This window comes from Salmonella enterica subsp. diarizonae (genome assembly GCF_008692785.1).
Classification (GTDB): domain Bacteria; phylum Pseudomonadota; class Gammaproteobacteria; order Enterobacterales; family Enterobacteriaceae; genus Salmonella; species Salmonella diarizonae.
Genome location: NZ_VXJV01000009.1, coordinates 1 through 115,343 on the forward strand (window position 1 = coordinate 1; position 115,343 = coordinate 115,343).

Annotated in this window: 110 protein-coding genes, 1 tRNA gene, 7 pseudogenes, 1 riboswitch and 1 other annotated feature (1 of these 120 running past the window's edge); of the genes and pseudogenes, 41 read left to right on the forward strand and 77 right to left on the reverse strand. The window is 50.7% G+C overall.

Going from position 1 to position 115,343, the window contains the following annotated elements; all coding sequences use genetic code 11:
* Window positions 1–108: 108 nt before the first annotated feature.
* Window positions 109–723 (forward strand): annotated as a pseudogene (locus F4V72_RS18315) (phage integrase N-terminal domain-containing protein); the annotation flags it as partial.
* Here F4V72_RS18315 and F4V72_RS24865 read toward each other — a convergent pair.
* The gene (locus F4V72_RS24865) at window positions 607–1,056 is read right to left on the reverse strand and encodes a fimbrial protein (protein WP_071790756.1); all 450 of its coding nucleotides are present in this window, start codon (window positions 1,054–1,056) and stop codon (window positions 607–609) included. The pseudogene F4V72_RS18315 and the gene F4V72_RS24865 sit on opposite strands and share 117 nt — an antisense overlap.
* On the reverse strand, window positions 992–1,381 hold the full coding sequence (locus F4V72_RS18325; RefSeq protein WP_070803260.1) for a hypothetical protein: 390 nt from the start codon (window positions 1,379–1,381) through the stop codon (window positions 992–994). The genes F4V72_RS24865 and F4V72_RS18325 overlap by 65 nt, the downstream gene beginning before the upstream one ends.
* 324 nt (window positions 1,382–1,705) lie before the next feature.
* Here F4V72_RS18325 and F4V72_RS18330 point away from each other — a divergent pair, with 324 nt between their 5' ends.
* The 3 genes from F4V72_RS18330 (at window position 1,706) to F4V72_RS18340 (ending at window position 2,835) form a co-directional block, all read left to right on the forward strand.
* Window positions 1,706–1,951 (forward strand): hypothetical protein, encoded by a 246-nt coding sequence (locus F4V72_RS18330; RefSeq protein ID WP_070803258.1) that lies wholly within the window; start codon window positions 1,706–1,708, stop codon window positions 1,949–1,951.
* A gap of 301 nt (window positions 1,952–2,252) precedes the next feature.
* Entirely contained in the window at window positions 2,253–2,573 is a 321-nt protein-coding gene (locus tag F4V72_RS18335) for a hypothetical protein (RefSeq protein ID WP_024149594.1), read from the forward strand.
* A 188-nt stretch (window positions 2,574–2,761) separates the two neighbouring features.
* A tRNA-OTHER gene (locus F4V72_RS18340) sits at window positions 2,762–2,835 on the forward strand.
* A gap of 546 nt (window positions 2,836–3,381) precedes the next feature.
* Here the strand turns inward: F4V72_RS18340 and F4V72_RS18345 are convergent.
* Window positions 3,382–4,248 carry a hypothetical protein gene (locus F4V72_RS18345; RefSeq protein ID WP_053528915.1) on the reverse strand — a complete coding sequence of 289 codons (867 nt, stop codon included), beginning with the start codon at window positions 4,246–4,248 and terminating at the stop codon, window positions 3,382–3,384.
* 469 nt (window positions 4,249–4,717) lie between these two features.
* Here F4V72_RS18345 and F4V72_RS18350 point away from each other — a divergent pair, with 469 nt between their 5' ends.
* The 4 genes and pseudogenes from F4V72_RS18350 (at window position 4,718) to F4V72_RS18365 (ending at window position 7,764) form a co-directional block, all read left to right on the forward strand.
* Complete coding sequence (locus F4V72_RS18350; RefSeq protein ID WP_136058219.1) at window positions 4,718–5,515, forward strand: hypothetical protein; 798 nt, start codon at window positions 4,718–4,720, stop codon at window positions 5,513–5,515.
* A gap of 237 nt (window positions 5,516–5,752) precedes the next feature.
* A pseudogene (locus tag F4V72_RS18355) lies at window positions 5,753–5,854 on the forward strand (IS630 family transposase); the annotation flags it as partial.
* A 69-nt stretch (window positions 5,855–5,923) separates the two neighbouring features.
* A pseudogene (locus tag F4V72_RS18360) lies at window positions 5,924–6,810 on the forward strand (IS3 family transposase); the annotation flags it as partial.
* A 9-nt stretch (window positions 6,811–6,819) separates the two neighbouring features.
* On the forward strand, window positions 6,820–7,764 hold the full coding sequence (locus tag F4V72_RS18365; protein WP_079796694.1) for an IS5 family transposase: 945 nt from the start codon (window positions 6,820–6,822) through the stop codon (window positions 7,762–7,764).
* Between the two features lie 69 nt (window positions 7,765–7,833).
* Here F4V72_RS18365 and F4V72_RS18370 read toward each other — a convergent pair.
* The 3 genes and pseudogenes from F4V72_RS18370 to F4V72_RS18380 all read right to left on the reverse strand — a co-directional run.
* Window positions 7,834–7,973 (reverse strand): annotated as a pseudogene (locus tag F4V72_RS18370) (IS630 family transposase); the annotation flags it as partial.
* Between the two features lie 83 nt (window positions 7,974–8,056).
* Complete coding sequence (locus F4V72_RS18375; RefSeq protein ID WP_063390567.1) at window positions 8,057–9,286, reverse strand: hypothetical protein; 1,230 nt, start codon at window positions 9,284–9,286, stop codon at window positions 8,057–8,059.
* A gap of 57 nt (window positions 9,287–9,343) precedes the next feature.
* Window positions 9,344–11,341 (reverse strand): hypothetical protein, encoded by a 1,998-nt coding sequence (locus F4V72_RS18380; RefSeq protein ID WP_079836989.1) that lies wholly within the window; start codon window positions 11,339–11,341, stop codon window positions 9,344–9,346.
* An 846-nt stretch (window positions 11,342–12,187) separates the two neighbouring features.
* Here F4V72_RS18380 and F4V72_RS18385 point away from each other — a divergent pair.
* Window positions 12,188–12,599: pseudogene (locus tag F4V72_RS18385) on the forward strand (transposase); the annotation flags it as partial.
* Here the strand turns inward: F4V72_RS18385 and F4V72_RS18390 are convergent.
* The 25 genes and pseudogenes from F4V72_RS18390 to pduF all read right to left on the reverse strand — a co-directional run.
* Window positions 12,598–13,509: pseudogene (locus F4V72_RS18390) on the reverse strand (IS630 family transposase); the annotation flags it as partial. The pseudogenes F4V72_RS18385 and F4V72_RS18390 sit on opposite strands and share 2 nt — an antisense overlap.
* 1,222 nt (window positions 13,510–14,731) lie before the next feature.
* A pseudogene (locus F4V72_RS18395) lies at window positions 14,732–15,730 on the reverse strand (RHS repeat domain-containing protein); the annotation flags it as partial.
* 628 nt (window positions 15,731–16,358) lie between these two features.
* Entirely contained in the window at window positions 16,359–17,288 is a 930-nt protein-coding gene (ldtA, locus tag F4V72_RS18400) for a L,D-transpeptidase (RefSeq protein WP_114048904.1), read from the reverse strand.
* Between the two features lie 77 nt (window positions 17,289–17,365).
* The gene (cobT, locus tag F4V72_RS18405) at window positions 17,366–18,436 is read right to left on the reverse strand and encodes a nicotinate-nucleotide--dimethylbenzimidazole phosphoribosyltransferase (protein WP_114048905.1); all 1,071 of its coding nucleotides are present in this window, start codon (window positions 18,434–18,436) and stop codon (window positions 17,366–17,368) included.
* Between the two features lie 26 nt (window positions 18,437–18,462).
* Entirely contained in the window at window positions 18,463–19,206 is a 744-nt protein-coding gene (gene cobS / locus F4V72_RS18410) for an adenosylcobinamide-GDP ribazoletransferase (RefSeq protein ID WP_053510273.1), read from the reverse strand.
* Complete coding sequence (gene cobU, locus F4V72_RS18415) at window positions 19,203–19,748, reverse strand: bifunctional adenosylcobinamide kinase/adenosylcobinamide-phosphate guanylyltransferase (protein WP_136058218.1); 546 nt, start codon at window positions 19,746–19,748, stop codon at window positions 19,203–19,205. The genes cobS and cobU overlap by 4 nt, the downstream gene beginning before the upstream one ends.
* The gene (locus F4V72_RS18420; RefSeq protein ID WP_136058217.1) at window positions 19,745–21,265 is read right to left on the reverse strand and encodes a cobyric acid synthase; all 1,521 of its coding nucleotides are present in this window, start codon (window positions 21,263–21,265) and stop codon (window positions 19,745–19,747) included. The genes cobU and F4V72_RS18420 overlap by 4 nt, the downstream gene beginning before the upstream one ends.
* Complete coding sequence (locus F4V72_RS18425) at window positions 21,262–22,077, reverse strand: energy-coupling factor ABC transporter ATP-binding protein (RefSeq protein WP_023249076.1); 816 nt, start codon at window positions 22,075–22,077, stop codon at window positions 21,262–21,264. The genes F4V72_RS18420 and F4V72_RS18425 overlap by 4 nt, the downstream gene beginning before the upstream one ends.
* An 8-nt stretch (window positions 22,078–22,085) precedes the next feature.
* The gene (locus F4V72_RS18430; protein ID WP_023249077.1) at window positions 22,086–22,763 is read right to left on the reverse strand and encodes an energy-coupling factor ABC transporter transmembrane protein; all 678 of its coding nucleotides are present in this window, start codon (window positions 22,761–22,763) and stop codon (window positions 22,086–22,088) included.
* Window positions 22,750–23,031, reverse strand: coding sequence for an energy-coupling factor ABC transporter substrate-binding protein (locus F4V72_RS18435; protein WP_023249078.1), 282 nt, complete (start codon window positions 23,029–23,031; stop codon window positions 22,750–22,752). Before F4V72_RS18435 ends, F4V72_RS18430 begins: the two co-directional genes overlap by 14 nt.
* Window position 23,032: 1 nt before the next feature.
* Entirely contained in the window at window positions 23,033–23,770 is a 738-nt protein-coding gene (gene cbiM, locus F4V72_RS18440) for a cobalt ECF transporter S component CbiM (RefSeq protein WP_053510279.1), read from the reverse strand.
* Window positions 23,767–24,480 (reverse strand): cobalt-factor II C(20)-methyltransferase, encoded by a 714-nt coding sequence (locus tag F4V72_RS18445; protein ID WP_070801780.1) that lies wholly within the window; start codon window positions 24,478–24,480, stop codon window positions 23,767–23,769. Before F4V72_RS18445 ends, cbiM begins: the two co-directional genes overlap by 4 nt.
* Window positions 24,477–25,271, reverse strand: a complete 795-nt coding sequence (gene cbiK / locus F4V72_RS18450) for a sirohydrochlorin cobaltochelatase (RefSeq protein ID WP_136058216.1) — start codon at window positions 25,269–25,271, stop codon at window positions 24,477–24,479. Before cbiK ends, F4V72_RS18445 begins: the two co-directional genes overlap by 4 nt.
* 2 nt (window positions 25,272–25,273) lie before the next feature.
* Window positions 25,274–26,065: a cobalt-precorrin-6A reductase gene (locus F4V72_RS18455; RefSeq protein WP_023249082.1), complete on the reverse strand. Its 792-nt coding sequence runs from the start codon at window positions 26,063–26,065 to the stop codon at window positions 25,274–25,276.
* Window positions 26,062–26,787, reverse strand: a complete 726-nt coding sequence (locus F4V72_RS18460; protein WP_023249083.1) for a precorrin-3B C(17)-methyltransferase — start codon at window positions 26,785–26,787, stop codon at window positions 26,062–26,064. The genes F4V72_RS18455 and F4V72_RS18460 overlap by 4 nt, the downstream gene beginning before the upstream one ends.
* Window positions 26,787–27,842, reverse strand: coding sequence for a cobalt-precorrin 5A hydrolase (gene cbiG / locus F4V72_RS18465; protein WP_080070532.1), 1,056 nt, complete (start codon window positions 27,840–27,842; stop codon window positions 26,787–26,789). The genes F4V72_RS18460 and cbiG overlap by 1 nt, the downstream gene beginning before the upstream one ends.
* Window positions 27,823–28,596 (reverse strand): cobalt-precorrin-4 methyltransferase, encoded by a 774-nt coding sequence (locus tag F4V72_RS18470; RefSeq protein ID WP_070803866.1) that lies wholly within the window; start codon window positions 28,594–28,596, stop codon window positions 27,823–27,825. The genes cbiG and F4V72_RS18470 overlap by 20 nt, the downstream gene beginning before the upstream one ends.
* Window positions 28,589–29,158, reverse strand: coding sequence for a decarboxylating cobalt-precorrin-6B (C(15))-methyltransferase (locus F4V72_RS18475; RefSeq protein WP_080070533.1), 570 nt, complete (start codon window positions 29,156–29,158; stop codon window positions 28,589–28,591). Before F4V72_RS18475 ends, F4V72_RS18470 begins: the two co-directional genes overlap by 8 nt.
* Window positions 29,148–29,753, reverse strand: coding sequence for a cobalt-precorrin-7 (C(5))-methyltransferase (locus F4V72_RS18480; RefSeq protein ID WP_136058215.1), 606 nt, complete (start codon window positions 29,751–29,753; stop codon window positions 29,148–29,150). The genes F4V72_RS18475 and F4V72_RS18480 overlap by 11 nt, the downstream gene beginning before the upstream one ends.
* On the reverse strand, window positions 29,747–30,886 hold the full coding sequence (cbiD, locus tag F4V72_RS18485; RefSeq protein ID WP_070801783.1) for a cobalt-precorrin-5B (C(1))-methyltransferase CbiD: 1,140 nt from the start codon (window positions 30,884–30,886) through the stop codon (window positions 29,747–29,749). Before cbiD ends, F4V72_RS18480 begins: the two co-directional genes overlap by 7 nt.
* A complete protein-coding gene (locus F4V72_RS18490; RefSeq protein ID WP_053510292.1) occupies window positions 30,886–31,518 on the reverse strand; it encodes a cobalt-precorrin-8 methylmutase in 633 nt (210 codons plus the stop codon). Before F4V72_RS18490 ends, cbiD begins: the two co-directional genes overlap by 1 nt.
* Before the next feature lie 10 nt (window positions 31,519–31,528).
* Window positions 31,529–32,488, reverse strand: a complete 960-nt coding sequence (gene cbiB, locus F4V72_RS18495; RefSeq protein WP_136058214.1) for an adenosylcobinamide-phosphate synthase CbiB — start codon at window positions 32,486–32,488, stop codon at window positions 31,529–31,531.
* Complete coding sequence (locus F4V72_RS18500) at window positions 32,485–33,864, reverse strand: cobyrinate a,c-diamide synthase (RefSeq protein WP_053528899.1); 1,380 nt, start codon at window positions 33,862–33,864, stop codon at window positions 32,485–32,487. Before F4V72_RS18500 ends, cbiB begins: the two co-directional genes overlap by 4 nt.
* Before the next feature lie 97 nt (window positions 33,865–33,961).
* Window positions 33,962–34,136, reverse strand: a riboswitch (cobalamin riboswitch).
* 325 nt (window positions 34,137–34,461) lie between these two features.
* Entirely contained in the window at window positions 34,462–35,373 is a 912-nt protein-coding gene (pocR, locus tag F4V72_RS18505; RefSeq protein WP_023245831.1) for a transcriptional regulator PocR, read from the reverse strand.
* Window positions 35,374–35,550: 177 nt separating this feature from the next.
* Window positions 35,551–36,384 (reverse strand): propanediol diffusion facilitator PduF, encoded by an 834-nt coding sequence (gene pduF / locus F4V72_RS18510; RefSeq protein ID WP_023245832.1) that lies wholly within the window; start codon window positions 36,382–36,384, stop codon window positions 35,551–35,553.
* 524 nt (window positions 36,385–36,908) lie between these two features.
* Here pduF and pduA point away from each other — a divergent pair.
* The 21 genes from pduA (at window position 36,909) to pduX (ending at window position 53,648) form a co-directional block, all read left to right on the forward strand.
* Window positions 36,909–37,193: a propanediol utilization microcompartment protein PduA gene (gene pduA / locus F4V72_RS18515; protein ID WP_001183617.1), complete on the forward strand. Its 285-nt coding sequence runs from the start codon at window positions 36,909–36,911 to the stop codon at window positions 37,191–37,193.
* Window positions 37,190–38,002, forward strand: coding sequence for a propanediol utilization microcompartment protein PduB (gene pduB / locus F4V72_RS18520; protein WP_023245833.1), 813 nt, complete (start codon window positions 37,190–37,192; stop codon window positions 38,000–38,002). Before pduA ends, pduB begins: the two co-directional genes overlap by 4 nt.
* 18 nt (window positions 38,003–38,020) lie before the next feature.
* A complete protein-coding gene (pduC, locus tag F4V72_RS18525; RefSeq protein WP_001256883.1) occupies window positions 38,021–39,685 on the forward strand; it encodes a propanediol dehydratase large subunit PduC in 1,665 nt (554 codons plus the stop codon).
* A 10-nt stretch (window positions 39,686–39,695) separates the two neighbouring features.
* On the forward strand, window positions 39,696–40,370 hold the full coding sequence (pduD, locus tag F4V72_RS18530; protein WP_000405056.1) for a propanediol dehydratase medium subunit PduD: 675 nt from the start codon (window positions 39,696–39,698) through the stop codon (window positions 40,368–40,370).
* A gap of 14 nt (window positions 40,371–40,384) precedes the next feature.
* Entirely contained in the window at window positions 40,385–40,903 is a 519-nt protein-coding gene (gene pduE / locus F4V72_RS18535) for a propanediol dehydratase small subunit PduE (RefSeq protein WP_053510294.1), read from the forward strand.
* 14 nt (window positions 40,904–40,917) lie between these two features.
* A complete protein-coding gene (locus F4V72_RS18540) occupies window positions 40,918–42,750 on the forward strand; it encodes a diol dehydratase reactivase subunit alpha (RefSeq protein WP_053510295.1) in 1,833 nt (610 codons plus the stop codon).
* Entirely contained in the window at window positions 42,740–43,117 is a 378-nt protein-coding gene (locus F4V72_RS18545; RefSeq protein WP_023179472.1) for a glycerol dehydratase reactivase beta/small subunit family protein, read from the forward strand. Before F4V72_RS18540 ends, F4V72_RS18545 begins: the two co-directional genes overlap by 11 nt.
* Complete coding sequence (gene pduJ / locus F4V72_RS18550; protein WP_001057756.1) at window positions 43,110–43,385, forward strand: propanediol utilization microcompartment protein PduJ; 276 nt, start codon at window positions 43,110–43,112, stop codon at window positions 43,383–43,385. Before F4V72_RS18545 ends, pduJ begins: the two co-directional genes overlap by 8 nt.
* Window positions 43,386–43,853, forward strand: coding sequence for a BMC domain-containing protein (locus F4V72_RS18555; protein WP_264165436.1), 468 nt, complete (start codon window positions 43,386–43,388; stop codon window positions 43,851–43,853). It begins immediately after the preceding gene.
* Window positions 43,853–44,485, forward strand: a complete 633-nt coding sequence (locus tag F4V72_RS18560; RefSeq protein ID WP_136058213.1) for a phosphate propanoyltransferase — start codon at window positions 43,853–43,855, stop codon at window positions 44,483–44,485. The genes F4V72_RS18555 and F4V72_RS18560 overlap by 1 nt, the downstream gene beginning before the upstream one ends.
* Entirely contained in the window at window positions 44,482–44,973 is a 492-nt protein-coding gene (gene pduM / locus F4V72_RS18565) for a microcompartment protein PduM (RefSeq protein ID WP_023245839.1), read from the forward strand. Before F4V72_RS18560 ends, pduM begins: the two co-directional genes overlap by 4 nt.
* A gap of 3 nt (window positions 44,974–44,976) precedes the next feature.
* Entirely contained in the window at window positions 44,977–45,252 is a 276-nt protein-coding gene (locus F4V72_RS18570) for a EutN/CcmL family microcompartment protein (protein WP_023179480.1), read from the forward strand.
* Window positions 45,253–45,260: 8 nt separating this feature from the next.
* The gene (gene pduO / locus F4V72_RS18575; protein ID WP_136058212.1) at window positions 45,261–46,268 is read left to right on the forward strand and encodes a two-domain cob(I)yrinic acid a,c-diamide adenosyltransferase PduO; all 1,008 of its coding nucleotides are present in this window, start codon (window positions 45,261–45,263) and stop codon (window positions 46,266–46,268) included.
* A complete protein-coding gene (gene pduP / locus F4V72_RS18580; RefSeq protein WP_023245841.1) occupies window positions 46,265–47,650 on the forward strand; it encodes a CoA-acylating propionaldehyde dehydrogenase PduP in 1,386 nt (461 codons plus the stop codon). Before pduO ends, pduP begins: the two co-directional genes overlap by 4 nt.
* A gap of 10 nt (window positions 47,651–47,660) precedes the next feature.
* Window positions 47,661–48,773: a 1-propanol dehydrogenase PduQ gene (locus tag F4V72_RS18585; RefSeq protein ID WP_023245842.1), complete on the forward strand. Its 1,113-nt coding sequence runs from the start codon at window positions 47,661–47,663 to the stop codon at window positions 48,771–48,773.
* On the forward strand, window positions 48,770–50,125 hold the full coding sequence (locus F4V72_RS18590) for a 4Fe-4S dicluster domain-containing protein (RefSeq protein WP_063390583.1): 1,356 nt from the start codon (window positions 48,770–48,772) through the stop codon (window positions 50,123–50,125). Before F4V72_RS18585 ends, F4V72_RS18590 begins: the two co-directional genes overlap by 4 nt.
* 2 nt (window positions 50,126–50,127) lie before the next feature.
* Window positions 50,128–50,682: a propanediol utilization microcompartment protein PduT gene (gene pduT / locus F4V72_RS18595; protein WP_046094620.1), complete on the forward strand. Its 555-nt coding sequence runs from the start codon at window positions 50,128–50,130 to the stop codon at window positions 50,680–50,682.
* Window positions 50,682–51,032 (forward strand): propanediol utilization microcompartment protein PduU, encoded by a 351-nt coding sequence (gene pduU / locus F4V72_RS18600; protein ID WP_000402456.1) that lies wholly within the window; start codon window positions 50,682–50,684, stop codon window positions 51,030–51,032. The genes pduT and pduU overlap by 1 nt, the downstream gene beginning before the upstream one ends.
* A 4-nt stretch (window positions 51,033–51,036) precedes the next feature.
* Window positions 51,037–51,477, forward strand: coding sequence for a EutP/PduV family microcompartment system protein (gene pduV / locus F4V72_RS18605; RefSeq protein ID WP_023245846.1), 441 nt, complete (start codon window positions 51,037–51,039; stop codon window positions 51,475–51,477).
* A complete protein-coding gene (pduW, locus tag F4V72_RS18610; protein WP_136058211.1) occupies window positions 51,474–52,688 on the forward strand; it encodes a propanediol utilization propionate kinase PduW in 1,215 nt (404 codons plus the stop codon). Before pduV ends, pduW begins: the two co-directional genes overlap by 4 nt.
* Before the next feature lie 93 nt (window positions 52,689–52,781).
* Window positions 52,782–53,648: an L-threonine kinase PduX gene (gene pduX / locus F4V72_RS18615; protein WP_136058210.1), complete on the forward strand. Its 867-nt coding sequence runs from the start codon at window positions 52,782–52,784 to the stop codon at window positions 53,646–53,648.
* 33 nt (window positions 53,649–53,681) lie between these two features.
* Here pduX and F4V72_RS18620 read toward each other — a convergent pair whose 3' ends face one another.
* The 7 genes from F4V72_RS18620 to phsA form a co-directional block, all read right to left on the reverse strand.
* A complete protein-coding gene (locus tag F4V72_RS18620; protein ID WP_000450405.1) occupies window positions 53,682–54,017 on the reverse strand; it encodes a DUF496 family protein in 336 nt (111 codons plus the stop codon).
* A 244-nt stretch (window positions 54,018–54,261) separates the two neighbouring features.
* Window positions 54,262–55,320, reverse strand: coding sequence for an FUSC family protein (locus F4V72_RS18625; RefSeq protein WP_023245849.1), 1,059 nt, complete (start codon window positions 55,318–55,320; stop codon window positions 54,262–54,264).
* A 118-nt stretch (window positions 55,321–55,438) separates the two neighbouring features.
* Window positions 55,439–55,906, reverse strand: a complete 468-nt coding sequence (sbmC, locus tag F4V72_RS18630) for a DNA gyrase inhibitor SbmC (RefSeq protein ID WP_136058209.1) — start codon at window positions 55,904–55,906, stop codon at window positions 55,439–55,441.
* 144 nt (window positions 55,907–56,050) lie between these two features.
* Entirely contained in the window at window positions 56,051–57,223 is a 1,173-nt protein-coding gene (dacD, locus tag F4V72_RS18635) for a serine-type D-Ala-D-Ala carboxypeptidase DacD (RefSeq protein ID WP_063390584.1), read from the reverse strand.
* 123 nt (window positions 57,224–57,346) lie between these two features.
* The gene (phsC, locus tag F4V72_RS18640) at window positions 57,347–58,111 is read right to left on the reverse strand and encodes a thiosulfate reductase cytochrome B subunit (RefSeq protein WP_023245852.1); all 765 of its coding nucleotides are present in this window, start codon (window positions 58,109–58,111) and stop codon (window positions 57,347–57,349) included.
* Window positions 58,108–58,686, reverse strand: a complete 579-nt coding sequence (gene phsB, locus F4V72_RS18645; protein ID WP_053528888.1) for a thiosulfate reductase electron transport protein PhsB — start codon at window positions 58,684–58,686, stop codon at window positions 58,108–58,110. Before phsB ends, phsC begins: the two co-directional genes overlap by 4 nt.
* Before the next feature lie 14 nt (window positions 58,687–58,700).
* Window positions 58,701–60,977 (reverse strand): thiosulfate reductase PhsA, encoded by a 2,277-nt coding sequence (phsA, locus tag F4V72_RS18650; protein WP_150342490.1) that lies wholly within the window; start codon window positions 60,975–60,977, stop codon window positions 58,701–58,703.
* A gap of 401 nt (window positions 60,978–61,378) precedes the next feature.
* On the opposite strand from phsA, the gene sbcB reads away from it, so the two are divergent.
* Complete coding sequence (gene sbcB / locus F4V72_RS18655; RefSeq protein ID WP_023245855.1) at window positions 61,379–62,803, forward strand: exodeoxyribonuclease I; 1,425 nt, start codon at window positions 61,379–61,381, stop codon at window positions 62,801–62,803.
* A gap of 139 nt (window positions 62,804–62,942) precedes the next feature.
* Here sbcB and plaP read toward each other — a convergent pair whose 3' ends face one another.
* The 4 genes from plaP to F4V72_RS18675 all read right to left on the reverse strand — a co-directional run bounded on the left by plaP (window position 62,943) and on the right by F4V72_RS18675 (window position 66,371).
* Entirely contained in the window at window positions 62,943–64,301 is a 1,359-nt protein-coding gene (gene plaP, locus F4V72_RS18660) for a putrescine/proton symporter PlaP (RefSeq protein WP_136058208.1), read from the reverse strand.
* The gene (gene yoeI, locus F4V72_RS18665; RefSeq protein ID WP_096335044.1) at window positions 64,291–64,353 is read right to left on the reverse strand and encodes a membrane protein YoeI; all 63 of its coding nucleotides are present in this window, start codon (window positions 64,351–64,353) and stop codon (window positions 64,291–64,293) included. The genes plaP and yoeI overlap by 11 nt, the downstream gene beginning before the upstream one ends.
* A 233-nt stretch (window positions 64,354–64,586) precedes the next feature.
* Window positions 64,587–65,501, reverse strand: coding sequence for a LysR family transcriptional regulator (locus F4V72_RS18670; protein WP_023245857.1), 915 nt, complete (start codon window positions 65,499–65,501; stop codon window positions 64,587–64,589).
* Window positions 65,502–65,546: 45 nt separating this feature from the next.
* On the reverse strand, window positions 65,547–66,371 hold the full coding sequence (locus tag F4V72_RS18675) for an SDR family oxidoreductase (protein ID WP_053510325.1): 825 nt from the start codon (window positions 66,369–66,371) through the stop codon (window positions 65,547–65,549).
* A 162-nt stretch (window positions 66,372–66,533) separates the two neighbouring features.
* Here F4V72_RS18675 and hisL point away from each other — a divergent pair, with 162 nt between their 5' ends.
* The 9 genes from hisL to hisIE all read left to right on the forward strand — a co-directional run bounded on the left by hisL (window position 66,534) and on the right by hisIE (window position 73,866).
* Complete coding sequence (gene hisL / locus F4V72_RS18680; protein WP_001364200.1) at window positions 66,534–66,584, forward strand: his operon leader peptide; 51 nt, start codon at window positions 66,534–66,536, stop codon at window positions 66,582–66,584.
* Window positions 66,560–66,683, forward strand: a sequence feature (His leader region). Its footprint overlaps the gene before it by 25 nt.
* A 46-nt stretch (window positions 66,684–66,729) precedes the next feature.
* The gene (gene hisG / locus F4V72_RS18685) at window positions 66,730–67,629 is read left to right on the forward strand and encodes an ATP phosphoribosyltransferase (protein ID WP_000886600.1); all 900 of its coding nucleotides are present in this window, start codon (window positions 66,730–66,732) and stop codon (window positions 67,627–67,629) included.
* 102 nt (window positions 67,630–67,731) lie between these two features.
* A complete protein-coding gene (gene hisD, locus F4V72_RS18690) occupies window positions 67,732–69,036 on the forward strand; it encodes a histidinol dehydrogenase (RefSeq protein WP_053510327.1) in 1,305 nt (434 codons plus the stop codon).
* Window positions 69,033–70,112 carry a histidinol-phosphate transaminase gene (hisC, locus tag F4V72_RS18695; protein ID WP_085347976.1) on the forward strand — a complete coding sequence of 360 codons (1,080 nt, stop codon included), beginning with the start codon at window positions 69,033–69,035 and terminating at the stop codon, window positions 70,110–70,112. Before hisD ends, hisC begins: the two co-directional genes overlap by 4 nt.
* Window positions 70,109–71,176 carry a bifunctional histidinol-phosphatase/imidazoleglycerol-phosphate dehydratase HisB gene (gene hisB / locus F4V72_RS18700; protein WP_023245861.1) on the forward strand — a complete coding sequence of 356 codons (1,068 nt, stop codon included), beginning with the start codon at window positions 70,109–70,111 and terminating at the stop codon, window positions 71,174–71,176. The genes hisC and hisB overlap by 4 nt, the downstream gene beginning before the upstream one ends.
* Window positions 71,176–71,766, forward strand: a complete 591-nt coding sequence (gene hisH / locus F4V72_RS18705; protein ID WP_136058207.1) for an imidazole glycerol phosphate synthase subunit HisH — start codon at window positions 71,176–71,178, stop codon at window positions 71,764–71,766. The genes hisB and hisH overlap by 1 nt, the downstream gene beginning before the upstream one ends.
* The gene (gene hisA, locus F4V72_RS18710; protein ID WP_136058206.1) at window positions 71,766–72,503 is read left to right on the forward strand and encodes a 1-(5-phosphoribosyl)-5-[(5-phosphoribosylamino)methylideneamino]imidazole-4-carboxamide isomerase; all 738 of its coding nucleotides are present in this window, start codon (window positions 71,766–71,768) and stop codon (window positions 72,501–72,503) included. The genes hisH and hisA overlap by 1 nt, the downstream gene beginning before the upstream one ends.
* Entirely contained in the window at window positions 72,485–73,261 is a 777-nt protein-coding gene (gene hisF / locus F4V72_RS18715) for an imidazole glycerol phosphate synthase subunit HisF (RefSeq protein WP_023245864.1), read from the forward strand. The genes hisA and hisF overlap by 19 nt, the downstream gene beginning before the upstream one ends.
* Complete coding sequence (hisIE, locus tag F4V72_RS18720; protein ID WP_063390588.1) at window positions 73,255–73,866, forward strand: bifunctional phosphoribosyl-AMP cyclohydrolase/phosphoribosyl-ATP diphosphatase HisIE; 612 nt, start codon at window positions 73,255–73,257, stop codon at window positions 73,864–73,866. Before hisF ends, hisIE begins: the two co-directional genes overlap by 7 nt.
* 95 nt (window positions 73,867–73,961) lie before the next feature.
* Here hisIE and wzzB read toward each other — a convergent pair whose 3' ends face one another.
* The 34 genes from wzzB to F4V72_RS18895 form a co-directional block, all read right to left on the reverse strand.
* Window positions 73,962–74,945 (reverse strand): LPS O-antigen chain length determinant protein WzzB, encoded by a 984-nt coding sequence (wzzB, locus tag F4V72_RS18725; RefSeq protein ID WP_023245866.1) that lies wholly within the window; start codon window positions 74,943–74,945, stop codon window positions 73,962–73,964.
* A 145-nt stretch (window positions 74,946–75,090) separates the two neighbouring features.
* Window positions 75,091–76,257 (reverse strand): UDP-glucose 6-dehydrogenase, encoded by a 1,167-nt coding sequence (ugd, locus tag F4V72_RS18730; RefSeq protein WP_136058205.1) that lies wholly within the window; start codon window positions 76,255–76,257, stop codon window positions 75,091–75,093.
* A gap of 284 nt (window positions 76,258–76,541) precedes the next feature.
* Window positions 76,542–77,000 carry an IS200/IS605-like element IS200F family transposase gene (gene tnpA / locus F4V72_RS18740; protein ID WP_000502119.1) on the reverse strand — a complete coding sequence of 153 codons (459 nt, stop codon included), beginning with the start codon at window positions 76,998–77,000 and terminating at the stop codon, window positions 76,542–76,544.
* Window positions 77,001–77,252: 252 nt separating this feature from the next.
* Entirely contained in the window at window positions 77,253–77,711 is a 459-nt protein-coding gene (gene tnpA, locus F4V72_RS18750) for an IS200/IS605-like element IS200F family transposase (RefSeq protein ID WP_000502119.1), read from the reverse strand.
* A 187-nt stretch (window positions 77,712–77,898) separates the two neighbouring features.
* Window positions 77,899–79,305, reverse strand: a complete 1,407-nt coding sequence (gene gndA / locus F4V72_RS18755; RefSeq protein ID WP_136058204.1) for an NADP-dependent phosphogluconate dehydrogenase — start codon at window positions 79,303–79,305, stop codon at window positions 77,899–77,901.
* A 136-nt stretch (window positions 79,306–79,441) separates the two neighbouring features.
* Window positions 79,442–80,968 (reverse strand): hypothetical protein, encoded by a 1,527-nt coding sequence (locus tag F4V72_RS18760; RefSeq protein ID WP_136058203.1) that lies wholly within the window; start codon window positions 80,966–80,968, stop codon window positions 79,442–79,444.
* A gap of 285 nt (window positions 80,969–81,253) precedes the next feature.
* The gene (gene cpsG, locus F4V72_RS18765) at window positions 81,254–82,624 is read right to left on the reverse strand and encodes a colanic acid biosynthesis phosphomannomutase CpsG (protein ID WP_086812786.1); all 1,371 of its coding nucleotides are present in this window, start codon (window positions 82,622–82,624) and stop codon (window positions 81,254–81,256) included.
* A 14-nt stretch (window positions 82,625–82,638) separates the two neighbouring features.
* Window positions 82,639–84,057: a mannose-1-phosphate guanylyltransferase/mannose-6-phosphate isomerase gene (locus F4V72_RS18770; RefSeq protein WP_000632420.1), complete on the reverse strand. Its 1,419-nt coding sequence runs from the start codon at window positions 84,055–84,057 to the stop codon at window positions 82,639–82,641.
* Window positions 84,054–85,253, reverse strand: a complete 1,200-nt coding sequence (locus F4V72_RS18775; RefSeq protein ID WP_000415709.1) for a glycosyltransferase — start codon at window positions 85,251–85,253, stop codon at window positions 84,054–84,056. The genes F4V72_RS18770 and F4V72_RS18775 overlap by 4 nt, the downstream gene beginning before the upstream one ends.
* Window positions 85,240–86,247, reverse strand: coding sequence for a glycosyltransferase (locus F4V72_RS18780; protein ID WP_001536394.1), 1,008 nt, complete (start codon window positions 86,245–86,247; stop codon window positions 85,240–85,242). The genes F4V72_RS18775 and F4V72_RS18780 overlap by 14 nt, the downstream gene beginning before the upstream one ends.
* Complete coding sequence (locus F4V72_RS24495; protein ID WP_024150789.1) at window positions 86,231–86,527, reverse strand: hypothetical protein; 297 nt, start codon at window positions 86,525–86,527, stop codon at window positions 86,231–86,233. The genes F4V72_RS18780 and F4V72_RS24495 overlap by 17 nt, the downstream gene beginning before the upstream one ends.
* A gap of 157 nt (window positions 86,528–86,684) precedes the next feature.
* Window positions 86,685–87,233 (reverse strand): hypothetical protein, encoded by a 549-nt coding sequence (locus tag F4V72_RS24500; protein WP_249042127.1) that lies wholly within the window; start codon window positions 87,231–87,233, stop codon window positions 86,685–86,687.
* A complete protein-coding gene (locus tag F4V72_RS18790; RefSeq protein ID WP_000642134.1) occupies window positions 87,233–88,312 on the reverse strand; it encodes an EpsG family protein in 1,080 nt (359 codons plus the stop codon). The genes F4V72_RS24500 and F4V72_RS18790 overlap by 1 nt, the downstream gene beginning before the upstream one ends.
* Before the next feature lie 384 nt (window positions 88,313–88,696).
* Window positions 88,697–89,590 (reverse strand): GalU regulator GalF, encoded by an 894-nt coding sequence (galF, locus tag F4V72_RS18795; protein ID WP_000981469.1) that lies wholly within the window; start codon window positions 89,588–89,590, stop codon window positions 88,697–88,699.
* A gap of 177 nt (window positions 89,591–89,767) precedes the next feature.
* Complete coding sequence (wcaM, locus tag F4V72_RS18800; RefSeq protein ID WP_080214598.1) at window positions 89,768–91,171, reverse strand: colanic acid biosynthesis protein WcaM; 1,404 nt, start codon at window positions 91,169–91,171, stop codon at window positions 89,768–89,770.
* Between the two features lie 10 nt (window positions 91,172–91,181).
* The gene (wcaL, locus tag F4V72_RS18805) at window positions 91,182–92,402 is read right to left on the reverse strand and encodes a colanic acid biosynthesis glycosyltransferase WcaL (RefSeq protein WP_079787955.1); all 1,221 of its coding nucleotides are present in this window, start codon (window positions 92,400–92,402) and stop codon (window positions 91,182–91,184) included.
* Window positions 92,399–93,679 carry a colanic acid biosynthesis pyruvyl transferase WcaK gene (gene wcaK / locus F4V72_RS18810; RefSeq protein ID WP_045717386.1) on the reverse strand — a complete coding sequence of 427 codons (1,281 nt, stop codon included), beginning with the start codon at window positions 93,677–93,679 and terminating at the stop codon, window positions 92,399–92,401. The genes wcaL and wcaK overlap by 4 nt, the downstream gene beginning before the upstream one ends.
* Window positions 93,680–93,700: 21 nt before the next feature.
* A complete protein-coding gene (wzxC, locus tag F4V72_RS18815) occupies window positions 93,701–95,179 on the reverse strand; it encodes a colanic acid undecaprenyl disphosphate flippase WzxC (RefSeq protein ID WP_136058202.1) in 1,479 nt (492 codons plus the stop codon).
* A gap of 101 nt (window positions 95,180–95,280) precedes the next feature.
* Window positions 95,281–96,675: an undecaprenyl-phosphate glucose phosphotransferase gene (gene wcaJ, locus F4V72_RS18820; protein ID WP_063390597.1), complete on the reverse strand. Its 1,395-nt coding sequence runs from the start codon at window positions 96,673–96,675 to the stop codon at window positions 95,281–95,283.
* Window positions 96,676–96,728: 53 nt separating this feature from the next.
* Window positions 96,729–98,099 carry a colanic acid biosynthesis phosphomannomutase CpsG gene (gene cpsG / locus F4V72_RS18825; RefSeq protein ID WP_111764184.1) on the reverse strand — a complete coding sequence of 457 codons (1,371 nt, stop codon included), beginning with the start codon at window positions 98,097–98,099 and terminating at the stop codon, window positions 96,729–96,731.
* A 110-nt stretch (window positions 98,100–98,209) separates the two neighbouring features.
* The gene (gene cpsB, locus F4V72_RS18830; RefSeq protein ID WP_072158769.1) at window positions 98,210–99,652 is read right to left on the reverse strand and encodes a mannose-1-phosphate guanyltransferase; all 1,443 of its coding nucleotides are present in this window, start codon (window positions 99,650–99,652) and stop codon (window positions 98,210–98,212) included.
* Entirely contained in the window at window positions 99,649–100,872 is a 1,224-nt protein-coding gene (gene wcaI, locus F4V72_RS18835) for a colanic acid biosynthesis fucosyltransferase WcaI (RefSeq protein ID WP_053510395.1), read from the reverse strand. The genes cpsB and wcaI overlap by 4 nt, the downstream gene beginning before the upstream one ends.
* On the reverse strand, window positions 100,869–101,342 hold the full coding sequence (locus F4V72_RS18840) for a GDP-mannose mannosyl hydrolase (RefSeq protein ID WP_079813461.1): 474 nt from the start codon (window positions 101,340–101,342) through the stop codon (window positions 100,869–100,871). The genes wcaI and F4V72_RS18840 overlap by 4 nt, the downstream gene beginning before the upstream one ends.
* Before the next feature lie 2 nt (window positions 101,343–101,344).
* Window positions 101,345–102,310: a GDP-L-fucose synthase gene (gene fcl, locus F4V72_RS18845; protein ID WP_111764182.1), complete on the reverse strand. Its 966-nt coding sequence runs from the start codon at window positions 102,308–102,310 to the stop codon at window positions 101,345–101,347.
* Between the two features lie 2 nt (window positions 102,311–102,312).
* Window positions 102,313–103,434 (reverse strand): GDP-mannose 4,6-dehydratase, encoded by a 1,122-nt coding sequence (gene gmd, locus F4V72_RS18850; RefSeq protein WP_023246967.1) that lies wholly within the window; start codon window positions 103,432–103,434, stop codon window positions 102,313–102,315.
* Between the two features lie 23 nt (window positions 103,435–103,457).
* Window positions 103,458–104,012 (reverse strand): colanic acid biosynthesis acetyltransferase WcaF, encoded by a 555-nt coding sequence (gene wcaF / locus F4V72_RS18855; protein ID WP_053510400.1) that lies wholly within the window; start codon window positions 104,010–104,012, stop codon window positions 103,458–103,460.
* 15 nt (window positions 104,013–104,027) lie between these two features.
* Window positions 104,028–104,774: a colanic acid biosynthesis glycosyltransferase WcaE gene (wcaE, locus tag F4V72_RS18860; protein ID WP_150342491.1), complete on the reverse strand. Its 747-nt coding sequence runs from the start codon at window positions 104,772–104,774 to the stop codon at window positions 104,028–104,030.
* 12 nt (window positions 104,775–104,786) lie between these two features.
* A complete protein-coding gene (wcaD, locus tag F4V72_RS18865) occupies window positions 104,787–106,001 on the reverse strand; it encodes a colanic acid polymerase WcaD (RefSeq protein ID WP_053510404.1) in 1,215 nt (404 codons plus the stop codon).
* On the reverse strand, window positions 105,976–107,193 hold the full coding sequence (gene wcaC / locus F4V72_RS18870) for a colanic acid biosynthesis glycosyltransferase WcaC (RefSeq protein ID WP_053528867.1): 1,218 nt from the start codon (window positions 107,191–107,193) through the stop codon (window positions 105,976–105,978). The genes wcaD and wcaC overlap by 26 nt, the downstream gene beginning before the upstream one ends.
* On the reverse strand, window positions 107,190–107,678 hold the full coding sequence (gene wcaB / locus F4V72_RS18875) for a colanic acid biosynthesis acetyltransferase WcaB (protein WP_023246962.1): 489 nt from the start codon (window positions 107,676–107,678) through the stop codon (window positions 107,190–107,192). The genes wcaC and wcaB overlap by 4 nt, the downstream gene beginning before the upstream one ends.
* 2 nt (window positions 107,679–107,680) lie before the next feature.
* On the reverse strand, window positions 107,681–108,523 hold the full coding sequence (wcaA, locus tag F4V72_RS18880) for a colanic acid biosynthesis glycosyltransferase WcaA (protein WP_023246961.1): 843 nt from the start codon (window positions 108,521–108,523) through the stop codon (window positions 107,681–107,683).
* An 86-nt stretch (window positions 108,524–108,609) separates the two neighbouring features.
* Complete coding sequence (wzc, locus tag F4V72_RS18885; RefSeq protein ID WP_136058201.1) at window positions 108,610–110,769, reverse strand: tyrosine-protein kinase Wzc; 2,160 nt, start codon at window positions 110,767–110,769, stop codon at window positions 108,610–108,612.
* Entirely contained in the window at window positions 110,766–111,215 is a 450-nt protein-coding gene (gene wzb / locus F4V72_RS18890) for a low molecular weight protein-tyrosine-phosphatase Wzb (RefSeq protein WP_023246959.1), read from the reverse strand. The genes wzc and wzb overlap by 4 nt, the downstream gene beginning before the upstream one ends.
* A gap of 5 nt (window positions 111,216–111,220) precedes the next feature.
* Entirely contained in the window at window positions 111,221–112,360 is a 1,140-nt protein-coding gene (locus F4V72_RS18895; RefSeq protein ID WP_000978077.1) for a polysaccharide export protein, read from the reverse strand.
* A gap of 673 nt (window positions 112,361–113,033) precedes the next feature.
* Here F4V72_RS18895 and F4V72_RS18900 point away from each other — a divergent pair.
* Window positions 113,034–114,614 (forward strand): TerC family protein, encoded by a 1,581-nt coding sequence (locus F4V72_RS18900; protein WP_136058200.1) that lies wholly within the window; start codon window positions 113,034–113,036, stop codon window positions 114,612–114,614.
* Window positions 114,615–114,699: 85 nt separating this feature from the next.
* On the opposite strand, the gene asmA is transcribed toward F4V72_RS18900, so the two are convergent.
* Window positions 114,700–115,343 carry the final stretch of an outer membrane assembly protein AsmA gene (gene asmA / locus F4V72_RS18905; protein WP_023246957.1) on the reverse strand. 1,213 nt of this gene lie beyond the right edge of the window, so the window shows 644 of its 1,857 coding nt (coding positions 1,214–1,857); its start codon lies beyond the right edge, outside the window; the stop codon is at window positions 114,700–114,702.

Sequence of the window (115,343 nt, forward strand, 5' to 3'; positions counted from 1 at the left end):
GGCAGTCCATACCGAGTACTGGCTGAAACTCCCTGTACCTCAACAAGCTGCCACTCCGGCGTGAAGGTATCGTTCTGGCGCAGCCAAAAAGCATACGCCGGAGACTGTTTGTGTTTTCAAAATCATGCGGGAAAGGGTACGGGCAGGTTAGGCAGTGAAATGAAGGCGCTGGCAGAACATTGCGGCGGTAGCCATAAAACAGTGAACGATCGCATCCATATCGTGCAATGTTTTGATCAGCATTTACGGGAACTGAACATCCAGATCCAGCGGGTGGCGCAGATCAAGGTTCGCCACATTGAAAGCTACATTCATGAAAGACTGGCGCAGGGGATCGGCAAACGCACGCTACAGAATGAAATGGCTTCGCTGCGTGCTGTACTGCAACAGGCCGGGCGTAAGCAGGTGGCAGAGCATGAGCGACTGACAAATAAATCCCTGGGGCTTTCTGGCGAATCCCGCTCTGGAACGCGGCAGGCCATCACACCGGACCATTACCGGCATGTGCTGGAAATGGCGCGCACGAAAGATCCGGGGCTGGCGGCAGCACTGGAACTGTCGCGGCTGATGGGATTGCGTTCACAGGAGGCGGTGCAAAGCGCACAATCACTGAAAACGTGGAAACAGGCTGTTGAACGTGGCGATACGCGTCTGACAGTAGTTTTTGGCACCAAAGGCAGACGACCCCGCGAGACGGTGATTCTGGATGCTGGCGCAATCAAAAATGAACGTTCCTATCGCTTTAAATGCTCCGGTAGTGATTACCCCTTTTCCATCGTCACTTAGTACCGCATAAAAATTAGCCTCACGCGTATCAGGTGTGCTTGAATCCTGGACAGAATAATAACTATTAGCATCATTTGGAATCAGTGCGATATCATTTGTTGAGTATATCTGTACACCGAAACCGCGCTGCGCATTATTGATATCAGCCAACATACTATTACTATAAGGTGATACATATTGAGACGTTAGTTTGGTGATCAGATGATTAACACCACCGCATCCAGTTAATTTTATAGTAAAAGGAATTTTTTTTCGGATCTTTATTACCAATCAGTTCACTCGTATAGTAATCCCCAAGATTAACCTGAGTACCTGATGCATTATCTGAGTTTTCAAGCGTGGCAGCATCACATGTCGGTTGTGGGATGGTGAGCGTAAAGGCGTTATTATTGATCTGGATGTCCTGCGCATCAGTCTGGGAACCAATTCGGAAATCACCAACCATATTTGCGTTAGGCGTTATTGTATGCCCCTGCCCCGGTATATAATCACGGGTCTGGAAAAGGGTCAAATCGAAATGACCTGACTTACCTTTCCAGTACTCTTTATCATGATTATCATCAACAGAAAAAACCGTTGTGTAATCCGTACTCATTGCAATGTAACCCGTTGGTGGCTCTGAATCCGAGACGAATTTTATTCCATATACAATCCCCTGCACATTCGTTGGAAATAATGCTATCTTAACACCATTAATAGTGGTACTTGTAACCGCAACCCCTGACTGTTTTGAGTTTAAGTTTTGCCCCCTGACCGGCATTACATGAAGTATTAACTGTTACAGAACCTTTGATATTATCTTTTAAAATCGTTGTATCAGAAACGGGACCAGTGATATCAACTGATTGTGACCCGAAGGTTAAGGTGTCGGTCCTTGCACCATCAAAAAAACATTCAGTTGCCGAAAGAAAACTCATACATGGTTAAAAAAGAGGGGCGCTGGGGAAATGTGACAATGAAAAGGGTTGATAACTATAAATATTATAAAGGTCATAGTGAGTGGGTCAGTTGTAAGCGTATGGCACAACACGCAATGGTTCTCGAAAAAAGGATAGCGCAATTAACTGAATCGCAAAACAATTCTTTACGTACGATTAATATTGCATGGTCTAAATTTAGTGAGAAAGATATATCAGGTCTGAATCAATTAAAAACGATGGCTTGATAGTGTATCTTCTATATATATCTTCCTCGCTGGATACAGATAAGCAGACTATTTTTACTAAAAAAGTAGTCTGCTTACTTTATATGAAAACTTAACATGTTATCCTTTGGCTCTGTCTGATGATGGTTATATTAATTGCAATTTTAAATTTATATGGCACTCATACTAATTATGGCCAAATATTTTCTATATATGCCAAGTTGCTTGTAGTCGGCAACTGAACGAAGCCTCTGGAGGTTACTCAAGTAAGTGATTAGGATGCACCCCCAAGCAACTCGAATTAATCATTAGAATGCATAATATGTTAAATGAAATTATATATTCGGACCAAGCTATTTTGTCGCCAAAAACAGTAGAACTTTATACTGAATATATGAATCAACAAGCTTTTCTTATTGATGATACTCATCACTGTATTAAGATAAGAGCAGAAATAAACGATCTGCGAAGAAATGATCTGGGATGGGATGAGACTTATAAGACGTTGTTTACTGGTGAACGCTCCATAACTCATAGAGCGGCTTATGAAGAATTAAATAACTCTATATCTGAAGATCTGATGTTAACAAAAAGTGAATTAATATTAAGTAAATATAGTAAGATAGAAACAAGTCGGAATTAATTTTTTACGAGACCATATGAATCCATTTTTACATCATTTATTTGCTGGTATTATTAGAATGATATTATTAGTATATGTCTCATTCAGGAAGGTGTACTTTTCTATTTTTTGGTTACTTAGCTTAGTGGGTGGAAGATGTATCCCATAAATCTAAGGGTGTTGGATTAATTCCAGTAGAAATCACCAAACCGCCATTAGCTCATCGGGAAGAGCGACGACCGGGATGTTGTAGTACGGGGTTCGAGTCCTCGATGGCGGTCCATTTTATCATTCCAGCAGCATATATTCCGTTATATTTATAATAGTACTCTAAGCTCAGCGGAAGAAGTCAGAACAGCTTTCAAGTATTCTAAACTACACCGCAATGGACTTACGCTGGCGAGCTATGCAAGAAACAATTCTTCTTGAAACCTTCAGCCGGGGTAAGGACGAAGTAGACTGGCGACTAAATCAACCTCGGGCCGGACATAGAGCTAAACCTCCCGAATGTTTATGTTGGATAAGGCAAAGTCATCATCTGGCATAAACGTTTGTGCTCCCCTAAAATTATCCAGCCCCTGGTCAGGTTGCCTGATAGCTGCCGGGTGGCAATCAGAAATTGAAGTGAGGTTACCGGTGTCCAGTAGTCTCGCTGTGAAAGGATATAGCCATCATTAAATAGCATGACTCCGGCTGGACTCATCCGGGGCCTGCAAAAAGGCAAAGATTTTGGGCCTTGTAGCGCACTGATTTAGGGACAGAATGATAAGGAGTGTTTTAGACACGACTGGAGTTTAAACATCGATTGACTGTTACCTGAAAATAGCAGTTAAATGATCAGTAATTTATCCGCAATCGCCATCCAACCCGCGGGTTCCTTAATTAATTGATCAACATGATGTTTACCCCATACAAACCCTGTAAGGCCTTTGCGCTCGAATAATTCAAAGAGAATTGTTCTTGCCGGGCCAGAATCGTCCTTACCCCGGCTGAAGGTTTCAAGAAGAATTGTTTCTTGCATAGCTCGCCAGTGTAAGTCCATTGCGGTGTAGCGGCATACATTAGAATACTTGAGATTTATTCCCAATTTTGCCGCTGAGCTCAAAGAGCTGCCAATAATGGATAGGGCTGTAGACAATACCGGCACAGCAGACAGCACTGCAACGCTAACTTGCCCTCCACGGACTGCCAGTTTCAAATTCTTCATGGTGATAAGAACATCAAGCCAGGACTGGATGGTAGCGCTCTCTTTATATTTTGCCGCAATGTCGCGAAATCCAGCCAAATGCTTCATTGTGGATGCACAGGCAGCTCCCCCCTGTCCGACGACTCCAAGATCAATACATGTTACCAGCGCCCCTCCAGCACCTGCGATAGCAATGGCTGATGATGCTGCCGAAACATAGCCTCGTTTTTGGAGATACTTAATTGTTTCTGGACTAGTATTGTCATCATGCTGATTCCATACGAACCATGGATTCGGTACGGGCATTACCGGATGATCATTAATTAAGCTGTAGAGTTCCTGGACTATAGTAGTGGTTACATTAAATATAGGTATGTCTGTCAGGGTATCGATCAGTGCCGTGCCACTATCCGCGATAGCCCAGAAGATCTCGCTTTTATCGACGTCTTCTTTTGCAGCATCCTCTATTTTTGCTCTAATTTCCTGGTAATATGGATATGTGTTCTTCATTTTTTATTCTCCTCTATGCTTTAATATACAACGGTATAGTTTTTTGAGTTTTTACTGGTTAGTTACAATGTGTATAATGATAAAGGAAGTATTTTTCATCAAGCAGCTTGACGGTCATAAAATAAATATCCTAAGGGTAAATTTAGATAATCGATACTATACAGATAAATGATTGTCATACAAATAACATCTATTAGTGTATAAATTACTGTATTCCTCAACTTCACCCTAAATTAGAGTCTCAAAATGCATGAGATCAGGGCTAAGTTATTTACTGTGACATTGAAAGAAAGTTAGTATCTTATCCATAATCATGGTTCCCACACTACCAAATTAGCCCGCTAAAAATCCAAAAACAGACCATTTAAAATCCACGCACACCCCTCATCACAACAAGAATAGACTTCAATAAAAAATTAGCGCATGTAATATGCACTATGTTCCTATGGCGTAATTTTAAGGATTTACAATGAAAACCTCGCATCAACCATTTTCAAGCTTTATAGGTCATCTGAACAAGTCAGTGTACGCAAAACAACCACTTACCCATTCTTTATGTTCCGGGCGCGTTAGTTTTTCCCATATAAAAGCCATCGATAAGAAAATCGCCGAATGCATCAAACATGGAATATATATTTCAGCTACTGATCAGTTACAGTTACTGCAACTGAGAGATATTATCGTGAAACAGAAGAGTCACTGCACTCAGAAAAAATTAGCGAAATTTGATGAAATATTAAAAAATCTGCCAGCAATAAAATCCGAATCATGCAAGATATGGGAGTTAATTACTGAATATCAAAACATCAACGCAAAAAGGATGGATCTAAAGAAACAACGCAATGATAGTTTCCAGCGTTTGTATTTATATTTCAATGCTATGGCTGATTATGATTATAATGTTCCGCCCGCTGTAAGAATGCTATTTAAAAGATTAATAGCAGCTAAAAATGGAATGCGAATGCTTGCAGAATTCCAACATTTCACACAAATACATAATGTTACAATACCCATTAATTGCAGCATACCTGATAACTGTTCAGGAATCAAAAATAGACAGCAGGCTCTTACCGCACCTCCATCAATTTCATTGAACTGGGCTGAAATCAGCAATAAAATTGATGAAATATTCATGTTGGATTTAGAACTGTATAATTATAAACAGAATATTGATCAGTTACAGAATAAAATAAAGGAAATTGCAGGCACTTTGGTTGTTTTAAATAATGCAGAGTACTTAGAATACCTAAAGTCAACGGCTGGATAGATCGATTTAAGTTTCATGCACCTGGCAACTTCCCCAACTTATCTCACAGGAATATCTAAAAGTGCATGAAACTGAAACTGGCCTGTTTATATAGGCTCCCTACTTGACCATATCATTATTCTTTGCAGATATTTCTAAATAGCTGCGCGGAATAGTAGATCACTTAAAGGGAACTCAGCCCGGATTGTGCGATCTGATCAATCGCCAAATATCCCAAACCACCAACCGGACTGAGCGATGCCGATCATAGCACCAATTCCTGAGGAAGAACGACGACTGATGCGCAAAGAAGCACAGCAGACCCGCGATAAAAATCATGCCAGACGACTTGTAAGTATCCCGCATAATCGTGCCATTCACATTTAGAGATCCTCCAGCATAATCAATCTGCCAACAAAGGAGCTCGCTATGCGTAAAGCCCGTTTTACTGAGCATCAGATCATCGCCGTGATTAAGTCGGTCGAAGCCGGACGAACGGTTAAAGATGTCTGTCGGGAGGTCGGTATCTCTGAAGCCACCTATTACAACTGGAAGTCTAAATATGGCGGAATGGAGGCCTCTGATATTAAAAAGATAAAAGAGCCTGAGGACGAGAACAGACGTCTCAAACAGATGTTTGCCGACCTCAGCCTGGAATGTCGGGCGCTGAAAGACGTTATCGAAAAAAAGCTTTAAAACCAGCCTCTAAGCGTGAGCTGGTCACTCATCTGATAACGACATTCGGACTCAGTATCCGTCAGGCCTGCCGGAGTCTGAACCTGAGCAGAACGGTTTACCATTACCGCCCGGATTCTACGCATGACGAACCCGTTATTGCCGCATTGCAGGCAGCGGCTGAACGATACCCGCGATACGGTTTTCCGAAGCTTTTCCAGGTTCTGCGGCGGCAGGGATACCAGTGGAATGACAAAAGGATCCACCGTATTTACTGTCTGCTGAAGCTGAATTTTCGCCGTAAGGGTAAACAACGGCTGCCGGTGCGTAATCCCTCTCCACTGGCCACACCGGAAGTGCTGAACCAGAGCTGGTCTGTCGATTTTATGAATGATGCTTTGGTCTGTGGCCGTCGTTTTCGCACGTTCAATGTTGTTGATGACTTTAACCGCGAGGCGTTGTCGATTGAAATCGATCTGAATCTGCCAGCCCCACGAGTGGTCCGGGTGCTCGACAGGATCGCGGCAAACCGCGGCTATCTGGCCATGCTTCGCATGGATAATGGACCGGAATTTATTTCGCTGGCACTGGCTGAATGGGCAGAGAAACATGCAGTAAAAGTGGAGTTTATCTGGCCGGGATCTCAAAAAATGCATGGAACTAAAACGGGTCTATTTACACAGAAGTTCAGAATCACCAACTGGCACACCTATAACAACGCTCTAATCAACCGTGGTTCCATGACTTTCTGGCTGGATGACGAGGCGATTAAGTCGTGGTATGACACATCCCCGCCTTCAGCACGCGGAAGACCTCAGCGCTATTCTGACCTTGCCATCACTACCGTTCTGGTGATTAAACGCGTATTCCGGCTGCCCCTGCGGGCCGCACAGGGCTTCATTGATTCCATTTTCACCTTGATGGGCGTTCCGCTACGCTGTCTGGATTACACCTGTGTCAGCAGGCGGGCAAAGTCGGTCAATGTCAGTTTTAAAACGGTCACCCGGGGTGAAATCACGCATCTGGTGATTGATTCCACCGGGCTGAAGCTCTTCGGTGAAGGCGAATGGAAAGTCAAAAAACATGGCAAAGAACGCCGCCGTATCTGGCGAAAGTTGCATCTGGCCGTTGACAGCAAAACACATGAAATCATCTGCGCAGACCTGTCACTTAACAACGTTACAGACTTAGAGGGTTTCCCCGGGTTAATCCGGCAGACCCACCGGAAAATCAGGTCGGTCGCTGCCGATGGCGCTTACGATACCCGGTTATGTCACGATGAACTGCGCCGTAAGAAAATCCGCACCCTCATTCCTCCCCGTAAGGGAGCGGGTTACTGGCCTGGTGAGTATGAGGACCGCAATCGCGGCGTTGCTAATCAGCGGCTGAGCGGAAGCAATGCAAGGTGGAAATGGACAACGGAATATAACCGTCGCTCTATAGCGGAAACAGCCATGTATCGGGTAAAACAGCTGTTCGGAGGTTCACTGACACTGCGTGACTACGATGGTCAGGTTGCAGAAGCTCTGGCCATGGTACGCGCGCTGAACAAAATGACGAAGGCAGGTATGCCAGAAAGCGTGCGTATTGCCTGAAAATCCAGCCAGCTACAGGGACGTTCGCACAGAATCTTATTTATTCAACAAAGCCGAAGGATGTCACAAAACCGGATGCTCTGCGCTGCATTCGCCCAGTGCTTTATGGATTGCTGCCATCTTTTCATCTTTATGCGAGTCACGGATACGCAGGGTGGCGCAGCCCTGCGCCATACAAGCCCCGCAGACGGAAACCAGCGCCACACGGTTCAGGTCCATAATCTCAGTGCGGCTCTGGATGTGTAATATCCGATCAACAAAATGTGTTTCCAGGCTATCACTGTACAAGCATTTATGCTCTGTTGATGAGATGGTGTACCAAACTTGTCAGCAGTTGTTCCTTATCCGTGACCCCATAGGGGGCATAATATTGAACTGCCCCCAGGGTGGTGAACGTAACTGCTTTTGGCGTATTGGAAATGAAAATGCCGCAGGACTCCAGCCAACCTGGGGCACGTTGCATAGTTTCTGCTGCCAGATCACTACCGTCCTGTTTGAAGATCAAATACATTTTTATCAGGCCATTCCCCAGATTCCTGAGCACTGGTGTAGTACTGATGTGTTGATTAGCCAGCAACTCCTGGCACACCGTCTGTACCCGTTCTGTCTGTTCTCGCCAGTCATGTTGTCGGCTATCCACAGTCACAGCCAGGGTAGGTAAATGCCAGTCAACCTGTTGGTATTTGTCATCAATCAACACCTGCGAGTTTTGATAGAACAGGGGCAAAGGGACATCGCCAGGAATAAATTGTAAGTGCGGCGTATTTTTATCACTGCTGGTTTCAAAGGGGTTTTGTACCAAAATATCCCCTTCTTTGCTGAACTGGGTTAAATACTCGACCATTGGGGTGAAATATTGCGTTTTATTCAAAAAGTTGTCGCCAGCACGCAGTGCTGTTTCTTTGGCAAATACATCATCGTTGTACCTTTTTAGCTCAATGATCGGGGTTTGATTGAAATACAGCACGCTATCATCTCGCGTTTTACATAATAAAAGATTATTTCTTTGTTTTTCTTGCTCTGCACGGTACGTGGTGAAATCAGGAGTGATAACTCTTTGTCCAGCAAAGTAAGGTTTGGTAGGCTCCTGCTCTATAAAAGGCTGGTCATTTAATGTGATCTTTTTGGGTTCAAACTCAGGATTATTTGGGTAGAAGCGAGTAAGGGATTCCAGTTCGCTATGTAGCCGGGTGTGGCGATCTGCTTTATTATTATCATCGATACCCAGTGTGTCCAACAAGCGCTGTCTCGGTGCCTGAAGCACTTTCTCGGCAAAATCCAGCGCTCTTTGATCGCCAAGCAGCACTATCATATAAGGTGACATGCTCCCTGTTTCATCGTACCCTCCCAGAGGGTGCGTCATTTTCTCAATGCTACTTTTACTATCACCCGGCAGGGCATCCATTTTGATAAATTCCCCGACAGGTCTGTCCTGGGTTAGATTTGCTGTACGGACTTCATTATTTTCCTGCTGGAGCGGAAAAAATTGGCCAATCATGCTTCGATAATTATGAATAATCATATTGGTTATTTACTCGTTTGTAGAGAAAGGGGCCATCATGGCCCCGGGGAAACAGGTTCAGTCTGCCAGTTGATCGTTTAACAGACGATGGGTAATAAAGTGCTGTAGTAGTGGTTGCTGTTGATCTTTCATACGGGCAAGATGAGTGCTATCGACGTTGGCCCCCAGGTTATGCAAAGTGGCGGCTGCCTGGTCCAGATCGTCTACCATGTAGTAGGTGAACAGTGAGAGTACCTGATGGGTTTCTGGGTGGGTTGCGCGTGTCGGGAACTGACTGGCATACTCTCTGGCCAATTCTGCCCGGCTTTCATATAACGCTATCAGTTTAGGGTCTGCCTTTAACGCTTTGAGAGAATGGACTCCCTTCTGGTAAAAGTCCTGAATATCATGAGTGATATCAATCAATTTATCCATGGAGAGAAGGTTGTTGGGGCTGTGACTCATTTTGACGTGTTGTAAATCTCGTTCCAGCGGTTCCCTGAATTGTTCGTTAGTGCGTTCCCGCAATTGGGTTCTGGCAGGAAATGCCTTATTTTCGGAGCAATCGGGCTTCAATTCGGCATTCTGATCGTAGTTCATTAGCATGGGAACGATAGTGAGCACGTCCTCAGTTAAATCTGCAGAGGAAAGCTCCAGTTTCGGGAGCTTATCCAGAACTTCGGGTAGGTTATCGTAAGTGCTTATCTGTTTATTGAATAATTCCTCGTCGGTGATTTGTAGCCCCTGTTCACTGAATTTTGCCACAGTTATTTTTTCTAGTGGTTTAAGTGCGTTGCCCGTCAGGCTTTGCCTTATTTGCGCGTTAAGAGTTTCTTTTTGTTCTTTTAATGCTTCGAGAAATTGTTGAGGCTCGGCATCACGGAATTCACCCAATACGAAACGTTGTAATGACGTGAGATGCAGGGCTTGTTCAAGTTCCTGTGGAGTAAGGAAAGGTTGGCACCGGTCAACACCATGGAAGGTCATCAATTCGGCATCGCGTGATTCCGTTTCGTTTTTGCCGCTTGCAGAACGGTGATGTACAATCATCTCGGTGCGAATACCTGTTTCAATCGGCGTTGTGTTGTCGGGGTTACGAATAACCACATAGCTGGCTCCCGGTATATGACTGAATTCTTTTTGCAGGTCGTCCATCGTCGGGAATTTTGTTGCCGCTTCGCTTTGCGTAAAACGGATGGTTTTTTCGGTATCATAGGGGAACGCAGCCAGGCACTGTTCGTTGTTGGCCTGCTCGGTACCTGCGGTACGTGTGGTAATCAGTTTAAACTCGGCAGCATAATTACTGTTGTCAAAGTGATACATCCACTCCCGGTATTTACCGTCGTCTTTAGTGGCTGGGTTGTTCATAAAACGAAAGTTGGAAACTGCAGGGGTATCGCCTAGCTGAAAAGCCGCTTTGAACAGTTGTAATGGCGTCAATTTGGCGTTTATACAACGTGGGTCGGTAATGTGTGATTTAATATTTTGGGTGGAAAAATCAAGTTTGGCATAATCATCTTTTTTTACGGCATGGCTTGCCATTTCTTCATCATAGAATTGTTTGAAATTGGAATAGGCTCCCTTATCGACCTCGCAGGCGGAAACACCATAGGTTCCCCACTCATTTAACAGACTACTGAACGGTTCTTTCAGATCGTCGTCAACGAGCGAGAGGAGAGCCTGGCGCAGTTGTGCCGTTTTGTCGGATTCTGATAACTGTTTGTATTGGCTCTTTTCAACCTCACCTAAATCGGTGATGGCCTTGAATCGGCCAGGCGATGAGGAACTAGAGCTATACGGGCTAAGAATAGTATTGATCATACTAGGGTTTTTCATTATCTCAATGGCATCGCAGTGTGTAACCTTATCTATAGATTTGATCCCCATTGCCTTTTTTAGTGTAGATAAATCCACCTGATTTAGTTTCATAGTATTGTTTGTAACGATCGAAAACTGGTAAACGATCCCTTTGTTTTTATCAATCACAAAACGCTCATCGCCATGGTCAGTCTTTGCCTCGACAACAGCGAGGGGATAATGGGTTTGTGTCAGATGGGTATTACTAATATTAGGCATGCATATTCCCTTGATGATTTAGTGGTGAGAGTGTTCATAATTCCGTGTCATGTTAAAAATTTTACAGCGTCATCACATTATTCAGTCTCCCTTCAAAATAAATAGCTAACTGCGACAATGTCAAAAGAACTACACCAGGTTCGTTTTTTCCTTAAGGAACATCAATGGCATAGTTAGGGCTGCGTCAACAGTGTTGTGATCGCATGCGAAATTCTCATAATATAATAATCCAGATGAGATTTTTATTTACTATGTGTCCGTCTGCTTGTTACAAGAACAGATATTTCAAAAGGAGCAATGTAGTATGCAATATCCTGCATCAATTTCAATATGTAGGTCGAGGCAATAATAGACTACGGCAGATCAATAAAATCATATTCCATTAGATCATAAATACAATAAATACAATAAATATAATAAATGCAATATGATAAATATCATGCCAAAAATAGCATTTGTGCTTAATAAATATACCAATGTATATAATGCATATCCTTGAATGTTTTCAGTGCATAGATGAGGTTAAGTCCCAGAAAACGATATGGCTATGGTGTTTCTCATAAAATTTATGTGCTTTTTCATTTAAATAAGTGATTCGAATATTATTACATTTTTGCCAGCACATGCTTACCTCCTGGGAATGGGCTGAGGGTTTCCATAAAATGCCGGACTTTTTCAGCAACTGCCTGATCTTACCCAGCGATAGTGGACACACGACAGGAGCGTCAATGCGGTGGCCGAATCGTTCTCCAGTTCGCTGAAAAAAGAGCGCATCAGGAAACGCATATATAAAACCCGGGATCTGGCCCCTGTAGTGGCACAGTAAATTTGGCCACCTGATTAAAGGTGATATTCTCACCTCAACACAAAACAGGTGACTTAATGAACAAGAAAACTAAGCGTACTTTCACCCCCGAGTTCAGGCTGGAATGTGCACAGCTGATTGTTGATAAGGGCTACTCATATAGACAAGCCAGTGAAGCGATGAATGTCGGTTCTACCACGCTTGAGAGCTGGGTACGCCAGCTCAGGCGAGAGCGCCAGGGATTACGCCCTCTGCCACACCTATTACTCCAGACCAGAAACGTATCCGCGAGCTGGAAAAGCAGGTTCGCCGCCTGGAGGAACAGAATACGATATTAAAAAAGGCTACCGCGCTCTTGATGTCCGACTCACTGAACGGTTCACGATAGTTGCCAGACTGAGTGACAGCCACACGGTTGTCAGCCTGTGTTCTGCTCTGGGAATACACCGCAGTGTAACGATAACCACAACAGCTCTATCGGATTCAGCCACGGGGAAGACACTGGCAGGAACAGCAACCGGAACTTCGTGTTTTTTTCCAACCAGCGTTCCACTTTGCGGCTTTTATGAATGACGTAGTTATCAAGTACCAGCGTAATGGTTTTCGCTCATCGGTATGTGCGCCGTAATGCTTCTAACAGGCTGATAAATAAATCAAAACTCTTACCGCTGCCACTGACATAGTGGATTTTCCCGGTACCCGAATGTAGTGCGCCTGCCAGATAATGCTTCTGGTTCTGCCCCGGCGTGGCGATACGTTTCTGTTGCCCTTTGGGCATCCAGTCCGCGCCAATTTTAGGGTTCAGGTCGATATCGACTTCATCCTGATAAAACACGGGATGTTCTGCCGGAGCCTCATTCAGCGCCTGTCCGATGGCAAGCTGTTTTTCTTCATACAGCGGGTCCCGGATTTTCAGCGTTGGCGAGGCTCTGCGCCAGACAATGCCCGCACGTTTCAGGTATCGGTGCAGAGTGGGGCTATGCAGTGTCAGGTTAAAAATCTGGTTGATGATGCGGGACAACAACTCTGTACTCCAGCGTGAGCGCAACCAGCCAAAATCCTTTGGGGAGCGCTGAACCAGCAGCGGAAGCACCTGAAGAATATCGGTAACCGGCCATTGTGGAGCACGTCCCGGCCTGAGGCTTTTTAAGCCTTCAGCGCCATGTAAAGTAAACCAGTTTATCCATCTGCCGACAGATGAGCGGGCAGCACAGAGTATTCTGGCGACATCGGTAACGGTCATTCCCTGATGCTGCATCAGCATAGCAATGAGTCGTCTGGCATGATTTTTATCGCGGGTCTGCTGTGCTTCTTTGCGCATCAGTCGTCGTTCTTCCTCAGGAATTGGTGCTATGATCGGCATCGCTCAGTCCGGTTGGTGGTTTGGGATATTTGGCGATTGATCAGATCGCACAATCCGGGCTGAGTTCCTTTTAAGTGATCTACTATTTTGCGAAGTTATTTAGTCGCTGACGACTAATGAGGTTGAACTCACTCACCAGCTTTATGCCAGCCAGCGGCCAAACTTTAAGCCCTTCGAGATGATCATTGCGTCAACATTACATACGTCACATACGTCACATACGTCTGCAGAACTAAATCGCCACGCCTTTACCAAACACATCTGCCTCCATAATGGACTCAATTATGAGCATAGTCATCCCACATAACGAGAACTATCTGTTCGATGATGATTTCGATTCTATTACCGTCAAAATGACTGTTCTAAAAGACCATATATTTATTGCTTTTCAACTCTGCAAAAGAATTAGCCTTTTCATAAACTTCCCCTTACCACTGCTGTGCCACCATAGTTTTTATTTGGTGGTCATTCTGGTGGTCTTGACAAACAGCAAATTCAAGTTTAGCCAGTTACTAACAAAAGCGATCCCAGTCAGAGAGCCAGATTTTAGTATTAAGACATCTCAGTGAGTCTTAATGCCTTATAAAAACAACCAGTTAGATTAACCCGGCTGTCATGAAAAGGATTGTCGTGTTTTTTCACATCTGTAGTTTTGGCGTCCGAGCGCTTCACGGTTCGTTAAATAAATAGCCTTTAACTATGGCACTCACTGACACTGCTATCCGCTCAGGCTATTACGACTTTAAAGCAGGTTAAATGCTTTTCTGGCGATGGCATCCAGCGCTCTGAGTAAGTCAGGATGCTGACGCGAAGAGCCCATTAAAAATGAACATGAGCCGTCAGAAAAAATCATATTATTGCAGTCTATATTTATAATTAACAGCCGGATAAATAGACATATTATTTACGCATTAATTCTACAGAAAAATTCTCCTTTTTAACTGATATAGCATTAAGATTAAAAGCCTGCAAAATCTTAGCGGTAGATTTTCCATTTGGCGTATTATTAAAAAAAGCCGACATTAACTTCTAGCCCTTTAACCAGGCAGTGTTCGCTAATGTATCCTCATTAATGACATTTTCTCTGATCAAAGTTGATGCATCTGTCCTACCCATCCCCCTGAGACTGCTGCCAGTAAATACTGATATTGTGCTATGTGACTGGCAAAATAAGGTAAAGTTCCCCCATCCATGGGTTGGTATTTAAAGTTTCGCTACTCCCGCTCCAGACAGACGTTCCCCCGTAGGGGTTGTATTCCTCCACACTAATGATGCAGCCATCCTCATCCACCTTCAGCCCACAGTTTCCCGTCAGGTTATCGTAGCTGTAACGCAGCCCATCATTATTAAGCCCCTCCGGTTTTCCACTCTCCCAGTGCAATAACCGCACGTTACCCGCTACCACTGTCTGCAGGCTTTCTCCACTGCTTTTCGTTCGCAGCTCCAGCCCCGGCAGGTATACCACCCGTTGCGTCTGTGTCCCGCTCCCTGTCCGCCGCCGACTTCCCTTCACCACTCGCTGGCTTCTCGCATCGTAACGATAGTATTCCCAATCGTCCTGCGTTCCCTCACGTTCCACTGGCGTCACCTGCAACAACTCCCCACGCGCTGTCCATGCCAGTGTCTGGCCTGGCTGAAGCTGAAGTTGCTCCCCACCCGGGCCAAACTGCATTTCCACCTCTGCTGGCGTCGCCGCCAGAGAACGCAATACGGCCCGGTTACTGCAGTCGCTGACGGTGATATATGTCGTGTAACCGTTGCTACTCCCCGGCGCGCTGTGTCGTATCCGACTCAGGTTGTTGTCGCTGTCGTCGGTATAGGTGCGTAGATAACGGGTACAGGAGATACTGTCGGCGGGGAAGAAGGAACGGTTCTGTTGGCCTATATTAACCTTTTCCCGCCCGCTGGCGCTAATCAACTGGTAGAGGCTGTCATAACCGTATTGGTTCTCCGGCTCCACTTGCTGGTTGCGCCAGAACCGGGTTTCTTCTGCGTCATTGCGAACACATTTCACGTTGCCTACCGGGTCATATTCATAACGCAGGTCCTGAAGCACTCCTGTCCCCTGCGGATGCCCTGCCGGACGTTCTGTTTTTATCCTTTTCAGCCGCTGCGTCTGTGGCTCATATTCCCGGCTTACCCCCCCATTACCGTGCTCCTCCTGCAATACCTGTCCAGCGGCGCTTCGGGTAGTCGACCTGACAATGACCTGGCATCTGCCAATACATCTATCTTTGGACAGTTCCTTTTCATTCTATTAGTGATATTAAAGCGTGAAAATGAATTACGACATCATTCGCAGCTATGACATTTCCTTGAAATAATTCATCTACTCGGCAAAACAAAATCTTTCATCTATAATGTTGATCAATTCATATCTACATCTCACTCACTTATTTTAACCACGGATGCAAAGAAAAGTTTTTGCAAAGGTTATTTTTATAATATCAGTCTTGGTGACATCCAACTTAATTATCGCAGAATCACCTGCTTACCCATCATTGGATCTACTAACATTTAATTAATCTACGCCATAATATCGGCTAATTTTATTTTTAGTCGCACGATTTTGTTCAAAAAAATCGCATTAGATATCCCTGTCATTTTTAACGATAACTTTTTAATGTTTTTTTTCATTTTTATGACGATATTATCGTCTTATCCAATAATCGAAGAGATTTACAGATCCCCCAAGGAGTGTGGTCCAACAAGCCTGTGTTTAAGAAGACTTTAAATTGCTGACAAGCCCAAAGTCATTTTGCCGGATGGCGGAATAAAATGCCTTATCCGGCCTACAACAAGCAATACAGATGCTCCAGCCCAGAACAGCCAGCAATGTGGTCGGATATTTAAAGGCCTGACATGTCCGCGCTGATGTTAACCGGCATTCCGGAACGGCGTTCCAGCACCTCATTAACCCGCGAAGTATCAACGTCATCCCCTTTGATAAACGTGCGCAGCACTGGCGTAACGGGCAATGGAACTTTTTTGTCTGATTCAAATTCAGCACGGTTGCGCGAAAGCGGTTCGTGTACCTCCAGCCAACGACTGCCATCCGGCTCTACCGAGAATTTAACAGGCCTATCGATAATCTGAACGCGGGTTCCGACAGGAACATTGTCGAATAAATATTTAATGTCGTCATTGCGTAAACGGATACAGCCCTGACTGACACGAAGGCCAATACCAAAGTTAGCATTGGTGCCATGAATGGCGTATAACCTACCGATGTATATCGCGTACAGACCCATAGGGTTATCCGGCCCCGCTGGCACCATCGCGGGCAGCGTTTTTCCCTCTTTAGCATATTCCCGACGCGTATTAGCCGTTGGCACCCAAACCGGACCATCTTGTTTGCGTTCAACCGCAGTTATCCAGTTGCGCGGCGTTTCACGGCCAGCCTGACCAATACCAATGGGCAATACGTCTACCGTATTCGTACCTTCGGGATAATAATAAAGGCGCATCTCGGCGACGTTTACCACAATACCTTCACGAACGGTGTCAGGCAGAATCAACTGCTGCGGCACTACCAGTGTGGAACCAGACTGAGGTAAAAACACATCCACGCCGGGATTAGCTTCAAACATATTACTCAGCCCCTGACCGTAGCGGGCGGCAAATGCCTCTAAGGGCTGAGTATTGTTCTGCGGTACGGCGATCGTGACAGGACGTCCTACCAGACGACTGCCTTCGGGCGGCAATGGATAGCTTATAGCCAGCGCGAAATGGCTTACCAACAAAACGAAAAGCGGAAAAAAAGGTGTGATACGACGCATTATATCCCTTCCTCTGTCGCGGCAGGCGTGCGTTAAGTATAGCTTTTTTCTCACATTGCTGATGTTGTGCTCCGGGGTTATGTTGCGTTTGCGTTTTCCTCCGACAGGACAATATTACTGGCCGCCAACTCTCCCATGTTGTGGAACATCGCGCACGCGGCCTCCACGATAGGCATCGCCAGCGCTGCGCCGCTCCCTTCACCTAACCGCATTGCCATATGTAAATAGGGCTCCATCGCCAGATGCGCGAGCGCGATGCGGGCGCCCTTTTCCGCCGAAAAGTGCGACGGGATCAGGTAAGGTCTGACCGCAGGCGCAATCTGACAGGCCGCCAGCGCTGCCGAGTAGGAAAGAAAACCGTCCAGCAATACGGGTAAACCACACCTTGCCGCGCCAAGCATCACGCCGGTCATCCCGACCAGATCAAAACCACCTACCTTCGACAATACATCAATGCCATCACGCGGATCGGGCTGATTAATCGCAATCGCCCGCCGCACGACCTCCACTTTATGATCTATACGGGAAGGCGGAAGATTCGCGCCAATCCCCACCACCTCTTTTGCATCACTTCCTGTAAAAACGCTGACCATCGCGGCGGCTGGCGTAGTGTTCGCCATTCCCAGCTCCCCCACACCAAATAAGGTCACGCCGCGTTGCGCCAGGTCGCAAGTGTAGCGGGAAACCGCCAGCAAAAGCTCCTCAGCCTGAGAGCGACTCATCGCCGGGCCAACGGCGATATTTCCGCAGCCGCGCGCGACGCGCATATTAACTACGCCAGGAATAGGTTCGGCATCAATACCGACATCAATGACATGCACCTTCGCACCGGCCTGAGCGGCAAGCACGCATACGCCGGTTGTTCCCCGCGTCATATTCGCCGCCTGAATCGCCGTCACGATTTTGGGCGAAACCGCCACGCCTTCATCCCAGACGCCATGGTCGGCGCACATCACCAGCATCGCCTTTTCGCCTACCTGCGGCGCACCGTGAAGACCCGGCATTCCTGCGAGCTGAACAGCTAAGGCTTCCAGTCTCCCCAGGCTGCCCGGCGGTTTGAGCAGGCCGTCAATATGTTGCTGCGCCCGCGTCATCGCGTCGGCATCCGGCGCGGGAATGTCACGGAGTAAAGCGTGTAGTGTCTGCATAAGATGTCTCGTCCGTAATAATCGGCTCATAACAGAGCCAGCAGAAAGATCAGTTCGCCAAGTTCGATCGCCGCGCCCAGCGTATCGCCGGTTTGCCCGCCAAGCGTACGTTTAAGCAACTGGCCGAGGATGAAAATCGCCGTGAGTGTGACCACCATTGCGGCCAGTCCCTGCATACCGGGCAGCAATACCGTGGCGACGATTACCGCCAATCCCAGCGTAACGCAGGTTTGCCGTCCGCTGACTTTACCGATAAATACGTTGCCAAGCCCCTCTTCACGGGCGTAACGATGATGGTACATCAATAAAACGGCGCTGCCGCGTCCAGCCGTACAAGCCGCTGCCAGCGCCGCCAACATTGGCGCTCCGCGTAACGCCAGTTCGCTGATGACCAGAATTTTTGCCAGTAGCACAAAAATAAGCGCCAGCCCTCCGTGGGTTCCCAGACGGCTATCGCGCATAATCTCCAGCATCCGCTCACGACGGCGCGCGGAAAAAATGCCATCGCAGGTATCGGCCAGACCATCCAGATGAAAACCGCCGGTCAGCAGCGCCAACGCCAGAATACAGAACAACGCCGCCAACGGAATACCGCACCAGGGTTGCAGGAGGATAAAAACCAGGCCGCTGAGCCCCCCCAGAATCAACCCGACAAAGGGAAACATCACAATCCCGCGCGAATACTGCTCGAAATCCAGTCCCTGCGACCAACGCGACGGCACGGGCAAGCGGCTAATAAAAGCGAGCATGGCCCAAAACAGCTTACTCATTTAATTTTGACTCCAATACCTGAGACTACCAGCCAGACCTCATCCGCCGCTGCCGCCAGTCGTTGGTTTACCCGACCGGCAATATCACGAAAATGGCGCGCCAGACGGTTTTCCGGGACGATCCCCATTCCCACCTCATTTGTAACCAGTACCACTTTCGCCGGGCAGCGCTGGCAGGCTGCAATTAAAATCCGAATTTCATCGTCAATGGCACGCTCCATCGCCGCGTAATCCCACTGTTCGGGATCGTTTTCTCCTCCCAGCGCAAACAGCAGATTCGTCACCATCGTGGTCATACACTCCAGCAAAATCGCGTCGTCAGGGGCAAGATCCGCGGTAATCAACGTATCAAGATGCCGCCAGCATTCTGCGGTCCGCCAGTGTGCCGGCCTACCATCTTTATGATGCTGAATTCTCGCCGCCATCTCGTCATCAAGAATCTGCGAGGTGGCGATATACAGTACCTGCGGCGCATCGCCAATTAAGGTTTCAGCATGGCGGCTTTTTCCGCTACGCGCCCCGCCCGTCACCAGAATCATCATACTGGCTCCTGGTGCTGTTGCATGATGGTATAAATTTTATCAATATCAATATGTTGCCGCATCGCCTCCGCCAGCAGATCAAATTGCCGCGCTTTATGCTCCGCATAACAAAAAGCCGTTTCCCGCGGCGCAAGTCCTTTTCGCGCCCGTAAGCCATTGACCACCGCACGGGTAAACGCATCGCTGTCAAACAGGCCGTGAAGGTAAGTGCCAAACGCCAGTCCGTCGGCGGTGACCGCGCCATCCGCCACAGAGCATCCATTTTTCTGTAACGTCATAGCCGTACAGCATCCTTCCTGCAGCACCGTTTCCCCCATGTGGATTTCATAACCGCGTACCGGTAGCCCCGCCGCGGCAGCCAACCAGCCGGGCAGCTCGCCTGACATTGTCGCGTTAACCTGCGTCGTGGTTTTATCCTGTGCAAAGCGAGTGATCGTATTAAGCAGCCCCAGGCCCGGCTGCGTACCCAGCCCCGACTCCACCTCATCCACAATGGTGTCGCCCAGCATCTGGTAGCCGCCGCAAATTCCCATCACCGGCACGCCCTGTCGATGTGTCTGCAATACCGCATCCGCCATCCCGCTTTCGCGCAGCCAGGCGAGGTCGCCCAGCGTGTTCTTACTACCCGGCAGGATCACCAGGTCAACGTCAGTCAACGCTTCCGGGCGGCGAATATAGCGTATGCGCACATCCGGCTGCGCCGCCAGAGCGTTAAAATCCGTAAAGTTAGAAATATGTGGCAGTTGCACAATGGCAATAGTGATATCACGGGGGGCGTTACCGCGATATTTATCGTTTTGCAGCGCGACGCCATCTTCATCTTCCAGATCCACATCCAGCCACGGCATCACTCCCAGGACCGGGACGCCGGTAAGCGATTCGATTTGTTCGATACCGGAATAGAGCAGCGCCACGTCGCCGCGGAATTTGTTGATAATGACGCCCTTTACTCTGTCACGCTCCTGTTTATGCAGCAGTGCCAGCGTGCCATAAATAGCGGCGAATACGCCGCCCCGGTCGATATCCGCCACCAGAATAACCGGACACTGGGCCATTTCCGCCATTCCCATATTGACGATATCACGATCGCGCAGATTGATTTCCGCCGGGCTTCCGGCGCCTTCCAGAACAATAACGTCATATTCCTGCGCCAGGCTGTTATAGACCGCAAGAATTTGCTCACGCAAATGCGGTTTATAGTCATGGTAACTGACCGCATCCATATTGGTCGCCACTTTCCCCATCAGCACGACCTGCGCCTGGCGATCGCTGGTCGGTTTGAGCAGCACCGGATTCATACGCACATCTGGCGTGATCCCCGCGGCTTCCGCCTGAAAAATCTGCGCCCGCCCCATCTCTTTACCATCCGGCGTAATACCAGAATTAAGCGCCATATTTTGCGATTTAAACGGTGCGGTACGCAGACCATCCTGATAAAAAATGCGGCATAAACCCGCCGCCAGCACACTTTTGCCGACGTCGGATGCCGTCCCTTGCAACATAACTGCCTGCGTCATGACGCCTCCCTGAATGCGCACTTTTGCATTCGATGAAAAAACTCCGTTTCTGTTTTACACAGCGGCAGTCCCAGTTGAGTATGAAGTTTGACCAACCAGGGCTGGGTTAGCCCCGCTTGTTCCATCGCTTCCGTACACGCGAAAACCTCGTCAGGCGTGCCATACGTCAGGACCTGGCCCTGGCGTAGCACGTATACGGCATCGCTAATTTCATAAATAAGATCGATATCATGGCTGGAGATAATGACATGATTTCCCTGCGCCACAATCCGCCTGATGATAGCGATCATCTGGGCACGCCCCGCGGGATCGAGACCGGCAGTGGGTTCATCCAGCAATAGATAGCGTGCCTGTAGCACCAGCGCTCCGGCGATAGCCACACGTTTTTTTTGCCCATGACTCAAACACTGAATGGGCTGATGACGAAAATGTTGAGCATCAACCAGCGTTAGCGCCTCGTCGACGCGGCGCGTGATTTCCGCCTCCGGCACGCCCAAATTACGTAAACTAAACGCAATGTCGCTATCGATATCAGTATAAAAAATCTGCTGTTCGGGGTCCTGAAAAACCGTCGCAACGTGCTGGCGCAGCGCCAGTAGTCCGCGTTTACTGTAATCCAGCGGTTTTCCCTGCCACAACACGGCGCCCTTTTGCGGGCGCAACAGGCCGTTCAGGTTCATAAAAAGCGTAGACTTCCCACAACCGTTCGCGCCCACCAAACCGGTAACAGGCGAGAGCGAAAAATCCAGATTTAACCCTTTAAGTACCGGCTCATCCTGATAACGGAACCACAGGTCTGAAGTGGCAAGCATAATAGTCCTTACAGGTGAAAATCACCCTGATACAGTTTGATATCCAGCGTGGTGGTCATTTGCTGATAACGCATTAACACCCGCGTAAACAGGAGTCCAGCCAGCATCGCCAGAGATCGATAGCCGTTAGGCAGACTGCAATAACCAAAACGCAGCGTTTGCGCGCGACGGATTGCCACCGCCTCATCCAGAAGAATAAAGATAAAGCGCCACATTAACAGGATTTGCTCGGTAAGCAGGCGTGGAACATGCGCGCGTTTAAGCAGACTAATTAACTGCGGAAACGGTAGATTCATCACCAGCCACAGAGTCGCGGCCAGCGCCGTCAGGCTACGCCAGAACGTTGCATTCGCCGTGACCACGCCCGCACGGGTAATCCCGATCCAGTACGGCCCGACAGATACGCCAGCCAGCAGCATTTGCGGCTCGCGGCTGATGCTGAAGATAATCGTTATCACGCCGACCAACAAAAATCCCAAAGGTATCGCCATCCATCGACACCAGCGCCAGAGGGATATCCGCAATAGCCAACAGCTCAATCCGGCAATGATCAGCAGCTCAATACCCTGCCCCACAGGCGGCAGAACAAACGCCAGTATCATCATCGCCAGCCACAGCAAAAACTTGCGCTGCGGCGCAACGTGTACCCAGCGGCTTTGATAGCTGAGTCGGTCAAGCCCGGTCATCACGGCGTTGTTTACCTTTGCAGTAACCCAGAATATAGAAAATCACCGCCGCGCCGAGAGAGCCCTGAAGGGTAAACAGCAGGCTTTCAATTTCACCGCTGGCAGGCTCATACAGCGGCTGAAACCAGGGTTTATACTGCGGCGCAATAGTCTGAATCTGGCTTTCCGCTTCGCCGTCTGAACCGCCATATTCACCGCCATGGTTAATAAAAAACGGCAGAATCACCAGCGCCACCACCATCGCTAACAACATCAACGTTTTTTTCATTTTAATGTCCTTGTACGGTAATCAATTGCCGTTTGGTTAACTGGTCATAAATCATGACGGTTAATAAACCTTCGGCAATGGCGACAGGAATCTGTGTGAGGCAGAAAATCCCCATAAACTTCACAACAGACCCTGTCGCTCCGGCATGGGGATCGGGAAACGCAACGCCAAGCTGGACTGAAGTCACAAAATAGGTTGCCAAATCCGCCAGCATCGCGCACAGAAAAACGGCGACATCGCGGCGCAGTCCGGCGCGACAGGCCATCTTCCACACCAGATAACCGACAACCGGACCAATCACCGCCATCGACATTCCGTTTGCGCCAAGCGTCGTCAGACCGCCGTGCGCCAGCAACAGCGCCTGAAACAGCAGCACAACCGCGCCGAGAATCGCCACCACCCCGGGCCCGAACAAGATAACCGCCAGACCAACGCCGGTCGGATGTGAACAACTCCCCGTTACCGACGGAATTTTGAGCGCGGACAGGACAAAAATAAACGCGCCGCACAGCGCCAACAGTACCTTCTGATGATTATCCTCCTGCACAATACGCCGTAAGCGCACCAGCCCATACCACAAGCAGGGTAAAAACAGTAACCACCAGGCCAGCGCCCACACTGGCGGTAAAAAACCCTCCATGATATGCATCGCAAACGCCTGTTGCGGGACAACCATCAGCAATAGCGCTGCAGCCAGTCCACTGAAAGACAACTGTCTAAGCTGCTGTTCAAGTTTCATTCTGCATACTCCCACTGTTTGTTGACCAGAATGGTCGAAAAATAGGGCAACGGTCGATCATCGTTGACCTCGTGGAGATGACGCCAGCACTGCTCGCCGGGCAGCGTGGCCTCGGACATCATTAAGGCGCACTCCAGCAGGCCAGCCTGCGCCAGCAACGCTTTAATACGGGCGAACCGGCCATACACTTTCATCAACACCAGGCTATCATGCTGTTGTAGCGCCTGGGCTATTTCCGCTTCCGGCGCGGTACAAGAAATAACCGCCAGCGATTGCTGCTCTATGGCGAGCGGCATTTTCGTCCGGGCGGCTATCGCGGCGAAGGAGGTGACGCCGGGGACAATCTCCAGCCACGCCGGGCAACCGATACGCTGGAGTAAAAAAATCCAGGTACTGAATAGCATCGCATCGCCAAGGGTAATAAAACCGACCTGTTTACCAGCCCCTACCTCTGCGGTAAGCGCGGCGGCAACCTCGTTCCAGACCGCTTCTTTCTCGGCGCTGTCAGTACTCATAGGGAAATGGCAACAACGTACTTCCGTCTGCTCGCCGAGATAGTCGCGCACAATCGACAGCGCCAGACTATCGCCGCCCTTACGACCAGCGGGCGCATACAGAATGTCCAGCGCGCCAAGAATCCGCGCTGCGCGAACGGTAATCAGATCGGGCGCGCCAGGCCCGGTACTTAATGCGTATAATTTACCGTTCATGCCACCTCCTCTACCGCCATGTTCAGCGCCTGACGCAAATGCGCGACAAACATCGCCCGGATAGCCGGGTTTTCTCCCAGCCCGCTCAGCCACGGCGTCGCCGGAATGCCCGCCGCGTTAAAGCGCATTTTCCATGAGTCGCCGTCGTCTGAAGCCATATCATTAATGGCGTGATCGCCCGCCACCAGCATTAGTGGCATCAAATGTACGCCGGTGACACCTTCGTCACGCAGGCTGTCGATCAGGATATCGACCTCTGGATAACTTTCTACGGCGCCGACGCGCGCCGGGAAGCGCTGCGCGGTCATCATATGATCGAGGCAGGCATAAGCTGCGAATGCATGATGGCTGGCGCCGTGGCCCATAAAAACGACTTTCTCCGTGTGTCTGAGCGATGGCATCTGTTGTCGCAACGCCTGCATTAGCTGCACATAATCGTTATGGCTGCTCAGCAGCGGCACGCCCAGAGTCAGGCGAGTAAATAACGGACGCAAGGTTTGTACTTCACGGGCAATTTTTTCATATTCGTCGCCGTTAATAATGTGCAACGACTGAATCGCCACGTCCTGATATCCCTGTGCAGCAAGCTTTTGCAAAGCCTGGAATGGCGTATCGATGTCGATACCGTCACGCTGGCGAAGCTTGCGAATGATCATTCCGGAAGTGAAGGCGCGAAACAGGTCGCGATCGGGACAGGACGCCGCCAGATCACGCTCGCACGCCACAATGTTTTTTTCACAGGTGTCGTGATAGCTGGTGCCAAAACTGACCACCAGAAGCGCTTTTTTCATTTTTACTCCTTAGCTGCGGCCAGCCAGCGCGATAAACGCTGCGCAAAGGCGGCCTGGCTTTCCAGTAATTCATCACCCGTCACGAGCGGCGTCGGGCGCGCAATAACGATGCAGGGAATGCCCGCATCCAGACAGGGCCGGACTTTTTCCTGATATCCCCCCTCCGCGCCGGACGCTTTGGTAATGACCACGTCGGCCCGGCATTGGTGGTAAAACGCGGCGTTGAAATCAGCGCTGAACGGCCCGCACAGTGCGAAAATCTCTCCAACGCCGAACCCCAGTTCGCTGCAGCGTTGAATCACCTCCGCCACGGGCAGTACGCGCGCCAGCAACGTTTTTTCCGCCAGTCCGGCACGCCAGACGGCCAAATCTTTACTGCCGGTCGTCAGTAAAACGCGCGGACCAAAACGCCTCGCTATCTCGCAGGCATCGGCAATACTGCGCGCCGTATAGAGAAGCGGATGCGTCAGATTGCTAAGCTGATCCGGACGCTGATAACGACTTAACAACACTCCCGCCGTTTCACAGGCGCGAAGGAGGTTATGGCTGACCATTTCCGCATAGGGATGCGATGCGTCTATTACCCAGCGAGTGCGGTTTTCTTTTAGCCAGGCGACCATCTGCCCGTACTCCAGACGACCGCAGCGCACCTGTCCTTTAATATCGCCAGCCAGCGCTTTTCCGGCTGGCGTCGCCACGGATAAGGTGTATGCGACTTTCGCCGCATCCAGTTGTCGGCATAACGCGCGCGCATCGCTGGTACCGCCCACCACCAGCACCTCCCCCTCTTTCACAGCGTGTAACCTCGCGGCGTGATCATCAGCCCATCCTGAACATAGGTCGTTTTATTACCGACAATGACCAGACTGGTCATATCTACCGGTTCAAAATCCATATCGCCGAGCGTAGTCAGCCATTTTTCCTCTTTCTTACGTCCAGCGGATTTCACCACACCAACCGGCGTTTGCGCACTTTTACTGGCGGCAAGCAGTTCAAACGCGCGCGCCAGATGCCCTTCGCGCCCGCGGCTACGCGGGTTGTAAAAACAGATAACAAAGTCTGCTTCTCCGGCAGCGACAATACGTTTTTCAATAACCGGCCACGGCGTGAGCAAATCACTCAGGCTGATATGGCAGAAGTCATGCATCAGCGGCGCGCCCAGTAAAGAGGCGGCGGCGATGCTGGCGGTCATGCCAGGAATGAGCCGCACCTCAACGTCCAGTTTCTGCTTGCCGACCAGTTCCAACACCAGACCCGCCATGCCGTAAATCCCCGCATCGCCGCTGCTGATTAGCGCTACGTTATGCCCGGCCTGCGCCAGTTCAATAGCCGCCTGGCAGCGTTCAATCTCCTTACACATGCCGGTCTTGATCACCTGTTTGTCGCCGGTGAATGCTTTAACCAGATGGGTATAGGTTTTGTAGCCCACGACGATTTCCGCCGCCTGAAGCGCGTCGATAGCCTCCATCGTCATCATTGCCTGCGAACCGGGGCCAATACCAATTACGCTCAACATCAGTGTGCAACTCCTAAAGTAATAGTGACGCCCTGTTCTCGCAGGGTCTCGCCTAACAATTGTCCCTGGCTTAATAACCACGCTGCCGGGCCGGATACGCTGCTAACGCCCACCGTTTTTCTGACGAAGCCAGAACCAGGAAAATGGTGTTCGAATTCGCGCAACGCTTCGGCGGTAAAGGTTTTAAAAGGCACGCGGCAGCAGGAGGCGAGCTGAATAAGCCCCGGCTCCCCTTTTTTGAGCGTGACGCTGCCAATCGCTTTTAACGCCAGCGGATCGAGTTTTTGCGCTTCAAGCTGGCGCGCCAGTAATGTCGCTAACAGGGGAAATGGCGTATCGCGGCGACAGCCAATTCCCGCCACCACGCGCTGGGGCACCAGTTTCCAGTGCAGTACGGGAAGCTCAGGGAGGTCATTACGCAAAGAGACGCAGATCAGCGCATCCAGTTCAGGCAACCACTGCAAATCATCAACAGGGATAAAACCGCGAATATCGCACTGGCCGATGTCTTCCGTCAGTTCGGCATCCCACCATAACCCCACACGTTGATGACTGACCAACATCTGGTTAACGGTTTTTACCGCCGTTCGAAGATCAGTCATGCGGGCATTAAGCTGGAAAGCTAAGGTGTCCAACGCGGACATCTCATTGATATCCGTTGCCGTGGTAATCACCGGATCGGCGCCTAACATTCCTGCCAGGTAGCGCGTCAAGGCATTGGCCCCGCCCGCATGACCGGAAAGCAGGCTAATGACATGCTGACCACGTTCATCAATGACGACCACCGCCGGATCGCTGAACTTGTCGTTCACTAACGGCGCCAGGACACGAACGGCAATGCCGGTCGCGCCGATAAAAATGAGCGCGGTATAGGTGGTAAAAGCCTGCCGCGCGGTATTAGCGAATCCGCCGTCGAAGGGAATAAATCCCTCTTCCCGCAGTTTTTCACTGGTAAAGCAGGTTAACGGCAGCATCGCGGCAAGTCTCTTTGCCAGCGCCACACCGCCGGGCGTCAAGCAAAACAACGCAATGGATTCAGGCTTTACGGTATTCATGGCTAAAGTCCGCTGCATAGAGTCTTGAGTAGTGATACTCCTTACCCAGAAAATTCCCGACCAGGATCAGCGCCGTCTTACGGATGCCAGCATCACGTACTTTGTCGCTAATATCCGCTAACGTGCCGCGAACGGTCTGGCTTTCCGGCCAGGTAGCCTTATAGATGACCGCGACAGGCGTAGTTGCCGGATAACCGCCGACAATGAGACGTTCCGCCACCCGGTGAATACGCTGAACGGAGAGATAAATCGCCATCGACGTCTGGTGACTGGCGAAAGCCTCCAGTTGTTCGCGCGCCGGTACTGGCGTACGCCCTTCCAGACGGGTAATAATGAGACTCTGCGATACCTCCGGTACGGTATATTCCACGCCCAGCTCCGCCGCAGCGCCGAGAAACGCGCTGACGCCAGGCACTACCTGCCAGTCAATACCGCGGTGGGTTAACGCTTCGCCTTGCTCACGTACGGAGCCATACAGCGAGACATCGCCCGTTTGCAAACGCACCACCGTTTTTCCCGCTTTCACGCCCGCCGCCATCAGCTCGATAATCTGCTCAAGATGCAGTTCGGCGCTGTCGTAGCGTTCTGCCTGCGCGGGGCAGTAATCCAGCAGTTCGGTATTGATCAGCGAACCAGCATAGATAACTACCTGCGCCTGTTGCAGCAGACGGTATCCTTTAAGCGTGATCAGCTCGCGATCGCCCGGCCCGGCGCCGACGAACCACACACAGCGTGGATCAAATGTCTCAGACATGGTTTTCTTCCTTCTGACAGGCGATAACAAAAACAGGATTGTTCGGTTTGAAATAGTGTCCCGCCCCCAGCGGCGTTAACGATGAGAGCTGAAGCTGTACACAGTCCATTCGGCATGCACCGATGCGCGCAAGATGCGCCAGAGCGCCATGGAGGTTTTCCTGCAAGATAAAGGTCATTACCAGACGGCCACCGGGATGCATATGGCGCATCGCCCAGTCAATCAGCGCCGTCAAATGCCCGCCGCTGCCGCCCATAAACACCGCATCGGCTTTCCTGGTTATGGTCATTGGCGCTTCGCCGGGGAGAATATCGATATTGCCACAGGCAAAGCGCTGACGATTCTCATCAAGCAACCGTAACGCGGCGGGATTGCGCTCAATAGCCGTCACCTGCAACGAAGGAAATTGCAGCGCCGCTTCAATTGAGACGCTTCCCGTTCCCGCCCCGACGTCAAGCAGGTGACTGGCGCGGTGGAGCTCAAGTTTCGACAGTGCCAGCGCCCGTACTGCCTCTTTGGTCATCGGCACGTTCTCGCCGCGCAGAAAAAGCTCATCTTTCATCAAGGATCACCACTGTACTCATTTCATAGTCGGCGTTCACCGCACTGACAGGTAGCCAGTGGATTCGCTCATTTTCCATCGCCAGATTTTCACCAATCACCATTAAGCGATGCCCTTTACCGCGCGCGACCAGTTCCCGCGCGATTTCCCGCGGGCCGCAGCGGGCGTCCGTGACCATCGCCACTTTGCGATGGCTCGCCAGTTGCTCGAAGCTGACGCAACGACCGTGACTACTGGTCAACCACATGTCATTCATATCAATTCCAGCCTGCGCGCACAGATACTGTACGGCGCTGATCCCTGGGATAATGCGAACATGCTCAATACCAAAATGGGCCACCATGCGCGTACCGATGCCATAAAACAGCGGATCGCCGGAGGCCAGCACCACGATCCGTTTATCCCGACGGGCGGCAATCCAGGACAACAACGCGCCAATATCTGCGCCCAGCGTAAATCGTTCGCCGCCAAACGTCGGAAACTGCGCCAAATGGCGTTTACCGCCTGCCAGCGCATCGGCATGGTCTATCGCTTCCAGCGTCGCAGGCGTCATCAAATGCCGTCCGGCGGGCCCCATTCCCACGACCGTTAGCATTGCAGCTCCTTAGCAATCTCATCGACGGGACGATTACTACCGAGAATATGGTTATCAAAAGAAAACAGGATGGCGTCGCAGACAGGCAGCGTTTTGGTAAAACGCAGCATCTGTATGACTCGCAAACAAATACGCCTGGCAAGATGGTTGTAGATATGCCCGAAGCCATATGCTTCAATGTGCTCCATTGCCGCTTCGGTGGTATCGCAATCGCCGACCAGAGTGAGTAACTCCAGCGGCGCGCCCAGTAGAGCTAAATGCGCGACCAGCGTTTCCATCCGCGCATCGGCAATATGGCTATGGGTATGGAAGATCCCGGCAGCGATTTTGATCAATTTTCCAGGATGACCCACCAGCACTATCTGGCGAAATCCCAGCCGTACCGCCTCTTCAATCATGTAGCCGACAAAATTGCTCATGGTGACGACCGCCTGTGTGTCGACGCCCATTTGTTCGCGAACAAACCGTTCGCCGTGATTGCCCGGCACGAGTATCACCCGCGTTAATCCTGACGCCCGTTTGATCTCCAGCTCCAGCGATAGCGAGCGTTTCCAGCTTTCTTCCGACATCGGCGTCACAATGCCGGTAGTGCCAATAATGGAAATGCCGCCAAGAATGCCAAGCCGCGAGTTATACGTTTTTTGCGCCCGCGCTTCGCCTTCCGGGGCAAAAATCTCCACATCGGCCCCACGCGCCGGGCCTATCGCTTCGCGCACCGCAGACTCAATGGTATGGCGCGGCGTACGATTGATAGCGGCGCTCCCGAGCGGCAGTCCGACCCCTTTACGCGTTACCGTACCAATACCTTCGCCGCCAGTGAGCGTAATCTCACCGCTGTCGTTGAGCGTAACGCGGGCAAAAATCAACATCCCGTGCGTGGCATCCACGTCATCGCCGCCATCTTTACGAATTGCGGCTATCGCCTGCTGGCCTTCAATGTGCGGCGACTCCACGTTCAGGCATAGCGTGACGCCCGACGGCGTGACGATGGAAACCTGATGAATTAGATGTTGACGCAATACCATCAGCGCGGCGACTTTTGCCGCCGCCGTCGCGCAGGAACCGGTGGTATATCCTTTACGTAACGCTTTACCGTGATGCCAGACCGGCGCGTCAAAAGAAAGCTCGCTCATCAAGCCTCCCGGAGGTGATAAAGCAGCGCATTGACGATAGCGGCGGCTACGTTACTGCCGCCTTTACGCCCTAACGCGGCAATCGCGGGGAAATGGCTATGGGTGAGCGCCTCTTTGGACTCCGCAGCGCCAACAAAGCCTACCGGTACACCCACCACGCCGCTCACCGTCACGTTATGCTCAAGCAAACGGAACAGGGCCGTCGGCGCATTGCCGAAAACAAAGATTTTGTTTTTCTCCTCCTCGTCGATAGCAATATCAACAGCAGCCATTGAACGGGTAATCCCCTGCGTTTTTGCGGCGCGTATCACGCGCGGATCGCTGATATAACAACGACACTCGCCGCCAAACGTCGCCAGCAATCTTTTATTAATGCCGGACAGCGCCATCGTGGTATCGGTATAAATAATGCACGGATGGCGTAGCGCATCACAAAGCTGCTCCAGCGCATCAGCAGAGAACCACAAAATGTCCAGCCAGTCGAAATCGGCGGTGGTATGGATAACCCGCTTGATAATGGCCTCATGGAGCGGACTGGCGAAACGGTAATCGGGATGCGCTTCGCGAATAATGTCGCTAATAATGGTGAAACTATTGGCCTCAATGGTTTGGGGCTGCTGGATATAATGCATACTGTCGTCCTCAGGCCACGCCAGATAACCAGCACCGTGCCGCAATAAACAGCGCCAGCGCCAGGGTTGAAGCGACCCACATCAATCGAATCGTTCGGGAAATATCGTCTACGGAAATATCGCGCTGCGCGTCGCCGAGCCAGGGTTTGTCCACACGCTCGCCAAAGTAGCTATTTGGGCCACCTAGCTGGATACCTAAGGCGCCGGCCACACAGGCTTCCGACCAGGCGCAATTTGGGCTACTGTGGTTATAACGGTCACGCCAGCCAATACGCAGCGCATGCCAACCACTCAGGCGACAAAGTTCTGCCGCAATGCCCAGCAACAGCCAGCTCAGTCGGGCGGGAAGATAGTTCGCTACGTCGTCCATACGGGCGCTAACCATACCAATCGCCCGATACTTTTCATGTTTGTAGCCCACCATTGAATCCAGGGTATTGACGGCTTTGTAGGCCATAGCCAGCGGCACGCCGCCGAGAAAGAGGAAAAAGAGCGGCGCGATAATGCCGTCAACGGTGTTCTCTGCAACCGTTTCCACCACGGCGCGATTGATCTGCTCTGGCTGAAGTTGCAACGTATCGCGCCCGACGATCCAGGAGAGTTTTATTCGGCTTTCCGCAAGGTCGTCCTCCCGTAACGGTCGTTCAACCTCCTGCGCGGCGCGGGCCAGAGAGCGTCCGGCCAGCGTGGTAAAGATCATCCAGACTTCGACGCTCCAGCCAAACCAGGGATGAATCCGCTGCGCCAGCGCCAGTACGCCCCACGCCATGCCCCAGGTCGCCCCGACAACCACAATCCACATTACGCCGCCGCCAATCCGCAGCGCTTTGTCGCTGTGACAATAGCGACGCACAATTCGCTGCACAAACGTGATTAAACGACCTATCCAGCGTACCGGATGAGGCCAGTGTTGAGGGTCGCCGATGATAAAATCCAGCACCCAGGCGATACACCAGGCAAGGATCGTCATGATACGCGCCTCGCCGCCGCCAGCCAGTGCTGCAACATTTCCGGACGCTGGGCGAAATGGACATGCAGGTAGCTGGCAAACGTGTTGCCTGTCTGCCAGCCGCCAGTCCATTCCTGTAACACGCGGTCATCGCGAACCTTACGACAGGCCATAACGGCGGGTGTTTCGGGGATAAAATCTGAGTAGTGAAATTCATGGCCGCGCACTATCTCGCCAGGCGCCGCCAATAGCGTTGGCTGCATAGCCCGCGCTTCACAGTAACCAAAGCGGGTAAGTCGCTTACCCATTTTGCTGTGGCCGGGGATAATATCCGCCATCTGATGAATTTCTCCGCCGCTATCCTCCAGAGTGCTCCCCAGATACATCAGACCGCCACACTCCGCATAAATCGCCGCGCCGCGCTGATGCGCAGCCCGCAAATGTTTTAACATCATCGTATTTGCCGCCAGATCCGCGGCGTATAATTCAGGATATCCACCGCCCAGCCAGATCATCTGACAGTCAGGCAATATGCGGTCATGCAGTGGGCTAAAACGCACAATGTTAACGCCGGCACGTTCCAGCAAATCGATGTTGTCGGGGTAATAAAAGTTAAAGGCTTCATCATCCGCCAGAGCAAGCGTCAGCCCTGCCCCCGCCGTTTTACCTGGGCGTTCAGGCCACGTTCCCGCCGGAAGCGCTGATAACAGACTCAGCGAGAGTAGCGCATCCACATCCACTGTTTGTTCCAGCGTAGCGACAAAATCATGCCATGATTGCTGATTGACGAGGGATTCTCTGGCGGTAATCAACCCCAGGTGGCGTTCAGGTAATGCGACGCCGTCGCAAGGAGGGACATACCCCAGTACCGGCAGTGAGCAATAATGTTCAATGGCATTTTTGAGGAGCTGATAGTGGGCGTCGCTAGTGACGCGATTCACAATCACGCCCGCGAGGTTGAGGGTCGGGTCGAAGTGCTGAAATCCCATAACGGTAGCCGCAAGCGACGTTGAAACAGCCTTGCCGTCCACCAGTAGTATGACCGGGCAGCCAAGCTGTTTTGCCATTGCGGCTGTACTGCAATAATTGGGGTCGACGCCATAGCCGTCATACAGCCCCATGACCCCCTCAATGACGGCGACATCCGCCCGCTGCATTTGTTCGCAAAATAAGGCGTTGAGAACAGGAGGAGGAAGCATGAAACTGTCAAGATTACGGGACACCACGCCACAGATAGCGGTATGCCAGCCGGTATCAAGGTAATCTGGCCCAACTTTAAACGGCTGTACGCGCAGCGCGCGTTTTTGCAGCAGCCTCAGCAAACCAAGCGTCACCGTGGTTTTGCCACAACCGCTTCCTGTGCCTGCAAGAATAAATGCGTGATGCCTTGCCGCCATTACCCTGATCCTGTTCAGGGTGGTAGGGGTATACAGGTACGCGCATGTTCAGTCTTTCGACTGTACGCGTCTTCGCAACCCACTTCCCACCGAAGTTGTTGGTTATCACCGACAGGCAGGTCTTCTGGCTTAGCGTCCTCCTCGCCCGTCCTTCCCAATCTTGCGATCAGTGGTCTTTACGGGGTCGTCAGCATCACAGCAGCGGGGGCTGCGGGGGATTTTCACCCCCTTCCCTACCACAAATGTGGCAAACCTGTTGGTTTACGTTATGGCTGTACGGCACACCCATAACGGCAATTAATAATGTGCTACATTTTACATTTCTGTGAGCAATAGCCTGAGCGGTTGCTCATCTGACGTTAATCTACTCATCCTTACCGGTATATTGACGATAGAACGTGTCGACAAAGCGTAATAAAACTTATCTTTCCTAACACTGTACTTCATCACAAAAATAAAAACTGGTGCAGTTTATGCCCTAAATTTTATTATTTTGTTGCGCTATGACAATTTATTGTTACACCAGATAAATTTTCTTTCTGAAATGATTAAGATACAAAACACTATCAAAAATCGGCAATAGCAAAATATTGCTACTTATATCGATGGAGGGTGAGAACTCTCATTTATCTGCTGGCGGTAAACCTGCGGTGTAACCTGATAGGTCTGGCGGAAGACTTTGCAAAAATAGCTGGTTTGCGAAAAGCCTAAATTACGTGCAATACTGGCAATACTCCAGTCACTATGGCAAAGCAATTCTCTGGCGCTAACCATCCTTTGGCGATTCACCCACGCATTAAATCCGATCCCCTGATATTTCTTGAATAGCTTACTGAAATAATAGGGGCTGAGATAGACATGTGAAGCGACATCCTCCAGACGAAGATCGTCGGACAAATGCGCATCAATATAGCGAAGCGCTTTTTTCATTTTACTGTCATGCGGGCTGGGGCCACGAGCGGTTTTGTTTGTTTCCGATTTCTGCGGATTGTCTTTGATAACCACAAAATTGAGTTGTTTTTTCAGGCAATTCTCAACGATCAGTTTAAGCAGATCGGCGGAAGCGATAACTCGTGAATAGTCCATCTCTGGCACATTCCGAAATTCATTCAACAGCTCAGGGTCAGCCTGCCAGCGATCGTCGACATTAAGAATGTCTACCAGTTCCACGTCATTACTTAATCGAACCTGTCCGCATAAAACAAAGCCAACTAAATGCCCTGCAATTACCAGCGGAATAGAAAAATCCGTTAGCCCGGCATGACAACGATAAATACAGGGTTGATCGGACTTCGATGCCTCCAGTCCCCCGCAGCGATCGCTCATACGACAACGTGTACTATGCTGGGGATGTTGCCGCATCAACTGACAAAACGGCGTGAAATTGAATAGCTCAGATATTTCATCACCATGAATATTGACAACCACAACCGCCAGACCGGTGGCTTGTGCAAAATCCTGTGCGATTTTATTAATGAGTTCTGAGTTCAGAGCGCTCGCAGAAATCATGATAAAACCCCTCAGTTAATTTATTGTTATAAACAAAACACATTATTTACATTCACTTTTTATTACCATTATCCTGGCCCTGATAAAAAGTACAATGACAATACCAAAAGTCTCCCATTGCAGGGAGACGTTTTGATCAGTTCGTGAAAGCAGATCACGAAATTATCTCACCTGTTTTTACGATACATCATTGCTGTGAATCTGGTTCGCATTTTCTTCCGGTTTACAGCGATTACAAGGTAAATTCTTACCAATAAAATAGCGATATATGGCCGCTCCGGCACAGGCGCCGATAACAGGCGCGACAATCGGCACGATAAAGTAAGGGATCTCTCGCCCACCGCTCATCGCCATGTTCCCCCACCCCGCTAACCATGTGAACAGTTTGGGGCCGAAATCACGCGCCGGATTCATTGCAAAACCGGTAAGAGGCCCGGTAGACGCGCCGATAACGGCAACCAGTATCCCAATAAGCAAAGGCGCAAGCGGCCCTTTAGGAACGCCATTGCCATCATCCGTCAATGCCATGATCATGCCCATCAGAATCGACGTAATTACCACTTCCACTAACGCCGCCTGCCATACATTTAGCGCTGCGGCCGGATAGGTACTGAAAATGCTGGCTAATTGCAAACTTTCGACGCTACCGCGCACCATATGATGCGCAGTCTCAAATTCAATAAAAAGGCTACTATAAAGCGCATACGCCAGCAGAGCGCCGCCAAAAGCGCCGGCAACCTGGGCAATAATATAAGGCAATACTTTCTGCCTGGGAAAGCAGGCAAACAGCCACAGCGCGATTGTCACCGCAGGATTAAGATGTCCGCCGGAGATCCCGGCCGTAAGGTAAACGGCCAGTGAAATCCCAAGCCCCCAAATAATGCAAATCTCCCATAATCCGAGGCTGGCGCCTGCGACTTTGAGCGCGCTCAAACAACCGATACCAAAAAACAAAAAGAGTCCGGTGCCTAAAAATTCCGCACCACATTGCGCTTTTAGAGAATCATTCATGTGACACCTTCTGAGCAAAGTTCGTGTCCTGACCAGCGCAAGTTTCGGCTGGCGGTAGAGTACAGCTAACCTCACTATAAAAAGTGCCGCCTGTAAATTGTTGGCAACCTGCGGACCTGTCTCCCGGAAAAATCGTGTTGCGATAGCAAAATTTTGCTTTCCCTATATTTTTATCAGCCCGTCATACGGGAAATATGAGCTATAAAATACGCCTGTGAGAATAATAAAATATTGCGCAAGCCAACTTATCAAGTTCGAATAAGCATCACATTTTGCGTCTTTCGCCATATCAAATAAAAATACTTCCGTCACTAACAAAAATGTAAAAATGAAATAATAAAAGCAAAATAATCATATAAATAATAATATATTAAACATTAATTATCAATGAGTTATAAAAACAAAAAGCAATTTAATCATATTGTTCCCCCATTATTTTATGATACTCAACAGCAAGTCAGCCATTCTTTTTCCTCGCATCTTCTTATAGTCATCACTATCGGGAAAACCCAGGCGAGGTCTTTATGCAACAAGAAGCGTTAGGAATGGTAGAAACCAAAGGCTTAACTGCCGCCATAGAGGCCGCAGACGCAATGGTGAAATCAGCCAATGTGATGTTGGTCGGCTACGAAAAAATTGGCTCAGGGCTGGTAACGGTTATCGTTCGCGGCGACGTCGGCGCGGTAAAAGCGGCTACCGACGCTGGCGCGGCAGCCGCGCGAAATGTAGGAGACGTAAAAGCCGTACACGTTATCCCACGCCCACATACCGATGTAGAAAAAATCTTACCAAAAGGAATTAACCCATGAGTAGCAATGAACTGGTGGAACAGATCATGGCGCAAGTGATTGCCCGTGTGGCGACGCCGGAAAAAACGGTTAGTTCTGATACCCCCCATCCCAAACGAGAGACGGCTATGGCAGAAAAAAGCTGCAGTTTAACGGAATTCGTCGGTACCGCGATTGGCGACACCATCGGTCTGGTGATCGCCAATGTAGACAGCGCCTTGTTAGAGGCGATGAAACTCGAAAAACGCTACCGCTCCATCGGTATTCTTGGCGCCCGTACTGGCGCAGGCCCCCATATTATGGCCGCGGATGAAGCGGTCAAAGCGACTAACACTGAGGTGGTCAGTATTGAGCTACCCCGCGATACCAAAGGCGGCGCGGGTCACGGATCGCTGATCATTTTAGGCGGAAACGACGTTTCCGACGTAAAACGCGGGATCGAAGTCGCACTGAAAGAGCTCGACCGTACCTTCGGCGATGTTTACGCCAATGAAGCTGGACACATCGAGCTGCAATATACCGCACGCGCCAGCTATGCGCTTGAAAAAGCCTTTGGCGCGCCAGTTGGACGCGCCTGCGGCGTAATTGTCGGCGCCCCTGCTTCCGTCGGCGTACTGATGGCTGATACCGCGTTGAAATCCGCCAACGTTGACGTCGTAGCGTATAGCTCTCCGGCACACGGCACCAGCTTTAGCAACGAAGCGATTCTGGTCATTTCCGGCGATTCCGGCGCAGTACGTCAGGCCGTGATCTCCGCTCGTGAAATTGGCAAAACCGTCCTTGCGACCCTCGGTGACGAACCGAAAAACGATCGCCCGTCCTATATCTGATATCCGTGAGGCTGATTCATGAGATCGAAAAGATTTGAAGCGCTGGCGAAACGCCCTGTAAACCAGGACGGTTTCGTTAAGGAATGGATCGAAGAAGGCTTCATTGCAATGGAAAGCCCGAACGACCCAAAACCGTCTATCAAAATCGTTAACGGCGCCGTCACGGAGTTAGACGGTAAACCGGTGAGTGATTTTGACCTGATTGACCACTTTATTGCCCGTTACGGCATCAATCTGGCGCGAGCGGAAGAAGTTATGGCGATGGACTCCGTAAAACTCGCCAATATGCTGTGTGACCCTAATGTGAAACGCAGCGACATTGTTCCACTCACTACCGCCATGACGCCGGCAAAAATTGTCGAAGTCGTCTCGCAGATGAATGTGGTTGAGATGATGATGGCGATGCAAAAAATGCGCGCTCGTCGTACACCTTCTCAGCAGGCGCACGTCACCAACGTCAAAGATAATCCGGTACAGATAGCTGCGGATGCCGCCGAAGGCGCATGGCGTGGATTTGATGAACAGGAGACAACGGTAGCAGTAGCGCGTTATGCGCCGTTCAACGCTATTGCCCTTCTTGTTGGCTCACAGGTGGGCCGCCCCGGCGTACTGACCCAGTGTTCGCTGGAAGAAGCTACCGAACTCAAACTCGGGATGCTGGGCCATACCTGCTACGCCGAAACAATTTCCGTTTACGGTACGGAACCGGTCTTTACCGATGGCGATGATACGCCGTGGTCGAAAGGCTTTTTGGCCTCTTCTTACGCCTCTCGTGGCCTGAAAATGCGCTTTACCTCCGGCTCCGGCTCAGAAGTGCAGATGGGCTATGCCGAAGGCAAATCCATGCTTTATCTGGAAGCGCGCTGCATTTACATCACCAAAGCGGCTGGCGTTCAGGGGCTGCAAAACGGATCGGTCAGCTGTATTGGCGTACCGTCCGCGGTACCGTCAGGCATCCGCGCCGTATTGGCGGAAAACTTAATCTGCTCGTCGTTAGATCTGGAATGCGCCTCCAGCAACGATCAGACCTTCACGCACTCGGATATGCGCCGTACTGCGCGCCTGCTGATGCAGTTTCTGCCGGGAACCGACTTTATTTCCTCCGGCTATTCCGCGGTACCGAACTACGACAACATGTTCGCCGGCTCTAATGAAGATGCCGAAGACTTTGACGATTACAACGTCATTCAACGCGACCTGAAAGTCGACGGCGGTCTGCGCCCGGTTCGCGAAGAAGACGTTATCGCTATCCGCAATAAAGCTGCCCGCGCGCTACAGGCCGTCTTTGCCGGTATGGGGTTGCCGCCGATCACCGATGAAGAGGTTGAGGCCGCAACTTACGCTCACGGTTCGAAAGATATGCCTGAACGCAACATCGTTGAAGATATTAAGTTCGCGCAGGACATCATCAACAAAAACCGTAACGGTCTGGAAGTGGTGAAAGCGCTTGCCAAAGGCGGCTTCCCGGATGTCGCTCAGGACATGCTCAACATTCAGAAAGCCAAGCTGACCGGAGACTACCTGCATACTTCCGCCATTATCGTCGGCAGTGGACAAGTGCTCTCGGCGGTGAACGACGTTAATGATTATGCCGGACCGGCAACAGGTTATCGCCTGCAAGGCGAACGCTGGGAAGAGATTAAAAATATCCCTGGCGCACTCGATCCCAACGAACTTGGCTAAGAGGTGAAAAATGGAAATTAATGAAAAACTGCTGCGTCAGATAATCGAAGACGTACTGTCAGAAATGCAAACCAGCGACACGCCGGTTTCGTTTCACGCCCCTTCAGCAACCGCCGCTGCACAAACCACTGCACCTGGCGGAGAATGTTTTTTGACGGAAATTGGCGAAGCGAAACAGGGAACGCAGCAGGATGAAGTCGTCATTGCCGTTGGACCAGCGTTTGGCCTGTCACAGACCGTCAATATTGTCGGATTACCGCATAAAAGCATTCTGCGTGAAGTCATTGCCGGGATTGAAGAAGAAGGTATCAAAGCGCGTGTCATTCGCTGTTTTAAATCTTCCGATGTCGCCTTTGTAGCCGTTGAAGGCAACCGACTGAGCGGGTCTGGTATTTCTATCGGCATTCAGTCAAAGGGTACAACCGTTATTCATCAGCAAGGCCTGCCGCCGCTTTCTAACCTGGAGCTGTTTCCACAGGCACCGCTTCTGACGCTGGAGACCTATCGCCAGATTGGTAAGAACGCCGCGCGCTACGCAAAACGCGAATCACCACAGCCAGTCCCAACGCTGAACGATCAAATGGCTCGTCCGAAGTACCAGGCAAAATCGGCCATTTTGCACATTAAAGAAACGAAATACGTTGTGACGGGTAAAAACCCGCAAGAACTGCGCGTGGCGCTTTAAAAAAGGATACCTCCATGAATACCGAAGCAATTGAATCTATGGTTCGGGACGTGTTAAGCCGCATGAATAGCCTGCAGGGGCAAACCTCTGTGTCGGCCGCCGCGGGAACGTCAACGCACACGGCGAAAGTCAGCGATTATCCGCTGGCAAATAAACATCCAGAATGGGTAAAAACCGCCACCAATAAAACGCTGGATGATTTCACGCTGGAAAACGTACTGAGCGACAACGTCACCGCCCAGGATATGCGAATTACGCCAGAAACACTGCGTATTCAGGCGGCTATCGCTAAAGATGCCGGACGCGATCGCCTCGCGATGAACTTCGAACGCGCGGCAGAGTTAACCGCCGTACCCGACGATCGCATTCTGGAAATCTACAACGCCCTGCGTCCCTATCGCTCCACAAAAGAAGAGCTGATGGCCATCGCGGACGATCTGGAATCACGCTATCAGGCAAAGATATGCGCTACTTTCGTTCGTGAAGCCGCCACGCTGTATGTCGAACGCAAAAAACTCAAAGGCGACGATTAAGCGCGGGAGCGGATATGCAATATATAGCTGGCATAGATATCGGTAACTCCTCAACGGAAGTCGCACTGGCAGCGTTGAGTGATTCAGGCGAGCTGATAATAAAAAGCAGCTCGCTGGCAGAAACCACCGGAATCAAAGGCACATTGCGGAATGTGTTCGGCATTCAGGAGGCGCTTGCGCTTGCCGCAAAAAACGCAGGCATCAATATCAGCGATATTTCGCTTATTCGCATCAATGAAGCTACCCCAGTTATCGGCGATGTGGCGATGGAGACCATAACGGAAACCATCATCACCGAATCAACAATGATCGGTCATAACCCCAAGACCCCCGGCGGCGTGGGTTTGGGCGTTGGCGTAACGATTACGCCGCAAGAACTGCTCACCTGCCCGGCAGATAAACCTTACATTCTGGTAGTCTCTTCCGCCTTTGACTTTGCTGACGTCGCGACCATGATCAATGCCGCTGCGCGCGCCGGTTATCAGCTAACCGGCGTTATCTTACAGCAGGATGATGGCGTGCTGGTCAGCAACCGGCTGGAAAAACCGCTGCCTATCGTGGACGAAGTTCGTTATATCGACCGAATTCCACTGGGAATGCTGGCGGCAATAGAAGTTGCCGTTCCAGGAAAAGTGATCGAAACGCTGTCCAATCCTTACGGCATTGCTACCGTCTTTAATCTTAATTCGGAAGAGACCAAAAATATTGTGCCGATGGCACGCGCGCTAATTGGCAACCGCTCGGCGGTGGTGGTGAAAACACCCTCAGGGGATGTAAAAGCCCGCGCGATCCCCGCTGGCAATATTGAGCTGCTTTCACAGGGACGCACTCAGCGCGTTGACATCGCCGCCGGTGCCGATGCCATTATGAAAGCTGTGAGCAACTGCCCTCGTCTTGATAACGTCACGGGTGAAACTGGCACCAACATCGGCGGAATGCTGGAACATGTCCGTCAAACCATGGCGGAACTGACCAATAAACCCAGCGCTGAAATCTTTATCCAGGATTTATTGGCTGTTGATACCTCCGTTCCGGTGAACGTGACGGGCGGACTGGCCGGAGAGTTTTCCCTGGAGCAGGCAGTAGGCATAGCCTCAATGGTGAAATCGGACCGTCTCCAGATGGCCATGATTGCACGTGAGATTGAGCAAAAACTCAGCATTAACGTCCAGGTCGGCGGCGCAGAAGCGGAAGCCGCTATTTTGGGCGCACTAACCACGCCCGGCACAACGCGCCCACTGGCTATTCTGGATTTAGGCGCAGGCTCAACAGATGCTTCCATCATTAATCCCAAAGGTGAAATTATCGCCACGCATCTCGCTGGTGCGGGCGATATGGTCACGATGATTATTGCGCGTGAGCTGGGACTTAACGATCGCTACCTTGCGGAAGAGATCAAAAAATACCCGTTAGCAAAAGTGGAAAGTCTTTTTCACCTTCGCCATGAGGATGGCAGCGTTCAGTTCTTCCCCGCTCCGCTTCCTCCTGAAGTATTCGCTCGTGTCTGCGTCGTCAAACCAGGTGAACTGGTGCCGCTTCCGGGAGATATAGCGCTGGAAAAAGTGCGCGCTATTCGCCGCAGCGCAAAAGAGCGCGTATTTGTCACCAACGCATTGCGGGCGCTACGCCAGGTCAGCCCAACGGGCAATATCCGCGACATTCCGTTTGTTGTCCTGGTCGGTGGTTCGGCGCTTGATTTCGAAGTACCGCAGCTCGTTACTGACGCGCTGGCGCATTATCGTCTGGTGGCCGGACGCGGCAATATTCGTGGGACAGAAGGCCCAAGAAACGCTGTCGCCACAGGGCTGATTCTCTCCTGGCATAAGGCATTTGCTCATGGAAAGTAATCACAATTTACCCGCTATCGTTATCACCACTCTGGGATGCCATATATCCGACTGGCAACACGTATTGCTGGGTATTGAGGAAGAAGGCATACCCTGGGTTGTGCAGGAACAAGAGGCTGGCGAGGTGATCTATCAGGCATGGCTTGCCGCCAGCCGCTCCCCCTTGCTCGTCGGCATCGCTTGCGATCGGGAAAAACTGATAGTGCATTACAAAAATCTTCCCCCATCAGCGCCGCTTTTTACGCTGACGTATCACCAAAACAACCGCGCTCAGCGATGCACCGGCAATAACGCTGCGCGACTGGTTAAAGGCATTCCTTTCAGGGAATGTGACTCATCATCGACAGGAGAAAAGCAGTATGAATAACGCACTAGGACTGGTTGAAACAAAGGGGCTGGTCGGCGCCATTGAAGCCGCTGATGCCATGGTGAAATCTGCCAATGTGCAACTGGTTGGCTATGAAAAAATTGGCTCCGGTCTCGTCACCGTTATGGTTCGCGGCGATGTCGGCGCGGTGAAAGCAGCCGTTGATGCGGGCAGCGTCGCGGCAAGTGCGGTAGGCGAAGTGAAATCCTGCCATGTTATTCCGCGTCCGCATAGCGACGTTGAGGCTATTTTACCTAAATCCGCCTGACTGGCAGCAAATAAGGAGCACAGCGTGAAGCAATCACTGGGATTACTTGAAGTTAGTGGTCTGGCATTAGCCATCAGTTGCGCGGATGTCATGGCGAAAGCCGCTTCCATCACGCTGGTGGGCCTCGAAAAAACTCACGGCTCAGGCTGGACGGTGATCAAAATCACCGGTGATGTGGCCTCCGTTCAGGCGGCCATCATCACCGGCGCAAGTTTTGCCGACCAACGGCATGGTCTGATTGCTCATAAAGTGATCGCCAGGCCAGGAGACGGTATTTTAGCCGTTATCCCCGAATCCGCTCCCGCCATTGCGCAGGCAACGCCGATTAAGGAACCTCAACTGCCGGAAGTACAGCAAGATTTATCGCCTCTTATTAGCTGCAATTTATGCCTGGACCCTGCCTGCAAGCGCCAAAAGGGCGAACCCCGCACGCAATGTCTGCATTCAGGAAAACGAGGCGACGCGTAATGGATAAAACGCTTCTTGAATCCACGGTTCATAAAGTGCTGGATGAGCTGCGCAATCGCCCCATTCCGCTCGGCGTTTCAAATCGGCATATCCATCTCTGCGCCGCAGATTACGCGCGACTTTTCCCCGAACAGGCCATCCGCGAAAAAAAAGCGCTACTGCAACCGGGACAATATGCGGCGGAACAGACCGTCACGCTGGCTGGCCCTAAAGGTCAGTTAAAAAAGGTTCGACTGCTGGGCCCGCTGCGAAGCATAAGCCAGGTTGAAATATCCCGGACCAACGCCAGGACATTAGGTATCACCGCGCCGCTACGTATGTCTGGTGATTTGCAAGGAACCCCGGGCATTCGTCTGATAAGCCCGTTCGCTGAACTGGAGTTAGCGTCCGGGGTCATCGTCGCTCAACGCCACATTCATATGTCCCCGCTTGATGCGCTGATCTTCCGCGTGGCGCATGGCGATACCGTTTCTGTCGCCATTGAAGGCAGCGAACGCAGGCTTATTTTCGACAATGTCGCAATTCGCGTCTCGCCGGATATGCGTCTGGAGATGCATATCGACACGGATGAAGCTAATGCCGCCAGCGCCGACGATCCTCATACTTTCGCTTCTTTGGTAGCCCGACGATGAACGAAGACAAAGTACAACGCATTGCTGAAGAGGTCGTCTTTCGTCTGCAGCGACGGGCGCAAAGCAATATTGCGCTTAGCACAGCCCAGCTCCGGGACGCCGATTCACGCACGCTGTTTTCCCGGTATGGCAATCTGCGCATTTTGCTGGCGGATCTGCCTTTGCTCAGGGGAATTGCCGAACAAAACGACAACGATATTGCCGCCATAAAGCTCCACTACGCACTTGCGCTGGGGGTCAATGTACAAATATCGCTATGCCGTTCTTTGTTGACGTCCTTACCGGTGAAAAAGCTGGCGCGTCTGCCGTTGAGCTTCTGTGATGAAAATGGTCAGTCCATCATTCTGCACTCAGGTCAGCTCCTGAGTTATGCCGATGTTGCCCGACTAAGGCGCCAGATTCTGGTACTTCGTCGCCGATGCATCGTTACCGCACTGGCCCACGAAGCGGCCAGCGTCCGAAACATTCAACTGATTAGGCAGGAGTAAATCATGCATCTGGCTCGCGTCACAGGCGCAGTGGTCTCCACGCAAAAATCCCCCTCTCTGGTCGGGAAAAAGCTCTTACTGGTACGCAGAGTCAGTGCTGACGGACACCTTCCGCAACAGCCAGCGAATGGCGACGAAGTTGCCGTTGACTCCGTAGGCGCTGGCGTTGGCGAACTGGTTCTGCTCAGTAGCGGCTCCAGCGCCAGGCATGTTTTTTCCGGTCCTAACGAAGCCATCGATCTCGCAGTTGTCGGTATTGTCGACACGCTTTCACGTTGAGGTGAACTATGACGATTTACACCCGAACTGGCGATGCAGGTACTACGGCTTTATTTAGCGGACAACGCGTCAGTAAAACGCATCCACGCGTCGAAGCGTATGGCACGCTGGATGAGCTCAATGCCGCGTTAAGCTTATGCGTGTGCGCCACACACCATCCACAGCATCGTCGCTTTCTCGAATCCGTCCAGCAGCAAATATTCTGGTTTAGCGCCGAACTGGCCAGTGAAAGTGAGCAACCTAACCCAGGCCAGCGTTATATCAGCACCGAAGAAATTGCCGTACTGGAAGCGACGATAGACGCGGCAATGTCACGCGTTGCCGTTGTACACAGTTTTATTTTACCGGGTCGCTGCGAAGCGGCGAGCCGACTGCACTTCGCACGAACGCTTACGCGTCGAGCCGAAAGACGCCTGGTGGAGTTGAGCGCGGATATCGCCGTCAGACAGGTACTCATGCGTTACATCAACCGTCTGTCCGACTGTCTGTACGCACTGGCGCGCGCAGAAGATCATGACGCTCACCAGCGCCACATTATTAACGAAGTGACCAGGCGTTATCTCGCCTCAACTTATCCCTCAGCCATTAAGGAATCTTCTATGTCCCTTTCGTTTCAGGAGCTCCATCAGCTAATTCGCTCCGCCGTGGCGCGGGCAGAAGAGCTTCATGTTCCGGTTGTTATCAGCATTGTCGATGGTAACGGCACGCCAACCGTGACCTGGCGGATGCCCGACGCGTTGCTGGTCAGCAGCGAACTGGCGCCCAAAAAAGCCTGGACCGCCGTGGCCATGAAATCCGCCACCCATGAACTCGCCTCCGCCGTCCAGCCTGGCGCTGCGCTTTATGGTCTGGACACCCATATGCAGGGGAAAATCGTCACCTTTGGTGGCGGATTTGCATTGTGGCGTAACGGCGCACTGATTGGCGGTCTGGGTATCAGCGGCGGAAGCGTTGAACAGGACATGCATATTGCACAAGCCGCCATTGCGGCGATTGACGTGAGAACATATCAATGAATACATCTGAACTTGAGATGCTGATCCGCAATATTTTAAGCGAACAGCTAACGCCGGAAAAAACGCAAACTAAAGGAAACGGTATTTTTCAGACTGTTGATGAGGCGATTCGCGCCGCGCATCAGGCTTTCTTACGCTACCAACAATGCCCGCTAAAAACGCGTAGCGCCATTATTCACGCTATTCGCGCAGAGTTGGCGCCGCATCTGGCTTCGCTGGCGGAAGAAAGCGCAGCCGAAACGGGAATGGGCAATAAAGAAGATAAGCTCCTCAAAAACAAAGCCGCGCTGGATAACACACCGGGTATTGAAGATCTCACCACAACGGCGCTCACCGGCGACGGCGGGATGGTGCTGTTTGAATATTCGCCGTTTGGCGTTATCGGCTCCGTTGCGCCCAGCACTAACCCAACAGAAACGATTATTAATAACAGTATCAGTATGCTGGCGGCGGGAAACAGCGTTTATTTTAGCCCTCATCCCGGCGCAAAATCGGTGTCGCTCAAGCTGATCGGGATGATCGAAGAGATCGCTTTTCGCTGCTGCGGCATACGTAATCTGCTCGTCACCGTGGCAGAACCTACCTTTGAAGCGACACAGCAGATGATGTCGCATCCTGATATCGCCGTGCTGGCGATTACGGGCGGCCCGGGTATTGTCGCGATGGGCATGAAAAGCGGCAAAAAAGTGATTGGCGCTGGCGCAGGGAATCCGCCCTGCATCGTCGATGAAACCGCCGATCTGGTTAAAGCGGCGGAGGATATCATTAACGGCGCTGCCTTTGATTACAATCTGCCCTGTATTGCCGAGAAAAGCCTGATTGTTGTCGAGAGCGTTGCAGAACGCCTGATTCAGCAGATGCAAGCGTTTGGCGCGCTGCTTCTCAGCCCGTCGGACACCGATAAATTACGTACCGTCTGTCTACAGGATGGTCATGCGAATAAAAAACTGGTGGGTAAGAGCCCGGCGACGCTACTGGAAGCATCAGGCATCGCAACACCGGCAAAAACGCCTCGCCTGCTCATCGCGGTGGTGAATGCCGAAGATCCGTGGGTCACGTGTGAACAACTGATGCCCATGCTGCCCATTGTGAAAGTCAGCGATTTTGATAGCGCGCTGGCGTTGGCGCTAAAAGTCGAAGCGGGCCTTCACCATACCGCGATTATGCATTCAGAAAACGTGTCACGTCTGAATCTGGCGGCGCGTACCTTACAGACCTCCATATTCGTTAAAAATGGCCCGTCATATGCGGGTATCGGCGTCGGCGGAGAAGGTTTTACCACCTTCACTATCGCCACGCCGACCGGAGAAGGTACGACGTCAGCACGCACATTCGCCCGTTCGCGGCGTTGCGTACTCACTAACGGCTTTTCTATCCGCTAACGAGGTTGTAATGAATACCTTTTCACTACAAACCAGGCTGTATAGCGGTCAGGGCAGTCTGAAGGCGCTTAAGCGTTTTACGAATAAACATATCTGGATTATCTGTGATGCTTTTCTGGCGCGATCGCCGCTGCTTGATACGCTGCGTAATGCCTTGCCAGCAAATAATCGTCTCAGCATTTTTAGCGACATTACGCCGGATCCTACTATCGGTACGGTCGTACAGGGTATTACGCAAATGCAGTCCCTGAATCCTGATGTTGTGATTGGTTTTGGCGGCGGTTCCGCGCTGGATGCTGCAAAAGCTATCGTCTGGTTCAGCCGAGAATTTGGCATCGAAATTGAAACCTGCGTGGCTATCCCTACCACCAGCGGAACGGGATCTGAAGTCACGTGCGCCTGTGTTATTAGCGATCCTGATAAAGGAATTAAATATCCATTATTTAATAACTCGCTTTATCCTGATATGGCTATTCTCGATCCGATGCTGGTAGTCAGCGTACCCGCCACTATTACGGCGAATACGGGTATGGATGTGTTGACCCACGCGCTGGAGGCCTATGTTTCGCTACGCGCCAACGACTTCACTGATGCCCTGGCGGAAAAAGCGACGCAAATCGTCTTTCAGTATCTTCCCGTAGCGGTCAATAAAGGCGACTGTCTGGCGACGCGCGGCAAAATGCACAATGCGTCAACGTTGGCCGGTATGGCGTTCAGCCAGGCCGGACTTGGTTTAAACCATGCCATCGCCCACCAGTTAGGCGGACAGTTTCATCTGCCGCACGGGCTTGCCAACGCTCTATTGCTTACCTCCGTTATCCGCTTTAATGCACACGACTCACGCGCGGCGAAGCGATACGCCAGGCTCGCCAAAGCCTGCCGTTTATGCCCGGAAAGCGCTAACGAAACGACTTGCCTCAATGCGTTAACACAGCGCGTTGAACAGCTCAAAAAGCAGTGCGCCATCCCAACGCTTGCTGAAGCGCTGAAAGATAAAAAACAAGCTTATACGCCGCGTATCCCTGCTATGGCGGAAGCGGCGCTGGCGGATATCACGCTGCAAACCAATCCGCGTACTGCCGATGCCATCGCTATTAGCGAGCTACTGGAGGCGCTGTTATGAATACTGCTTCAACCGTCAACCTCGCCGATTGTGACGCGCAAACTATCCGCGATCGCGTGCGCGCCGCTGGCGTGACGGGCGCTGGCGGCGCAGGATTTCCTACTCACGTAAAATTACAGGCGCAGGTCGACACATTTTTGGTTAACGCCGCCGAATGCGAACCTATGCTCAAAGTCGATCAGCAACTGATGGCCTTACAAGCTTCACGGCTGATTCGTGGCGTACAGTACGCCATGAGAGCAACCGGCGCGCGTGAGGGCATCATTGCGCTTAAAGAAAAATATCAGACGGCAATCAAAGCGTTGACGCCGTTACTGACGCCAGCCATCCGATTGCATATGCTGCCGGATGTCTACCCTGCCGGTGATGAAGTATTAACGATATGGCTGGCAACAGGTCGTCGCGTCCCGCCAGCCGCGCTGCCTGTCAGCGTTGGCGTGGTGGTGAACAATGTGCAGACGGTACTGAATATCGCCAGAGCAGTTGAACAGCAGTATCCGGTTACTCGCCGAACGCTAACGGTCAATGGCGCAGTCGCAAGGCCGCTGACATTAACGGTTCCGCTGGGAATGCCGTTACGCGACGTGCTGGCGCTTGCGGGTGGCGCAACGGTGGACAATCCCGGGTTTATTAATGGCGGTCCGATGATGGGAAATCTGCTCCCTTCTCTGGATGCGCCCGTCACCAGGACGACCGGCGGCCTGCTGGTCTTGCCAAAAACGCATCCTTTGATCGCGCGTCGGATGCAAGACGATCGCACAATTCTCGCGATCGCCAGGACGGTTTGCGAGCAATGTCGGTTATGTACGGAGCTCTGCCCAAGACACTTAATCGGTCATGAGCTATCGCCGCATCTGCTGGTGCGCGCCGTTAATTATCACCAGGCCGCGACGCCCCAGCTCTTACTCAGCGCACTGACCTGCTCGGAATGTAACGTTTGTGAAAGCGTCGCCTGCCCGGTGGGCATCTCCCCGGTTCGCATCAATCGGATGCTTAAGCGCGAACTCAGGGCGCAGCATCAGCGCTACGAAGGACCGCTCCACCCGGCGGATGAGATGGCGAAGTACCGTCTGATTCCCATCAAACGGCTGATCGCCAAACTGGGTTTAAACGACTGGTATCACGACGCGCCATTCAACCCTTTCGAACCGCAGCCTGACAGGGTCATATTACTGCTGCGCCAGCATATCGGCGCCAGCGCGATCCCCTGCGTACAAAAAGGCGATCGCGTAGTGAGAGGACAATGTATCGCTGACATCCCGCAAGACGCATTAGGCGCGCCCATTCACGCCAGTATTGATGGCATCGTTCACGAAATCACCGATGAGGCCATCACGGTCGTAAGAGGTTAATTATGTCTCAGGCAATAGGTATTTTAGAACTCACCAGCATCGCCAAAGGAATGGAAGCTGGCGATGCGATGCTAAAAAGCGCCAATGTGTCGCTCCTGGTGAGCAAAACAATCTGTCCGGGTAAGTTTTTATTGATGCTGGGCGGCGATGTCGGCGCAGTGCAACAGGCAATAGCCGCGGGCGTCTCTCTGGCAGGTGAGATGCTCGTCGACAGCCTGGTGCTGGCGAACATCCATGCCAGCGTCTTACCCGCCATTAGCGGGTTAAACGCCGTGGAGCAGCGTCAGGCGATTGGTATTGTTGAAACCTGGAGCGTGGCTGCCTGTATCAGCGCCGCCGATCGGGCGGTAAAAGCCTCCAGTGTGACATTGGTACGCGTCCACATGGCCTTCGGCATTGGCGGGAAGTGCTATATGGTCGTGGCGGGTGATATCTCTGATGTTAATAACGCCGTGACGGTAGCCAGCGAAAGCGCCGGGGAGAAAGGGCTATTGGTTTACCGTTCTGTGATCCCACGTCCGCATGAGGCTATGTGGCGACAGATGGTGGAGGGATAATGGAAATACACACCACGACCGAACGTATGATTCAGGAGTACGTCCCCGGTAAACAAGTGACGCTGGCGCATCTGATCGCCAATCCCGGTAAGGATTTATTTAAAAAACTGGGCCTGCCGGATGCGGTTGCCGCCATCGGCATTTTAACGATTACGCCCAGCGAAGCGTCTATCATTGCCTGCGATATCGCTACAAAATCAGGCGCCGTCGAGATCGGTTTTCTGGATCGTTTCACGGGCGCAGTGGTGCTGACCGGCGATGTTTCAGCCGTTGAGTATGCGCTTAAACAAGTCACGCGCACTCTGAGCGAAATGATGCGTTTCACCTCATGCCCCGTTACGCGGACGTAATGCCATGAAACGCATCATGCTCATTGGCCCTTCGCAGTGCGGTAAAACCTCATTAACGCAGTGCTGGCGTGGAGAAACGCTCCATTATCAAAAAACGCAGACGATTATCTGGTCCCCCGCCGCCATCGACACGCCAGGGGAATATCTGGAAAACCGCTGTCTCTACAGCGCCCTGCTGACCAGCGCCTGCGACGCGGAGGTTATCGCACTGGTACTTAACGCTGACGCCGCGTGGTCGCCTTTTTCACCGGGGTTTACCGCACCGATGAATCGCCCCACTATCGGGATCGTCACCAAATCTGATTTAGCCAGTCCACCGCAGATTTCCTGTGTCCGCACCTGGCTGGAACAGGCTGGCGCGCAACAGGTTTTTATCACCAGCTCGGTAACAAAATCCGGATTTGATGAAATGGCTGCTTTTTTGAATGCTAAGGAATCTTTATGACGCACAACATAATGGCAATTAACGCGGGCAGCTCATCGCTGAAATTTCAGTTACTGGCGATGCCGCAGGGCGACATGCGCTGCCAGGGGTTGATTGAGCGTATTGGAATGGCGGATGCGCAGGTGACAATTAAGACGCTCAGCCAAAAATGGCAGGAAACCGTCCCCGTTGCCGATCATCGCGATGCGGTAACGCTGCTGCTGGAAAAGCTGCTGGGTTATCAAATCATTAACAGTCTGCGGGACATTGACGGGGTGGGCCATCGTGTGGCGCACGGCGGTGAGTTTTTTAAAGACTCGACGCTGGTCACGGATGAAACGTTAGCGCAAATCGAACGTCTTGCTGGACTGGCTCCGCTTCACAACCCGGTAAACGCATTGGGTATTCACGTTTTTCGTCAACTGTTGCCTGATGCCCCTTCCGTAGCCGTGTTTGATACGGCATTTCACCAGACGCTGGATGAACCCGCCTATATTTACCCGCTTCCCTGGCGTTATTACGCCGAACTGGGGATTCGCCGTTATGGCTTTCATGGCACCAGCCATAAGTATGTCAGCGGCGTTCTGGCTGAAAAGCTGGGCGTACCACTCAGCGCATTACGGGTGATTTGTTGTCATCTTGGAAACGGTAGTAGCGTCTGCGCCATCAAAAACGGGCGTTCGGTCAATACGTCGATGGGCTTTACGCCGCAGTCAGGCGTGATGATGGGCACCCGTAGCGGAGATATTGATCCCTCTATTCTGCCGTGGATAGCCCTGCGCGAAAGCAAAACGCCGCAACAGTTGAATCAGTTATTAAATAATGAGTCAGGCTTGCTGGGCGTTTCTGGCGTGTCGTCTGATTACCGCGATGTCGAACAGGCAGCCAATACCGGTAACCGGCAGGCTAAACTCGCTCTCACCCTGTTTGCCGAACGCATTCGCGCCACCATTGGCAGTTATATCATGCAAATGGGTGGACTGGATGCGCTGGTATTCACTGGGGGCATTGGTGAGAACTCAGCGCGCGCCAGATCGGCGGTTTGCCATAATTTGCAATTTTTAGGCTTAGCCGTTGATGAAGAGAAAAATCAGTGTAATGCGACATTTATCCAGACGGAGAACGCCCTGGTGAAAGTCGCCGTCATCAACACCAACGAAGAGTTAATGATCGCACAAGACGTTATGCGCATTGCGCTACCGGCCACGGAAGGGCTTTGTGTATCAGCCTGAGAGCGTTATACGACGAATTGCGGCAAGTCATGGTAATAGCGCCTTTACCATGACACTATGCGCGCACCCTATTCGTACCTGAAAGGTGATAACGTGGCTGTTGCGCAATGCCCCGCCTCATGCGGGGAACTTATCCAGGGATGGATTCTGGGCAGTGAGAAACTGATCTCCTGCCCGGTTGACTGGTACAGCACCGTAGCAGTCACGGCTGCGCCGCCGTTGGTAAACGAGCGCCCATTGTCGCGGGCGATGGTGGAGCGCGTTCTGGCGCACTGGCAGTATCCTGCGCACTGGAGTAACGAGATTCGCGTCGATGTGCGTTCGTCAATTCCCATTGCCAAAGGCATGGCCAGCAGCACCGCAGATATCGCCGCTACGGCGGTGGCAACGGCGCATCATCTTGGCCATTCGCTGGATGAAGCTACCCTTGCTCGGCTTTGTGTCTCAATCGAACCTACCGATAGCACTGTTTTTCATCAGTTAACGCTGTTTGATCATAATAATGCGGCCACGCAAATCGCCTGCGAGCCACCGCCGCCTCTTGATTTGCTGATGCTGGAAAGCCCGGTCACGCTGCGCACGCAAGATTATCACCGTCTCCCTCGCCAGCAGAAATTACTAGCAAGTTCAGCAACCTTGCAGCAGGCCTGGAGTCTGGTGCAGGAAGCCTGTATAACGCAAAATCCGCTCCGACTGGGTGAGGCGGCTACGCTTAGCGCTATCGCCAGCCAGACTCTGCTACCTAAGCCGGGATTTACCGCCCTGCTGTCGCTGGTCGAAGAGTGCGATTTATACGGATTGAATGTGGCGCATAGCGGTAGCGTGGTGGGTCTGATGCTGGACCGGAAACGTCATGACATTGCGCGCCTGAAAAGTAAGCTGGCAGAGAAAAAACTTACCCGACACTGGCCAAAACAACATTTACTCAAGATGGTAACTGGCGGGGTCAAACTGCAGTGAGAGCCCGATATAAGCTCCCACTGCCGTAGCGCATTATTCGGCTTTTACATCGGCGTGTTTCATTTCGCCCATCGCTTTCAGCTTTTTGGAAATGTCGCGACGCTCTTTGGAGATTTCGGCATTTTTAATGATGTAGTCATCAACGCGATCTTCATAGTCGCTTTTCATACTGGCGATGATGCCCTGAATCGCCTCAACGCTCATACCTGGCTTGATGTAGTCGCTCAGGTTGTCCAGCAGCAGCACACGCTTCTGGTTGTCACGGATCTTCTTCTCAATGTCCTGAATTTCACGCTGCAGTTTATTTTTGCGACGGAACAGACGAACAAACTCCAGCACGTCCTGGAAAGAAGGCTTGGTTGTTTCCATTTTTACACCCCTGATAATGTGAGATTCGGATTCGTTAAGCAACTGCTAGTGGATAAACATTACGTTTATCCCCGTCATACTTCAAGCCGCCAGAGGAAACACCGTTACGTCGCCGCCTGGGGAAACCTGAACGTTCGGGGATAAAATCGTTGCCAGTAACACTCATTTTATCCTTATATTAGTATCATACTCTTAATCTTTGCTGAATCGAAGCAGCAACGAATTCATTCGCCCCATCTGCTTTTTATTTGCGCAAAGCCCGGCAGATCAAATGCGAAAGCAGTTCCAACTGTCGGGCCGTTTCCATACTTAGCCAAACATAGCCGTGGATGGGGGTTTCAGCCACCGCGTCGCCCTGCTGCTCGTTCATTAGCTGCCGCAACTCGGCAGCAATATCATTCAGTTTACCAGTGTTTGCCAGTACCGGTTGCGGGTTGCCTTCATACAACGCGTGGGCGATCGTTAACAAGGTTTGCTGCGTCATCTGCTGGGTTTCACGCAATGTGTGCGCGTTAAGCATCACAAAATGACTGGCGCGCGTCGCCCAGTGGGCATTGATTTGTAATTCCAGCATACAAACCAGATTACGGTTGATGGTCTGAATAGCCTCGAAAATAGATTTTTGTATCCGGGTTTCTTTACTGGCGGGCGTTATCAGCCCACGCATTTTGACGACATCGTTCAGCAACTGTTGCAAATGTTTATCCAACCGGGGGCGCTCCAGCAAATTCGGCGACAGCGCCGCCTGATACACCCGATTATACGCCGTGACGCAATGCGCCAGTTGGATGCGCCAGTGCAAAAAGGCGCGCTGGGGCCAGATGCCGGTAAACAACATCGCCAGTAGCGACCCCAAAATCACATCCCCGCCACGCCATAATGCCGTATCCATATCGCCAGCGGGAGCGCCGACAACAACCGCAAGCGTTATACCTATCAATAGCGCCTGATACGGTTTTTTCCCTAAGGCCAGCCACCCGCATAAAAACATCGCTACCGCACACCACACCAGCATCAGCGGTAAGGAAAAGAGTTCCAGGCGTAGCGCCACCAGCCCCAACGCAGCGCCCAGAATCGTACCGCCTATGCGCTCAAAAGCGCGAGGCACTACATTTCCCCAGAACGAGATGGGCCCCATAATCACCACTAAAGTAATAAGCGGCCATGTGCCTTCGGGAATAGAAAACAGACGAACCAACAGAAAGGTAAGAATGAACGCCAGAGCAATACGTATACCATGCACGATGCGATAATGACGGTACAACCGTATTTCAAAGGGGCTTAATGATTTATCGGCACGCACTCTTACACTCCTTACGGGAATGGCAAAAAATGCATTGTACCTGCTTTATAGCAAAAATAGCGCACAGGCGGACGGAACAAATTATCCGTCCGCTATTTTCAGGTTGAAAACAAATCGATCACTTCCGCCGTACCGGAATATACATTTCAATATCCCAGTACCCGTCTTCGGCGCCGTTATTCAGATAGGTTTCAAAACAGGGCGCAGAGGCTATCTGATAAGCGTTGTCCTGTAGCAACGCGTCAAAAAACTGATACCACGGCGTCGCAAAGTCGTCATTTTCGACACGTGCGACAGCCGTTGCGTATTCGCCGCCTTCGATTTCAGTCACGATCGCGCCTTCGCTATTGTCCGGCAGGACAAAATTTTCCGCTACGGAAACAACGGTATCGCAGCGGAGTTTTTCCGCAGGCACTTCATCCGGATTATCGTAGTAAACGGCTATCCATTCGATCGGGACGATTTGATTTCCGTCTACCCACATCATCAGTTGTTCAAAACCCTGCTTTATGGTTTGTTCCCATGGGCCGACCATATGGAAACCGGCTATCTTACGTTTTTGTTCCTGCCTGATTTCGTAATCCATGCTGCCTCCACCATTACACTGTATTTATATACAGTGTAATTTTTAACTTTCAACGCCACAAGGATAACGTGATTATTATGTGAGCAGACTCGCACTCCTCCCTTTGCAAGCAGGAGTTTGAGGCGCATGGCGTGTGACAACGGCTTACGCTTTATGCTGAAAATAGTCGCTCAGACGAGAGAACATACCGCCTTTGCCCACCGATTCCAGAGTGACCAGCGGCCACTGGGCGACCAGTTTATCTCGATCGTAGAGCTCTATTTCACCTACCTGTTGATGAGCGGCGATTGGCGCCTCCAGCTCTTTTCTATCCAGCACATATTTTGCTTTGATATGCGGAATTTCCGCTTTAGGCAGTACCATCCAGAAGTCCTGTTCCGTACCCAGCACAATCTTTTCTTTGTCTCCGTACCAGATCCGCTCGCTGCCCACTTTTTTGCCGCTGTGCAAAATCTGCACCGTTGCAAAGTTTTGCTGGCCCCACTGCAACAGTTTTCGCGCCTGTTCCTCACGGCCTTTCGAACTTTTCGCCCCCATCACGACGGCGATGAGTCGACGCTGTCCGTCCACCGCCGATGCGATAAGATTAAATCCCGCCCCCGATGTGTGTCCGGTTTTAAGCCCATCGATATGCATTGTCTTATCCCACAACAAGCCGTTGCGGTTCTGCTGCGTGATGCCGTTCCAGGTCAGGCTCTTCTCGCTGTACATGTGATAAAATTCAGGTTCGCCGTGAATAATCGCCCGGGAGAGTACGGCCAGGTCATACGCGGAACTATGTTGCCCCGGCGCATCCAGTCCGTGGACGGTTTCAAAATGGGTATCCTGTAAGTTAAGTTTTTTCACATAGCTGTTCATCATCGCCACAAACTGTGGCTGCCCGCCCGCGATATAATCCGCCAGCGCCACACAGGCATCGTTACCGGAATCCACAATTAAGCCACGGCTTAAATCACGTACCGACACGCGATCCCCTTCTTTTAAAAACATCAACGAGGAGCCGACAAAAACCGGATTATCCTTCGCCCAGGCGTCGCGCCCAACGGTGACGATATCGTCAGGACTGATACGATGACTATCGATGGCGCGATCGACGACGTAGCCCGTCATTAGCTTGGTGAGGCTGGCGGGATTGCGTTGCTGGTGTTCATTACCGGCGGTAAGAACCTGTCCCGTAGTGTAATCCATCAACACCCAGGCGCCTGCATCAATGGCTGGCGGTTGGGGAGCAAAACTTACGGTATCAGCCGCAAGCGCAGGAGAAAGGTGCATCGCAAATAAAGAAGCGGCAATAAACAAACGGCGTTTCAACAGCATGTCCTCAGGATTGTCTCTATTTGCCGTTCTTTTTACGGAAGTTCGGTTAAACAAACATGGATAAATTGCAAGAAAATGTGACACAAGGCACATTTTCTTGCTTAATTTATTTTATGAATACGGTCAGACGGCGGGCTTATCCCCACGCGGCGCGGTACGATGACGGTGATAGCCGTCAACCATACTACGGAAGATTTGTCCCGGCGTGTCGCCTAGTGTACACAGATAGAGATGTGCGCAAATAAACAGTAAGCCGATGATAGCAAGCGCCATATGCAGCACCAGCATCACTGGGCCCAGACCCGCAACCTGCGGATAGAGACACAATAGACCTGTGATGATTAATAGCGGCACCAGCGCGTACATAATCGCCAGATATGCCAGTTGTTGCAGTGGATTAAACTTATTCTGCTCTGTTGCGGCAAACGGATGCGCCTCCCCTTTCATGATGCCAAAAAGGTAAAAACGCGTCTGACGTATGCAGCGCGTCACCAGTCCGGAAAAATTTACCCGATAGTGACGCCCGTTACCTGTGGTGAGGTTGATCAGCACAAACCCAACCCAGAAGGCCAGTAAGGCAAAACCACACCAGGTATGCACCTGTACCATTAGCGCTACAGGGCCGAGAGAAAAATGACCAAATAAACCGCTTAACAGTAACAAAACGAACAGTAACGCATTTCCCCAATGCCAACGGCGAATCGCTAGCGAGTAGAGATAGTCACGATGCTCTTCGCCGCCCGCCGTTTTTGGCGCCAGCATCCGGCGCAATAACGCATGGATAATCAGCCCGACAAGCATGAGCAGCACCACGACGCCTGCGTAAATTAACCACAGCGGCCAATAATCCGGTGCATAGTGTAGTTCCGCTCCCCAGATAGTATTCATGCTTTACCCTCCTGATGGACTTCTTTACGACGGTACAGACTGACTGCGCCGCTACGCGCCTCCTGCTGGCGGTAGACCTCTTTCTGACCGACCCAGCGCTGGATCTCGCTCTCATCCAGTCTGCCGAATTTCAGCGCGTCCGTTGGGCAAACGGATACGCACGCCGGAGACTGGCCAGCCGCCAGCCGCGTATCGGCACAGAAGTTACACTTGTCGGCGACGCCGGTTTGCGGATTCAGATAGCGCACATGGAAAGGACACGCGGCAACACAGTAATCGCAGCCAATACAGCGCGATTTATCAACCTGCACGATCCCGTTTTCATCACGATATGACGCTCCGGTAGGACAAACGCTGACACACGGCGCATTGTCACAGTGCTGACAGGAGACACGGACAAATTGAAAATGGGTTAGTGCGTCGGATGCCTGTTCAGGGGCGCGAATTTGTACCTGTACGCGGCTAAATCCCTCAGGTACGTCATTAAGCACTTTGCAGGCAACGGTACACGCCTGGCAGCCGATACAACGTTTTTCATCATGCAGCATGACGTACTGATTCGTTAAATGATTCATGGTTCCCTCCTCCCTCATGCCCGGCTCAGCGTCACGCCTGCGGTATGCACTACCGTACCGGATACCGGGCTCGTCACGTGCGGCAGTAAATTGCCGCAGTGGATGCCGTGTGTCGTCGCCGCTGTTTTGGCCCCGGCTTTCGCGCCAAATCCCATATAGACGAATAGCGTGTCCGGACGGATGCCGGGCGTCACCAGCGCCTTACCTTTCTCTTTACCCGTGGCATTTTCCAGCCAGATCTCATCGCCGGTCTTAATGCCTTTTTCTTGTGCCGTTTGCGGATGGACCCAAACCGCGTTATCCCACATCAGCTCGCTGAGTAAAGGTACGTACTGCGTCGCGCCATTAGTATGAACGGCCACCTTGCCCTGAATGAAGTAAAGCTCATTCTCTTTTTTGAGCGCAAAATCACGAACGCGCGGAACGCCGTAGCCTGGGAGCAATTCCTCCAGGGTTGCGGAATAAAGTTCGATTTTACCGGAGGGAGACTTGAAGCGAAGCTGTTCGCCATAGGTGTTATCGCTGTCCGTCGCAGTAGCGCCGGGATAACGCGCCGTAAACTGGCGAACGGATTCCGGTTCGCGTAATAGCAGCGGGATGCCCCATTCGAGATACCCTGTCTGTCGCAGTTCCTTCGCTAAGGCATGGTCGCCGTTCAACTGATAGAGTTGGCGCGTCTGCATATCCTGCCAGGGATAGTACTGCCCTAATCCTAACTGCTCGCCAAGTTCTTTCCAGATTTGCCAACTCGGACGCGCCTCGCCAATCGGATCTACGACCTGTTGGCGTAGAGCGTAAGCCGGGTGCAGCCCCGACATATCCGATATCTCTTCGTCCCGTTCGAGATAAGTGCATTCCGGCAGCAGATAGTCGGCATACGCCGCGCTCTCACTCAAATAGACATCGCAGCTAACCACCAGATCCAGTTGCTCAGCGGTTTTTACCAGGTCCGGACGACAGGTGACGGTCTGGAAAGGATTATGCCGCGACATAATCCACGCCTTTATCGGGTAAGGCTTCCGGGTTAACGCCGCGTCAATAATGCTTTGCACCACGCCGCCACCAGCGGCGATATATTTAAACTGCGGTGCGACCAGGTCGATTCGTTGCGCCGTCGGTTTCGGCATATTTTTAATGTTGAGTTTCGCCAGCGTGGGCGCGACCTTTTCCCCCGCCAGTTTGTTGTAAACCGACGCGCCTTTTTTCTGATATAGCCCGCCTTCGCGCTCAATATTACCGAGCAGTACATTAAGCGTAAAAATCATACGCCGCATATCGATCTCTTCCTGCGAGAACGTCGCGCGATGACCAGGACTGACAATAGCATGAGGCGCGCAGGCGGCCAGTTCGCGTGTCACCCGGACAATGACGTCGGCAGGGACATCGGCCTGCGCAGCGGCCCATTCCGGCGTCGTCTCTTTTACCGCCTGTGCTAACTGTTCAAATCCGCTGGTATAACGCTCAACAAAAGACGCATCGTAGAGCTGTTCGTCAATCATGACGTGGCACATCGCCAGCAGAACCGCTAAATCACCGCCGGGACGAATAGCGTGCCACTCATCCGCCTTGCTGGAAAATATCGACAGACGCGGATCGAAGCTGACCATTTTGGCCCCCTTCTCCTGCGCGGTCATTAATTCATGGGTATCCGCAACTTCAATGCCTTCATACAAATTGTGACCAAACGAAACCAGATAGCGCGTGTTAGCGATATCCATCGCCAGATCGCCGCCCATCATCACTTTTGCCGCGATGGCTTTCCCGGCAGGGCATGTTGAGGCATGAGTAAAGGTATTAGGCGAACCAAAGGCAGTAGCCAGATGGAAAAGATGGCTGGAGAGCGAGCCCGATTTGGAAGAGAAAACCACGCTCTCGGGGCCATGCTGCGCTTTGATGGCATTCATTTTCGTCGCGATTTCCTGGTAAGCCTGTTGCCAGCTAATCACCTGCCATTCACCGCCGCCGCGCGGTCCGGTGCGTTTCATGGGTTTCACAATCCGTTGCGGGTCATTGACCAGGCTGACGCCGCTTCCGCCCCTGGCGCATACGCGCGTCCCCTGCTGCGGCGCAGAAGGATTACCCTGAATAAAAACGGTCTTGTTATTGACTACCTGCGCCTGAATAGGGCAACGAAAAGAACACATTTCGCACAAACTTGGCGTTAGCGTGGTTTTACCGTTAATATCGGCAATCGGATTGCGCGCCAGCGCCCCGGGCGGAAAAGCGCCCAGCGCGCAGGCAGAGCAGCCGATGCCTACCCCCTGCAAAAAAGAACGACGACTAATGCTCATATAACCTCCTGTTATTAGATATAGCTGAAGATTATATTTAATTTGTATTATGAAATTTCGGCTTTACTCACAATTTGAAACAGTTGTTAAAATGAACATATGAATACATAAAACCTTTTGTTTTATAAAGATTTTATATTTTCTGAACACGCACATTGAATGTAATTAAATAATCACAAGAATTATCAAACAACCTACTGTTAATTATAAGAATGATACAACTCCAATAACACGTAATAACATTTTAAAAAAGACGATTAATTCCAGTAATTCTCCCGTGGCGTTTTTACTGACGACATTCTTCATACACTCCCGCAATCTTCACATGCCGTGCTGATTAGCATGGCGATTTTTGGTACTCTTACTACAGCGCTAAAATTGATACCGGATATCATCACCCCATGACTGACGATAAGCAGCAACCTACCTTTTTATTTCACGATTACGAAACCTTCGGTACGCATCCGGCCCTCGACAGACCTGCGCAATTCGCTGCGCTCCGTACGGATAACGACTTCAACGTTATTGGCGAGCCGGAAGTGTTTTACTGCAAACCCGCCGATGATTATCTGCCGCAGCCCGGCGCGGTGCTGATTACCGGCATCACACCGCAGGAAGCGCGTGAGAAAGGAGAGAACGAAGCCGCTTTCGCCAGACGCATTCATGCGCTGTTTACCGTTCCTAAAACCTGCGTTGTAGGCTACAACAATGTGCGTTTTGACGATGAAGTCACACGCAATATTTTTTATCGCAACTTTTACGATCCCTACGCCTGGAGCTGGCAGCATGATAATTCACGTTGGGATCTATTGGATGTCATGCGCGCCTGTTATGCGCTGCGCCCGGAGGGAATTAACTGGCCGGAAAACGACGACGGCCTGCCCAGCTTTCGTCTGGAACATTTAACCCAGGCGAACGGTATCGAACACAGCAACGCTCACGATGCGATGGCGGATGTCTACGCCACTATTGCGATGGCGCAACGGGTGAAAACACGCCAGCCGCGGCTGTTTGATTATCTTTATAGCCACCGCAGTAAACATAAACTGGCGGCGCTGATTGACGTTCCGCAAATGAAGCCGCTGGTGCATGTCTCCGGCATGTTTGGCGCGTGGCGCGGTAATACAAGCTGGGTCGCGCCGCTGGCGTGGCATCCTGAAAACCGTAACGCGGTGATCATGGTCGATTTAGCAGGCGATATTTCCCCTCTTCTTGAGCTGGACAGCGATACCCTTCGCGAGCGGCTTTATACGGCCAAAGCCGATCTTGGCGATCACGCCGCAGTGCCGGTAAAGCTGGTGCATATCAATAAATGTCCGGTACTGGCACCGGCGAATACCTTGCGCCCGGAGGATGCCGACCGGCTGGGAATTCATCGCCAGCACTGCCTGGATAACCTGAAAGTGCTGCGTGAAAACCCGCAGGTCCGCGACAAAGTGGTGGCTATTTTCGCCGAAGCCGAACCTTTTGCCGCCTCGGATAATGTTGATGCCCAGCTCTATGATGGTTTTTTCAGCGATGCCGATCGCGCAGCCATGAAAATCGTACTCGAAACCGAACCACGTAACCTGCCCGCGCTGGATATTACCTTTGTCGATAAGCGCATTGAGAAGCTACTGTTTAATTACCGCGCGCGCAATTTTCCCGGTACGCTGGATGACGCAGAGCAGCAGCGCTGGCTGGCGCATCGCCGTCAGGTGCTGACGCCGGAGTTTTTACAACAGTATGCCAACGAATTGCAGATGCTTTCTCAGCAGTATGCGGAAGATAAAACGAAGCTGGGGTTACTGAAATCACTGTGGCAGTATGCAACTGAGATCGTGTAATTGACCAATGCCTGATGGCGCTGCGCTTATCAGGCCTACAGGGCCAGCGTTTACGCCACCATCCGGCAAACGTGGTGGATGACAGAGAAAAAACCGGAGGCAGTGCCTCCGGTTTTGCTATTGTCGATAATACGCGCGATTACGCGACGTCTTCGTACTGTGGAACCGGGTTGCGGAAGCTTTTGGTTACGCACGCCAGATAAATCAGCCCGATACCCGCCCAGATCAGGCCCAGTACCATTGAGCTCTCTTCCAGGTTAACCCACAACGCGCCAACCGTCAGCGCGCCGCACATCGGCAGGAACAGATACTGGAAGTGATCTTTCAATGATTTATTACGCTTCTCACGGATCCAGAACTGCGAAATTACGGACAGGTTAACGAAGGTAAACGCGACCAACGCGCCAAAGTTAATCAGCGCTGTCGCCATCACCAGGTCAAAATTAATCGCCAGCAGCGCGATCGCCCCGACCAGAATGATGTTCATCGCTGGCGTACGCCATTTCGGGTGAACATAACCGAAGAAGCTTTTCGGGAATACGCCGTCACGTCCCATCACGTACATCAGGCGCGCTACGCCTGCGTGCGCCGCCATACCGGAAGCCAGTACGGTGATAGTAGAGAAGATCAGCGCCCCCACCTGGAAGGTTTTACCCGCCACGTACAGCATGATTTCCGGCTGAGACGCATCCGGATCTTTAAAGCGAGAGATATCCGGGAAGTACAATTGCAGGAAATAGGTCGCAAAAATGAAGATCAGGCCGCCAATCAGTGCGGTCAGGAAAATCGCACGCGGGATCACGCGTTCAGCATCTTTGGTCTCTTCCGACAGGTTACTGATGCCGTCAAAGCCGGTAAAGGAGAAGCACAGGATCGTCGCTCCCGTAATCATCGGAATAACGTGCGCATCGCCGGACCAGAACGGACGGGTGCTCGTCAACGTACCGGCGCCTTCGCCTTCAAATACGCCATAAACCACCATGCCCAGAATGACCGCAATCAGCACCACCTGTAGCACCACAATCACGGTGTTGAAGTTAGCGACCGATTTGAGGCTGCGCAGGTTAAAGGCCGTCATAAAGGCCACCAGCGCCACGACAAACACCCATGACGGAATGGAGGGCACCAGCGCTTCAAAATAAATTTTCGCCAACAGAATGTTGATCATCGGCGCGAACAGATAATCGAGCAGAGAAGACCACCCCACCATAAAGCCAACGGTCGGGCTGATAGATTTCTGGGCATAGGTGTACGCCGAACCCGCGGAAGGGTAGCGACGTACCAGTTTCCCGTAGCTCAACGCCGTAAACAGAATCGCGATTAACGCGAATGCATACGCCGTCGGTACGTGACCGTCAGTGAGGCCTGAAACGATACCAAATGTATCGAACAGCGTCATCGGCTGCATATAGGCAAGACCCATCATTACAACCGGAACTAACGTAAGCGTTTTACGTAATTCCACGCGAGAGGTGTTTGGAGTAACGTTATGCGACATGGTCATTCTCCTTTACGGCGAATGCCGTCGCGTAAGCAAAAAATTGCCCCATTTTCTGGATTCCTCAGCGACAACAACTGTCGATTTTTAAGTAAGTATCTATCCGGTACGAAGCCCGGCCTCTTGGTATTGAATGATGTGTTTGAAGCAAAAAAATAACCGACGCGTATTAAAACGTCGGTTAGTGTCATTTTTTGCAAGCGGCGTATTCTGCCCTAAACTGAAGTGAAATGACAAGAGAATGAGAGCGCGTTCAAAAAATTATTTTTCATAAGCGATTGATTTTTAAACTGGCGATTTTGCATACACCCCAGCAATAGCATTATTTGCTAAAATCTCATCCCGCCACCAGCCGCTGGCCAGCCCGGCGGTCTGTTCATTCCAGCCAATCCACACCGGTTCATAGACAATTTGCGCCACAACTTTCTTCTCTATAAGCGCGCCGCTTTCCAAAAATCGCTGCGCCAGATAACGCGGTAAATAGCCGCATCCCAGGCCGCTAATTTGCAGCTCCAGCTTGGTTTTAAAATCAAACACTGTAATCGCTTCCTGAGCGTCGAGCAGTTCAGACCCTATTGATCGGGATGAATGGGCGCTATCGCCAACCACAATCGCACGAAAGCGTTTGATCGTCTGGCGGCTAAGTGGTTCCTCTTCATGAACCAGAGGATGATGAGGTGCGACAGCAAACACCAGTTCAAGATCGCCCAGTCTTGCAAAGCCAAAGCCGGTGTCAGGCGGCGGCGCGCGCATGGCGCCAACGATGATATCCGCCCTTCCCTGCGTCAGCGTCTCCCATGAGCCGCCGAGAACGCCATTAACAAATTTAAGGCGCGTCACGCTGTGGCGTTGATAAAAAGCCTCGATAAGCGGGGCCAGAAGAGAAAAGGGAAAGGTATCATCCACACCGATGACCAGTTCGTTCTCCCAGCCTTCATGCAGTTTAATCGCCTGCTTTTCCAGCTCGCGAACGGTATGCAGCACTTCACGGCCTTTTTCCAGTAGCATTTTACCGGTTCGCGTAAATCGCGCGCGATATCCGCTACGGTCGAGCAGTTGGATATTAAGATCGTTTTCCAGCTTATGAACGGTATAACTGAGGGCGGACGGCGTTTTAAATAATTTTGCCGACGCCGCCGCGAAGCTGCCCTCTTTTTCTAACGCATCAAGAATAATCAGAACGTCCAGCAGTGGTTTCATACTCGTCCCCTTGCGCTATATGGCGGCCACCTGCTGGACAGCGACTCATTCCATCGGCATCACCAGCGGATCGGGATATTGATATTCAAATCCAAGCTCATTACAAATCCGGCTACCGTCGATAATCTTCCCTTTGCCGTTGTCCGGCGCGTCACGAAAATGCGGCGGTTCCATTCCCAGCAAGCGCGCCATTTGCGGATAGAACACGTTGCGGGCCGGATGCGCCGGCGCACATATATTATAGATGTGCCCCCCTTTCGGCGCCTGTAGCAAGAGGGTAATGGCGCCAACCACGTCTTCAAGATGCACCAGATTGACCCCGTGTTGACCATCCGGCGCGGTTTTTCCGGCAAAGAAACGTCCAGGATGGCGTCCCGGGCCGACCAACCCCGCCAGCCGCAGAATATCCACTGACGTGCCAGGCAGATTGTGCAGCCAGTCTTCCAGTTCCTTCAGCGTACGCCCACTGGCCGTGACCGGATTACGCGGCGTAGTCTCTTTCACTACGCCTTGCGCATCGCCGTAAACAGACGTCGAACTGGTAAAAATAATACGCGGGATACGATAAGCCAGCGCGCTGTCGACCAGCTCCTGCATCGCCTGCAGATAAAACTCATCTCCCGGACCGCTACGGCGCGCGGGCAGTGTTATCACCAGCGCATCGACGTCCAACAGAGCGTCAAGATCGTCTGCTTCACAGACCAGCTCCGGCTCCAGACGCAGCGGATAGCTTTCAATTCCACTCATACGGGCCGCCTCCACCCCGTCAAGGGTGGTTTTGCTGCCGGTAACCTGCCAGCCTCTCGCTGCCAGCGACATTGCCAGCGGCATGCCTAACCAACCTAAACCGACAATTGCGACCTTTTTCATCCATTTTCTCCTGACTTTAACGCCTTATACATAAGGCTACGCCAGCCCGCCGTGACTGACAATTCATACTATAAATGCGAAATGAAAAAAGCGCTTGCTTTAAGGCGTAAAAGTGGTTTAGGTTAAAAGGTATCAAATGAATAAGCATTCATCGGAATTTTTATGACACGCGTTCAATTTAAACACCACCATCATCACCATCATCCTGACTAGTCTTTCAGGCGATGTGTGCTGGAAGACATTCAGATCTTCCAGTGGTGCATGAACGCATGAGAAAGCCCCCGGAAGATCATCTTCCGGGGGCTTTTTTTTGGCGCGCGATACAGACCGGTTCAGACAGGATAAAGAGGAACACAGAATGTTAGACAACACCCGCTTACGCATAGCTATTCAGAAATCAGGCCGTTTAAGCGATGATTCACGGGAATTGCTGGCCCGCTGCGGCATAAAAATTAATTTACACACTCAGCGTTTGATTGCGATGGCGGAAAACATGCCGATTGATATCCTGCGCGTGCGTGATGATGACATTCCGGGTCTGGTGATGGATGGCGTGGTCGATCTCGGCATTATCGGCGAAAACGTGCTGGAAGAAGAGCTACTCAACCGCCGCGCGCAGGGCGAAGATCCGCGCTATTTTACCCTGCGCCGTCTTGACTTCGGCGGCTGCCGTTTATCGCTGGCGACGCCGGTTGACGAAGCCTGGGACGGCCCGGCGGCGCTGGACGGTAAACGTATCGCTACCTCTTATCCGCACCTCCTCAAACGTTACCTCGACCAGAAAGGCGTCTCTTTTAAATCGTGTCTGTTAAATGGCTCTGTCGAAGTCGCGCCGCGCGCGGGGCTGGCCGACGCTATCTGCGATTTGGTCTCTACCGGCGCGACGCTTGAAGCTAACGGCCTGCGTGAAGTCGAAGTTATCTACCGCTCTAAAGCCTGTCTGATTCAGCGCGACGGTGAAATGGCACAGAGCAAACAACAGCTGATCGATAAATTGCTGACCCGTATTCAGGGCGTGATTCAGGCGCGCGAATCGAAATACATCATGATGCACGCGCCAAGCGAACGCCTGGAAGAGGTTATCGCCCTGCTGCCAGGCGCCGAAAGGCCAACGATTCTGCCGCTGGCGGGCGAGCAACAGCGCGTGGCGATGCATATGGTCAGCAGCGAAACTCTGTTCTGGGAAACCATGGAGAAACTGAAAGCGCTTGGCGCCAGCTCGATTCTGGTACTGCCGATCGAGAAGATGATGGAGTGATCTAAAGCCTGATGGCGCTACGCTTATCAGACCTACGTAATGCGTTGATATTTTGGGTTCTGTATACCGGATAAGGCGGAACCCTGTGATGGAGTTAAGACCATGAGCTTCAATACCCTGATTGACTGGAATAGTTGTAGCCCTGAACAGCAGCGTGCGCTGCTGACGCGTCCGGCGATTTCCGCCTCTGACAGTATTACCCGGACGGTCAGCGATATTCTGGATAATGTAAAAACGCGCGGTGACGACGCCCTGCGTGAATACAGCGCTAAATTTGATAACACCGAAGTGACAGCGCTACGCGTCACCACTGAAGAGATCGCCGCCGCCGGCGCGCGTCTGAGCGACGAATTAAAACAGGCGATGGCCGCCGCCGTCAAAAATATTGAAACGTTCCATTCCGCGCAGACGCTACCGCCAGTAGATGTGGAAACCCAGCCAGGCGTGCGTTGCCAGCAGGTTACCCGTCCCGTCGCGTCTGTTGGTCTGTATATTCCCGGCGGCTCGGCTCCGCTCTTCTCAACGGTGCTGATGCTGGCAACGCCGGCGCGCATTGCGGGATGTCAGAACGTGGTTCTGTGCTCGCCGCCGCCCATCGCTGATGAAATCCTCTATGCGGCACAGCTATGTGGCGTGCAGGAAATCTTTAACGTCGGCGGCGCGCAGGCGATTGCCGCTCTGGCCTTCGGCAGCGAATCCGTACCGAAAGTGGATAAAATTTTTGGCCCCGGCAATGCTTTTGTAACTGAAGCCAAGCGTCAGGTTAGTCAGCGTCTCGACGGCGCGGCTATTGATATGCCAGCCGGGCCGTCTGAAGTGCTGGTCATCGCCGACAGTGGCGCAACGCCGGACTTCGTCGCTTCTGACTTGCTCTCGCAGGCAGAACACGGCCCGGATTCCCAGGTGATCCTGCTGACGCCAGATGCTGACATCGCCCGCAAGGTAGCGGAGGCGGTGGAACGTCAACTGGCTGAACTGCCGCGCGCAGAGACCGCCCGTCAGGCCCTGAGCGCCAGTCGTCTGATTGTGACCAAAGATTTAGCGCAGTGCGTCGCCATCTCTAATCAGTATGGACCGGAACACTTAATCATCCAGACGCGCAATGCGCGCGATTTAGTGGATGCGATAACCAGCGCAGGCTCGGTATTTCTCGGCGACTGGTCGCCGGAATCCGCCGGTGATTACGCTTCCGGAACCAACCATGTTTTACCAACCTATGGCTATACTGCTACCTGTTCCAGTCTTGGGTTAGCGGACTTCCAGAAACGAATGACCGTGCAGGAACTGTCGAAAGCGGGCTTTTCCGCTCTGGCATCAACCATTGAAACATTGGCGGCGGCAGAACGCCTGACCGCCCATAAAAATGCCGTTACCCTGCGCGTAAACGCCCTCAAGGAGCAAGCATGAGCACTGAAAACACTCTCAGCGTCGCTGACTTAGCCCGTGAAAATGTCCGCAACCTGGTACCGTATCAGTCCGCCCGCCGTCTGGGCGGTAACGGCGATGTCTGGCTGAACGCGAATGAATTCCCGACAGCGGTGGAATTTCAGCTCACCCAACAAACGCTTAACCGCTACCCGGAATGCCAGCCAAAGGCCGTGATTGAAAACTACGCGCAATATGCTGGCGTAAAGCCGGAGCAAGTGCTGGTCAGCCGCGGCGCGGATGAAGGGATCGAACTGGTGATCCGCGCCTTCTGCGAACCGGGGAAAGACGCCATTCTCTACTGCCCGCCCACTTACGGTATGTACAGCGTCAGCGCGGAAACCATTGGCGTAGAGCGCCGGACGGTTTCCGCGCTTGAAAACTGGCAGTTGGATCTACAGGGGATTTCTGACAACCTTGACGGCGCAAAAGTGGTGTTCGTTTGTAGCCCCAATAACCCCACCGGGCAACTTATCAACCCGCAGGATCTGCGCACGCTGCTGGAGTTGACACGTGGTAAAGCGATAGTCGTCGCCGACGAAGCTTATATTGAGTTTTGCCCGCAGGCCACGCTGGCAGGCTGGCTGGTTGAATATCCTCATCTGGTTATCCTGCGCACATTGTCGAAAGCTTTTGCGCTGGCGGGTCTACGCTGCGGCTTTACGCTGGCCAATGAAGAGGTGATCAACCTGCTGTTAAAAGTAATCGCCCCTTATCCGCTTTCTACGCCAGTGGCGGATATCGCCGCCCAGGTGCTGAGTCCGCAGGGAATAAACGCAATGCGCGAGCGCGTGGCGCAGACAGTGCAGGAGCGTCAGTATCTGGTGAATGCTCTGCAACAGACCGCCTGCGTAGAACACGTCTTTGACTCAGAAACCAACTATATTCTGGCGCGGTTTACCGCCTCCAGCAGCGTATTTAAATCATTATGGGATCAGGGCATTATCTTACGCGATCAGAATAAACAACCTTCTTTAAGCGGCTGCCTGCGGATTACGGTCGGCACCCGCCAGGAAAACCAGCGCGTCATTGACGCCTTACGTGCGGAGCCAGTATGAGTCAGAAGTATCTTTTCATCGACCGGGACGGAACCTTGATTTCCGAACCGCCGAGCGATTTTCAGGTAGACCACTTTGATAAACTGGCCTTTGAGCCAGAGGTAATTCCCGTATTGCTGAAGCTGCAAAAAGCCGGTTTTAAGCTGGTGATGATCACTAACCAGGATGGACTTGGCACGCAAAGCTTCCCGCAGGCGGACTTCGACGGACCGCACAACCTGATGATGCAGATTTTCACCTCTCAGGGCATACGCTTTGATGACGTGCTTATCTGCCCTCACCTGCCCGCAGACGATTGCGACTGCCGCAAGCCTAAAGTGAAGCTGGTGGAGCGCTATCTTGCGGAACAAGCGATGGATAGCGCCAACAGCTATGTGATTGGCGATCGTGCGACCGATATCCAGCTCGCTGAGAACATGGGCATTACTGGTTTACGCTATCACCGTGAAACTCTGAACTGGACGATGATTGGCGAACAGCTAACGAAACGCGATCGTTATGCGCATGTGGTCCGCAACACCAAAGAGACACAAATTGATGTCAGCGTCTGGCTGGATCGCGAAGGCAACAGCAAGATTAATACCGGCGTCGGCTTCTTTGATCATATGCTCGATCAAATCGCCACCCACGGCGGCTTTCGCATGGAGATTACCGTTAAGGGCGATCTCTATATCGACGATCATCACACGGTAGAAGATACCGGGCTGGCGCTCGGCGAGGCGTTAAAACTGGCGCTCGGCGACAAACGTGGTATCTGCCGTTTTGGCTTTGTACTGCCGATGGATGAATGCCTGGCACGCTGCGCGCTGGATATTTCCGGTCGTCCACATCTGGAATATAAAGCTGAATTTACCTACCAGCGTGTGGGCGATTTGAGTACAGAGATGATTGAACACTTTTTCCGCTCGCTCTCTTACACGATGGGCATCACTCTGCATCTCAAGACTAAGGGTAAGAACGATCACCACCGCGTTGAAAGTTTGTTTAAAGCCTTTGGTCGTACACTACGTCAGGCTATTCGCGTGGAGGGCGATACATTGCCGTCCTCGAAAGGAGTGCTGTGATGAACGTCGTCATCCTTGACACCGGCTGCGCCAATTTAAGCTCGGTAAAATCCGCCGTGGCACGCCACGGTTACCCCCCGGTGGTCAGCCGCGAACCGGAAGTGGTGCTACGTGCTGACAAACTCTTGCTACCGGGCGTCGGCACGGCGCAAGCCGCTATGGATCAACTACGCGAACGTGAACTAATCGACTTAATTAAAGCGTGTACTCAGCCGGTACTGGGTATCTGCTTAGGGATGCAACTGCTGGGTCATCGCAGCGAAGAGACGCGCGGCGTGGATCTGCTGAACATCATCGAACAAGATGTGCCGAAAATGACCGATTTTGGCCTGCCGCTGCCGCACATGGGCTGGAATCGCGTGTATCCGCAGGCGGGCAATCGGCTGTTTCAGGGCATTGAAGATGGCACCTATTTTTACTTTGTTCACAGCTATGCGATGCCGGTCAATCCGTGGACTATCGCCCAGTGTAATTACGGCGAGCCGTTCACCGCCGCAGTACAGAAAGACAATTTCTTCGGCGTACAGTTCCACCCGGAACGTTCGGGCGCGGCGGGCGCGCAGTTGCTGAAAAACTTCCTGGAGATGTAATGATTATTCCGGCATTAGATTTAATCGACGGCGTCGTGGTGCGTCTCCATCAGGGCGACTATGCCCGGCAGCGGGATTACGGTAACAATCCCCTGCCCCGTTTGCAGGATTACGCCGCCCAGGGCGCCGGGGTGCTGCATCTGGTCGATCTCACCGGTGCTAAAGATCCGGCTAAACGACAGATATCGCTGATCAAAACGCTGGTCACGGGTGTAAATATTCCCGTACAGGTCGGCGGCGGCGTGCGTACCGAAGAAGACGTTGCGGCATTACTGAAGGCTGGCGTTGCCCGTGTGGTCGTGGGTTCAACGGCAGTAAAATCCCCTGATGTGGTGAAAGGCTGGTTTGAACGTTTCGGCGCGCAGGCGCTGGTACTGGCGCTGGACGTTCGCATAGACGAACACGGCAACAAGCAGGTAGCGGTTAGCGGCTGGCAGGAAAATTCCGGCGTCTCGCTGGAGCAACTGGTGGAAACTTATCTCCCCGTCGGCCTGAAACATGTGCTGTGTACCGATATTTCGCGCGACGGCACGCTGGCAGGCTCTAATGTTTCGCTGTACGAAGAGGTATGCGCCAGATATCCGCAGATCGCCTTTCAATCCTCCGGCGGTATTGGCGATATCGATGATATTGCCGCCCTGCGCGGCACCGGCGTACGCGGCGTGATTGTCGGACGCGCGCTGCTGGAAGGGAAATTTACCGTTAAGGAGGCCATCCAATGCTGGCAAAACGTATAATTCCGTGTCTGGACGTTCGTGATGGTCAGGTGGTAAAAGGTGTACAGTTTCGCAACCATGAGATCATTGGCGATATCGTTCCGCTGGCCAAACGCTATGCCGACGAAGGCGCGGACGAACTGGTGTTCTATGATATTACCGCCTCCAGCGATGGCCGCGTAGTGGATAAAAGCTGGGTGGCGCGTGTCGCCGAGGTGATCGACATTCCGTTTTGCGTAGCGGGCGGTATTCGGTCAATTGACGACGCCGCTAAAATTCTCTCTTTCGGAGCGGATAAGATCTCTGTCAACTCCCCGGCGTTGGCTGACCCAACGCTGATTACCCGTCTGGCTGAGCGCTTTGGCGTACAGTGCATTGTCGTTGGAATTGATACCTGGTTTGACGACGCCACGGGGAAATATCATGTTAACCAGTATACTGGCGATGAGAACCGTACCCGCGTGACGCAGTGGGAGACGCTGGACTGGGTGCAAGAGGTACAACAGCGTGGCGCAGGAGAAATTGTCCTGAATATGATGAACCAGGATGGCGTGCGTAACGGTTACGATCTGACGCAGTTGAAAAAAGTCCGTGGCGTTTGCCGCGTGCCGCTGATCGCCTCCGGCGGCGCGGGCACGATGGAACACTTTCTTGAGGCGTTCCGTGATGCCGATGTCGACGGCGCGCTTGCCGCCTCCGTTTTTCACAAGCAAATCATCAATATTGGCGAATTAAAAGCGTACCTGGCAGGCCAGGGCGTGGAGATCAGGATATGTTAACAGAGCAACAACGCCGCGACCTGGACTGGGGAAAAACCAATGGCCTGATGCCAGCCATCGTGCAACATGCGGTATCCGGCGAAGTATTAATGCTGGGTTATATGAACCCACAAGCGCTGGACAAGACCATTGAGTCCGGCCACGTCACTTTCTTCTCACGCACGAAACAGCGTTTATGGACCAAAGGCGAAACCTCGGGCCATGTGTTGAATGTCGTCAGCATTGCGCCGGATTGCGACAACGACACACTGCTGGTGTTGGCAAACCCTGTCGGGCCGACCTGCCACAAAGGTACCAGTAGCTGCTTTGGCGACGCCAGCCATCAGTGGTTATTCCTGTATCAACTGGAACAACTGCTGGCAGAGCGCAAAACCGCCGATCCAGCCAGTTCTTACACGGCGAAACTGTACGCCAGCGGTACCAAGCGTATTGCGCAAAAGGTTGGCGAAGAAGGTGTAGAAACCGCGCTGGCGGCAACCGTTAACGATAGCGTTGAGCTGACCAATGAAGCGTCTGATTTGATGTACCATCTGCTGGTGCTGTTGCAGGATCAAGATCTCAACCTCACCACCGTGATTGACAACCTCCGTAAGCGCCATCAATAAGCGTAAAAAAACCGGGCAACGCCCGGTTTTTTGCTGAAGAATATTGCGTTCCGCAGAATGGATAAGGCGCTTGTGCCGCCATCCGGCAAAGACGCCTATAAGGCTTTTGGCTTATAGCTACGTAGCGCATTGCGTCCCAGCACAATCCCGGCGCCGATCATCCCGCCCAGCAGCACAGCCAGCACGAGGGTAATGGCCTTTTTCGGGCTATCGCGACGAACCGGTAACGTCGGCTTCATCACATAACGATAGACGTGCACCGTATCGGCAGTCACTTTTAGATTTTTAATATCCAGCAGTGTCTGCTTCGTCTGGTAATAGGCCGGAGAAAAGACCAGTGGACGCGTCGCTTCGTTCTGTATCATCGATTTTAGCGCATCGCTCCCCAGCAGGAACATAGTGTCCTGGGTGACATCCTGGGTTTGTTGAATCTGCGGCTGCGTGATTTTGGCCTCATCCGCATAGCGCAACGCTTCTTCGATTTGCTTTATGCGCAGATCTTTTTGATCCTGCGCCACAACTTCCTGTGTCTCAAGGGACTCCTGCAACGTTTTGGTTTGTAGCGTAATGTTATCTTCCAGGTCAACTTCCAGTTCCTTAGCGACCTCTTCATCCACCTGTTGGATATATTCCGCCAGTCGACGCTGCGCCCCTTCAGCGGTAGTACTCACATAAGTAACCGAGAGCGGCAGCGCTTGCCCTTTTACCGACTGTTCAATGGTGAGCTTTTCCGGTTCTTTCTGATTATCCAGCGCTTCCGCCAATGCGGAAAACGCAGCGCTAAAGCGGCTAATAAAACCGGACTGGACTTCAGAAATTTTAGGCGCATTTCCACCATACAAGACATTTAACGCATTGGTATAGGTGGCAACCTGCGCGGCATCGGGTTGAGTAATAATCGCCGTAGATGTCCATTTTTCTTTGGCTATCATCAGATAGCCTACAGCCAGTAAAATGGCGATAATAACAGCTACAATAATGGTCATCTTCCCACGCCATAACTGTAGCAATAAATCAATCAAATCAATCTGTTCCGGATCGTTCCCACGCCCGGAAGACGTATTACTATCCACTGTCATAGATACCCTAACTAAAAAAGGATGAAGCTGGGAATAGTTTAGTCGTAAAGCAAATATATGCTATAGGATTAATGATAAAAACAGACATTTTTTTCCATTTATTTGGTCAATAAATCATCGGGATTCATCAAGCCCCGAAGTTTTATTAGTCGCTACCGAAAAGATCGCGGGTATACACTTTTTCAGCGACATCCGAAAGCTCTGCAGCCATCCTGTTAGAAATAATAACGTCCGCCTGTTGTTTAAAGCAGCGCAAATCACGCTCAAGGCGAGAGTTGAAAAAAGCGTCTTCTTTCATTACCGGTTCATAGATAATGACCTCTACGCCTTTCGCTTTAATGCGCTTCATAATCCCCTGAATCGATGAGGCGCGGAAGTTATCGGAGCCACTCTTCATGATCAGGCGATAAATTCCCACCACCTTAGGTTTTCGGGCGAGGATAGCGTCGGCAATAAAATCTTTACGTGTACGATTTGCTTCAACGATAGCGGAAATAATATTATTAGGCACCGACTTATAGTTAGCCAGCAACTGTTTGGTATCTTTTGGCAAACAATATCCGCCATAACCAAAAGAGGGATTATTATAATGGTTGCCAATACGCGGATCGAGGCACACCCCTTCAATAATTTGTCGGGTATTTAATCCTAACGTTTCAGCATAACTGTCTAATTCATTAAAATAAGCGACTCGCATGGCGAGGTAAGTATTGGCAAAAAGTTTAATGGCTTCCGCTTCAGTGGAGTCCGTAAACAGCGTTGGAATCTCCTGTTTAATAGCGCCTTCCTGGAGTAATGCGGCAAATTCTCTGGCGCGCTCAGACTGTTCCCCAATCACGATACGGGAGGGATAAAGGTTATCGTAAAGGGCTTTACCTTCACGTAAAAACTCCGGAGAGAAAATGATATTTTCTGTCGCAAACTTCTGACGCATTGCCGCCGTGAAGCCAACCGGCACCGTAGACTTAATAATCATCACTGCTGCGGGGTTGATGCTGATCACATCCTGAATGACCGATTCCACACTGGACGTATTAAAATAGTTGGTTTTGGGATCGTAATCCGTAGGCGTAGCAATGATGACGTAATCTGCATTCTGGTACGCATCAAACTTATCCAGCGTTGCCCTGAATCTGATGTTATCTTCCTTTAAAAATTGCTGAATTTCTTTATCAACAATCGGAGATATCCGATCATTTAACAGTTCAACACGGGAAGGAACAATGTCTAACGCCACCACATCATGATGTTGTGCAATAAGCAAACCATTAGACAAGCCAACATAACCCGTCCCGGATATCGTGATTTTCATTATTCGCTCTCAGAATTAACTTAATTATGAATCATGATGTATTTCGCATCCTGATAAGATATTAAAGTTTTAACGCCTGAGTATATAAAGTGCAACGCAGACGAAAACAATTCAGATTATCTTCATTACGATAAACACAGATTATTAAGTTAATATTAAGCAAAAGCGATAAATCAATAAATATCCTCCGGCATAGCCGGAGGTTTTTCTGATGCGCCTGTAAGGCTTTCTTACCAGCCGCGCCCTAACAGGCGCATACGATCTGACATTTGCATCAAACTTCGTTACTTACGGCCCGTAAACGGGCTGCCCGGATAAGGGATCGATAATTGCTCACCCATTTTATCCTCTTCAAGCTGGTGCTTTATGTAGTCCTGTATCTTCGCCGTGTTCTTACCCACCGTATCGACATAGTACCCTCTGCACCAGAACTCCCTGTTCCTGTATTTGAATTTTAGATCCCCAAACTGCTCGTAAAGCATCAGACTACTTTTACCCTTCAGATATCCCATGAAACTCGACACACTCATCTTCGGCGGGATCTCCAGAAGCATGTGAATATGATCTGCACAACATTCTGCTTCCAGAATTCGTACGTTTTTCCATTCACACAATTTTCTTAATATGCTGCCTACTGCCCTACGCTTCTCTCCATAGAACGCTTGTCTTCGGTATTTGGGCGCGAAAACTATGTGATATTTACAGTTCCATCGGGTGTGCGCTAAGCTCTTTTCGTCCCCCATTGGGACCCCCTTTTGATTTCTTGTTGAACTTTTGCAGTTGCCAGACCGCAAGATGTTTTAACAAATCAAAAGGGGTTTTAATAACTGGCTTAAAGCTGAAAGCTTTCCGGAACCCCCAGCCTAGCTGGGGGTTTTCCATAGACAATAAATATCCTCCGGCATAGCCGGAGGTTTTTCTGATGCGCCTGTAAGGCTTTCTTACCAGCCGCGCCCTAACAGGCGCATACGATCTGACATTTGCATCAAACTTCGTTACTTACGGCCCGTAAACGGGCTGCCCGGATAAGGGATCGATAATTGCTCACCCATTTTATCCTCTTCAAGCTGGTGCTTTATGTAGTCCTGTATCTTCGCCGTGTTCTTACCCACCGTATCGACATAGTACCCTCTGCACCAGAACTCCCTGTTCCTGTATTTGAATTTTAGATCCCCAAACTGCTCGTAAAGCATCAGACTACTTTTACCCTTCAGATATCCCATGAAACTCGACACACTCATCTTCGGCGGGATCTCCAGAAGCATGTGAATATGATCTGCACAACATTCTGCTTCCAGAATTCGTACGTTTTTCCATTCACACAATTTTCTTAATATGCTGCCTACTGCCCTACGCTTCTCTCCATAGAACGCTTGTCTTCGGTATTTGGGCGCGAAAACTATGTGATATTTACAGTTCCATCGGGTGTGCGCTAAGCTCTTTTCGTCCCCCATTGGGACCCCCTTTTGATTTCTTGTTGAACTTTTGCAGTTGCCAGACCGCAAGATGTTTTAACAAATCAAAAGGGGTTTTAATAACTGGCTTAAAGCTGAAAGCTTTCCGGAACCCCCAGCCTAGCTGGGGGTTTTCCATAGACAAAAAAGCCCGGTATTAAACCGGGCTTAAACATTTTTACAGAAATTATTCCAACCACTCGGTATGGAAAATGCCTTCTTTATCAGTACGTTTATAGGTGTGCGCACCAAAGTAGTCACGCTGCGCCTGAATTAAGTTAGCTGGCAGTACTGCGGCGCGATAGCTGTCATAGTAGGCCACTGCCGCAGAGAATGTCGGCACCGGAATGCCGTTCTGCACCGCGTAAGCCACGACATCTCGCAGCGCCTGCTGGTACTCATCAGCAATTTTCTTGAAGTAAGGCGCTAACAGCAAGTTAGCGATATCGGCGTTTTCTGCGTAAGCATCGGTGATCTTCTGCAGGAACTGAGCGCGAATGATACAGCCCGCCCGGAAAATCTTAGCAATCTCGCCGTAGTTGAGATCCCAGTGATATTCATCAGACGCGGCGCGTAGCTGTGAGAAGCCCTGCGCATAGGAGACGATCTTGCCAAGATACAGCGCGCGACGCACTTTCTCGATAAATTCCGCTTTGTCGCCTGCCGGTTGCGCTTTCGGCCCGGAGAGCACTTTAGATGCGGCAACACGTTGCGCTTTCAACGAAGAGATGTAACGCGCAAAGACAGATTCGGTAATCAGCGACAGCGGTTCGCCCAGATCCAGCGCGCTCTGGCTGGTCCATTTACCGGTCCCTTTGTTGGCGGCTTCATCAAGAATGACATCCACCAGGTAGTTTCCGTCTTCATCTTTTTTAGTGAAGATGTCTTTAGTGATGTCGATCAGATAACTGCTCAGCTCGCCGTTATTCCACTCGGTAAAAGTGTTCGCCAACTCTTCATTGCTGAGGTTCAGGCCGCCTTTCAGCAGGGAGTAAGCTTCAGCGATAAGCTGCATATCGCCATATTCAATACCATTGTGGACCATCTTGACGTAGTGACCAGCACCATCGTCGCCGATATAGGTCACGCACGGTTCGCCATCTTCCGCCACAGCAGCAATCTTCGTCAGGATCGGCGCCACCAGTTCATAGGCATCTTTCTGACCGCCAGGCATGATAGATGGCCCTTTCAGCGCGCCCTCTTCACCACCGGAAACACCGGTACCGATAAAGTTAAAACCTTCCGCAGACAGCTCACGATTGCGACGGATTGTGTCCTGGAAGAAGGTGTTACCGCCATCAATAATGATATCGCCTTTTTCCAGATACGGTTTCAGCGAATCGATAGCTGCATCAGTACCTGCGCCCGCTTTCACCATTAACAGGATACGACGAGGCGTTTCGAGGGATTCAACAAACTCTTTCACCGTGTAATAAGGCACCAGCTTTTTGCCGGGATTCTCGGCAATCACTTCTTCGGTCTTTTCACGGGAGCGGTTGAAAACGGAGACGGTATAACCACGGCTTTCGATGTTGAGCGCGAGGTTGCGCCCCATCACTGCCATACCGACGACGCCGATCTGTTGCTTGGACATTACATACTCCTGTCAGGTGTGGAAGTTACATATATTTCACCATTATGTGCTACAAATTTTACAGCGTAAAGCATATTAAATACTTGTCCATTAATAGCACATTGTGGTTCGGCGGATATTTTCCCGCTTGGTTAACTTAAAATACCACGCGTAAAATTCTTTTAACAAAAAACCTAAAGTTAGCATCTGCATAAAAAACCGCAAAAACTATAATCATACTTACCAGCGATACAATAGTAAGCTTACTTATAAAGTCAAACCAGTTGGAAACTTTAAAGAAAATTATTTGTTCTCTTGTAAAATAAAAAACAGCAAAAATAACAAATGAGAATATTAAAGGTTTCAGTACAAATGACAAGTACTTTTTTAATGCATTAAATCTACCAAACATTTTACCATATAGATATAATGGCTTTGCAATTAATGTAATTAATACATTAGATATAATCGTGCCAATAATAATACCGGGAAGACCAATATAAAAAGCCAGGAGCGCGGAAAAAAATAAATTAACCACTCCCTCAAGCAAAGGATAATATACATCCCCAAAAAAACCAGTTGCGTTTTTAAAAATATCACAAGGAATTCTAATGACACTTATAAATACATTAACAAGCATTAATATAACAATACCATTACCTAGTATGAATTTTTCGCCTATCCAGCTGGTAATAAAGTCATTAACCAAAAAATACATATTCAAAGAAATGAAGGTAGCCAATGCTATAAATACTGTGTTAAATTGCTTTGCAATACTGGTAACTTCATCATCATTTTGATTGATTAAAAAATTACCCACACTAGCTGTAATAGCATTAACAAAACTGGACATAAGCACAGTCACAACCTGGAAGACCATCATATAACTTCCATAAATCGTGACGTAGCTTAAATTAAGAAATTTTGAAACTAGCAAATAATCAGTATTTAAAACTAACACACCACCAATCTTATGAAAAAACATGTTTTTTATTTTTATTTTTAATTCATTTTTTAATGTTGTTTTTTCATCATCGCTAATAGATTGTGGAACTACCTTAAAATGGATGTCGTTATTAATAATATTTTTAAATATAAAATACTGTACTATCACGCCAATAGTTTCAACGAGCAAATAGAGTAAGAAATTATGTGTGGTGACTAATAGCAATATTTGCAGCGCAATAATTAATATTTTCCCGCCACCCTGTATTTTACGGACTACTGAATATTGCTGATTTGCAGTTAATAGAGTTGAATGCTTTGCATAAGAATAAGTTAAAGATGTATTTATTACAAAAAATGCCCAATAAATAAAAACGTGACTTACTGCATTAACAGAATCGATGAAAAAGTAAATACCAAAGCCAATTACTATACCTATCAATAAAACTAAAAACGAGATATATCTATAGATTGTAGACAGCAATAAAGTTAAGTATTTTATTTTTGCATAATCCCCCTCACTCAGCGGCTTGTATAAAAGGCTTGCCGCAGCTACCCCTATGCCAAGCTCGGCGAGATTTAAATAAGCAGTCAGTTGTGTAAATAACAACATCACACCTGTTAAATCAGCGCCCATCTTAGAGACAAATATAGTTCGAAGATAAAATCCTAGCGCAATAAGAAAAAAAGTAATAAATAAATCAACTTTAAAGTTGTTAATCGCTTTTATAGTTCGCATTTTTACTTTCCGGATGTAAACTTAAAGTAAATAAATATTCGTGGGAAGTTACAGGATTACATCAATTATTATTAGCCCCATAATAATTAATATTACCAGGAAGGTAAAATAAATAATCATATCAATGATTATTTATACTGTCCGAAAAGAACATAGCGAAAGCCTTATATCTATTAGAAATGGAAACCAACAACAATCAAACACACTTAATATTTATTGGCTTTATACTACGAATTGGTTAGAGAATATCCGAAAAGTTAGCCCTCCATAAAGAAGGGCTGCTTTTTATGAATTGAGTAGCTGAAGAATTTCTTTCGTTCGCGCTTCCATCAGCGGAATATCGCCGCGTGATTCCACATTCAGGCGCACCACCGGTTCGGTGTTCGACGAGCGCAGGTTGAAACGCCAGTCCGGGAATGACATGCTGAGACCGTCCGTGCGATCCACCGCCTGCGCCTCTTCCGCAAAGTGCGCTTCCACCCGCGCAATGGCTGCCGCCGGCTCCGCCAGCCTGCTGTTGATTTCCCCGCTCGCCGGGAACGCCGCCATCCGGTCGCAGACCAGTTCACCCAGCGACTGTCTCTTCAGGCACACCAGCTCCGCTACCAGCAGCCACGGGATCATCCCGCTGTCGCAGTAGGCAAAATCACGAAAATAGTGATGCGCGCTCATTTCCCCGCCATAAATGGCATCCTCCGTACGCATCCGCTCCTTGATAAAGGCGTGCCCGGTTTTTGACATCACCGGCGTCCCGCCCGCCGCCGCCACCACTGCCTCCGTGTTCCAGGTCAGGCGCGGGTCGTGGATAATCTTCGCCCCCGGGTGTTTTTCCAGAAACGCTTCCGCCAGCAGCCCGACGATGTAGTACCCCTCGATAAACTGCCCTTTCTCATCGAACAGGAAGCAGCGGTCGAAGTCGCCGTCAAAGGCGATGCCCATGTCCGCCCCGTGTTCAATAACGGCCTTGCGGGTGTCGTCGCGACACTCCGGCAGCAACGGGTTGGGAATGCCGTTCGGGAAGGTGCCGTCCGGGGTGTTGTGGATTTTGATGAACTCCACCGGCGCGCCCAGCGCCTTCAGACGCGCTTCGATGGCGTCAATGACCGGCCCCGCCGCCCCATTGCCGGAATTCACCACCAGCTTCAGCGGGGTGAGATTGTTAACACTGATATAGCCGAGCAGGTGGTCGATGTAGGCGTCGCGCAGGCTGATTTGTCTGTAGCTGCCGCGCGCGGCCTCGTTCACCGGCGGGAAATTGCCCGCTTCTGCCAGACGCTGAACGTCGCGCAGACCGGTGTCGCCGCTTATCGGGCGGGCGCCCTCGCGCACCAGCTTCATACCGTTGTAGTCCATCGGGTTATGGCTGGCGGTCACCTCAATACCGCCGTCCACGCCGAGGTGGAAGGTGGCGAAGTAAATCTCTTCGGTGCCGGACATACCGATATCCAGCACGTCGACGCCCGCGTCCTGTAACCCTTTTGCCAGCGCCAGCTTCAGCGCCTCGCTGGTCAGGCGCACGTCGCCGCCCAGCACGATGGTTTTCGGTTTTAAATATTCGCCGTAGGCGCGGCCAATCCGCCACGCGATATCTTCATTGAGCTCTTCGCCCAGCCTGCCGCGAATGTCGTAGGCCTTAAAACAAGTTAAATTATTCATTATTACGTTATTCCTTAATTACGACCATACTTATCTGAAAAACGAACAATATCATCCTCCCCTAAATATGCGCCGGATCTTACTTCAATAAGTTCAAGTGCAATTTTCCCTGGGTTTTCAAGGCAGTGCTTAACACCGACAGGAATATATACGGATTCATTTTCAGTTAAAATTTTCACTTCACCTTTTATGGTTATTTTTGCGGTACCTGCAACGATAATCCAGTGTTCCGCGCGATGATAATGTTGCTGCTCTGAAATTCCTTCTCCGGGTTTTACAGTGATTCTCTTTACCTGATAACGCTCACCGAAATCGATTGAATCGTATTTACCCCATGGTCTATAAACTTCCCGATGAGTTATATGCTCATGACGATTTTCTAATTTAATTTTCTCAACAATTTTCTTAACATCTTGAACACAGTTTGTGTTTGCAACTAAAACGGCATCTTTCGTTTGCACGACTATAAGATCTTTGACACCAACAGCGGTTACCAAACCCGTTTCTGCATGGAGATAGCAATTATCTGCATTGTGGCTTAATACATCGCCTTTAGTCACATTACCATTACTATCTTTATCACTTATCTCCCAAAGAGAAGACCACGAACCGACATCACTCCAACCCGCATTTAAAGGTACGACAACCGCGTCATTCGTCTTTTCCATCACTGCATAATCAATTGATTCATCCGGGCAAGCGCAAAATGAATCTTCATCCACTCGAATGAAATCGAGATCCGTAACAGCAGATTCCATCGCTAATGAGCAAGCTTTATAAATATCAGGGCGAAATTTTTTTAACTCTTCAATATATCGATCTGCCCTAAATAAAAACATACCGCTGTTCCAGTAATACTCACCAGAATCAAGATAACTCTGAGCCGTTTCTAGATTGGGTTTTTCGACAAATTCAGCCACCCTAAACGCCAAAGAACAATCATTTTCTGCAGAGAAAAGAGCTTGCCCACGCCGTATATAACCATAACCTGTCTCTGGCATGGTAGGTACAATACCAAACGTAACTAATTTTCCTGCTTCGGCATATTTTCTAGCGTCTTGTATAGTCTTACAAAACGTTTCTTCGTCCTTAATTATATGGTCAGCAGCCAATACTAACAGTAAAGCGTTTTTCTTAAGGCATTTTAAAGCTGCCAAGGCTACTGCAGGGGCCGTGTTACGTCCAACAGGTTCTAAAATTATATCGCCAGATGATTTAGATAATTCTTTAAGCTGTTCTGCAACAATAAACCTGTGCTGCTCATTACAAATAACAATAGGATCTGAAGCATTCAAATTATTAATTCGCGTAATTGTGGTCTGAAGCATACTTTGAGAGCCATCTAAACATAAAAACTGTTTAGGATATAACGTTCGAGAAAGTGGCCATAACCGACTTCCATTTCCCCCAGCCATAATTATTGGTGTAATCATTTTCCTGTTAACCTCTCAATATTTTTCACCAAAACTGATAAACGCGTTGACCAATTAAATTTCTCCGCAACAAAATTTCGCGCATTCTTAGCAATCATTTGATATACAGAATTTTCACTCAAAGTTTCTAACGACTTCAAGTACTCATCACTATTATCAGCAATTAATATCTCTTCACCAATATTTGCTTCTATACCCTCATAACCCATTCGGGATGTGATAGTTGGAAGTCCAAGAGCCATATATTCTAATATTTTATTTTGTACACCTGCACCAAACCGAACTGGGCAAATTCCGATATGTCCTATTTTAGCCGCATCAGCCATATTTGTAACGCTGCCACTCACCACAACATTTTCAAAACCTTGTAAATATAGTTTATCACTTTTGTTTATTTTACCTAAAATGTGGAAAATATATTGCTTACCGTTATTATTTTTATTTATTGATGGTAGAATATTTTTTACGAACCATTTCACTCCGTCAAAATTTTGGAATGAACACAAGTTCCCAATAAAAATAAGATTAATTATATTGGTATTTTCAATGACTCTCTTTGTAAAAGGATAATCCTCAAGATCAACTCCATTATTACAAACCAAAATGTTATCATTCCTATTCCCAAAAAGGAATTTTTTGTCAACCTCTGATATTAACGATATGAGTGAATAGCGGCCATAAACTTCTTTTTCATATTTTAATAATCGCTCTTGTTCGATAGAGTAAATGATGCTTTTTAAAGAATTTTTCGGAGCTTCTTTTTTTATACGCGAATAATTTAAGGAAATTGCATCAGTCATTTCAAGAATATGCAAGCCAGGCTTATTTAAAGTGTAATCACCAACACGAATGAGATGAGAAAGAGTCAAATCATAATTCCCAATTATCTCATTAAGTTTATTTTCAAATTCAGTATTTTTATAATAAGCTATCTGAAGTGGTTTTCTACCAGGTAATGCTTTTAATACATTAAAATAACTTTTTATTTTAGGATGATAGATCCGGAAAATTTTATCAAAGACGTGATCATTTTTTACTATAAAATTTAAGTCTTCGATACTATCGCATAGACTTAGCAAATCTAATGTGTAGTATTTAGACAATTCCTTACAAATGCGATATATCCTTAACCTATCCCCTCCTACCACTGGATACGGAAATCGTGGGGTGAGGATGAGTATTTTACTTTTTTCCATATAAAAACTCGAGTTGGGATTTAAAAATTTCATGTTCTATCAATTGTCCATGGATATCTTTATACTTGCTAGCTAACACAGCTTTATATTGGATGTGAAAGTCATTTTGATTAGTATAAAGATATACATTTTCATCTTTTTGTTCCATAAAGGCTGATATTTGTGTACATAAAATCTTTTTATGGGACAACTTAGCCTCTGCTACAGCTCTTCCATAACCCTCATATTTCGAATGTGCCCAAATAAAGGTAGAGTTACAATAAAGACTTACAACATCATCAAGATCCAGGAAAGGAATAACTTCAATTTCACTTTGGACTCTATGGTCATCAATTATTTTTTTTACCCTCTCTATGGCATTTCCACAGCCTAATATTTTAAGCGGCAATCGTTCATCCTTGCTAATAGATGAATATAATTTCAAAGCACCATCGAGATCTTTATTATCACCCACCCCTGTTACCAATAATATATATCCAAGATCAAGAATCGTATTTTTTTTCGCAATTTCCTCGAAACGAAAAAATGTGTTTGGGAAATAATAGCCTTTACAATTTTTAAAGAGTTCAATGCTATCTATAACACGCTTAGTTGTTTTTGATATATATATATAATCGGCTTTTAATTGTGATGCTTTGAGCATACAATATGACACATATTTCGCGGATAAAGAATGGTTCTTTTTTCTTAAGCTTATTAGATCATGAATAATAACCACTGATTTACCCAAGTACGCGTCTATAATTGATGTACTATTATATGGATAGATATTAAATTTTGACTTTAATATAAGTCCAATAAGCGGAGTAAGTATTTGTTCATAGAATATGAATAAAAAATTATGTATAAAAGCAGGTAAAGGGTATAGGACTTTTGGACAAGTTAATTCACAGACTTGCATAGAGTCCTTTTTCATTTGAAGAACTAACTCTTCAGTATAAATCGGTATTCCTCTTTTTAAAACACCACTAAAATAATTATTTATTACTATCATTGTTTATTAGTCCTATATACAGTTGAGCGATCGACTGCCAATTTCTTTTTTCAGAGTACTCATAGGCACTATCATTAATTTTGGCAAAGCTATCTGTATTATTTATATAATATAAAACCTTACTCAAAAGATCATTTTTATCGTTCCCTAATACGGCAATATTTTCAAATTCAGACGAAAACTGCCCCCTTAGGGAAAATACTAATACTCGATTAATCATCGCAGCAAGGGCAGTACCTCTCCGTTCTGAGATGCCATCGGGATATGGTAATATAGCCATGTCAGTTTCAGCTAGCAGATTTGATATTTCGGCTGCTGATTTATTTAAAAGTAACTCGCACTTTTGTTCTGTACACTGTTCTATAATTAAATTGGCATAACTATTGTCAGCACTAGGAACATAACCAATCAAGGCAGAGCGGAATTTAATATTTTTCTTATTTAAGTTCTTTAATAATCCAGATAAATTCTTCTATTCCCTTTCCTTTGGAAATTATACCAAAATGAACAAGATCAAATTTTTTTTCTTTCTTTTGGCAAGAAGGTATGTTAGATGCGATAGGAATTAGTCTTGTTTTTGCAGAATTAAATAATGTTTTTTCACCTATATTCTTCTCATACTGAGTTGTAAAGATTATATAATCAGCAAGCTTAAAAATTTTTAGGAAATATTGAGCTCTCTTTGATAAACTACTAAATTCGTGTAGCGTTATCGATGTTTTTAAGCCAACTAACTTAGCTAAGATAAATGCAACATGAGGTTTAAAAGCCGCAATTTTGTTTGTCGAAAATCCAATCGATGGATATTGAATATTAATAAGTTTGATAATTTTTCTATTAGAAACTATTTTATAGATTAATTCGAATAAGGATAGTTTGACAACGTTAACTGTATAATTCTTTTTAATTTCTTGGTTTAGATTATAAACATAATCACCTACTCCACATTTATCATCTGGATACGAACCCGTATATATTAATAACATTAGTAAATACCTTGACGCTGAATTTCTGAAAATACCGATATGTAAGGATAGAAAAGTTCAGGATAAGACCCTAGTATAGAGTAAACTTGATAGCCAAAATAAAAAATCACTATAAAAATCAGAGCAGGAATCCGTGTAAAAATTCCTACACGCACTAATACTGCAGGAATCAACAATATTTCGACTATAGTAAAATATATACTAATTACTGAGAACATGGCTGAGATCGGAGATAAAAATAAATATATGATAGTTCCAAATAAATATGTTTTTACCAAAAATAAATTTGCCTTATTATTTTTTATATCAAAAGATAATGTGTAAATAAAAATAGCAGAAATTACCACCCTTTTTAAAATTCCAGATATACTTATGGAACCATATTCTTGTGCATTTTGAGTATAAACAGTGAGTTTATAGCGAACAATTTCGACAGGAATTAGACTAATAACGGAAGAAATTATATCTGATAAATAATGTGACAAAGGCAATGATAGAATGGCACCAAGCACAAGTAATATTTTATATAAGTTTAAAGATAACTTATTGATTAAAAAAACAGATAAGGTAACTAAAGACGAGATATGAAATGTCGACGCACATAGAATAAGAATAAGCGATTGCACCTTTTTATTACTTTTATATTGGATTAAAGCGAAAAAAGATAACCCAATTGCAATAATTCTTCTTTCGGCCCCAAAAAAAGACCCCAGATAATAATAACTATAAAAAACACAAACAGACAGAATAGTTAATGATATATTTTTTTGTGTTTTCAGGCATCCCCAGAATATTAACGCGATAGGAATAATTGATGTAGTGAATAGAAACAATGTATAATTATCTGTCAAATATCTTATTAATTTGACGTATAATACATACCCGATTTCAAAGTCATGTCGATTCCCTGGACTCATGAAATCATCGTAATAGGGGAGCCAATCAGTACCAGTCTGCCAACGTAAAGAACAAAACGAGACAAGAAATAAAAAACTTAGCATCAAGGCGTAAATTTTTATATTTTTATTCTTAACAAATGAAAAGAACGGAAAAATTACAATAAAAATATAATATATCATGCTAAGTCTCTCAAATAAAAAATTATTCTTATTGTTTTCTAAAAATAATCTTTATAAATACGATATTATAATTATTCAGGACACGCTACCGCCCCTGGCTCATCAGCTACCAGTGCACTGCGTACATATCGACTTGTTACAGACCTCGCCCGGCAGGGCAAAGCTCACTAAAACTTAAACGCTAATTGTCTTATTAATTGCATCCGGAAACAAGGATTAATCTTATAAAATCAGCATTAAAATGCTCCAGATAACCCCTTGTTACTTAAGCCCTTTATACAAAACTAAAACGGCAGTCAACACTCGTTTCAGCCAACTTGCCGCTTCGAATGTTCACTGCCGTTATTATGTTTATCACCAACCATTTATCACGGTTGTTAATACTTATTCATGCAAAAGCTGCTCTATGCTCTTACGGAACTTCGCTCCTTCTTTCAGGTTGCGCAGCCCGTACTTCACAAATGCCTGCATGTAGCCCATTTTTTTACCGCAGTCATAGCTGTCACCCGTCATTAGCATCGCGTCAACCGACTGTTTTTTCGCCAGTTCTGCAATGGCATCGGTGAGCTGGATACGGCCCCAGGCGCCCGGTTCGGTTCTTTCCAGTTCCGCCCAGATGTCGGCTGAAAGCACATAACGGCCTACCGCCATCAAATCGGAATCCAGCGTCTGCGGCTGATCCGGTTTTTCGATAAACTCCACAATCCGGCTGACTTTGCCTTCATTATCCAGAGGTTCTTTCGTCTGGATAACGGAATACTCCGATAAATCACCTTTCATGCGCTTCGCCAGCACCTGGCTGCGACCCGTTTCATTGAAACGCGCCACCATCGCCGCAAGGTTATAGCGCAGCGGATCGGCGGTAGCATCATCGATAATAATATCCGGGAGTACCACAATGAAAGGGTTATCGCCCACGACCGGACGCGCGCACAGAATAGAGTGCCCCAGCCCTAACGGCTGCGCCTGGCGAACGTTCATAATCGTCACGCCCGGTGGGCAGATAGATTGCACTTCCGCCAAAAGCTGGCGCTTAACGCGCTGCTCAAGAAGTGATTCAAGTTCATAAGAGGTGTCGAAGTGGTTCTCAACGGCGTTTTTAGACGCGTGAGTCACCAGCACGATTTCTTTGATCCCTGCAGCCACAATCTCATCGACAATGTACTGAATCATTGGCTTGTCGACGATCGGTAGCATCTCTTTTGGGATTGCCTTGGTGGCAGGCAACATATGCATACCCAAACCCGCTACCGGTATAACTGCTTTCAAATTCATCATTGTTTCTTCCACCTGTAAAATGGTTGCTGAATTATAGCTCTTTAGCTTGTTTTCGCCAGCATGAATTACTCTGCTGCCAGGGATAATGATGGCACGCTCTACATTACGTCTTAGTCGGCACCATGACATTAAGTATGAACAACTTTTTCCCAGGAATTTTCGTAAAAATAGCGGTACTTACCCTCCCCGCTTCGGCAGCGAAAAATTCACTGCTTCGACATTCACGGTTTGGTGATTAATCCTGTCGATATCCACGGAACTCTGCCCGTTTTCATTGATGGCATGAACATTAGCGAGGGAAAGCAGCGTGTCCTGGCGGGCCATAAATTGACCACGGACATCTTTACGCAAATCGAAATGCATTTTTAACGCCGGGCCAATCGCTGAAGTTTGCATCACGTTGATATTACGCAGAAAGAGGTGCTGCGGTTGATTATGCAGTTCCAGCGTAGCACGCGTCATCCGTACATTGGTGATGGCGACAAAAGAGGGGGTGTTGCCGGAGGAAATTTGAATGCCGCGTAATTTATAAGCAACCTGGCGATTATCCAACCGAATAGCGTTTAATTTAAAGTTTTGCGGAATTGACAGGTATTTTCCTTTAACGACGCCATAGCCGATGAGCATCCCAGCACTATTCGTCATATCAATATTATCAATGACGAAATTATCACAGCCATAAATGGCGATCGTTGCGTTATCAATACCCGCATTTTTACTGAAATCGGGCGTGATGTTTTTGGCTTTGACATTGCGAATGACGAAATGTTTGCCATTTTCTACGTGCACCAGCTGTCGGCAATCAGATCCGGTAATATTGGCCACCACAAAGTTTTTTACTGCCTGATCTTCAGGATAACTGTTGTCATAGGTGCTACCCGCCAGCCCGATGCCGATCCCCCAGTTGATTTTGCCATTGGTACAATCAATGCGTTCGATGACATGATCGGAAATCAGGATGTCGCGGTCGTGAATCGCGACATTCCACTCAATGGCGTCCCCCTGCAAATCGCTAAAGCGGCTATGCGTAATCCGCGCGCCGTCCATTTGGTTATGAAATCCCTGGCGGAGAATGGCGTAGTTGGCGTGGGTAACGGTGATGTCATCGATAATGAGATTACGCATCACCTGCGGTTCCTTACCGCCGATGAAAATTTGCGCGACGGGGCCAAAGCCGCTCATCGTCACGCCTTTAATCACACAGTCCGACCCGCGAACATCCAGCGTCACATTGTGCAGACTGCCGCCCTGCTCCCCCACCACCTGACACCCGTCCTGCAAAATAAACCGTCCCCGGCCATTCCCACGCACCGCGCCCTGTACCCGCAGCGTTTTTCCCGCCGGAATCGTTATCGCCGCATTGATATTTTCACACACCCATCCTGGCGGTACGACCACGGTCTGTCCGTCGGCGAAGGACTGTTTGAACGAGGCGATACCGTCATCCGCCGGATAATCCTTAATATCGACGGTCTCGCGAGGTTCACGCGCCTGTACCGGCAAGGCGCGCAGAAAAGGAAGAACAGCAAGCGCAGAACCTGCCGTCAGGAGAGTACGTCGGGAGAATTTAGTCGCGGGCATACCACCTCGTTTATATCGTTTGTAGCAGGCAGGCTAACTGGCGATTAATCACCTGCTGGTTAAAATCTTGCGCCACTTTTTCACGGGCGCGCGTGATCACCGACTCCAGCGTGTCGTGGTCAATCCGGCTGAACTCAGCGAGTCGGGCCGCCAGCGCCTGCGCATCGTTTTCCGGCACCAGCCAGCCGGATTTGCCGGCCTCCACCAGTTCCGGAATACCGCTATGCACGGTAGATACCACGGGAATCCCTACCGCCATCGCCTCCATCAGCGCTACCGGAATACCTTCCATATCGCCATCCGTACCGGTAATCGACGGCAGCAAAAAAACATCGGCGTCATCCAGCATCGCCTTCACTTCATGGCTCGGTTTAAACCCCGGCATCTCAATGACATCCTCTAGCTGATACTGCTCGATGAGCGTGCGCAGCCGACGTTCCCACGGGCCAATCCCCAGAATGCGGTAGCGAAACGCCACGCCCTGTGCTTTCAGTTGCCGACAGGCTTCAATCGCCACATGCAGGCCTTTTTTCTCGGTCAGGCGCGCGACGGAAATCATCTCCAGCGGCATCCCTGGCGCTTTCACCGAACGATGGGAAAAACGCGTCATGTCGACGCCCATGCGCGAAACAGCAATCTTTTCCGGCGGACAGCCCATACTTTTCAGGCGACCGGCCCACAGTTCGCTGATGGGCAGCATCAGATCGCCACGACGAAACAACTGCTGATACTCCGGCGTGTAATGACTGAGCACTTCGCGGCTGGAAATATCAATCCCGTGGAAAATAGTCGCAATTTTGCCGCGAAGCACGCCCAGTTCGCGTAGTTTGGCCGCCGTCACGCCCGCCGGGCCAAAGTGCGCGATGAACACATCCGCTCCAAAAGGCTGGCTCACCTGCGCGCAAATCGCGGAAAGGATCAAATTGCGTGATTCATCGCCATAGCGGGTAAAATTGAGCGCTTTCCAGGTCGCCGCCCGATGCAGCCCCGGCAGCGTTTTACATGCCCGGTAGCGCAGTTTCGCCAGCCGTCCCTGGGGCTCATCCTGTAACCAGCGGGTTTTCGCCGCCAGGCCATACTTCTCCCAGGCGGCGTGAGTATGTTGGGTATCGCCTTTTTGTAACGCGACAATCTCCACCTCATGGCCCATATCAATAAACGCAGTAATCTGATTCAGCACAAAGGTTTCCGATGAGAGTGGAAATTTCAGCAGAAAAAAGCTGACTTTCATTGCGCCTCCCGAATTCTGTCGAGAACAGATTTGATCATCGTGAACCCTTTCGCCCGCTCCTCGGTGACGGCGTTAGCCACTTTTGCCTTTAGCGCAGGCAATTGATTGAGCGTATCGGCCACCACGCTTTGTAATGAACCGTTCAGCAAGTGACGGATATCAATAGCCAATTCCGCCAGGCCTAGCTGCTGCATAATCCCGGCGGATTTATGTTCATAATTAATGGCGATGGCGGGTGTGCCAAAATTCATGGAGATAATGGCGGAATGCAGGCGCGTCCCGATGGTCAGTACGCAGGAGGCGAGGATCTTTCCGATTTCCACGTCATTGAGTTCGTCCATCGCGATATGGAAATGCTCTGAGTCGTTTACATACTTCGCCATCCGTAACGCAACCATCCGGTCATCGCGGTTATAGCGATCGATACTGGTGCAGGTTGACAGCGCCAGTACCTGATAACCGTCCGCAATCAGGCGATTCACGACCTGGGCAAATGCCTGCTCATAGGCCTGCTGAGTGGTGCCCAGACGTCTATCAAACGGCTCCAGATCGCGCAACGTAATTGCGACGGTTTTGCGGCGCGCGGTGACGTCCAGCCAGTGCTGCACAGCATAACTGGCGACAAACTCGTCGTGACGGCGTTCGACTAACCAGGCGGTATCCACCCCCTGCTCCACTTTCCGGGTATCGATCTGCGCGGCGGTCATCATATCGCGGCTGACGGTTTCACGCAGGATCAGCGCACTGGTGCGGCCAAAAACATAATTGGCGAGCTGGTTAAAGTCAGGATTCTGGAAAGGGCCGACGCTATGTCCCACCATATAAATTGGTTTGTTCGCCATAAACGCGCACAGCGGATATTCAAAGTGAGTCAAACCGTATAAGTCGACATAGTTTGAACCGCCCACCTGAATGACGGCGTCATACTGCGCAATAAATTGCGCGAATTCGGCAAATTCCGGCGCGATAGCAAAATTACGCAGCGATCCTTCCTGGGCGACTTTAGACAATAAAATTTTATGCTGAAAACGACGGCGTAATACTTTTTTCACCCGACCGTTAAGCCCTGCCGCCGCCTGCTGTTTCTGGCTTAACTGATACAGCGGGTCGGCAATAATCGGGCGCCCCTGCAACCAGGCGGAACTCACCGGGAAACGGCTCATCACATCCATCTCCGCCTCCGGCGCCTGTTGACGGATGGCATCAAGCAAACCGCGCATAATGGCGCTATCACCACGGTTGCCGCATGTGTGGTTGCCTAAAATTAATAATTTCATAAATAGCCTCTTATATCCCCGTCATCCGACACGTAATAACTTTTTCATTTTTGCACTGCCAACAAGCTGATTTTTAATTTCCATCACCAGCGCATTGCGTGAAAAAATAATCATCAAAATAAAACTCAAAATACCGACCATAACCTGTAGTGCGAATACCCCTGACAACGGTAAATAGCCGTCGGCCAGCTTTCCTGCGCCGTAGCTGGTAATAAATGTTGGCAATGAGAGATAAAACGGTAGCCACAGGCTGAGAATATACTGACGATAGCTGGAGCCGAGTACCGGCTTAATCATCACGAAATAGCTCAGAATGGTGTTGATGATTTGCACCACCAGGAACCCCAGCGTCACGCCAATCGCCCCCGCCAGATGGCCGCCAATGAGAATTGCCGGGATAAACAGAAACGTTTTAAAGACGTTGAACTTAAAGCTGATATCCACGCGCGCTTTCGCCATCAGCAGCGAACCAATCGGGTTGCCGACCGAGCGCAACAGCCCCACCACGCACAGCAATTGCAGGATCGGGATAATGCTGTTCCACTTCTCGCCAAACACTAACGGCACAAAATTGTTCGCCACTACCATCAGGCCCAACAGCGCGGGAAAATTGATAATTCCCACCACGGAAAGCAACTTATAGAAGTTGACGCGCAGCTTCTCGGTATCGTCCTGGATTTTGGCGAATGCCGGAAATAGCACGCGGGTAATGATCGGGTTAAGCTTCATCGGCGGCACAACCGCCACGTTGTACGCGAGGTTATATCCCCCGGCAACGCCTGCGCCGAGAATTCGTGCCAGCACCAGCGTCGATAAATTCGTGTTGATGTAATTGACGATACTGTCCGCCGTCAGCCACGCGCCAAAACGCAGGTTCGTGGACACCGATACCAGCGAAAAATGCAGCCCCGGACGGTAAATCTTGCGGCCAAAGTAACCGAACAGCAGCGTTCGCACCGCGCTGTTCACCAGATAGCCGAGAATCGCGGTTAACGCTAGCGGCCAGTAATGGGCGCTAATCACCGTAAAGGTGAATCCCGCCAGCACGGAGGTCGTTTCGATCATGCCGATCTTATTGAACTCCAGCTCTTTTTGCATCAGCGCGCGGAACTGCTGCCCGTGGGGGATCACGATAAACGCCAGCGACAACGTTTTGATTAACGGCGCAAGATCCGGGTTATGCAAAACATGGGCAATCGCATCACTCAGCCAAAAAACCACCGCAAATACCACAATCCCAAGCCCAACGTTTAGCCAGTAGAGCGTGGTCAGCTCCAGATGCCCAATCGTTTTACGCTGGATAATCGAGTTCGCGATACCAAAGTCCGAGATCGTGTCGGCCAGCGCGATAATCACCAGCGAGACGGTCAACAGGCCAAACTGGTGGTTATCAATGATCCGCGCCAGCACCGTCATCTGAATCAACCCCAGACCGATAATCACTATCGTGGCGATAGCCGACCATTTCGCGCCGCTGATCGTTTTTTGTCGTAAGTTCATTCTTTTCTCCAGAACCTGTTCACAAGGCGTCATTGGCGCAGCCAGATTGCGCACTGCCCAGGTGCAATATGGCAAGTAAAATAGCCTGGTGGGTCAGGTTCTTAATACGCTGCTTTATTCACAAACCCTTTGAAAATAGTCAGAAACACGATTTTGATATCTAACCAGATACTCCATTCGCGGATGTATTCCAGGTCGAATTCCACGCGTTTTTCCATTTTCTCCAGCGTATCGGTCTCACCGCGCCAGCCATTAATTTGCGCCCAGCCGGTGATGCCCGGCTTCATCTTGTGACGCAACATGTAACCTTCAATCAACTGACGATACTGTTCGTTATGCGCCACCGCGTGAGGGCGTGGACCGACGATGGACATCCCGCCAGTTAATACGTTGATAAACTGCGGCAATTCATCCAGCGAGGTACGACGCAAAAAGTTACCTACCCGGGTGACGCGCGGATCGTTTTGCGTCGCCTGGGTAACGACCTTATCGTTCTCCATCACCTTCATTGAGCGGAACTTCCAGACCTTGATCGGCTTGCCGTCCATCCCGTAGCGCGTCTGACGGAAAATCACCGGTCCGGGCGAGCTCAGTTTGACCGCCAGCGCAATGCAGCACAGTACCGGTGAAATGAGCAGCAGAATCAGCGACGCCAGCACGATATCCTCTGCCCGTTTAAGCAGACGGTTAATCCCTGACAGCGGCGTGTCATACAGCGGAACGACCGGAACGCCGCTCATCTCCTCCACGCGCGAGTGAAGAATAGTAAAGGTGAACACATCGGGAATAAGGATCACCGAGCAGGTGGTGTCGGCCAGCTCGCGCACCAGTTTTTTCACCATGGCGCCGTCGCTCATCGACATAGCGATATAAACATTGTGAATCTGCGAACCTTTCGCATCGTCAATTAACTGCTCGAAGTTTCCAGCCCAATCAGCAGAGACGCCACCCGGTTTGGGATCGTGATAGACGCCCACCACCTCAAAGCCCAGCCACGGCTCATTACGGAAGCTATCCAGCAGCGCCTGACCCGCAGGCAAATCTCCGGCGACGGCGACCCGGCGAGTGTTATAACCACGATTGCGTAGCCAACCCGCGCCGAAACGGATAAATGAACGGCATAACACTAAGCCCAGACTGGACAGCGCATACCAGGCCAGCCAGGTGACGAGGCGGTTGTCGAAGTCGTTATTAAACGCCAGCAGACCGGCGCTGAAGATCAGGCTCAGCGTCCAGTTTTGCAGTAACAGCGTTAACTCTGTCGATATTTTGACGCCGCGCCAGGAGCGATAAAAATCGGTCATCCCGCCCAGCATTTGAAAAACAACCAGCGTAATCAGCGCCACCAACAGGTGCATGTACAGGAATGGCAGTCCACTGACTTCACAGATGAACCACAGCCCGCCAAACATAATGGTGATATCTGAAAAGCGTTGCACCATAGAGATTAACGATGCATTGGTTTTGGCTCGTTCACGCTTTTTTAGATTTGTCATCGTTGTTCCTGTGATTGGCCCCTTACCCGCAGGCAGTAAGGGGAGATCTGACGTTACTGATTCAGCAGCGCCAGCAGAGTCCGTGTTCGCGCTTCCATCAGCGGTATATCGCCGCGTGACTCCACATTCAGGCGCACCACCGGTTCGGTGTTCGACGAGCGCAGGTTGAAACGCCAGTCGGCAAACGACATACTGATGCCGTCAGTACGATCCACCGCCTGCGCCTCATCCGCAAAATGCCGCTCCACCCGGGCAATTGCCGCCGCCGGCTCCGCCAGCCTGCTGTTGATTTCCCCGCTCGCCGGGAACGCCGCCATCCGGTCCGCCACCAGCCCGCCCAGCGACTGTCCTTTCAGGCACACCAGCTCCGCCACCAGCAGCCACGGGATCATCCCGCTGTCGCAGTAAGCAAAATCGCGGAAATAGTGATGCGCGCTCATCTCCCCGCCGTACACCGCATCCTCAAGACGCATCCGCTCCTTGATAAAGGCGTGCCCGGTTTTTGACATCACCGGCGTCCCGCCCGCCGCCGTCACCACCGCCTCGGTATTCCAGGTCAGGCGCGGGTCGTGGATAATCTTCGCCCCCGGGTGTTTTTCCAGAAACGCTTCCGCCAGCAGGCCGACGATGTAGTACCCCTCGATGAACTGCCCTTTCTCATCAAACAGGAAGCAGCGGTCGAAGTCGCCGTCAAAGGCAATGCCCATGTCCGCCCCGTGTTCAATAACGGCGTTGCGGGTGTCATCGCGACACTCCGGCAGCAACGGGTTGGGAATGCCGTTCGGGAAGGTACCGTCCGGGGTGTTGTGGATTTTGATGAACTCCACCGGCGCGCCCAGCGCCTTCAGGCGGGCTTCGATGGCGTCGATGACCGGCCCCGCCGCGCCGTTACCGGAATTCACCACCAGCTTCAGCGGGGTGAGATTTTTAACACTGATGTAGCCGAGCAGGTGGTCGATGTAGGCGTCGCGCAGGGTGATTTGTCTGTAGCTGCCGCGCGCGGCGTCGTTGACCGGCGGGAAGTCGTTAGCTTCCGCCAGGCGCTGAACATCGCGCAGACCGGTGTCACCGCTTATCGGGCGCGCGCCCTCGCGCACCAGCTTCATGCCGTTGTAGTCCATCGGGTTATGGCTGGCGGTCACTTCAATACCGCCGTCCACGCCAAGGTGGAACGTTGCGAAGTAAATTTCTTCGGTCCCGGACATCCCGATATCCAGCACGTCGACGCCCGCATCCTGTAACCCTTTCGCCAGCGCCAGCTTCAGGGACTTACTGGTCAGCCGCACGTCGCCGCCCAGCACGATGGTTTGCGGTTTTAAATATTCGCCGTAGGCGCGGCCAATCCGCCACGCGATATCTTCATTGAGCTCTTCGCCCAGCCTGCCGCGAATGTCGTAGGCCTTGAAACAGGTTAATTTTGTCATGTTCTTACCCTTCTTCAGGCAACAGTTAGCCCTGGCCGTAAATGGCCAAAATCGTTATTGTTGTTCATTGCCGGACGGCGCGTTGCGCTTACCGGGCATAATTTAAGGCGTCAGACCCGCCCGTAACGGTCCTCGAACCGCACCACGTCGTCCTCTTCGAGATACGAACCAGAACGCACTTCAATTAAATCGAGCGGTATTTTTCCCGGATTTTCCAGGCAGTGGGTCGCCCCCAGCGGAATATAGATGGACTCGTTTTCACCGAGCAGCTTAACCTCGCCGTTGATGGTGACTCTGGCGGTCCCCGCCACCACCACCCAGTGCTCGGCGCGGTGATGGTGCATCTGCACCGACAGTCCTTCCCCCGGCTTGACGGTAATACGCTTCACCTGATAGCGCTCGCCCGCGTCGATGGAGTCGTATTTGCCCCACGGACGGTAAACCTCGCGGTGCATGTGGTGCTCATGGCGTCCGTCGGCCTTGATCTTCTCCACCACCTTTTTTACGTCCTGCACCGCGTGGCGATCGGCAATCAGCACCGCGTCTTTGGTCTGCACCACCACCAGATCCTTCACGCCGACGGTGGTCACCAGGCCGGATTCGGCGTAAACGTAGCTGTTTTCCGTTTTATGGCTGATGACGTCGCCGTGATGGACGTTTCCCTCCGGGGTGTGGGCGCTGATTTCCCATAGCGAGGACCACGAGCCGACATCGCTCCAGCCCGCGTCCATCGGCATCACCACCGCGTCCGCCGTCCGCTCCATCACGGCATAGTCAATGGACTCTTGCGGACAGGCGAGGAAGGCCTCTTCATCCACGCGAATGAAGTCAAGATCCGGATCGACGCCGCGCATCGCCTGTTCACAGGCGGCCAGAATATCGGGGCGGAACTTTTTCAGCTCTTCCAGATAGCGTCCGGCGCGGAACAGAAACATGCCGCTGTTCCAGTAGTAATCGCCGCTGGCGACGTAGGCCTGGGCGGTTTCCAGCCCCGGCTTCTCAACGAACTGCGCCACCTCAAAAGCCACCGCATCCGTCGCGCCCGGCACGACATCGCCGCGCCGGATATAGCCATAGCCGGTTTCCGGCAGATCCGGCACGATACCGAAGGTTACCAGTTTGCCCGCGTCGGCATAGGGCATGGCGCTGCGCACCGCGTCGCGGAAGGCCCCTTCATTGGCGATCGCATGATCCGCCGCCAGTACCAGCATCAGCGGATCGCAGTCCGTATGCTGGCGCGTCGCCGCCAGCGCCGCCAGCGCAATCGCCGGCGCGGTATTGCGCCCGGCGGGCTCAAGAATAATGTTCTCCGTCAGCTTATTGAGCTGGCGGAGCTGTTCGGCGACGATAAAACGGTGCTGTTCGTTGCAGATAACCACCGGGCTTTCGCACTCCACGCCGTTCAGACGGCAAATGGTGGTTTGCAGCATGGTGAGATCGCCTTTCAGGCACAGAAACTGTTTTGGGTAAAGCACGCGAGAGAGCGGCCACAACCGGCTACCGGAGCCTCCGGCCATCACAACCGGGTAAAGTTTTGTCTGACGCATTATCATCCCCGAATATCTGCAATAAATTGGCTTAGCACATTCTCTTTATTGAGCGTGCGTTCGGCGTATTCACGTGCCGTCGTGTTGTTTTTCGGCATGGCGAGCACCTGGCTAATCCCGTCGACCAGCGCGTCGGCCGATTCCGGTTCCACGCAAACGGCGATGCCCGGATAGCGCGCGCAAAGTTGTCCTAATTCGGTGTGCGGCTCAGCGGTAATCACCGCGTTGCCGCCGACCGCCAGAATGTTCGTCAGCTTGGAGGGCAGTACCGCGTCCGCCGCGCCGCGCTTTTGCACCACCAGATGACAATCGCCCATTTTCAGCAACGCGGGCAAGGCGTCGTAAGGCTGAAGCGGGAGGAATTTAATATTTGCCAGGCCGCGTTCGCGGGCCATGTTCTCCAGCCGCGCCTTGCCGCCCCCCTGGCCGACAATCGCAAAAATCAGTGGTCGATCGCGTAATCGCTCTGCGGCGTCAATCACCTTTTCCAGTCCTTGCTTTTCGCCGATATTGCCGGAATAGAGCACGATTTTGTTGCCCTCTGGCAAACCAAGCTGCTGACGCAAAGCCGTCACGTCAGCGTCATTAACGTCCTGAAAGCGCGCCACTTCCGACCAGTTCGGGAAAAAGAGGATTTTTTCCGCCGCGACGCCCTTCTCCCGCGCTTTATTCATCATGGAGCGAGAGATGGTCGAGACGTTATCAACGTTACGCAGCGCGCTGCGTTCAAAGGCCGCCGCTAACCGCGCTACGCTGCCGCGCTTGCCTTTTCCCGCCATCCCTAAGCCGAGCATGGCGTCCACTTCGTAATCCTGAATATGCAGTACGGTACGCGCGCCGGAGAGTTTCGCCAGCAGGCGCATTCCCGGCGTACAAAAGAGCGTCGGTACAACGCCGATAATCCGATCCGGCTTCCAGCGACGCTGCGCCATCAGCGGGAAAAAACTGCTCAATGCAAAGCTCCCCAGATGAAGCAACCGTTTTAAGGTGGAGGGCTGTTTCGGCACATACAACGGGCAGCGCCAGACGGTAGCCTCGCCCTCTTCCCGGCAATAGCGCCAGGCGGAATAGCGCTCGCCAACCTTCCACTGCGGGTAGTACGGCGGCGCAGTGATTACCCGCACTTCATGGCCTTCCCGCGCCATCCACGCCACCATTTCGCCGGTATATTTGCCGATACCGGTCAGTTCCGGCGAATAGTTAATGCCATAGACCAGGATCTTCACAGGCCCACCGCCGGCGCGTCAGGAAGGAAGTAGGCCCGACTGTTATCATGAACATTGTCGCCTGCCAGAAGCTGTTCCGGCGTCAGCCAGCGGTAACCGCCATGCTGGTCGTCAGGCAGGTGTAAATCGCTCTCCGCCATGCGCAGACGAAAGCCGAGCACGATGTAGTGAGTTGAAAAATCCTCTCCGGAAAAGTTGTCGTCATAGAAGTGTTGCCACACGCCATAAAACGTCCCTGCCGCCAGCGGCAGACGCACGCCCAGTTCCGCCTGCGTCAGGCGTTCGAAGGCAGCCTCCAGCGTTTCGTCTTTGCACACCCGCCCCCCCGGCACAAACCAGTAGCCCTGCGCCGGACGGTTGAGACGCTGGCCCAGCAGGATTTCCCCCTGCCCGTTTTCCACGATGAAATCGAGGGAGATGAGGGGCGTGGTCCGCACCACAGCGGCGAAATCTTCCTTGCGTAAAAACATTGTCACCCCCGGAACCGCTGCTGATTCTCAAGAAACCACTGGTAAGTGCCGGCAAGCCCTGCCTCCAGTGAAATTTCGTGATACCAGCCAAGCTGGTGCAGGCGCGTGACGTCGAGCAATTTACGCGGCGTGCCGTCCGGCTTCGCGGCGTCGAACACCACCCGGCCCTGGTAACCCACCACCTTCGCGATGGTCTGCGCCAGCTCGCGGATAGTGCAGTCCACACCGGTGCCGACGTTAATGTGCGACAGCATCGGGTCGGTGTTCTCCTGCCACACTTCGCGCGCCAGCTCCATCACGTGAATGCTGGCCGCCGCCATATCGTCAACGTGCAGAAATTCGCGCATCGGCGTTCCGCTGCCCCACACCACCACCTCCGGCGCGTGGCTCTGCGCGGCCTCATGAAAGCGACGCAGCAGCGCCGGGATCACATGTGAATTGTCCGGATGGAAATTGTCATGCGGGCCGTACAGGTTAGTCGGCATCACCGAACGGTAGTCGCGACCGTACTGCCGGTTGTAGGACTCGCACAGTTTAATCCCGGCGATCTTGGCGATGGCGTACGGCTCGTTGGTCGGCTCCAGCGTCCCCTGCAGCAGCTCGCTTTCCGCCATCGGCTGCCTCGCCAGTTTCGGATAGATACAGGACGAACCGAGAAACAGCAGTTTGTTCACGTTGTGCAGGTGCGCGGCGTGAATAATGTTGCTCTCTATCATCATGTTTTCATAAATAAAATCCGCCGGATACGTGTTGTTGGCGATAATGCCGCCCACTTTCGCCGCCGCCAGATAAACCTGGTCGATATCCGCCCCGGCAAAGAACGCCTGTACCGCGCGCCCGTCGAGCAGATCCAGCTCATCGCGGGTGCGCAACACCAGCTCCACGTCGCCGCGCTGCGCAAGCTGCCGTACAATGGCGGAGCCCACCATCCCGCGATGGCCAGCCACAAAAATTCGTTGCTTGTTCATTCTCAGGACTCCAGCGCGATGGCCACCTCGTAACCGTGAGATTTCAGCAGTGAGTGTTTTTTCGCGGCCTCCAGATCGTTCGCCACCATCTCGGAGACCATCTCCGACAGGGTGATTTCCGGTTTCCAGCCCAGTTTCTCATGCGCTTTGGACGGGTCGCCCAGCAGGGTTTCCACTTCCGCCGGACGGAAATAGCGCGGATCAACGGCCACAATCACATCGCCCGGTTTCACGCCCGGCGCATCGTGTCCGGACACGGATACCACGATCCCTTTCTCATCAATGCCTTCGCCTTCAAAGCGCAGTTTTATCCCCAGTTGCGCTGCCGCCAGCTCCACAAACTGGCGTACGGAATACTGCACGCCGGTGGCAATCACGAAATCTTCCGGCTGCTCCTGCTGTAACATCATCCACTGCATCCGCACGTAATCTTTCGCATGGCCCCAGTCGCGCAGCGAGTCCATGTTGCCGAGATACAGACAGGACTCCAGTCCCTGGGCGATATTGGCGATGGCGCGGGTGATCTTACGGGTGACGAAGGTTTCGCCGCGACGCGGAGATTCGTGGTTAAACAGAATGCCGTTACAGGCGTAAATACCGTAGGATTCACGGTAGTTGACAGTGATCCAGTAGGCGTACAGTTTCGCCACCGCATAGGGGGAACGCGGGTAGAACGGCGTGGTCTCTTTCTGCGGGATCTCCTGCACCAGACCGTACAGTTCAGAGGTGGAAGCCTGGTAGAAACGCGTTTTCTTTTCAAGACCGAGGAAGCGGATCGCCTCCAGCAGGCGCAGCGTGCCCATCGCATCCACATCGGCGGTATATTCCGGCGACTCAAACGACACCGCCACGTGGCTCATCGCGCCCAGGTTGTAGACCTCATCCGGCTGTACTTCCTGTAAAATGCGGGTCAGGTTGGAGGCGTCGGTCAGGTCGCCATAATGCAGATGAAATTTCGGGTTGCTGCTGTGCGGGTCCTGATAAATATGGTCCACGCGCTCGGTATTAAACGATGACGCGCGGCGCTTGATACCATGCACCTCATAGCCTTTTTCCAGCAGAAATTCTGCCAGGTAAGACCCATCCTGTCCGGTTACGCCAGTAATGAGTGCGACTTTTGACATTTTCATTTCCTCAAATAGTCCCGTTAGGGAGTAACTTTCTGAACGCGCTGGCGCGTTACCACTGCGGGATTGCCCCGACAAATCGCATTTGCCGGTAATGATTTAAATACGCTGCTACGCGCGCCGACGACGGTGCCATGACCTATCGTCACGCCGGGCGCGACAAAAACATCGGTCGCCAGCCAACATTTTTCGCCAATAACAATCGGCGCGGCGTTAATATCGAAATGGGCGCTGGTATAATCATGGCTACCGGTACACAAATAACCTTTTTGTGAAATGACCGCATGCGCGCCAATATTAATTTCACCCAACGTATATAACACAGCGTCGTCGCCTACCCAGGCATAATCGCCGACGGTTAATTTCCACGGATAGGTAATTTTTACTGACGGTCGAATAACCACTTTTTTTCCGATTTTGGCGCCAAACAGACGCAGTAAAAAGGCTCGCCAGCAATAGAATATTTGCGGCGACCCTGCGAATAATGTCGCCTGTACCACCCACCATAATTGTACTTTTAGCGCATTAGCGCCGCGGAACTCCTTCGGCACCGTAAAGCCGCTAAGATCCTGCATAATAACTCCTGGTGATTAGACTTTGTTATACCGCGCTTTTGTTTTACCCGTCGTTTTCAGACGTAATAAATAGGATAATTGCGCCCAAAAGCCTGGCACACGTAATATTTTTCGCTGTACGTTTTTTGCATCCTGACATAATTCCAGATTATTCGAGGTTGACACGCCGCCCATCGAAAATTCAGACACCAGTCCGTTAATTCGCCGGAAAGGATAACCTGTTTTATAGAGACGGGCCGCCAGCGCATAATCTGAAGAGACATTATATTGCAGATCATAGGGATGCTTTTTTAACCCTGCCGTCGGGAAAAATATCGCCTGATGGCTGGCTGGCAAACTATGGTAGATATAACACCCGGGTTTAGCCTTCCGGCGTATTTTATGTCCGCCGCCAAAATCCAGCAGCGCGTCGCCAATATACATCGCCTCGCCCGTTTGCCGCACCAGTTGGCGGACAAACAGCGCAACATCATCATGAAACGTATCACCGGAATTAAGAAACAGGGTATAGCGCCCCTGCGCCAGCGCTATGCCTTTGTTCATGGCATCATAAATACCGCGATCTTTTTCACTGACAAAACGCAGGTTAAACTCATCGTGACGTTTTTGCAGAAATTCGCGCGTGCCGTCCTCCGAACCGCCATCCACTACGATCCATTCAAATGACAGACCCGGATCGCGCGCCAGATTGCGCAGCGAGCGCCAGGTTTTTACCACCCCTTCGTAATTGCGAAAGGCGACGGTAACGACGCTTAAAAACATACAACCACCCCGTTATGAAATTTTTAACGCCTTGCGCAAAATGAACGGACAGACGATTAAAAAAGCATATTCCGGGCTAAATATTGAACCGGTAAAAAACAGCGACACCGGCATAAAAAGATAGAGCTGCACCCGAAAATTGCGATTATCGCCAAACGCATTTAGCGCCATTTTTAAAACTTTCCCCATATACCACAGCGTCATCAGCACTGCGAACCAGGAAAAATAAATAATCAGCAGATACAATCCATTGTCTATGGTTTTCCCGACATCCGCACCGTTAAAGATTCCGAATGATGCAACATATTCATAAAGTGAGCCAAATCTGACTACACCATCAATATGGGTCAAGGAATATCCGACCATGACTAATGGTCCCACAATACGATAATAAGAAGATGAGCCTTCCGTCCCTAAATCACCAAGTCGTGTCGCAATATAAGGAAATGCAATAATTACTCCAACCAAAAACAGGGTTAATGAGACCAGCGCCAGTGGAAGTTTTTTCTTTATCGCATCCTTATTCAAATATTGGAACGCCCACTCCAGAAGGTAAAACAGGATAAAAGTCATGACCCCTGAAAATGATCCTGATAATATTATTCCTGCCAGAATCATAGCATCGCTTTTCGGTGTTTTGATACCAAACTGTTTGATGCTCAGCCAAATTGAGATTAGTGCCAAAGCAAAAAATGCCGGTTCAAAATAAAGCGCAGTAGTACGCTTACCGCCAAATTTTATGAAGTTCAGTACATAGCTATTACTGTAAATAAGATATTTCGAAATTCCTTCCATAATACTGCTGCCGCCGGTGAGGATAATTTGCGCCATCTCAACCGCGGCGAGCGTTACTACGACACCCACTACCAGATAAAAAAAACGCAAAACCTTTCGGTGGTTATGCGCGGAAATGGTTTTGAAGCGAATACTCCAGACCATCCCGATAATGATCACAATATAGACAAACAGCATTGTGGACGTGACATATTTACCGGCATTCAGCGACTGGCCGAACAGGAAGTTAAATGCCGTAAGCCCCGCGCCGATGCCTAAGGCGATCATCAATTTTTTTACGCTGATGCGTTCCACAAATAACAGCAGCAACAGCGGTAAAAAAGTGACGATGGTAATGGGAAAGCTTTCCCCCAGTTGGGCGATTTTGACGTTGACCAGTAAGTAGATTAGCGGCAGCAGCAGGTAGCTACAGATTCTGATAGAACGAGACATACTCCTCCAGCATCTGTTGACCGCTGTACGCGGCACGGCTACGCACGCGAAAGGCGTCCAGCGTTGCGCCAAATACCGCCTGAGCAATCTCCGGCTTACGCCGCTGCGCCAGGCGTAGTACATCTGTAGCGGCAAAGGTTTGACCGCCGGATTTCGCCAGCACCTCCTGCGCCGCCTCGCTGTGGGTAGCGATCACCGGTACGCCGATCGAGAGTGCTTCACACAAGATCAGCGGATAGTTATCGACCCGCGAGCTAAAGACCAGCGCATCCATCTCATTGAGCGCACTCATTAATTTACGCTTATCGGTTTCAAAACCGTGATTAACGACGTTCTTCCCGGTAAAAGGCGAAAATTTACCGAAGGTGTGCAGTTCAATTTTTTCGCCCAGCGCCATCATGTCATGTACCAGACGCTGGTCGGTTTTACCGTCGTAACGTAAGTCATGTGCCACAATGGCGATCCGCGGTTTGTCCGCGATCTGCGGCGCAGGCGAGAGTTCCGCGAGAATCGCCTCGGTCGCCAGATCGATACCGTTGTTAATAATCCGGCAGCGCCCCGCGCCATAAACGCTGTTAAAGGCCTCGGCCACGTGCTGGCTCGGCGAAATAAACCGGCAGTCCAGCCGCAGCATGTCACGAAAGCGCTGACGTTTTCCGTCAACAAGCTGGTGCGCCCGATCCACCTTGACCGGCGGATAATTGCTTAGGGTCGGGCATTTTTGGCAGCCGCTTTTCCAGCCCTCGCAACCGTCGGTGAAGGCGCAACGCCCGGTGACGCTCCAGTGATCGTGCAGCGTCCAGACCAGCGTGACGTCCGGTTTTTGCATTTTGACTTTTTCGCAAAACGTCACGATGTCCGCCAGGTTTAGCCAGTAACTGTGGAGAACATGAAAATGCAGCACCAGCGGGCCGGATGTCTGGATAACCGTGCGGTAAAGATTATCGAGATTGCCAAACAAGTCGCGATTCACGAAACGAAACAACGCAATATTAGCGATTGCCGTGCCGCGCGGCGTCTGTTTTATCACCTGCGGATAGCGGTGGTGACTGACGCTTTTTTTTCCGCCTTTGCCATAACCATAGACAAAATGCGACGTCAGTCCTTTTTGCAACGCCCGCAGATGAAGATCCAACGCCACTCCCGCTGCGCCGCCTTCCGCCAGCCGTACATTAAATTGCAGAATATTCATGTATTGACCTTCACCCGTGCTTTTTCTCCCACCACCAGCGCATGGTCCGGAATACTGTCAAGCACCACGCTGCCAGCGCCAATCGTGACGTGATTACCGATAGTAATATCGCCAAGCAGGATGACATTCGCCCCCAGCTCGACGCTGTGGCCAATTACCGGACAAGCCAGGCTGTCCGCGCCGCGATTGCCGATGGTGACGCCGTGGCGAATGGTAAAATCGTCGCCTGCGACGACATGTTTGTTGATCACTACCGCGTAACCATGATGGATAGTGAACCGCCGACCAATGGTCGCCGCGGCCTGGATTTCATACCCGAACAGGCACTCCGTGATCACGCGATACAGCACCAGCACCGGCGCGGCCCACAGATTATTCAGCACATTCTTTTTGCGCCAGACGGAACAAAAATGAGCGATACGGTAGGCCAGCACCATGCAACAGGGTCGTAAGCTCCAGCTATTCGCGCGTAAGTCTTCCAGCATCGTTATCGCCCCCGCAGCCCGGCCGCCAGACGTTTGCTATTACGCACGGAGAGCAACGTCAGCAACGTGCGCCAGGTCATTCGCTTATTGCGAATTTGATACAGCGTAAAAAGCTGGTATTTTTTGCTGGCGCGATCGAATTTATCTTTGTGCTTACGATAAAAATGGAAATAGCCGGAGAATTTTTTCGGCGAAGAGGTAATCTGCATCTCGCCGTGGTTGATATGTAAAATTTGCGTCGCCTCTTCGACTTTCCACGGTTCGCCATACTCCACCACCATGCGCAGAAAAATGTCGTAATCCTGCGCCGCCTTGAGTTCGGTATCGAACAAACACGCTTTGAAACGCCAGGCCCAGGTAAAAACCTGATTACCAATAATATTGCGCTTGTAGAACAAGCGGCGTGAATAAGGGGATTTCGGATACAGCGGCAGACTGGCAGGCTGAGAGTAGACCTCGCCCTCGCACACATAGTCGTTGGCATACAAAAAGGCGTGCGTAGTCAACTGATGCTTATGGGCCAGAAACACGCTCAGACGGTTTGGCGTCCATTCATCGTCATCATCAATACCGGTAATGTAGTGGCCTTGCGCCTGCATAATGGCCTGGTTGCGTACCGCGCAGGCGCCGGTATTCCTGGCGTTATGGGTATAACGGACGCGCGAGTCGTTCAGCTCCTCAACAAATTGTTGTAGCTGCTGATAAGACGAGGAGCAATCATCCACGATGATCATCTCCCAGTGGCGGTAGTCCTGACGTAGTACTGATTTAATCGCCCGGATAGCCAACTGCTGCCTGTTCCAGGTTGGCATATAAATTGAGATCAGCGGATTGTCTGTTGTCATGCTTGTTCCCCAGATAGTTTTGCCGCATGGCGCTGTGCTTATCCGGCCTACAGTCGCAGGCCGCGCCATCCGGCACGCCTTATTTTTTATTTGGAATCTGACTGGTATTCATACTCGTAATAGCCATAATCCTGGTAGCCCGTCGCCCGGCGGAAAATGGAGTTGAGGATCACGCCTTTGACCTGAATGCCATTCTGTTCAAAACGGCTCAGACTGGTTTCCACCTCTTTTAAGGTGTTGACGGCATAACGCGCCACCATCAGCGTCGTCCCGACGTGACGACCCACAATCGCGGCGTCCGTCACAGCCAGAATCGGCGGCGTGTCGATTAATACCAGGTCGTAGTGGCTGCTTGCCCAGGCGATCAGCTCGCCGAAGCGCTCGCTCATCAGCAATTCCGATGGATTAGGCGGTACCTGGCCGCGCGGAATAAGATCAAAATTAGCGATCGCCGTGGGTTTCGCGCAGGAGGCTATCTCGCCTTTGCCCGCCAGAATGTCAGATAAGCCGTCCACGTTATTGGTGCCGAGCAGTTCATGGGTGTAGCCCTTGCGCATATCGCAGTCGATCAGTAATACCCGTTTATGCGTCTGGCTGATGACGGCCGCCAGGTTGGCGCAAACAAAGGTTTTACCGATAGAGGGGCTGACGCCTGTGAGCATGAGTACATTATTTTGCGCCTGCATCATGGCGAAATGCAGGCTGGTGCGCAGGCTGCGAATCGCCTCAATCGCCAGATCGGTCGGATTGCCCACCGCCAGCAGTTGGCTCTGCTTGTAACGCTTAATCCCTTTAATGGTTTTGACGCTATCGCGCGCTTTTTGCCATTCCGACAGCGGAATACTGGCATAGACGCTGATCCCATGCTCCTCCAGCGCCTGCGGGCTTTCGATACCACGATTAAACAGCGAGCGCAGCAGCACGCCGACAATCGATAACATTAATCCCAGAATAATGCTGCCGAGAATAATCAACGCCTTTTTCGGCTTCAGCACACCCGGCTGGGTAATCGCCGGGTCAACGATGCGCACGTCGCCAACGGTGCTGGCTTCGGTGATTTTCAGCTCCTGCTGTTTATTAAGCAGTTGCATATAGACCTGCTGGCCAGACTCCACATCGCGGGTCAAACGCACAATCTCCTGCTGGGTTTTCGGCATCGCCGTCACCCGCCCGTTCAGTTTGGCTTTTTCATCTTCCAGCGCTTTACGTTTTTCCAGCAGGGTGCGGTAAGCCGGATGCGCTTTGGTAAAGAGCTTGGAAATTTCCGCCTCTTTAAACGTCAACTCATTCAACTGGGCGTCGATATTAACCATCGAATCGAGCACCGCCTTCGCTTCCAGCGGCAAATCCACCGAGTCTTTATCCTGGCGGAAAGCGTTTAGCTTGTTTTCCGCCACATCCAGACGGCTGCGGACTTCCGGCAACTGTTTTGCCAGAAACGCCAGGCTCTTCCCCGCCTCTTCAGATTTCCGCGCAATATCCTGTTGCAGATAGTTACGGGTAATACTGTTGAGAATTTCACGAATTTGGTCGCGATCCTCTCCCGTGAACGTCAAACTCAGAACCCCGGTGTCTTTGCCGGTTTCCGTCACGGTGAGGTTATTTTGCAGATTATTAATCATGCCGAGCGTTGAGAATTTACTCACCGTAAATTCCGTATCAGGTCGGGCGTCAATCGCCTCTACCCGCATCGTCACACCGTCTTTATTGAGAGTCTGGCCCACAACGCTCTGCGCGCTAAATCCGCCGTCGCTGACCAACTGATAACGTTTGTCGCCCAGCACCTTAAGGGTGAAAATCTGTCCGCTCATCGTCTCTGGCCGGGTGAATGTTGTGACTTTCACCATTTCATTCTGACGCCCCATCAGCCGTTCCCACCCGGCGCCGAACAGCGGAAAGGTGTTCTTGGCTACGGCAATATCCAGATCCAGATCGTCAACCGTCTTTCCCAACACCAGACGCGATCGGATTAACTGAATTTCCGCATCGGAAGCCGGCGGCTTATTCGCTAATGCGCTGTTGATATCCTGTACCAACGAATTACCGGTGTTTTGTTCAATCTGCACCAGCGCATCGGCGCTATAAATAGGCGTGGCGAAGAGCGTATAAGTCATCGCACACAGCGCAAATATGGCCGTCGTTCCCAATACCCACCAACGCGCTTCAACCACCGTTCCGACCAGACGCCCGATATCGATTTCATCGCTACCCGTTGCCGCCGCAGATTGTTTTACTTTTTCTGTCATGGTTTTCCCTGCTCTGCATTCAGTACCTGCGCCCACTGGCGGGCAGACCTTTCCAGTAATGTGTACACCGCCTCAAACGCATCGCGGCTTTTGCGATACGGGTCCGGTATTTCACGCTCGCTGTCCCAGTGACCAAACAGCATTACCTTGCCGCGCATTTCCGGCGCAATGTCGCACAGGGCGGCGATGTGACGTTTCTCCATCGTCAGAATCAGGTCATATTCCCGGCACAGACGCGCGGAAATTTGCCTTGCGCAGTGTTTTTCCAAAGACAGATCGTGGGCGCTCGCCACGCTCGCCGCCGCAGGATCGGCTCCTTTGCCGACCAGCGCGCCTAACCCGGCGGATGCAACCGTCAGCGAGGGATGAAAGCGCTTTAGCAAACGTTCAGCCGTCGGGGAACGGCAAACGTTCCCCACACAGACCACTAAAATTTTGTTAAACATAACGATTACCAGGAATGAATGTCGCTGGCCGTATCCGTCATATAACGGACACCGCTAATGGTCGGCAGCAACTGATTGATCAGACGGTTCCAGCGAGCAACCGGCGCGGTCGTGACGTACACCACATCGTAAGGCTGAAGTCGGAATTCCGTCGCCATCACCAATGAAGTGGCGTCAGACATATCAAGCTGGTAGATATTGGCGATCTTGCCGCCACGCCCACCCTCGCCTTTCAACGGACGAATCACAAAGATGCCGCTGGCGTTGGAGGTGGTCAGATCGATGCCTTCCGCATTGCCTAATGCTTCGGTGAGCGTCATGCCGCTGAAGTCCATTTTGAGGGTGCTCTGTTTTTTCACTTCGCCCATCACAAAGACTTTCAGATCGTCATTGCGCGGCACATACAGAATGTCGCCAGGGTAGAGCAAGCGGTTCTGGCTAAGATCGCCATTTTGCATCAGCGCCTGTAGCGAAATGCGTTGTTCTTTGCCGTTGTGCGTCAACACGACGTTGCGCCAGTCCGCCATATCGGTCAGGCCGCCCGCAGCGTTAATCGCATCCAGGACGGTTAGCGGTACGTTAGTAATGGCCTGCTGGCCGGATTTGTTCACCTGGCCGGAGATATACGCTTTTTGCGAACGGAAAGCGGCAATATTGACATCCACCTGCGGGTCCGCGATGTACTTCGCTAAACGCCCGGTAATATCGCTGCGAATCTCTGACAAAGTTTTACCGACGACGCTAACCTTGCCGATGTAGGGATAAAACATGGTGCCGTCCGGCTGTACCCAGTTGCCGGTATCGCTTGAGCTACGGTACTGGCCTGCTGGCGTGGTCAATTCAGGGTGATCCCAGACGGTGACATTCAGCACATCGCCAGGCCCAACGCGATACTGATAACTGGCGATCTCCTGGTCCAGCGACATATTCGGTTGCGCGACATTGGGCCGCGGGCGTAATTGCTCAACCAGCCGTGGCGTCAGCGGATACACATTGACCATCCGGTCGAGATCAAAATCAGCGTCTTGCTGTTTGATCACATCTTTCCCCATCGTAGACATATTGCTGCCCGGAAGTACTGTGCAGCCACTTATCAAGCTGAGTGACGCCAATAATGGCATCAATTTCATTTTGGATTTCATCATTGATTATTTATCACTTTGGCAGAGTAATTATCCTGTGCAATTTAAATAGCGGCTTCGTCCGTGCACATTTACCTTGCAGTTAATGGAAGCGAAAATTAACTGGCATCATTCTGAAAAAAAATCAATTCATCCGCAGGCTATTGACAGAATAACAAAGGCTTATATTCAGGCTTTCAGGCACGCTACCGCCCCTGGCTTCTTAGCTACCAATGCACTGATTATTTTAAATTTTTGCACTTCCCTCCGATTTCATCCTCATTCAGATAAAAATCTTCAGCGAAATAAAGGTTACGTATTAATAGTTTTCTTGATGTCGTGACAGGATATTTAAGAGCGCTACCTTAATCCTGCAAGAATTGTTGCAGCTAACCTAATGACAGGCAAGGTAACAAACCGCCATTCTATATTTTTAAGATTAATATTAAATGAATTAACAGATAATTTTAGGATTTTATTGATGTTGACAATATTTATTTACCTCACCCTACCTACGATATTTCCTAAATATATTTTTAATATTATTTAGTTTCTGACAGAAACATTACGGCTATTTTAAAGTTATTTTATAGCCCCATAACAAAGAGAAATTGCTCTGCGGCATTGCATTTTCCCGCCGTATTATCCATGATCGAATTGTGACAATTGTCATATTACAGAAGGTATTGCTCTTACTATGGAATGGATTGCCGATCCGTCAATCTGGGCCGGACTAGTAACGTTAATCGTTATCGAACTTGTTCTCGGCATTGATAACCTGGTCTTTATTGCCATCCTCGCTGAAAAACTACCGCCGGGGCAGCGCGACCGCGCGCGCATTACCGGCCTGATACTGGCGATGATCATGCGCCTGCTGCTGCTGGCGTCAATCTCGTGGCTGGTCACCTTGACTAAGCCGTTCTTTAGCGTACAGGCGTTAAGCTTCAGCGCCCGCGATCTGATTATGCTGTTCGGCGGCTTCTTCCTGCTCTTTAAAGCCACCATGGAGCTCAACGAGCGGCTGGAAGGGAAAGATAGTGCTAACCCTACCCAGCGTAAGGGGGCGAAATTCTGGGCGGTGGTCGCGCAAATCGTGGTGCTGGACGCTATCTTTTCTCTCGACTCCGTGATTACCGCCGTGGGGATGGTCGATCACCTGGCAGTCATGATGGCGGCAGTGATAATCGCCATTAGCCTGATGCTGCTCGCCAGCAAGTCACTGACCCGGTTTGTGAACAACCATCCGACCATTGTGATTTTGTGTCTTAGCTTCCTGCTGATGATCGGCTTTAGTCTGGTGGCGGAAGGGTTTGGCTTCCATATTCCGAAAGGGTATCTGTACGCCGCTATCGGCTTCTCGGTGATGATCGAGGCGCTCAACCAATTGGCTATTTTTAACCGCCGCCGTTTTCTTTCCGCTAACCATACGCTGCGCCAGCGCACAGCGGAAGCCGTGATGCGTCTGATTAGCGGTAAAAAAGAGGATGCCGAACTGGATGCGGAAACCGCCGCGATGCTGGCAGACCATGACGACAGCCAGATTTTTAATCCGCAGGAGCGCAGGATGATTGAGCGGGTGCTGAATCTCAACCAGCGCACCGTGAGTAGCATCATGACATCACGTCACGATATCGAGCATATCGATCTCAACGCGCCGGAAGCGGAAATCCGCGCTCTGCTGGAAAAGAACCAGCATACGCGTCTGGTCGTGACCGGTGAAAATGACCAGGAAGATTTACTCGGCGTCGTCCACGTCATCGATCTGTTGCAACAATCGCTGCGCGGCGAACCGCTCAACCTGCGGGCTCTGATTCGCCAACCGCTGGTTTTCCCGGAAGTATTGCCTCTGCTGCCTGCGCTGGAGCAGTTCCGTAACGCCAGAACCCATTTTGCCTTTGTCGTAGATGAGTTTGGCTCGGTTGAAGGCATTGTGACATTAAGCGATGTCATGGAGACTATCGCCGGTAATTTGCCGAATGAAGCCGAGGAAATTGACGCCCGCCACGATATTCAGAAGAACCCGGATGGTTCCTGGACGGCAAACGGCCATATGCCGCTGGAGGATTTGGTGCAGTACGTGCCGCTACCGCTGGATGAAAAACGGGAATATCATACGATTGCCGGTTTATTAATGGAATATTTGCAGCGCATACCGAAAACCGGTGAAGAGGTTCAGGTGGGCAATTATTTGCTGAAAACATTGCAGGTAGAAAGCCATCGTGTGCAGAAAGTGCAGTTAATTCCGCTGCATAACGATGAGCCAGAATACGAGGTGTAACGCCTGTTCACCTGTCCCGGCCTACTTGCCAGGTAGGCCGGAAGCGCGTTAGCGTCGACATCCGGCACTCCCCTTTGGCCAAAAACTACAGCTTATCCAGCAGCTTCTTCACATCTTTACCGTTGCGGGTATCTTTATTGCGATCCGCCCAGTCGCTGAGCCGACGCTTCGCTTCATCCTGCAAATGCTTACGTAATAACTGATCAACTTGCAGGGTGTAGTTCAGTTCCTGCCACTTGCCATAGACGCGCAACGGCACCGGCGTCTCTTTCAGGAAGGTGATCAGGTTGCTATCGCCGTTCCAGCCGCCCAGCACACGCAGATTAAATTGCGTATCGCAGCTCTGCTTAACCAGGTCCAGAGTTCCACTGCCGGTTAACGCCAGCATAGAAGATTGCCCGGACATATCGTCGAGCCTCAGCGTGCCCTTGTTGAGCATCAGATTGGTCGTGAAGCGGTCCAGTCGGGTCGCGTTGTCCATATTTTCCTGCGACTGCTGCGCGTCGCCGCCGCTTCGCTCTACGGCCTGCTGCACCAGTTGCTGGAAATTCATTCCTTCGAGTCGCGTATTGCTCATATCAACATGCGCTTTTCCCTTCCAGTTGTGGCGAAATGCCTCCGCGTCAATATCTGCCCCGGAGAAATCGCCAACCAGCGACATTTTACCGGTCAGGCTAATCGGATAATTAAAGGCTTTCAGGATAGTTCCAATCTCAACATGGTTGAGGC

Excerpts from the sequence above, each read along its gene's own strand:
- F4V72_RS18325 (WP_070803260.1), bottom strand. The coding sequence starts at position 1,381 with ATGAGTACGGATTACACAACGGTTTTTTCTGTTGATGATAATCATGAT.
- F4V72_RS18330 (WP_070803258.1), top strand. The coding sequence starts at position 1,706 with ATGGTTAAAAAAGAGGGGCGCTGGGGAAATGTGACAATGAAAAGGGTT.
- F4V72_RS18335 (WP_024149594.1), top strand. The coding sequence starts at position 2,253 with ATGTTAAATGAAATTATATATTCGGACCAAGCTATTTTGTCGCCAAAA.
- F4V72_RS18345 (WP_053528915.1), bottom strand. The coding sequence starts at position 4,248 with ATGAAGAACACATATCCATATTACCAGGAAATTAGAGCAAAAATAGAG.
- F4V72_RS18350 (WP_136058219.1), top strand. The coding sequence starts at position 4,718 with ATGAAAACCTCGCATCAACCATTTTCAAGCTTTATAGGTCATCTGAAC.
- F4V72_RS18365 (WP_079796694.1), top strand. The coding sequence starts at position 6,820 with ATGCATGGAACTAAAACGGGTCTATTTACACAGAAGTTCAGAATCACC.
- F4V72_RS18375 (WP_063390567.1), bottom strand. The coding sequence starts at position 9,286 with ATGATTATTCATAATTATCGAAGCATGATTGGCCAATTTTTTCCGCTC.
- F4V72_RS18380 (WP_079836989.1), bottom strand. The coding sequence starts at position 11,341 with ATGCCTAATATTAGTAATACCCATCTGACACAAACCCATTATCCCCTC.
- ldtA (WP_114048904.1), bottom strand. The coding sequence starts at position 17,288 with ATGCGTCGTATCACACCTTTTTTTCCGCTTTTCGTTTTGTTGGTAAGC.
- cobT (WP_114048905.1), bottom strand. The coding sequence starts at position 18,436 with ATGCAGACACTACACGCTTTACTCCGTGACATTCCCGCGCCGGATGCC.
- cobS (WP_053510273.1), bottom strand. The coding sequence starts at position 19,206 with ATGAGTAAGCTGTTTTGGGCCATGCTCGCTTTTATTAGCCGCTTGCCC.
- cobU (WP_136058218.1), bottom strand. The coding sequence starts at position 19,748 with ATGATGATTCTGGTGACGGGCGGGGCGCGTAGCGGAAAAAGCCGCCAT.
- F4V72_RS18420 (WP_136058217.1), bottom strand. The coding sequence starts at position 21,265 with ATGACGCAGGCAGTTATGTTGCAAGGGACGGCATCCGACGTCGGCAAA.
- F4V72_RS18425 (WP_023249076.1), bottom strand. The coding sequence starts at position 22,077 with ATGCTTGCCACTTCAGACCTGTGGTTCCGTTATCAGGATGAGCCGGTA.
- F4V72_RS18430 (WP_023249077.1), bottom strand. The coding sequence starts at position 22,763 with ATGACCGGGCTTGACCGACTCAGCTATCAAAGCCGCTGGGTACACGTT.
- F4V72_RS18435 (WP_023249078.1), bottom strand. The coding sequence starts at position 23,031 with ATGAAAAAAACGTTGATGTTGTTAGCGATGGTGGTGGCGCTGGTGATT.
- cbiM (WP_053510279.1), bottom strand. The coding sequence starts at position 23,770 with ATGAAACTTGAACAGCAGCTTAGACAGTTGTCTTTCAGTGGACTGGCT.
- F4V72_RS18445 (WP_070801780.1), bottom strand. The coding sequence starts at position 24,480 with ATGAACGGTAAATTATACGCATTAAGTACCGGGCCTGGCGCGCCCGAT.
- cbiK (WP_136058216.1), bottom strand. The coding sequence starts at position 25,271 with ATGAAAAAAGCGCTTCTGGTGGTCAGTTTTGGCACCAGCTATCACGAC.
- F4V72_RS18460 (WP_023249083.1), bottom strand. The coding sequence starts at position 26,787 with ATGTTGAGCGTAATTGGTATTGGCCCCGGTTCGCAGGCAATGATGACG.
- cbiG (WP_080070532.1), bottom strand. The coding sequence starts at position 27,842 with ATGAATACCGTAAAGCCTGAATCCATTGCGTTGTTTTGCTTGACGCCC.
- F4V72_RS18470 (WP_070803866.1), bottom strand. The coding sequence starts at position 28,596 with ATGTCTGAGACATTTGATCCACGCTGTGTGTGGTTCGTCGGCGCCGGG.
- F4V72_RS18475 (WP_080070533.1), bottom strand. The coding sequence starts at position 29,158 with ATGAAAGATGAGCTTTTTCTGCGCGGCGAGAACGTGCCGATGACCAAA.
- F4V72_RS18480 (WP_136058215.1), bottom strand. The coding sequence starts at position 29,753 with ATGCTAACGGTCGTGGGAATGGGGCCCGCCGGACGGCATTTGATGACG.
- cbiD (WP_070801783.1), bottom strand. The coding sequence starts at position 30,886 with ATGAGCGAGCTTTCTTTTGACGCGCCGGTCTGGCATCACGGTAAAGCG.
- F4V72_RS18490 (WP_053510292.1), bottom strand. The coding sequence starts at position 31,518 with ATGCATTATATCCAGCAGCCCCAAACCATTGAGGCCAATAGTTTCACC.
- cbiB (WP_136058214.1), bottom strand. The coding sequence starts at position 32,488 with ATGACGATCCTTGCCTGGTGTATCGCCTGGGTGCTGGATTTTATCATC.
- F4V72_RS18500 (WP_053528899.1), bottom strand. The coding sequence starts at position 33,864 with ATGGCGGCAAGGCATCACGCATTTATTCTTGCAGGCACAGGAAGCGGT.
- pocR (WP_023245831.1), bottom strand. The coding sequence starts at position 35,373 with ATGATTTCTGCGAGCGCTCTGAACTCAGAACTCATTAATAAAATCGCA.
- pduF (WP_023245832.1), bottom strand. The coding sequence starts at position 36,384 with ATGAATGATTCTCTAAAAGCGCAATGTGGTGCGGAATTTTTAGGCACC.
- pduA (WP_001183617.1), top strand. The coding sequence starts at position 36,909 with ATGCAACAAGAAGCGTTAGGAATGGTAGAAACCAAAGGCTTAACTGCC.
- pduB (WP_023245833.1), top strand. The coding sequence starts at position 37,190 with ATGAGTAGCAATGAACTGGTGGAACAGATCATGGCGCAAGTGATTGCC.
- pduC (WP_001256883.1), top strand. The coding sequence starts at position 38,021 with ATGAGATCGAAAAGATTTGAAGCGCTGGCGAAACGCCCTGTAAACCAG.
- pduD (WP_000405056.1), top strand. The coding sequence starts at position 39,696 with ATGGAAATTAATGAAAAACTGCTGCGTCAGATAATCGAAGACGTACTG.
- pduE (WP_053510294.1), top strand. The coding sequence starts at position 40,385 with ATGAATACCGAAGCAATTGAATCTATGGTTCGGGACGTGTTAAGCCGC.
- F4V72_RS18540 (WP_053510295.1), top strand. The coding sequence starts at position 40,918 with ATGCAATATATAGCTGGCATAGATATCGGTAACTCCTCAACGGAAGTC.
- F4V72_RS18545 (WP_023179472.1), top strand. The coding sequence starts at position 42,740 with ATGGAAAGTAATCACAATTTACCCGCTATCGTTATCACCACTCTGGGA.
- pduJ (WP_001057756.1), top strand. The coding sequence starts at position 43,110 with ATGAATAACGCACTAGGACTGGTTGAAACAAAGGGGCTGGTCGGCGCC.
- F4V72_RS18560 (WP_136058213.1), top strand. The coding sequence starts at position 43,853 with ATGGATAAAACGCTTCTTGAATCCACGGTTCATAAAGTGCTGGATGAG.
- pduM (WP_023245839.1), top strand. The coding sequence starts at position 44,482 with ATGAACGAAGACAAAGTACAACGCATTGCTGAAGAGGTCGTCTTTCGT.
- F4V72_RS18570 (WP_023179480.1), top strand. The coding sequence starts at position 44,977 with ATGCATCTGGCTCGCGTCACAGGCGCAGTGGTCTCCACGCAAAAATCC.
- pduO (WP_136058212.1), top strand. The coding sequence starts at position 45,261 with ATGACGATTTACACCCGAACTGGCGATGCAGGTACTACGGCTTTATTT.
- pduP (WP_023245841.1), top strand. The coding sequence starts at position 46,265 with ATGAATACATCTGAACTTGAGATGCTGATCCGCAATATTTTAAGCGAA.
- F4V72_RS18585 (WP_023245842.1), top strand. The coding sequence starts at position 47,661 with ATGAATACCTTTTCACTACAAACCAGGCTGTATAGCGGTCAGGGCAGT.
- F4V72_RS18590 (WP_063390583.1), top strand. The coding sequence starts at position 48,770 with ATGAATACTGCTTCAACCGTCAACCTCGCCGATTGTGACGCGCAAACT.
- pduT (WP_046094620.1), top strand. The coding sequence starts at position 50,128 with ATGTCTCAGGCAATAGGTATTTTAGAACTCACCAGCATCGCCAAAGGA.
- pduU (WP_000402456.1), top strand. The coding sequence starts at position 50,682 with ATGGAAATACACACCACGACCGAACGTATGATTCAGGAGTACGTCCCC.
- pduV (WP_023245846.1), top strand. The coding sequence starts at position 51,037 with ATGAAACGCATCATGCTCATTGGCCCTTCGCAGTGCGGTAAAACCTCA.
- pduW (WP_136058211.1), top strand. The coding sequence starts at position 51,474 with ATGACGCACAACATAATGGCAATTAACGCGGGCAGCTCATCGCTGAAA.
- F4V72_RS18620 (WP_000450405.1), bottom strand. The coding sequence starts at position 54,017 with ATGGAAACAACCAAGCCTTCTTTCCAGGACGTGCTGGAGTTTGTTCGT.
- sbmC (WP_136058209.1), bottom strand. The coding sequence starts at position 55,906 with ATGGATTACGAAATCAGGCAGGAACAAAAACGTAAGATAGCCGGTTTC.
- dacD (WP_063390584.1), bottom strand. The coding sequence starts at position 57,223 with ATGCTGTTGAAACGCCGTTTGTTTATTGCCGCTTCTTTATTTGCGATG.
- phsC (WP_023245852.1), bottom strand. The coding sequence starts at position 58,111 with ATGAATACTATCTGGGGAGCGGAACTACACTATGCACCGGATTATTGG.
- phsB (WP_053528888.1), bottom strand. The coding sequence starts at position 58,686 with ATGAATCATTTAACGAATCAGTACGTCATGCTGCATGATGAAAAACGT.
- phsA (WP_150342490.1), bottom strand. The coding sequence starts at position 60,977 with ATGAGCATTAGTCGTCGTTCTTTTTTGCAGGGGGTAGGCATCGGCTGC.
- sbcB (WP_023245855.1), top strand. The coding sequence starts at position 61,379 with ATGACTGACGATAAGCAGCAACCTACCTTTTTATTTCACGATTACGAA.
- plaP (WP_136058208.1), bottom strand. The coding sequence starts at position 64,301 with ATGTCGCATAACGTTACTCCAAACACCTCTCGCGTGGAATTACGTAAA.
- F4V72_RS18670 (WP_023245857.1), bottom strand. The coding sequence starts at position 65,501 with ATGAAACCACTGCTGGACGTTCTGATTATTCTTGATGCGTTAGAAAAA.
- F4V72_RS18675 (WP_053510325.1), bottom strand. The coding sequence starts at position 66,371 with ATGAAAAAGGTCGCAATTGTCGGTTTAGGTTGGTTAGGCATGCCGCTG.
- hisG (WP_000886600.1), top strand. The coding sequence starts at position 66,730 with ATGTTAGACAACACCCGCTTACGCATAGCTATTCAGAAATCAGGCCGT.
- hisD (WP_053510327.1), top strand. The coding sequence starts at position 67,732 with ATGAGCTTCAATACCCTGATTGACTGGAATAGTTGTAGCCCTGAACAG.
- hisC (WP_085347976.1), top strand. The coding sequence starts at position 69,033 with ATGAGCACTGAAAACACTCTCAGCGTCGCTGACTTAGCCCGTGAAAAT.
- hisB (WP_023245861.1), top strand. The coding sequence starts at position 70,109 with ATGAGTCAGAAGTATCTTTTCATCGACCGGGACGGAACCTTGATTTCC.
- hisH (WP_136058207.1), top strand. The coding sequence starts at position 71,176 with ATGAACGTCGTCATCCTTGACACCGGCTGCGCCAATTTAAGCTCGGTA.
- hisA (WP_136058206.1), top strand. The coding sequence starts at position 71,766 with ATGATTATTCCGGCATTAGATTTAATCGACGGCGTCGTGGTGCGTCTC.
- hisF (WP_023245864.1), top strand. The coding sequence starts at position 72,485 with ATGCTGGCAAAACGTATAATTCCGTGTCTGGACGTTCGTGATGGTCAG.
- hisIE (WP_063390588.1), top strand. The coding sequence starts at position 73,255 with ATGTTAACAGAGCAACAACGCCGCGACCTGGACTGGGGAAAAACCAAT.
- wzzB (WP_023245866.1), bottom strand. The coding sequence starts at position 74,945 with ATGACAGTGGATAGTAATACGTCTTCCGGGCGTGGGAACGATCCGGAA.
- ugd (WP_136058205.1), bottom strand. The coding sequence starts at position 76,257 with ATGAAAATCACGATATCCGGGACGGGTTATGTTGGCTTGTCTAATGGT.
- tnpA (WP_000502119.1), bottom strand. The coding sequence starts at position 77,000 with ATGGGGGACGAAAAGAGCTTAGCGCACACCCGATGGAACTGTAAATAT.
- tnpA (WP_000502119.1), bottom strand. The coding sequence starts at position 77,711 with ATGGGGGACGAAAAGAGCTTAGCGCACACCCGATGGAACTGTAAATAT.
- gndA (WP_136058204.1), bottom strand. The coding sequence starts at position 79,305 with ATGTCCAAGCAACAGATCGGCGTCGTCGGTATGGCAGTGATGGGGCGC.
- F4V72_RS18760 (WP_136058203.1), bottom strand. The coding sequence starts at position 80,968 with ATGCGAACTATAAAAGCGATTAACAACTTTAAAGTTGATTTATTTATT.
- cpsG (WP_086812786.1), bottom strand. The coding sequence starts at position 82,624 with ATGAATAATTTAACTTGTTTTAAGGCCTACGACATTCGCGGCAGGCTG.
- F4V72_RS18770 (WP_000632420.1), bottom strand. The coding sequence starts at position 84,057 with ATGATTACACCAATAATTATGGCTGGGGGAAATGGAAGTCGGTTATGG.
- F4V72_RS18775 (WP_000415709.1), bottom strand. The coding sequence starts at position 85,253 with ATGGAAAAAAGTAAAATACTCATCCTCACCCCACGATTTCCGTATCCA.
- F4V72_RS18780 (WP_001536394.1), bottom strand. The coding sequence starts at position 86,247 with ATGATAGTAATAAATAATTATTTTAGTGGTGTTTTAAAAAGAGGAATA.
- F4V72_RS24495 (WP_024150789.1), bottom strand. The coding sequence starts at position 86,527 with ATGGCTATATTACCATATCCCGATGGCATCTCAGAACGGAGAGGTACT.
- F4V72_RS24500 (WP_249042127.1), bottom strand. The coding sequence starts at position 87,233 with ATGTTATTAATATATACGGGTTCGTATCCAGATGATAAATGTGGAGTA.
- F4V72_RS18790 (WP_000642134.1), bottom strand. The coding sequence starts at position 88,312 with ATGATATATTATATTTTTATTGTAATTTTTCCGTTCTTTTCATTTGTT.
- galF (WP_000981469.1), bottom strand. The coding sequence starts at position 89,590 with ATGATGAATTTGAAAGCAGTTATACCGGTAGCGGGTTTGGGTATGCAT.
- wcaM (WP_080214598.1), bottom strand. The coding sequence starts at position 91,171 with ATGCCCGCGACTAAATTCTCCCGACGTACTCTCCTGACGGCAGGTTCT.
- wcaL (WP_079787955.1), bottom strand. The coding sequence starts at position 92,402 with ATGAAAGTCAGCTTTTTTCTGCTGAAATTTCCACTCTCATCGGAAACC.
- wcaK (WP_045717386.1), bottom strand. The coding sequence starts at position 93,679 with ATGAAATTATTAATTTTAGGCAACCACACATGCGGCAACCGTGGTGAT.
- wzxC (WP_136058202.1), bottom strand. The coding sequence starts at position 95,179 with ATGAACTTACGACAAAAAACGATCAGCGGCGCGAAATGGTCGGCTATC.
- wcaJ (WP_063390597.1), bottom strand. The coding sequence starts at position 96,675 with ATGACAAATCTAAAAAAGCGTGAACGAGCCAAAACCAATGCATCGTTA.
- cpsG (WP_111764184.1), bottom strand. The coding sequence starts at position 98,099 with ATGACAAAATTAACCTGTTTCAAGGCCTACGACATTCGCGGCAGGCTG.
- cpsB (WP_072158769.1), bottom strand. The coding sequence starts at position 99,652 with ATGATAATGCGTCAGACAAAACTTTACCCGGTTGTGATGGCCGGAGGC.
- F4V72_RS18840 (WP_079813461.1), bottom strand. The coding sequence starts at position 101,342 with ATGTTTTTACGCAAGGAAGATTTCGCCGCTGTGGTGCGGACCACGCCC.
- fcl (WP_111764182.1), bottom strand. The coding sequence starts at position 102,310 with ATGAACAAGCAACGAATTTTTGTGGCTGGCCATCGCGGGATGGTGGGC.
- gmd (WP_023246967.1), bottom strand. The coding sequence starts at position 103,434 with ATGTCAAAAGTCGCACTCATTACTGGCGTAACCGGACAGGATGGGTCT.
- wcaF (WP_053510400.1), bottom strand. The coding sequence starts at position 104,012 with ATGCAGGATCTTAGCGGCTTTACGGTGCCGAAGGAGTTCCGCGGCGCT.
- wcaE (WP_150342491.1), bottom strand. The coding sequence starts at position 104,774 with ATGTTTTTAAGCGTCGTTACCGTCGCCTTTCGCAATTACGAAGGGGTG.
- wcaD (WP_053510404.1), bottom strand. The coding sequence starts at position 106,001 with ATGTCTCGTTCTATCAGAATCTGTAGCTACCTGCTGCTGCCGCTAATC.
- wcaC (WP_053528867.1), bottom strand. The coding sequence starts at position 107,193 with ATGAATATTCTGCAATTTAATGTACGGCTGGCGGAAGGCGGCGCAGCG.
- wcaB (WP_023246962.1), bottom strand. The coding sequence starts at position 107,678 with ATGCTGGAAGACTTACGCGCGAATAGCTGGAGCTTACGACCCTGTTGC.
- wcaA (WP_023246961.1), bottom strand. The coding sequence starts at position 108,523 with ATGACAACAGACAATCCGCTGATCTCAATTTATATGCCAACCTGGAAC.
- wzc (WP_136058201.1), bottom strand. The coding sequence starts at position 110,769 with ATGACAGAAAAAGTAAAACAATCTGCGGCGGCAACGGGTAGCGATGAA.
- wzb (WP_023246959.1), bottom strand. The coding sequence starts at position 111,215 with ATGTTTAACAAAATTTTAGTGGTCTGTGTGGGGAACGTTTGCCGTTCC.
- F4V72_RS18895 (WP_000978077.1), bottom strand. The coding sequence starts at position 112,360 with ATGATGAAATCCAAAATGAAATTGATGCCATTATTGGCGTCACTCAGC.
- F4V72_RS18900 (WP_136058200.1), top strand. The coding sequence starts at position 113,034 with ATGGAATGGATTGCCGATCCGTCAATCTGGGCCGGACTAGTAACGTTA.